This is a genomic window from Stenotrophomonas sp. TWI809 (genome assembly GCF_039673205.1).
Lineage (GTDB): Bacteria > Pseudomonadota > Gammaproteobacteria > Xanthomonadales > Xanthomonadaceae > Stenotrophomonas.
Genome location: NZ_JBDJLE010000001.1, coordinates 1 through 114,638 on the forward strand (window position 1 = coordinate 1; position 114,638 = coordinate 114,638).

General features: G+C 65.7%; 103 protein-coding genes and 1 pseudogene (1 of these 104 running past the window's edge). 45 read left to right on the forward strand and 59 right to left on the reverse strand.

From position 1 onward, the window contains the following. The 6 genes from ABE472_RS00005 to ABE472_RS00030 all read right to left on the reverse strand — a co-directional run. Positions 1–525, reverse strand: a 525-nt coding sequence (locus ABE472_RS00005; RefSeq protein ID WP_346464930.1) for a Na+/H+ antiporter NhaA, incomplete at its 3' end; no start/stop codon positions are given. Between the two features lie 599 nt (positions 526–1,124). Next, positions 1,125–1,595 (reverse strand): nuclear transport factor 2 family protein, encoded by a 471-nt coding sequence (locus ABE472_RS00010; protein ID WP_313212626.1) that lies wholly within the window; start codon positions 1,593–1,595, stop codon positions 1,125–1,127. 12 nt (positions 1,596–1,607) lie between these two features. Further along, positions 1,608–2,615, reverse strand: a complete 1,008-nt coding sequence (locus ABE472_RS00015) for a saccharopine dehydrogenase NADP-binding domain-containing protein (protein WP_313212625.1) — start codon at positions 2,613–2,615, stop codon at positions 1,608–1,610. An 18-nt stretch (positions 2,616–2,633) separates the two neighbouring features. Continuing rightward, positions 2,634–2,987 carry a nuclear transport factor 2 family protein gene (locus tag ABE472_RS00020; RefSeq protein ID WP_313212624.1) on the reverse strand — a complete coding sequence of 118 codons (354 nt, stop codon included), beginning with the start codon at positions 2,985–2,987 and terminating at the stop codon, positions 2,634–2,636. Beyond that, on the reverse strand, positions 2,980–3,384 hold the full coding sequence (locus tag ABE472_RS00025) for a VOC family protein (protein WP_313212623.1): 405 nt from the start codon (positions 3,382–3,384) through the stop codon (positions 2,980–2,982). Before ABE472_RS00025 ends, ABE472_RS00020 begins: the two co-directional genes overlap by 8 nt. A 19-nt stretch (positions 3,385–3,403) precedes the next feature. After that, a complete protein-coding gene (locus ABE472_RS00030; protein ID WP_313212622.1) occupies positions 3,404–4,147 on the reverse strand; it encodes an SDR family oxidoreductase in 744 nt (247 codons plus the stop codon). Positions 4,148–4,285: 138 nt separating this feature from the next. On the opposite strand from ABE472_RS00030, the gene ABE472_RS00035 reads away from it, so the two are divergent. Continuing rightward, positions 4,286–5,194, forward strand: a complete 909-nt coding sequence (locus tag ABE472_RS00035) for an AraC family transcriptional regulator (protein ID WP_192083500.1) — start codon at positions 4,286–4,288, stop codon at positions 5,192–5,194. Positions 5,195–5,219: 25 nt separating this feature from the next. Here the strand turns inward: ABE472_RS00035 and ABE472_RS00040 are convergent, their stop codons facing one another. Continuing rightward, the gene (locus ABE472_RS00040) at positions 5,220–5,963 is read right to left on the reverse strand and encodes an SDR family oxidoreductase (RefSeq protein ID WP_192083499.1); all 744 of its coding nucleotides are present in this window, start codon (positions 5,961–5,963) and stop codon (positions 5,220–5,222) included. A 129-nt stretch (positions 5,964–6,092) separates the two neighbouring features. Between ABE472_RS00040 and ABE472_RS00045 the strand changes: the two genes are divergently transcribed. Together ABE472_RS00045 and ABE472_RS00050 are read left to right on the forward strand one after the other, a co-directional pair. Next, positions 6,093–6,731 (forward strand): TetR/AcrR family transcriptional regulator, encoded by a 639-nt coding sequence (locus ABE472_RS00045; protein ID WP_192083498.1) that lies wholly within the window; start codon positions 6,093–6,095, stop codon positions 6,729–6,731. Then, positions 6,728–7,123 carry a VOC family protein gene (locus ABE472_RS00050; protein WP_192083497.1) on the forward strand — a complete coding sequence of 132 codons (396 nt, stop codon included), beginning with the start codon at positions 6,728–6,730 and terminating at the stop codon, positions 7,121–7,123. The genes ABE472_RS00045 and ABE472_RS00050 overlap by 4 nt, the downstream gene beginning before the upstream one ends. Positions 7,124–7,823: 700 nt before the next feature. On the opposite strand, the gene ABE472_RS00055 is transcribed toward ABE472_RS00050, so the two are convergent. After that, positions 7,824–8,168: a hypothetical protein gene (locus tag ABE472_RS00055; RefSeq protein WP_282261680.1), complete on the reverse strand. Its 345-nt coding sequence runs from the start codon at positions 8,166–8,168 to the stop codon at positions 7,824–7,826. A gap of 259 nt (positions 8,169–8,427) precedes the next feature. Between ABE472_RS00055 and ABE472_RS00060 the strand changes: the two genes are divergently transcribed. Further along, a complete protein-coding gene (locus ABE472_RS00060; RefSeq protein WP_313218356.1) occupies positions 8,428–8,928 on the forward strand; it encodes a hypothetical protein in 501 nt (166 codons plus the stop codon). A 72-nt stretch (positions 8,929–9,000) separates the two neighbouring features. Here ABE472_RS00060 and ABE472_RS00065 read toward each other — a convergent pair whose 3' ends face one another. After that, entirely contained in the window at positions 9,001–9,510 is a 510-nt protein-coding gene (locus ABE472_RS00065) for a ferritin-like domain-containing protein (RefSeq protein WP_313218354.1), read from the reverse strand. A 101-nt stretch (positions 9,511–9,611) separates the two neighbouring features. Further along, a complete protein-coding gene (locus ABE472_RS00070) occupies positions 9,612–9,965 on the reverse strand; it encodes a response regulator (RefSeq protein WP_346464932.1) in 354 nt (117 codons plus the stop codon). A 178-nt stretch (positions 9,966–10,143) separates the two neighbouring features. On the opposite strand from ABE472_RS00070, the gene ABE472_RS00075 reads away from it, so the two are divergent. From ABE472_RS00075 to ABE472_RS00085, 3 genes are all read left to right on the forward strand, one after another. Further along, the gene (locus tag ABE472_RS00075) at positions 10,144–11,292 is read left to right on the forward strand and encodes an ATP-binding protein (protein ID WP_346464934.1); all 1,149 of its coding nucleotides are present in this window, start codon (positions 10,144–10,146) and stop codon (positions 11,290–11,292) included. Between the two features lies 1 nt (position 11,293). Next, entirely contained in the window at positions 11,294–11,650 is a 357-nt protein-coding gene (locus ABE472_RS00080; RefSeq protein ID WP_282261692.1) for a response regulator, read from the forward strand. A gap of 115 nt (positions 11,651–11,765) precedes the next feature. Continuing rightward, complete coding sequence (locus ABE472_RS00085; RefSeq protein WP_282261695.1) at positions 11,766–12,134, forward strand: response regulator; 369 nt, start codon at positions 11,766–11,768, stop codon at positions 12,132–12,134. 257 nt (positions 12,135–12,391) lie between these two features. Here the strand turns inward: ABE472_RS00085 and ABE472_RS00090 are convergent, their stop codons facing one another. Then, positions 12,392–13,093: a glycosyltransferase gene (locus ABE472_RS00090; RefSeq protein WP_282261697.1), complete on the reverse strand. Its 702-nt coding sequence runs from the start codon at positions 13,091–13,093 to the stop codon at positions 12,392–12,394. Positions 13,094–13,273: 180 nt separating this feature from the next. Between ABE472_RS00090 and ABE472_RS00095 the strand changes: the two genes are divergently transcribed. The 6 genes from ABE472_RS00095 to ABE472_RS00120 all read left to right on the forward strand — a co-directional run bounded on the left by ABE472_RS00095 (position 13,274) and on the right by ABE472_RS00120 (position 18,074). After that, a complete protein-coding gene (locus tag ABE472_RS00095) occupies positions 13,274–13,438 on the forward strand; it encodes a hypothetical protein (protein WP_282261698.1) in 165 nt (54 codons plus the stop codon). 40 nt (positions 13,439–13,478) lie between these two features. After that, positions 13,479–13,964, forward strand: coding sequence for a DUF4126 domain-containing protein (locus tag ABE472_RS00100; RefSeq protein ID WP_282261699.1), 486 nt, complete (start codon positions 13,479–13,481; stop codon positions 13,962–13,964). Then, a complete protein-coding gene (locus ABE472_RS00105) occupies positions 13,961–14,347 on the forward strand; it encodes a sensory rhodopsin transducer (RefSeq protein WP_313218350.1) in 387 nt (128 codons plus the stop codon). Before ABE472_RS00100 ends, ABE472_RS00105 begins: the two co-directional genes overlap by 4 nt. 107 nt (positions 14,348–14,454) lie before the next feature. Beyond that, a complete protein-coding gene (locus ABE472_RS00110; protein ID WP_282261701.1) occupies positions 14,455–15,321 on the forward strand; it encodes an SDR family oxidoreductase in 867 nt (288 codons plus the stop codon). A gap of 33 nt (positions 15,322–15,354) precedes the next feature. Further along, positions 15,355–16,254: an SDR family oxidoreductase gene (locus ABE472_RS00115; protein ID WP_346464936.1), complete on the forward strand. Its 900-nt coding sequence runs from the start codon at positions 15,355–15,357 to the stop codon at positions 16,252–16,254. Further along, entirely contained in the window at positions 16,251–18,074 is a 1,824-nt protein-coding gene (locus tag ABE472_RS00120; RefSeq protein ID WP_346464938.1) for a glycoside hydrolase family 15 protein, read from the forward strand. The genes ABE472_RS00115 and ABE472_RS00120 overlap by 4 nt, the downstream gene beginning before the upstream one ends. 75 nt (positions 18,075–18,149) lie before the next feature. Here ABE472_RS00120 and ABE472_RS00125 read toward each other — a convergent pair whose 3' ends face one another. From ABE472_RS00125 to ABE472_RS00135, 3 genes are read right to left on the reverse strand one after another with little or no spacing between them, the layout of a single operon-like run. Then, positions 18,150–18,965 carry an OBAP family protein gene (locus tag ABE472_RS00125; protein ID WP_346464940.1) on the reverse strand — a complete coding sequence of 272 codons (816 nt, stop codon included), beginning with the start codon at positions 18,963–18,965 and terminating at the stop codon, positions 18,150–18,152. Between the two features lie 41 nt (positions 18,966–19,006). Next, on the reverse strand, positions 19,007–21,604 hold the full coding sequence (gene ligD / locus ABE472_RS00130) for a DNA ligase D (RefSeq protein WP_346464943.1): 2,598 nt from the start codon (positions 21,602–21,604) through the stop codon (positions 19,007–19,009). 12 nt (positions 21,605–21,616) lie between these two features. Further along, a complete protein-coding gene (locus tag ABE472_RS00135; protein ID WP_346464944.1) occupies positions 21,617–21,793 on the reverse strand; it encodes a DUF3606 domain-containing protein in 177 nt (58 codons plus the stop codon). A 1,160-nt stretch (positions 21,794–22,953) separates the two neighbouring features. Here ABE472_RS00135 and ABE472_RS00140 point away from each other — a divergent pair. From ABE472_RS00140 to ABE472_RS00155, 4 genes are all read left to right on the forward strand, one after another. Continuing rightward, complete coding sequence (locus tag ABE472_RS00140) at positions 22,954–23,376, forward strand: low affinity iron permease family protein (RefSeq protein ID WP_282261711.1); 423 nt, start codon at positions 22,954–22,956, stop codon at positions 23,374–23,376. Between the two features lie 84 nt (positions 23,377–23,460). Further along, positions 23,461–23,958, forward strand: coding sequence for a ferritin-like domain-containing protein (locus tag ABE472_RS00145; RefSeq protein ID WP_346462326.1), 498 nt, complete (start codon positions 23,461–23,463; stop codon positions 23,956–23,958). A 459-nt stretch (positions 23,959–24,417) separates the two neighbouring features. After that, a complete protein-coding gene (locus tag ABE472_RS00150) occupies positions 24,418–25,056 on the forward strand; it encodes a DUF6766 family protein (protein ID WP_346462324.1) in 639 nt (212 codons plus the stop codon). Between the two features lie 15 nt (positions 25,057–25,071). After that, a complete protein-coding gene (locus ABE472_RS00155; protein ID WP_282261716.1) occupies positions 25,072–25,629 on the forward strand; it encodes an isochorismatase family cysteine hydrolase in 558 nt (185 codons plus the stop codon). Positions 25,630–25,822: 193 nt separating this feature from the next. Here ABE472_RS00155 and ABE472_RS00160 read toward each other — a convergent pair whose 3' ends face one another. Together ABE472_RS00160 and ABE472_RS00165 are read right to left on the reverse strand one after the other, a co-directional pair. Then, complete coding sequence (locus ABE472_RS00160; RefSeq protein WP_346464946.1) at positions 25,823–25,975, reverse strand: hypothetical protein; 153 nt, start codon at positions 25,973–25,975, stop codon at positions 25,823–25,825. Between the two features lie 181 nt (positions 25,976–26,156). Continuing rightward, entirely contained in the window at positions 26,157–26,651 is a 495-nt protein-coding gene (locus ABE472_RS00165) for a hypothetical protein (RefSeq protein ID WP_346464948.1), read from the reverse strand. A gap of 188 nt (positions 26,652–26,839) precedes the next feature. Between ABE472_RS00165 and ABE472_RS00170 the strand changes: the two genes are divergently transcribed. Then, a complete protein-coding gene (locus ABE472_RS00170) occupies positions 26,840–27,487 on the forward strand; it encodes a hypothetical protein (protein WP_346464950.1) in 648 nt (215 codons plus the stop codon). A gap of 109 nt (positions 27,488–27,596) precedes the next feature. On the opposite strand, the gene ABE472_RS00175 is transcribed toward ABE472_RS00170, so the two are convergent. Together ABE472_RS00175 and ABE472_RS00180 are read right to left on the reverse strand one after the other, a co-directional pair. After that, positions 27,597–28,091: an autotransporter outer membrane beta-barrel domain-containing protein gene (locus ABE472_RS00175; protein ID WP_346464952.1), complete on the reverse strand. Its 495-nt coding sequence runs from the start codon at positions 28,089–28,091 to the stop codon at positions 27,597–27,599. Positions 28,092–28,578: 487 nt separating this feature from the next. Beyond that, entirely contained in the window at positions 28,579–29,493 is a 915-nt protein-coding gene (locus tag ABE472_RS00180) for a LysR family transcriptional regulator (protein WP_313210996.1), read from the reverse strand. 99 nt (positions 29,494–29,592) lie between these two features. On the opposite strand from ABE472_RS00180, the gene ABE472_RS00185 reads away from it, so the two are divergent. Together ABE472_RS00185 and ABE472_RS00190 are read left to right on the forward strand one after the other, a co-directional pair. Beyond that, positions 29,593–29,922 (forward strand): nuclear transport factor 2 family protein, encoded by a 330-nt coding sequence (locus ABE472_RS00185; protein ID WP_313210997.1) that lies wholly within the window; start codon positions 29,593–29,595, stop codon positions 29,920–29,922. After that, the gene (locus tag ABE472_RS00190; RefSeq protein ID WP_346464955.1) at positions 29,919–30,701 is read left to right on the forward strand and encodes an SDR family oxidoreductase; all 783 of its coding nucleotides are present in this window, start codon (positions 29,919–29,921) and stop codon (positions 30,699–30,701) included. Before ABE472_RS00185 ends, ABE472_RS00190 begins: the two co-directional genes overlap by 4 nt. 15 nt (positions 30,702–30,716) lie before the next feature. Here ABE472_RS00190 and ABE472_RS00195 read toward each other — a convergent pair whose 3' ends face one another. After that, the gene (locus tag ABE472_RS00195) at positions 30,717–31,481 is read right to left on the reverse strand and encodes an EAL domain-containing protein (RefSeq protein ID WP_313210999.1); all 765 of its coding nucleotides are present in this window, start codon (positions 31,479–31,481) and stop codon (positions 30,717–30,719) included. Positions 31,482–31,549: 68 nt separating this feature from the next. Beyond that, complete coding sequence (locus tag ABE472_RS00200) at positions 31,550–31,792, reverse strand: hypothetical protein (RefSeq protein WP_313211000.1); 243 nt, start codon at positions 31,790–31,792, stop codon at positions 31,550–31,552. A 454-nt stretch (positions 31,793–32,246) separates the two neighbouring features. On the opposite strand from ABE472_RS00200, the gene ABE472_RS00205 reads away from it, so the two are divergent. Together ABE472_RS00205 and ABE472_RS00210 are read left to right on the forward strand one after the other, a co-directional pair. Then, on the forward strand, positions 32,247–40,958 hold the full coding sequence (locus tag ABE472_RS00205) for a glucoamylase family protein (RefSeq protein WP_346464958.1): 8,712 nt from the start codon (positions 32,247–32,249) through the stop codon (positions 40,956–40,958). Then, a complete protein-coding gene (locus tag ABE472_RS00210; protein ID WP_346464960.1) occupies positions 40,955–41,215 on the forward strand; it encodes a hypothetical protein in 261 nt (86 codons plus the stop codon). Before ABE472_RS00205 ends, ABE472_RS00210 begins: the two co-directional genes overlap by 4 nt. A 27-nt stretch (positions 41,216–41,242) precedes the next feature. On the opposite strand, the gene ABE472_RS00215 is transcribed toward ABE472_RS00210, so the two are convergent. The 7 genes from ABE472_RS00215 to ABE472_RS00245 form a co-directional block, all read right to left on the reverse strand. After that, positions 41,243–42,586: a DcaP family trimeric outer membrane transporter gene (locus tag ABE472_RS00215; protein WP_346464962.1), complete on the reverse strand. Its 1,344-nt coding sequence runs from the start codon at positions 42,584–42,586 to the stop codon at positions 41,243–41,245. Positions 42,587–42,676: 90 nt separating this feature from the next. Continuing rightward, positions 42,677–43,465 carry a 2-oxo-3-hexenedioate decarboxylase gene (gene dmpH, locus ABE472_RS00220; protein ID WP_346464964.1) on the reverse strand — a complete coding sequence of 263 codons (789 nt, stop codon included), beginning with the start codon at positions 43,463–43,465 and terminating at the stop codon, positions 42,677–42,679. Beyond that, on the reverse strand, positions 43,462–44,502 hold the full coding sequence (dmpG, locus tag ABE472_RS00225; protein WP_346464966.1) for a 4-hydroxy-2-oxovalerate aldolase: 1,041 nt from the start codon (positions 44,500–44,502) through the stop codon (positions 43,462–43,464). The genes dmpH and dmpG overlap by 4 nt, the downstream gene beginning before the upstream one ends. A gap of 10 nt (positions 44,503–44,512) precedes the next feature. Beyond that, positions 44,513–45,451: an acetaldehyde dehydrogenase (acetylating) gene (locus ABE472_RS00230; protein ID WP_346464968.1), complete on the reverse strand. Its 939-nt coding sequence runs from the start codon at positions 45,449–45,451 to the stop codon at positions 44,513–44,515. Between the two features lie 40 nt (positions 45,452–45,491). Further along, a complete protein-coding gene (locus tag ABE472_RS00235; protein WP_346464970.1) occupies positions 45,492–46,286 on the reverse strand; it encodes a fumarylacetoacetate hydrolase family protein in 795 nt (264 codons plus the stop codon). Beyond that, positions 46,283–46,486, reverse strand: coding sequence for a tautomerase family protein (locus tag ABE472_RS00240; protein WP_313211008.1), 204 nt, complete (start codon positions 46,484–46,486; stop codon positions 46,283–46,285). Before ABE472_RS00240 ends, ABE472_RS00235 begins: the two co-directional genes overlap by 4 nt. Before the next feature lie 18 nt (positions 46,487–46,504). Next, entirely contained in the window at positions 46,505–47,767 is a 1,263-nt protein-coding gene (locus ABE472_RS00245; RefSeq protein WP_313211009.1) for an MFS transporter, read from the reverse strand. A gap of 147 nt (positions 47,768–47,914) precedes the next feature. Between ABE472_RS00245 and ABE472_RS00250 the strand changes: the two genes are divergently transcribed. Both ABE472_RS00250 and ABE472_RS00255 read left to right on the forward strand, forming a co-directional pair. After that, on the forward strand, positions 47,915–48,586 hold the full coding sequence (locus tag ABE472_RS00250; protein WP_346464973.1) for a hypothetical protein: 672 nt from the start codon (positions 47,915–47,917) through the stop codon (positions 48,584–48,586). Positions 48,587–48,650: 64 nt separating this feature from the next. Continuing rightward, entirely contained in the window at positions 48,651–49,508 is an 858-nt protein-coding gene (locus ABE472_RS00255; protein WP_313211011.1) for an IclR family transcriptional regulator, read from the forward strand. Positions 49,509–49,529: 21 nt separating this feature from the next. Here the strand turns inward: ABE472_RS00255 and ABE472_RS00260 are convergent, their stop codons facing one another. From ABE472_RS00260 to ABE472_RS00275, 4 genes are all read right to left on the reverse strand, one after another. Then, complete coding sequence (locus tag ABE472_RS00260) at positions 49,530–50,261, reverse strand: hypothetical protein (protein ID WP_313211012.1); 732 nt, start codon at positions 50,259–50,261, stop codon at positions 49,530–49,532. Between the two features lie 91 nt (positions 50,262–50,352). After that, positions 50,353–53,457, reverse strand: coding sequence for a CusA/CzcA family heavy metal efflux RND transporter (locus ABE472_RS00265; RefSeq protein ID WP_346464975.1), 3,105 nt, complete (start codon positions 53,455–53,457; stop codon positions 50,353–50,355). Continuing rightward, positions 53,454–54,632, reverse strand: coding sequence for an efflux RND transporter periplasmic adaptor subunit (locus tag ABE472_RS00270; RefSeq protein WP_346464977.1), 1,179 nt, complete (start codon positions 54,630–54,632; stop codon positions 53,454–53,456). The genes ABE472_RS00265 and ABE472_RS00270 overlap by 4 nt, the downstream gene beginning before the upstream one ends. Next, positions 54,629–55,888, reverse strand: a complete 1,260-nt coding sequence (locus tag ABE472_RS00275; RefSeq protein WP_346464979.1) for a TolC family protein — start codon at positions 55,886–55,888, stop codon at positions 54,629–54,631. The genes ABE472_RS00270 and ABE472_RS00275 overlap by 4 nt, the downstream gene beginning before the upstream one ends. A 62-nt stretch (positions 55,889–55,950) precedes the next feature. Between ABE472_RS00275 and ABE472_RS00280 the strand changes: the two genes are divergently transcribed. Next, complete coding sequence (locus ABE472_RS00280; RefSeq protein WP_152153215.1) at positions 55,951–56,625, forward strand: response regulator; 675 nt, start codon at positions 55,951–55,953, stop codon at positions 56,623–56,625. Then, positions 56,618–58,015, forward strand: coding sequence for a sensor histidine kinase (locus ABE472_RS00285; RefSeq protein WP_346464981.1), 1,398 nt, complete (start codon positions 56,618–56,620; stop codon positions 58,013–58,015). Before ABE472_RS00280 ends, ABE472_RS00285 begins: the two co-directional genes overlap by 8 nt. 6 nt (positions 58,016–58,021) lie before the next feature. Here ABE472_RS00285 and ABE472_RS00290 read toward each other — a convergent pair whose 3' ends face one another. Together ABE472_RS00290 and ABE472_RS00295 are read right to left on the reverse strand one after the other, a co-directional pair. Continuing rightward, a complete protein-coding gene (locus ABE472_RS00290) occupies positions 58,022–58,717 on the reverse strand; it encodes a hypothetical protein (protein ID WP_346464983.1) in 696 nt (231 codons plus the stop codon). An 80-nt stretch (positions 58,718–58,797) separates the two neighbouring features. After that, positions 58,798–61,791, reverse strand: a complete 2,994-nt coding sequence (locus ABE472_RS00295; protein WP_346464985.1) for a TonB-dependent receptor — start codon at positions 61,789–61,791, stop codon at positions 58,798–58,800. Between the two features lie 306 nt (positions 61,792–62,097). On the opposite strand from ABE472_RS00295, the gene ABE472_RS00300 reads away from it, so the two are divergent. Then, positions 62,098–63,651 (forward strand): thioredoxin family protein, encoded by a 1,554-nt coding sequence (locus ABE472_RS00300; RefSeq protein WP_346462303.1) that lies wholly within the window; start codon positions 62,098–62,100, stop codon positions 63,649–63,651. A 13-nt stretch (positions 63,652–63,664) separates the two neighbouring features. On the opposite strand, the gene ABE472_RS00305 is transcribed toward ABE472_RS00300, so the two are convergent. The 4 genes from ABE472_RS00305 to fusA form a co-directional block, all read right to left on the reverse strand. Next, entirely contained in the window at positions 63,665–66,418 is a 2,754-nt protein-coding gene (locus ABE472_RS00305) for a serine/threonine-protein kinase (protein WP_346464986.1), read from the reverse strand. A 33-nt stretch (positions 66,419–66,451) separates the two neighbouring features. Further along, positions 66,452–67,009, reverse strand: a complete 558-nt coding sequence (locus tag ABE472_RS00310) for an ECF-type sigma factor (RefSeq protein WP_313218314.1) — start codon at positions 67,007–67,009, stop codon at positions 66,452–66,454. Between the two features lie 118 nt (positions 67,010–67,127). After that, entirely contained in the window at positions 67,128–68,054 is a 927-nt protein-coding gene (locus ABE472_RS00315) for a M14 family metallocarboxypeptidase (RefSeq protein ID WP_121036800.1), read from the reverse strand. Positions 68,055–68,219: 165 nt separating this feature from the next. Continuing rightward, on the reverse strand, positions 68,220–70,262 hold the full coding sequence (fusA, locus tag ABE472_RS00320; protein ID WP_346464989.1) for an elongation factor G: 2,043 nt from the start codon (positions 70,260–70,262) through the stop codon (positions 68,220–68,222). Positions 70,263–70,829: 567 nt separating this feature from the next. On the opposite strand from fusA, the gene ABE472_RS00325 reads away from it, so the two are divergent. Then, complete coding sequence (locus ABE472_RS00325; protein ID WP_313211024.1) at positions 70,830–73,028, forward strand: TonB-dependent siderophore receptor; 2,199 nt, start codon at positions 70,830–70,832, stop codon at positions 73,026–73,028. Positions 73,029–73,058: 30 nt separating this feature from the next. Here ABE472_RS00325 and ABE472_RS00330 read toward each other — a convergent pair whose 3' ends face one another. The 7 genes from ABE472_RS00330 to ABE472_RS00360 all read right to left on the reverse strand — a co-directional run bounded on the left by ABE472_RS00330 (position 73,059) and on the right by ABE472_RS00360 (position 79,980). Then, positions 73,059–73,826: a heme ABC transporter ATP-binding protein gene (locus ABE472_RS00330; RefSeq protein ID WP_313211025.1), complete on the reverse strand. Its 768-nt coding sequence runs from the start codon at positions 73,824–73,826 to the stop codon at positions 73,059–73,061. After that, positions 73,823–74,857: an iron ABC transporter permease gene (locus ABE472_RS00335; RefSeq protein ID WP_346465226.1), complete on the reverse strand. Its 1,035-nt coding sequence runs from the start codon at positions 74,855–74,857 to the stop codon at positions 73,823–73,825. The genes ABE472_RS00330 and ABE472_RS00335 overlap by 4 nt, the downstream gene beginning before the upstream one ends. 20 nt (positions 74,858–74,877) lie before the next feature. Next, entirely contained in the window at positions 74,878–75,912 is a 1,035-nt protein-coding gene (locus tag ABE472_RS00340; protein WP_313211026.1) for an ABC transporter substrate-binding protein, read from the reverse strand. A gap of 69 nt (positions 75,913–75,981) precedes the next feature. Then, positions 75,982–77,364 (reverse strand): ATP-binding protein, encoded by a 1,383-nt coding sequence (locus ABE472_RS00345; RefSeq protein WP_313218306.1) that lies wholly within the window; start codon positions 77,362–77,364, stop codon positions 75,982–75,984. Between the two features lie 122 nt (positions 77,365–77,486). Further along, positions 77,487–78,494: an alpha/beta hydrolase-fold protein gene (locus ABE472_RS00350; protein WP_346464991.1), complete on the reverse strand. Its 1,008-nt coding sequence runs from the start codon at positions 78,492–78,494 to the stop codon at positions 77,487–77,489. A gap of 82 nt (positions 78,495–78,576) precedes the next feature. Next, on the reverse strand, positions 78,577–79,392 hold the full coding sequence (locus tag ABE472_RS00355; RefSeq protein WP_346464993.1) for a hypothetical protein: 816 nt from the start codon (positions 79,390–79,392) through the stop codon (positions 78,577–78,579). 27 nt (positions 79,393–79,419) lie between these two features. Continuing rightward, positions 79,420–79,980: a TetR/AcrR family transcriptional regulator gene (locus tag ABE472_RS00360; protein WP_313211030.1), complete on the reverse strand. Its 561-nt coding sequence runs from the start codon at positions 79,978–79,980 to the stop codon at positions 79,420–79,422. 119 nt (positions 79,981–80,099) lie between these two features. On the opposite strand from ABE472_RS00360, the gene ABE472_RS00365 reads away from it, so the two are divergent. Then, entirely contained in the window at positions 80,100–80,705 is a 606-nt protein-coding gene (locus ABE472_RS00365; protein WP_313211031.1) for an NAD(P)H-dependent oxidoreductase, read from the forward strand. A 170-nt stretch (positions 80,706–80,875) separates the two neighbouring features. Here ABE472_RS00365 and ABE472_RS00370 read toward each other — a convergent pair whose 3' ends face one another. After that, entirely contained in the window at positions 80,876–82,321 is a 1,446-nt protein-coding gene (locus ABE472_RS00370) for an amidohydrolase family protein (protein WP_346464995.1), read from the reverse strand. A gap of 113 nt (positions 82,322–82,434) precedes the next feature. Next, positions 82,435–83,040: a glutathione S-transferase family protein gene (locus ABE472_RS00375; RefSeq protein ID WP_346464997.1), complete on the reverse strand. Its 606-nt coding sequence runs from the start codon at positions 83,038–83,040 to the stop codon at positions 82,435–82,437. Positions 83,041–83,154: 114 nt separating this feature from the next. Between ABE472_RS00375 and ABE472_RS00380 the strand changes: the two genes are divergently transcribed. Further along, positions 83,155–84,150, forward strand: coding sequence for a YafY family protein (locus ABE472_RS00380; RefSeq protein WP_346464999.1), 996 nt, complete (start codon positions 83,155–83,157; stop codon positions 84,148–84,150). 51 nt (positions 84,151–84,201) lie between these two features. After that, positions 84,202–85,095, forward strand: a complete 894-nt coding sequence (locus ABE472_RS00385) for a LysR substrate-binding domain-containing protein (protein ID WP_346465001.1) — start codon at positions 84,202–84,204, stop codon at positions 85,093–85,095. Here ABE472_RS00385 and ABE472_RS00390 read toward each other — a convergent pair. The 6 genes and pseudogenes from ABE472_RS00390 to ABE472_RS00415 all read right to left on the reverse strand — a co-directional run bounded on the left by ABE472_RS00390 (position 85,088) and on the right by ABE472_RS00415 (position 92,399). After that, a complete protein-coding gene (locus ABE472_RS00390) occupies positions 85,088–85,360 on the reverse strand; it encodes a hypothetical protein (RefSeq protein WP_019184750.1) in 273 nt (90 codons plus the stop codon). The genes ABE472_RS00385 and ABE472_RS00390 overlap by 8 nt on opposite strands. A gap of 97 nt (positions 85,361–85,457) precedes the next feature. Next, the gene (crcB, locus tag ABE472_RS00395; RefSeq protein WP_265307908.1) at positions 85,458–85,856 is read right to left on the reverse strand and encodes a fluoride efflux transporter CrcB; all 399 of its coding nucleotides are present in this window, start codon (positions 85,854–85,856) and stop codon (positions 85,458–85,460) included. After that, positions 85,856–87,157, reverse strand: coding sequence for a replication-associated recombination protein A (locus ABE472_RS00400; RefSeq protein ID WP_346465004.1), 1,302 nt, complete (start codon positions 87,155–87,157; stop codon positions 85,856–85,858). The genes crcB and ABE472_RS00400 overlap by 1 nt, the downstream gene beginning before the upstream one ends. 95 nt (positions 87,158–87,252) lie before the next feature. Continuing rightward, positions 87,253–87,891 (reverse strand): outer membrane lipoprotein chaperone LolA, encoded by a 639-nt coding sequence (lolA, locus tag ABE472_RS00405; RefSeq protein ID WP_259260883.1) that lies wholly within the window; start codon positions 87,889–87,891, stop codon positions 87,253–87,255. Positions 87,892–87,998: 107 nt separating this feature from the next. After that, positions 87,999–89,963 (reverse strand): annotated as a pseudogene (locus ABE472_RS00410) (DUF3857 domain-containing protein). A 78-nt stretch (positions 89,964–90,041) separates the two neighbouring features. Next, complete coding sequence (locus tag ABE472_RS00415; RefSeq protein WP_121036781.1) at positions 90,042–92,399, reverse strand: DNA translocase FtsK; 2,358 nt, start codon at positions 92,397–92,399, stop codon at positions 90,042–90,044. A gap of 255 nt (positions 92,400–92,654) precedes the next feature. On the opposite strand from ABE472_RS00415, the gene trxB reads away from it, so the two are divergent. The 5 genes from trxB (at position 92,655) to ABE472_RS00440 (ending at position 96,488) form a co-directional block, all read left to right on the forward strand. Further along, positions 92,655–93,617 (forward strand): thioredoxin-disulfide reductase, encoded by a 963-nt coding sequence (gene trxB / locus ABE472_RS00420; RefSeq protein WP_102788476.1) that lies wholly within the window; start codon positions 92,655–92,657, stop codon positions 93,615–93,617. A 114-nt stretch (positions 93,618–93,731) separates the two neighbouring features. Further along, positions 93,732–94,859: a GNAT family N-acetyltransferase gene (locus ABE472_RS00425; RefSeq protein WP_346465007.1), complete on the forward strand. Its 1,128-nt coding sequence runs from the start codon at positions 93,732–93,734 to the stop codon at positions 94,857–94,859. Then, positions 94,856–95,605 carry a leucyl/phenylalanyl-tRNA--protein transferase gene (gene aat / locus ABE472_RS00430; protein WP_346465009.1) on the forward strand — a complete coding sequence of 250 codons (750 nt, stop codon included), beginning with the start codon at positions 94,856–94,858 and terminating at the stop codon, positions 95,603–95,605. Before ABE472_RS00425 ends, aat begins: the two co-directional genes overlap by 4 nt. An 86-nt stretch (positions 95,606–95,691) precedes the next feature. Continuing rightward, entirely contained in the window at positions 95,692–95,910 is a 219-nt protein-coding gene (gene infA / locus ABE472_RS00435; RefSeq protein ID WP_005409596.1) for a translation initiation factor IF-1, read from the forward strand. Positions 95,911–96,125: 215 nt separating this feature from the next. Then, a complete protein-coding gene (locus ABE472_RS00440) occupies positions 96,126–96,488 on the forward strand; it encodes a hypothetical protein (protein ID WP_070471582.1) in 363 nt (120 codons plus the stop codon). Positions 96,489–96,570: 82 nt separating this feature from the next. On the opposite strand, the gene clpA is transcribed toward ABE472_RS00440, so the two are convergent. Then, entirely contained in the window at positions 96,571–98,850 is a 2,280-nt protein-coding gene (gene clpA, locus ABE472_RS00445; RefSeq protein ID WP_313212303.1) for an ATP-dependent Clp protease ATP-binding subunit ClpA, read from the reverse strand. Positions 98,851–99,224: 374 nt separating this feature from the next. Continuing rightward, positions 99,225–99,557 (reverse strand): ATP-dependent Clp protease adapter ClpS, encoded by a 333-nt coding sequence (gene clpS, locus ABE472_RS00450; RefSeq protein WP_121036775.1) that lies wholly within the window; start codon positions 99,555–99,557, stop codon positions 99,225–99,227. A 94-nt stretch (positions 99,558–99,651) separates the two neighbouring features. Between clpS and ABE472_RS00455 the strand changes: the two genes are divergently transcribed. The 6 genes from ABE472_RS00455 (at position 99,652) to ABE472_RS00480 (ending at position 104,059) form a co-directional block, all read left to right on the forward strand. Further along, positions 99,652–100,116 (forward strand): YbjN domain-containing protein, encoded by a 465-nt coding sequence (locus ABE472_RS00455; protein ID WP_313212302.1) that lies wholly within the window; start codon positions 99,652–99,654, stop codon positions 100,114–100,116. 1 nt (position 100,117) lies between these two features. Further along, positions 100,118–100,579: an NUDIX hydrolase gene (locus tag ABE472_RS00460; RefSeq protein WP_313212301.1), complete on the forward strand. Its 462-nt coding sequence runs from the start codon at positions 100,118–100,120 to the stop codon at positions 100,577–100,579. Next, positions 100,576–101,715, forward strand: coding sequence for a tRNA 2-thiouridine(34) synthase MnmA (gene mnmA / locus ABE472_RS00465; protein ID WP_313218289.1), 1,140 nt, complete (start codon positions 100,576–100,578; stop codon positions 101,713–101,715). Before ABE472_RS00460 ends, mnmA begins: the two co-directional genes overlap by 4 nt. Then, positions 101,712–102,326: a high frequency lysogenization protein HflD gene (gene hflD / locus ABE472_RS00470; RefSeq protein WP_152150794.1), complete on the forward strand. Its 615-nt coding sequence runs from the start codon at positions 101,712–101,714 to the stop codon at positions 102,324–102,326. Before mnmA ends, hflD begins: the two co-directional genes overlap by 4 nt. 146 nt (positions 102,327–102,472) lie before the next feature. Beyond that, positions 102,473–103,663, forward strand: coding sequence for a methyl-accepting chemotaxis protein (locus ABE472_RS00475; protein ID WP_121036770.1), 1,191 nt, complete (start codon positions 102,473–102,475; stop codon positions 103,661–103,663). Positions 103,664–103,762: 99 nt separating this feature from the next. Then, positions 103,763–104,059: a hypothetical protein gene (locus ABE472_RS00480; protein ID WP_313212299.1), complete on the forward strand. Its 297-nt coding sequence runs from the start codon at positions 103,763–103,765 to the stop codon at positions 104,057–104,059. Between the two features lie 367 nt (positions 104,060–104,426). Here the strand turns inward: ABE472_RS00480 and ABE472_RS00485 are convergent, their stop codons facing one another. Next, positions 104,427–107,213 carry an EAL domain-containing protein gene (locus ABE472_RS00485; RefSeq protein WP_313212298.1) on the reverse strand — a complete coding sequence of 929 codons (2,787 nt, stop codon included), beginning with the start codon at positions 107,211–107,213 and terminating at the stop codon, positions 104,427–104,429. A gap of 150 nt (positions 107,214–107,363) precedes the next feature. On the opposite strand from ABE472_RS00485, the gene ABE472_RS00490 reads away from it, so the two are divergent. Together ABE472_RS00490 and ABE472_RS00495 are read left to right on the forward strand one after the other, a co-directional pair. Further along, positions 107,364–109,469, forward strand: a complete 2,106-nt coding sequence (locus ABE472_RS00490) for a PAS domain S-box protein (RefSeq protein ID WP_346462275.1) — start codon at positions 107,364–107,366, stop codon at positions 109,467–109,469. A 3-nt stretch (positions 109,470–109,472) separates the two neighbouring features. Further along, complete coding sequence (locus ABE472_RS00495) at positions 109,473–111,230, forward strand: EAL domain-containing protein (protein WP_346462273.1); 1,758 nt, start codon at positions 109,473–109,475, stop codon at positions 111,228–111,230. A gap of 228 nt (positions 111,231–111,458) precedes the next feature. On the opposite strand, the gene ABE472_RS00500 is transcribed toward ABE472_RS00495, so the two are convergent. From ABE472_RS00500 to flgA, 4 genes are all read right to left on the reverse strand, one after another. Then, positions 111,459–112,682: an ATP-binding protein gene (locus ABE472_RS00500; protein WP_313212295.1), complete on the reverse strand. Its 1,224-nt coding sequence runs from the start codon at positions 112,680–112,682 to the stop codon at positions 111,459–111,461. A gap of 84 nt (positions 112,683–112,766) precedes the next feature. Beyond that, on the reverse strand, positions 112,767–113,099 hold the full coding sequence (locus tag ABE472_RS00505; protein WP_026070037.1) for a hypothetical protein: 333 nt from the start codon (positions 113,097–113,099) through the stop codon (positions 112,767–112,769). A gap of 2 nt (positions 113,100–113,101) precedes the next feature. Continuing rightward, on the reverse strand, positions 113,102–113,404 hold the full coding sequence (gene flgM / locus ABE472_RS00510; protein ID WP_313212294.1) for a flagellar biosynthesis anti-sigma factor FlgM: 303 nt from the start codon (positions 113,402–113,404) through the stop codon (positions 113,102–113,104). Between the two features lie 109 nt (positions 113,405–113,513). After that, positions 113,514–114,161 carry a flagellar basal body P-ring formation chaperone FlgA gene (gene flgA, locus ABE472_RS00515; RefSeq protein WP_346465012.1) on the reverse strand — a complete coding sequence of 216 codons (648 nt, stop codon included), beginning with the start codon at positions 114,159–114,161 and terminating at the stop codon, positions 113,514–113,516. 105 nt (positions 114,162–114,266) lie between these two features. Between flgA and ABE472_RS00520 the strand changes: the two genes are divergently transcribed. After that, positions 114,267–114,638, forward strand: partial view of a chemotaxis protein gene (locus tag ABE472_RS00520; RefSeq protein WP_346462269.1) — the beginning only. 573 nt of this gene lie beyond the right edge of the window; 372 of the gene's 945 nt are visible here — the first part of the coding sequence; its start codon is at positions 114,267–114,269; its stop codon lies beyond the right edge, outside the window.

Consider the following 114,638-nt stretch of genomic DNA (forward strand, 5'->3'; position numbering starts at 1 on the left):
TCCGATGTCGAGGGACGAGGTGTAAAACAGGGCAATGATTGCCACTGCACCCATGTCGTCGATGATGGCCACCGACAGCAGCAAGAGCTTCAAGCTGGGAGGCGCGTGCCGCCCCAAAAGCGCCAGCACCCCCACCGCAAAGGCAATGTCTGTGGCCGCAGGAATGGCCCAGCCGTTGGACAGGGAGGACTCGTGCCGAGATGCGATCAGAAAGATCAGAGCAGGAAGTGCCATGCCGAGCAGCGCAGGCACAGCTGGTAGTCTGCGCTGCTGCCAGGAGGACAGCCGCCCACTGATAAGCTCGCGCTTGATCTCCAAGCCGACAAGAAGAAAGAAGATCGCCATCAACCCGTCGTTGATCCAAAGATGCGGCGTCATTGGCCCGAGTTTCTCACTGAGAACCGGGCCGGCATGAGCATGCAAAAATGCTAAGTAGCTGCCCGCAGCTGGACTGTTGGCCAGCAAGATGGCGACCATCGACGCCATCATTAGTGCGACACCCGCAGATGCCTCGTTGGCGAGCATGCGCGCAAAGATGCTGGGCGGTCGGTCTATCGTTGTCATCGTGCTCCCTTAAAGCAAGGAGAGAACAAACCGGATAGGTACGACCAGACTCGACGCACCTGAAGGGTTCGTCAGCTCATGGTTGATCGAGGTGTGGAAGATGCCATCCAGCCCAAGCCTGTGAGAGCTGTGAGACATCGAGATGGTCGGAACTTTGGAGTATCAGCATGCGTAGACTCGGAAAACGACAGGTCGTTCTCCGTAATCGGGACCTACCCCCGGGCGCACGCAGCACACGCCGTAAGTCAATTTTACGGATCACGTCGGCAGGGTCAACTACCTACTGCCCGTTGCGGAGATAGTGTTCAGACGGCAGATGTCGCGCGATGCTTGGTCGCGGACAGGCTGTGGATTGCTCGCCGCGCGCAATGCGCCAGCGACAGGCCGATTGGCAGTTCAACTCGAGCCTCGACCTTCGTCCGCTTTCAGCCAGAAACGGACATCCGCCCTACCCCTGATAAACATCCCTGATCCTAATGCTGGATTGCAGTTCCCCTACCCTACCCGTTGGGCCAAGGTCCGCTTTCGGCCAGAAGCGGACCACTGACCACCCACTCCGCTCAGATTCCGGCGAGCACGCCCGGATCACCGGTCCTCCAGACGTTGTCCACTATCACATGCTTGATCTCCCACCCCGCGTCGCGGCGGGCCAAGAAAACGTCATAGCGGTTCTTCATCAGATACTGGCGTGTGCCGTCGACCCTCGATACGTGCTGCGCTTCGACCAACACATCCACCCGGGCCGTATCACCGTCCACCGCCACCCTCGGGTTGCTGAACGAGTGGGAGGTATCGAGCCCGTTGAGCGAAGTGGACAGCGCCTCGACGATGGTTTCCCGCCCCTGCAGCACCGGGTACTCGAAGCCCGCCTTTGCGCCAGCGGGGCGGAAGTCGGAGATGGCGTCCTCTGTAAAGGCCGACGAGAGCAGCTTGCGGTCGCGAAGATCGATACCTGCGGCGAAGCGGTACAGCGTGTCGACCACGGCATGTATGTCGTGAAGAGTATCGGGAGCGTTGAGGTGCAGCGACATGAAGTGGATTCCTTAGCGAGCCGTGGGGGTGGTTGGGTCAATGAGAGTGATACGGGTGTCGGCGATGGTCTCAGCGAAGCCGCTGCCGAATACACCTACAGGCGTCTGGAAGCCTGGACGCGCCTCCCCTGCCAGCACACGGCGCGCAGCCACGACCGCGGCAAGGGGAGTGAAGCTGTAGCCGTTCACCGTATCCAGCACTGCGCGGGTTACGGTACCGTTGGCGCCGACTACCTCTACCGCTGCCTGGTACCGGTTGTCGGTGCGCTCCTGCGCGGTGGGACCATCCGGCAGTGCATCGATGCCGCCTTCGGGGAAAGCGCTGCCAGAAACATGTACGTAGGTTTCGATATCGCCCACCCCGGTTTGCCGGGCGATGGTGATCAGGTCAGGCAGCGTCACTGGAAAGCAACTCACCGGCCCGTTGCCGAAATCGATGTCGCGCAGCGCGTCCGGGGCACGTGCCGTGAGCACATCGTCCTTGCGCATAAGGCACGTGGCCGTTACGTGTTGGCTGGCGCTGATAGCCGATCCGCGCGACATCGAACCTGCTACATGCAACGCGATACGGATGGCCACCGGTGACGGCACACGCTCCACGGCACGCGCGGCCAGGCTGCCAAGCATCGCCACGCTGCCCCCGCTGCCCGGCATCAGCATTACCCCGGCCTTTGCGGCGTTCAGGTCATGGCGCTCGGCCAACTGGTAGCTGTCCAGCTCGGCGGCAATATCCAGGTAGTGGACGCCGGCGCGCAGGCACGCCTCGATCAGCGCTCCTGCGGTATGCGCGAACGGACCTGCGCAGTTAAGCAGCACCGCGATATCCTGCAATCCGTAGTCCACATCGGCAGCGGAATCCAGCGCGAACACGCGGTACGCCACGCCAAGGCGTGTGGCCAGCGCCTGCAGCGGAGCTTCGTCGCGCCCTGCCAATACCAGCTTCAGCCCAGCTTCCTTCGCGTGTGCTGCAGCCATGCGCCCGGTGTAGCCGGATGCACCGTAGATCATCAATGTTTTCATGGTGTGTTCCTCGCCACCCTATTCGAGTGAGGCGTCAATGCGGGAGATGCGGCCTGCGGAATCCACGGCCACCAGAAGCAATCCGATCTCGTGACCGAAATCGCCGGTGAAATCGACCCGGACGCGTGCGCGTACATCGCCAAGGCGTTCCAGCGACAGCAGCCGGGTGACCGTGTGGTAACCCAGGAAGTACCTTTCCAGATAGTCGCGCACCCCGGCATGCTTGTTGAAGGTGGATCCGGTGGAAGGGTCATCGATCACTGCCGTCGTGCTGAACAACGCCAGGGCCCGTTCGATATCGAAGGCGTTCGTGGCGTTGATGAAGGCCACCACTGTGGCCTGCAGGGGGTGCGACTCGACGCCGTCATTCATGGCCGTGCTGCCAGCTCTTGTAGACGAACTCCAGGCTGTAGCCATCCGGATCGCGCACCTGCGCGGCGTAGTAGCGGGGGTCGTAGTGCAGCTGCGGGCCGGGCGGATGGATCTCGCTGGCGCCGGCGGCCATCGCGGCGGCATAAGCCGCGTCGACCATCGCGCTGGAATCCGCCACGAATCCAATATGTGCCGCCTGCGCTGCCGCCACGCCCTGGCGCAGCCAGAAGAAGACCCGGCCGCCTGCGCCGAAGCCCTTCAGGTCCGGGTGGCCGGGTGGGCCCTGCCGGCCGTCGTAGTCGAGCCGGTTGACGATTCCCAGCGGGGCCAGCGCGGCCGTGTAGAACGCGACCGAGCGGGTGGTGTCAGTGACAGTGAGGAAAATGTGGTCGAGCATGTCGTACTCCCGTTGCGAACTAGATGTTGTAGCCGCCTGCAACTTCAATGGTCTGCGCATTGACCCAGGCCTGCTCATCACCGAGCAGCCCAGCGATTACGCGGCCCACGTCGTCCGGCTCGCCTACCCGGCCCAGCGCCGTCTGCGCGGCCAGCAGGGCTTCGAACTCATCATTGAGGCCGCCGCCCAGTTCGGTACGGATCGCCCCGGGTGCGACGGCGTTGACGCGGATGCGGCGCTCGCCGAACTCCTTGGCCATGTAGCGGGTAAGCACCTCCAACCCGCCCTTGAAGGCGGCGTATGGCGCCACCCCGGCGGTGGCCACACGCGTGGTGGCACTGGTGACGTTGACGATGCTCGCGCCAGTACCCAGCAGCGGCAGCAGTGCCTGGGTAAGGAAGAACGGCCCCTTCAGGTGCACGTTGAACAGACCGTCGAACTGTTCCTCGGTCACCGTCTCTATCGGATTGAACAGCCCGAACCCGGCGTTGTTCACCAGGCCATCCAGCGCGGAGGCGCCCCAGGTGCCCTGCAAGGTGTCCTTCACCTGCGCGGCAAACGCCGCAAAGCTGCCGGTTTTGCCCACATCCAGCTGCAGGGCCACTGCCGTACCGCCCTCTGCCTGGATGCGCTCCACCACCTGCTGGGCAGCATGGGGCTGGGCGTTGTAGGTGAGGACGACGCCCATGCCGCGCTGCGCGCAGTGCAACGCGGCGCTGGCACCAATGCCACGGCTGCCGCCGGTGATCAGTACATTTTTCATGCAGGTACTCCTGTGCAGTGAAGGGTGATCCACAGGCTAGGCTCGCTGGCCGTGGAGCGCCGCCCTGATCCTCGCTATTTCCTGCCTATTCCTGCTCCTCGCCTTGCCAGCCCGCTCCGGTGGGTGTCCAATGTGGCCATGGAAAACGCACTGGATGAACTGCGCCGGCTCGCGGCGCATGCCGAAAATCGCCGCACTGATACGGGTATTCCCCGTGTGGCCATGGTGCAGGGGGAGATCCCGGAGCATGCCTTGGCGGCCGTATACGAGCCGATGATCAACCTGATCCTGCAGGGCACCAAATCCATGACGGTGGGTGAGAAGACGCTCCACTACGACCCCGCCACTTATTTCATCATGTCCGTGGACCTACCGGCGGTGGGTGCCGTGCACCCGGCCAGCAGCGGCGAACCGTACCTGGCGGTGAGCCTCACGCTGGACCCGAGCATCCTCGCAGCGCTGCTGTGCGACACCACCGATGCCGCCACCGGGCGCGGCGAGCCCTCCACCCAGACCGAGGCCTTCAACGTCGCTGCCGTCACCCCGGAGCTGATGGATGCGTGGGTGCGCATGCTGCGCCTGATGGAACGCCCCGGCGAGATACCTGCACTGGCCCCGGCCTACGAGCGCGAGATCCTGTACCGCGTGCTGCAGGGACCACACGGATGCATGCTGCGACAGTTGGCCACGCCGGATTCGGCGCTGGCGCGTATCAGCAGCGCGATCCAGCGCATCCGTAGCGACTACGCCAAACCGCTTCGAATCGCCGCCTTGGCCGAACAGGTGGCAATGAGCGAGTCGGCCTTCCACCGTCACTTCAAGTCCGCCACCGCACTGAGTCCGCTTCAGTACCAGAAGCAGCTGCGCCTGCTGCAGGCACGCCAGCTGTTGACGGCGCATGGCAAGAGCGTGACCGCGACCGCGCTTGATGTGGGCTACGAAAGCCCGACGCAGTTCAGTCGAGAGTACGTACGCGCGTTCGGTCTGCCGCCTTCCCGGGACGCTGCACGCATCATGGCGAGCGTCCGCGGACCTGCACTCGCCTAGCCGGCGGGTGCAGCCCTGCCCCCGGTCAGCTCTGGGAAGCGCCACCGTCAGCAAACAGCTCTACGCCATTGACGTAGCTGGCTGCATCACTTGCCAGGAACGCGACGGCCGACGCGATTTCCTCCGGCTCGCCGATGCGGCCCAGCGGACTTTTTGCCGTCAGAAACGCCATGCCCGCCTCGGCATCGTCTCCGAAAGCTTCGCGCAGCGATGGCGTATTGGTCGGCCCAGGGCTCAGGATATTGATCCGGATCCCCGTCCCTTTGAGTTCGGCCGTCCAGCTCCGGACCATGTTGCGAACTGCCGCCTTGGTACCGCCGTAGATGCTCATGGTAGGGCCCGGATCCATGGAGGACGTCGACCCGATGATCACCACGCTCGATCCGGAGCCAAGCAGGGGCAGCGCACCCTGCAGCGTCAGCACTACGCCCTTTACGTTGGTCGAGAACTGCTGGTCGATCTGCTCCTCGGTGATCTTTCCAAGTGGTGCATGTACACCACCACCTGCGTTGGCCACCAGCACGTCGATCCCGCCGAAAAGCCGTTTCACCTCGGTATACAGCGCCTCCAGGCTGGACGCGCTGCTGACGTCGGCGACCAGCCCGACCGCGTTTTCGCCCAGCGTGGCAAGCGCTTCATCCAGTACCTGCTGGCGCCTGCCTGTGATGACCACCCGGGCCCCCTCCTGCGTCAGCCGTTTGGCGATCGCCAGGCCGATTCCACTGCCACCGCCAGTCACAACAGCTGTTTTATTGTTCAAGTTGTACATTGCACGCTCCGCGTTGTAGTGATCACTAATCTAGTATATAGTGACCACTAAAGCAACGGACGCAAACATGCCACTGCGTCCTCGCAACACTTCGCCACCCACGCAGCTACGCCGACGTCGGAGGAAACCATGAGCCAGAAACTTCCAGGATCGACCCGCTTCAAGGATTCGCCTTCGTCGGCGCGGCCATCACGGCGCCCCTTTGACCGCGAGGCGGGCGTTCTCATCGCAAAAGATCTTTTCCACGAACGGGGATATGACGCGGTGGGCATCTCCGAGCTCGTCCGCGCGCTCGACATCAATCCACCGAGTCTGTACGCCGCCTATGGAAACAAGGCTGGCCTGTTCGAGCGATGTCTAGCGGTTTATGTGGAAGAGGCGAACCTGCCAGCAGACAGGATCCTGACGCCTGATCGGCAGCTGGGTGAGGCCATCAGCGACCTCCTGCTGCATGCCGCAGCCCTCTATACCAGATCGAAATCCCGGCGTGGCTGCATGGCGGCCGAAGGGATGCGCGCTGATGATCCGCAGGCGCGTGCATTGGCCGGTGCCTACGCGGACGCCTCTGCCACCTTCATCGAGCATTACATCAGCCGGTCAGAGCCGCAGCGTGCGCGCGAACTGGCCGATTACGTCGTGACGACATTGCAGGGCTTGTCTGCTTCGGCACGCGCCGGATTGTCCAGGCCCCGAGTGACTTCGGTCGCCAAACTTGCCGGCCTCGCCTTCGAAACGTTCTTAGCTACCTCGGAGCAATCCACGTCATGACGATCCTTGATCACATTGAGTTTGCGGTCAGCGATGCTGAGACATCCCGGCGCTTTTACGAAGCCGCCCTGGCTCCTCTAGAAATCCTCCTCGTCATCACCATTGGCCCCGAGCGCACTCGCACCGGCGGCTCCCGCCATGGTTTCGGCAAGGAGGGCTATCCATGCCTATGGATTCACGACCATGAGGCACCGGGGACGGGCACGCACATCGCGTTCGCGACCGACAGCCGGGCAGCCGTCGACGCATTCCACCGTGAGGCGGTGGCCGCTGGTGGTGTCGACAATGGGCCACCTGGCATACGGCTGCAGTATCACCCGCACTACTACGCCGCCTACGTGCTGGACCCAGATGGCGTCAACGTGGAGGTGGTCTGCCAACGTCAGTCCTGACCGTGCAGAAGCTTCCTGCCTTGGTGATCAGCAGTATCTGCTCCCGCATGTTTAAGGAACTAGTAGGAATAGTTGGACTAAGGGCTTTCTCTAGCAAACGGGGACGCGCGGGCGACGGTGTGGTCTCGTCAACCTTAGTCGTGATCTGGAGCCCTGATCCATTGCTCGGGGAACGCTTGCTTCTGCCAGTAGCGAAACTCCGCCTACCCCCGATAAACATCCCTAACCGATCCCGTTGAGCGAGAAAGCTAAGACCGAGCCTGCACCCCATTTTGGCCAGCGGACGCCCCGACACTTGAGACAGGCGCGGCGAGTGACCAAGGGTGCATCCAAATAGGGGCGCCTGTTGCCTCGTCACCAAAGCGATAAAATTGGATAGCAGGTCCCTTGTGCTATCCGTGGGGCCAAGGTCCACTTCAGGCCACGAGCGGATCCCAGGTAGTCCGCCGGGAACTGGCCGCCTGTGTGGAGCGCCATCGCATTGGGTGGCATGGGTGGCATGGCTGAGGGTCATGCGCTCGCTCATCTGAACCCTCTGCACCTTCGATCTCCCCCGGGGGTACTAGAGTCTAGTTGAGTTATTCCGGCTGGATAACACCGCGCAGGGAATCGATACCGTGTCCAGTCTCTTGTCATCAGCCATGGTCATCCCGTGAGCGCCCTTGGAAGCATTTGGGCGGTCGGCGTCACTGGCGCCGTGTCACTGCATCGCTAAGTCCGCGGCCGAGGTAAACAATGACGGCCGAACGGTGTGGGGGGCATAGGCCATCTCGCCTGCGGCTGCGATGACTTCCAATACGCGGGGCGCAACAGGGCCAAAAGCCTTCCGTACTCCGATGAAGTGGACCCACGAGCCCTCCACCTCCACCTTTGCTCCGGCGAGCTCTGAGCACTGACTCACCAATTCTCGGAGGTTCTTGATCCAGGCCTCGCAGGGGAGCGCGTCCAGCTGGACCACGGTGGTGTCATCGCCCACGTACAGATCAGCCATCTCCATCCGAGTTACCCGCGGCGTTGCTGCCGTAAATTGTGGATAAGCACTCATACGTTTCTCCTGACAAGGTTGAAGACGAATATCCGCTCCCCAGACGGCACGGCGTGTCAGCGTGGCGTCAAGGGTCCGTCAAACCGAGGGAATCTCAGGCCCGTCAAGCGGAACGGGTAAGTCCCTCGTGCCGAAAACACATCGTCGTGCGAGCGGCTTTTCTAGAATTTCCGGACCAACCGATGCTTGACCTGTCAGGAGGAATCGCTATGAGCTTTAGACGCAGCCGGACCTTCAACATCGAAAGCCCGATCCCGCCATGGACGTAACGGCCTGGCATGTCCTGTATGTCCTTTGGTTGGTTGCGGGCGCCATGGATTTCTGGCTGCACAGGGCCAGCAGTATCGAATCCACCTCGGGCATTCCGGAGTCAAGGCTGCACTTGGCTCAGATTGCGATCCTCGGGCTGGCGACGGCTCTTTGGCTGGGATTCGGAGCCTCGCATGGGCTTTTCGCCATCCTCTTGGCACTGGTGTGCCTGCACGCAATAACAGGCTATTGGGACACGCGGGTGGCCTATCCCAAGCGCGCGATTCGCCCCTTGGAGCAGCACGTTCACAGTATTCTGGACTTAGCGCCGTGGGTCGCGGTAGGTGCCGTTTACTGGTCACTGCCCAGCACCCATGTCGGACCAGTCGTGGCGTTTGACCCGGCGCCAGCCGCCTTATGGGCCTTTGCGCTTGTGCCCGCGATGCTTCTGGTGGTCTTGCCGGCCCTGGGTGAACTCCGTCGATGCTTGAGCTACCGGCGGACAAGATAAACCGGGCGTCCTCGTCGCCCCGTCGGAGAGTGAAACCCCTCCGACGGGGCGTCGGCAATGATGAGCGGGACTTTACTTCTTTGCCTCAACACCAGGGGCGGCATCGCGCACCAGGAACTCTTCGGTAACTTCCGGCAAATGCGTTGCAAGCCAGTCGGCCATCGCCTCTTCCTGGACCAGAATTTCCTGACACACGCGTGCGGTTTCCGGGTCACCGGCGGTCTTGGCCGCTGCGATCAAAGCGGTGTATGAGGCAATTTCAAAGTGCTCGAACACGTAGCCGGCCATCGCGCCTTTCACGATCTCGTCGGATGCGGTCATCCCACCCAGCGCCTGGCCGAATGCGGCCATTTTTCCCATCACGTCTTTGATGGTGGATGGAGAGCCGCCGAGGCGCTTGATGCAGCCCTCGAGCAGCTCTCGTTGTCCGATCGTCTCTTGGATGTGCTCTTCGATCCGCGCCTTCAGCACGGGATAGTGCTCAATACGGGACGCCTGCCCCTTCAACATCGTCTCCGCCTGCTGCTCCATTGCATGGGCGTCGCGCAGCCAGTCAAGCAGGTTCTCTTTGGGTTCGGCCATGGAAATCTCCTGGTTGGACAAGGGAGAACGCACCCTATCCAGCGAGGCATCGCCGGGAGGCGATGTTTGGGTGAAGACCAGGCGAAGTTATAAAGACCCGGTCAAGCCGACAGCTTCCCTTGAAGCTCAGTGATCGCGCGATGGATGTCTTTGAGACGAAACGGCTTCTCCATCAGAGGGGCGCGCTTGAAGCGCTCAGGCAAAGTGGTTTTACCAAACCCCGTTGTAAAGACAAACGGGATTCCCCGCTCCATCAGAACGTCTGCAACAGGGAAGGACTCTTGCCCATGCAGATTGACGTCCAGCATTGCCACATCGAACGCGACACTTTTCGCGCGCTCCAGAGCGTCCGGCAGGTACTCCGCCTTCTCAATGACCGCGTAACCAAGGGTCTTGATCGACTCCTCAAGCACATACATCAAGCTCGGCTCATCCTCTACCAGGAATACACTCACTGCTCCCATTCCGTCTGCCATACGGCCACCCTCCCGCGTGTCGCGTTCTGTCCATGCAGATACAGTGTGACCATGACGCAGCATCAGTGTGTAAAGGCCACATCAAAGCGAGCACGGGAGCACGCATTTTTACGATTTCTTTACAAACCATCCCTTAGGGTGACGCGATGCCGGGGAGATGGACGTGACACAGTTGGAACACCCCAAAGACGTGTTGAATGACGAGTCCCGACAGTTCGTCCTCTTGGTCAACTCCGTCACTGACTATGCAATTTACATGCTTGACGAGCATGGCGTAATTCGGACTTGGAACCCGGGCGGGCAGCGGATCAAGGGCTACACCGCCCAAGATGTCATTGGAACAAATTTCTCCCGGTTCTACCTCCCCGAGGATGCCGCTGCGGGCGTGCCTCAGCGCAACCTGCGGACAGCAGCCGCGGAGGGACGGTGTATCGAGGAGGGGTGGCGGGTCCGGCAAGACGGTTCACGCTTCTTGGCAAGCGTAGTGATCGATCCCATCTGGATCGACGGCACGTTGGTGGGATACGCCAAAGTGACCAGAGACATCACTGAGCGTCATGACGCTCAAGAGCGGCTAGAAAAGGTCCAGCACAGCCTGCTGCAAGCACAGAAAATGGAAGCCATCGGCAAGCTGACCCTTGGATTGGCCCATGACTTCAATAACCTCCTGACCATCATTGTCAACTGCCTTGACCTCATCAGCTTGAGGGTTAAGGACGGCCCTGCGTCGAAGCTGATAGAGACGGCCCTACGGGCGGCGGAGCGTGGGGCGCTGCTCTCGCGACAACTACTGACGTTTGGCCGAGGCCAGAAGCTGTCTCCCGAACCCTTGAATGTCGCCGCCGCGCTGCGAGAATCCCATGAACTCTTGCAGCGTTCGGCGGGAGACGGGGTCGAGGTGACCTTCGACCTCGACCAGCATCTCCCCTTGGTATTCGTCGACAAGGCACAACTTGAGGCAGCGGTCCTAAACCTCGTGTGCAACAGCCGCGATGCGATGCCCGACGGCGGCACTATCACCATCTCAGCCAGCGCCAAGGAGACCCTCGATCCTGCCTCAGAGGGTCACGCCCCTGCGCCTCACGTCTGCGTGACCGTTGCGGATGATGGTGAGGGCATTCCAATCGCCCAGCAGGCACGCGTGTTCGAACCATTTTTCACCACAAAGCCCGTGGGACGGGGCAGCGGTCTAGGGCTTAGCCAGGTGTTTGGTTTCACGAAACAATCAGGCGGCTTTCCCCAACTGAGCAGCGTTCCGGGAAAAGGGACCCGCATCGTGCTTTGCTTTCCTATCCACGAGCCTTGATATGCCCATTAATTTGCTGTTCGTTGAAGACGAAGCCGATTTGCGCTCGGTGGTGACCCAAGCGTTGTCCGATCAGGGTTTCGCGGTCACTCCCGCATCCGATGGAATAGAAGCGATCGCCCAGTTGAGGGGTGAAACGCAATACGCCGTGGTGGTTACGGATGTCAGCATGCCGGGTGGTGTTTCAGGCCTTGAGGTGGCGGCTGCGGTCGCCGAAACGCAGCCCGGCGCCCGTGTGTTGGTGGTGTCCGGGCTCCAGCGCTCCCAGCTCCCCCCCATTCCTGCGTCCGTGCGTTTTCTGCCGAAGCCTTACCGCTTCAAACAGCTCATCACTGCGATCCACGAACAATTGAATTGAGCCACGAATCCATCGCCTATCGGCGCGTGCATGTCAACGCAGAGCCAAAAGCCCTTGGCTCGACGTTGACACGTCGAAGAGGACGATTCGATTCTCTCCGCAACTTCATTAGTTCATGACCCGTCCGGCTGAATCTGAATCAGGCAGTGTCATTTTGGTAGTCGAGGACGAGATCGAGCTCTCCAGGCTTTTTGTCGAGGCTTTAGGCGATGCGGGATTTCGGGTCGTGCCTGCGTATTCTGTTGCCGATGCGCTAAGCTCCCTTGCCAGCCACACCGTTGATGCGGCCATTTTGGACGTTGAGCTGCGAGACGGGCCGGTGTTCCCTGTTGCAGATCAAATGGCGGCTCGTGGAATCCCGTTCTTATTCGCTTCCGCTGTCTACTTTCAAGCGGTTCCGAAGCGGCATCAGGGCGCGCCATTTGTCACCAAACCGTTCAGTGTCAAAGAGCTTCTGCACCTGGTGAGTAGGCTCAGGCCCTAGTGCAGCTATGGCGATTCAGGGCGCACATGAGCATCCCTGCTCCCACGTGCAACTTGGGGCTATTCGTAGATGCTCCAACTTTGCCCTCGTCCCGCTTTTCCACCTTGTGGACGAATGCCCCTCGCCCAAGATGGTCACGCGAGACCATGCACCCCCGGACTGCCGGGAGCTTGGAAAGCACCGGACATTGTCCCCGCATACGGAGACCGGGCAGCGGAGCCATCCACCTGGGGTCTGGACTTCCTCTGGCCTCAGCGTCATCGCACCAGTTCCCGCGATGGTAACAACGCCCCACCCGCTTCGAGCACTTCGCGTTCCAAGGCACGCAGGAAGCCACTGAACCCGTGAGGTGCCCTGGCTGACCGGCGGGCACTCGTGGTGACGACTGGTCGAGCTCGCCAAGCGATGCTGGCCCCCGAGCGCTGAAGCGCCTGAGCCAGCGCCACATCCTCCCCCGTGAACAGCGGTGAGAAGCCGCCCACCTCCCGATAGGCCGCAGCACTGACACCCATGTTGGCACCGTGGATATGGCGATGGCCTTCGCGCGCATGCTCGCGCCTAGCGAATGCTTGGCGCACGGCAGCCGGGTAATCAAGCCAGTCACGCACCTCCACTACGCCGCAAAACGCATCGGCCCCACAGCTTGCTTGTTTCCAGAGCCAGTCAAACGGGACGTGCGTATCGGCGTCAGTGCTGGCTATCCAGCGCGCACCCAAGCCAAGGGCATGGCTGGCAGCCGCCGCACGTGCCACGCCCACGCACCGTGCCTCAATCGAGATGGCCACGGCACCGTGGTGCAAACATACGTCTGGCGTTTTATCGGTGCAGGCATCGAGCGCCACGACTGCCACTACGGGCTCGCCTCGAAGTCCAGGATGCCTGGCGGCCACGGTGATTGATTCCAGGCAGCGGCCAATGTCTGCTGCCTCATTGTGGGCCGGAACTATCACTGCGATCACCGCAGGCCCTCCCTGGTCGGTCCATGCATCGTAAGGTCCTCCGTCCGTTGCGACGAACAGATACCCGCGTCAACGTAGCCAGACGGTGACCGCGGCGTCGTGAAAATGTGGAGTCCGCCCAAACGCCGTTCTCATGGCGGCGGGAGCAGCATAGAGGTTGACACCAACACGGAGCGACCCATGAGCAAACTGCCCCTTAATCCCGGCGCCGACGTGGATGACCAGGATAAAGCGCACACCCCGGACAAGCTCCGGAACGATGACGCCACGTGGAAAGACAAGGACATGCCTGAGGCGGAGCACACCGCCAAACCGGAAGATTACGAGCGTCCGGCAAAGCCCTGAGGGCCGGCTCCGGCGATTCCACCCTATTCAGGAGAGCCAGATGGCCTTGATCCATTCGATTTTGATGGGAGCCGTCGCAGGAATGCGCGCGATGACCCCCTTGGCCGCGGTGACCAACGCCGCGCGGAGCGGTAACTTGCCGGCCGATAACGGTGCCCCTCGCCTTCTGGCCAACAAGCTCGCTTCCGCAGGGATGCTCGCGTTGGCAGGCGGTGAGCTCGTTGGTGACAAGATGAAAACGGCCCCCGACCGCATCGTTCCGGCAGGCATGGTTGCGCGCGTCGCTACCGGGATGATTGCAGGCGCAGCGCTCGCTCCCCATCGGCAGCGAAAGCTGGGCGCGCTTCTGGGTGCAGGCGCCGCCGTTGGTATGGCCTACGTGACCTTCAACCTGCGCATGCGGGCGATCGCCCGCTACGGTCAAAGCAGCACCGGCGCCGTGGAAGACGCCATTGCCGTCGGCAGTGCTGCCCTCATCACACAATGGGCTGCCGGGGGCGCCAAGCCAAGGGGACGTCGCGGATGAACCTCAATGAGCGGACGTCCCTCGGTCGGCGGTGCTGGGCTATCGCCGAGGGCTACATCCCTGCGTGGAGCAACGGGCCGGAACCAGAGCTGCAAAGCCACGAGACCTGCTGCATCCTCAACACCGGTTCCACCGATGCGGCGATCACCCTGACGCTGTATTTCGAGGATCGCGACCCGCAGGGCCCTTACCGCTTCACCGTCCCCGCCCGGCGCACGTGTCACAAGCGCTTCAACGATCTCGAGGTGCCTGCCCCGGTGCCCCGTGGCGTGGGTTTTTCGTGCGTCATCGAATCCGATGTTCCGGTCGTCGTCCAGCACACCCGGCTTGATTCACGCCAAGCCGAGAACAGCATCATGACGACCATCGCCTACCCGCTCTGACCCTCCGGTCGATCCGACCCCTGCACATCGCATCGACACCACTGGGCCGCGACGTTTACCAAGGCGTCCGCACACTGACCTTCCTCAACCCAATAGAGGCTCAGCAAATGCCCGTGCCCAACTATCCCCGGCCGCCGTTCAAGGCGCAGCAGCAGTCGTTTCCCGGCAAGACCGACAAGCTCGATCCTCGGCCAGACCACGGTGAGGAAAGCTACGTTGGTCACGGCATGCTGAAAGGCAAGAAAGCGCTGATTACCGGCGGCGACAGCGGTATTGGTGCGGCAGTAGCCATTGCCTACGCCCGGGAAGGCGCCGATGTGGCGATCGCGTTCCTTGAGGGCGAGGAGAAGGATGCCGCCAGCATTGGGGTCCTCATAGAAGAGGCGGGCCAGAAGGCCGTCCTGTGCCCCTGCGACATCAGCGACGACGCCCAGGCTGAAGCGCTCATCGAGCAGGTCACTCGCGAACTTGGGGGCCTGGACATTCTGGTCAACAACGCCGCGTATCAGCGCTACTACGAATCCTTTGATGACATCACGTTGGACGACTGGCGAAAGACGTTCGATACCAATGTGCATGCCGTCTTCAACCTGACCCGTTTGTGCGTGCCGCACCTGCAGGACGGCGGCTCGGTCATCAATACCGCCTCCGTGAACTCCAAGAAGCCCACGCCCAACATCCTGCCTTACTCGGCCACCAAGGGCGCGGTGGCCAACCTCACCATCGGCCTGGCCGGTCTTCTCGCCGAGAAGGGCATCCGTGTCAACGCAGTATTGCCCGGCCCGATCTGGACGCCTTTCATTCCCGCCGGCATGGCCGCAGAGGAAGTTGAGCAGTTCGGCAGCCAGACCCCGTTCGGTCGTCCCGGCCAGCCGGCAGAGCTCGCCTCGGCCTACGTGATGCTCGCTGCCGACAGCGCGAGCTACACCTCCGGCGCACTGCTTACCGTCTCCGGCGGCGCGGTCACCCTGTAAGGCCTGTATCTCCCTCCTCCCCCAAGGATTCCAATGACGTCCCGCAACCAATACGACATGCAGAACCCGCTGACCCAGTTCCCACAGCCGACCTACCCGGCCCAGGTTCAAACCCCGCCCGGCACTGTTCATGAGCTCAAGCCGGCGGCCGACCATGGCGAGAAAAGCTACGTAGGCCTGGGGCGCATGAAGGGTCGCAAGGCGCTGGTGACCGGCGCCGATTCCGGCATCGGCCGCGCGGTGGCCATTGCCTTCGCGCGCGAAGGCGCCGACGTGGCGCTGAACTACCTGCCCGAAGAAGAAGACGACGCTGCCGAAGTGGTGGCGCTGATTGAAGCCGAAGGCCGCAAGGCGATCGCCATCCCGGGTGACCTCCAGGACGAGCAGTTCTGCGGCGACTTGGTGGCGCAGGCGGTCAAGGGCCTGGGCGGGCTGGACGTGGTCGCCAACATCGCCGGCAAACAGTTGGCCGTGGAAAAGATCGAAGACCTCACCTCCGAGCAATTCGACGCCACCTTCCGCACCAACGTGCACGCGCTGTTCTGGGTGTGCAAGGCTGCCCTGCCGCATCTGCCGGCCGGCGCCACCATCATCAACACCGCGTCCATCCAGGCCTATCAGCCATCGCCCAACCTGCTGGACTACGCCCCCACCAAGGCGGCCATCGTGAACTTCACCAAGGCCCTGGCCCAGCAGGTGGCCGAGCGCGGCATCCGCGTGAACGCGGTTGCTCCGGGTCCGATCTGGACGCCCTTGCAGCCTGCCGGCGGCCAACCGCCTGAGGCCATTCCGGAGTTCGGCTCGCAGACGCCGCTGAAGCGGGCGGGCCAGCCGGTGGAAATGGCGTCGGCCTACGTGTTGCTGGCCACCCAGGAGTCGAGCTACATCACCGGTGAGGTGATCGGCGCCACCGGCGGCATGCTGCTGCCGTGACCCCTGGCTCCAGCGATGCCGATAGCGTGCCTGCCGAGCGCGACGCGGACGGGTATGCGCCCATCCACTCCTACGCCGCCATTGGCGATGGGCGCTCCAGTGCGCTCATCGCGCCGGATGGCAGCATCGACTGGTGGTGCGCCCCGTGCATGGACGCACCGCCCTTGCTCGACCGCCTGCTCGATGCCCCGGCCGGCGGTCGTTTTGTGCTCCAAGCCCGCGACGTTCAGCAGGTGCAGCGGCGCTACCGCGACAACAGCAACGTGTTGGAAACGCACGTCCGCACCGCCACCGGCCTCGCCCGGGTGACCGAGTCGCTCAACAGCGGCCCGGCCGGGCGGCTGCCTTGGTCCGAGCTGGCCCGCCGGTTGGAAGGCTTGGAGGGAGAGGTCACCTTCGATCTGCTCTACCAGCCGGGCACCCGGGCTGGGGCCTGCACGCCCTGGATGAGCGATACCCCAAACGGATGCGTCCATCACGCCGGCCCCGTGATGACGATGCTGCGCTATTCCGAAAGCGTGCAGATCGGCAATTGCGATGACCGGGAACTCCGCGGCACCGTGACCCTTCGGCCCGGCGACCGGGAGATCATCGCGCTGCTCGCCTCTCAGGACGAAGTGCTTCCGGTTCCGCCTTTAGTGGATATCGATACCCGCATCGACCGCTCCGATCGGGAGTGGCGCCAGTGGGTGGACGACCTGCACTGCGACGCAAGCCGCCGCGCTGAAGTCATCCGATCGGCGCTGGCGCTCAAATTCCTTTGGTTCGCGCCCACCGGGGCCATCGCCGCGGCGGTGAGCGCTTCGCTGCCCGAGCGCATCGGCGGCGACAAGAACTGGGACTACCGCTACGCTTGGGTTCGCGATGCCGCATACGTCATCAAGACCTTCCTGCGCGTGGGTGCCCTGCCCGACGCCAAGGCCGGCTTCAGCTGGCTGATGACCACCATCGGTCGCCACCGTCCCGGGCTTGCGCCGTGCTACACCCTTCGCGGCGAGCGAGTCGAAAAGGAACGCTGCATCGACGTGCCGGGCTACCGCAACAGCCAACCGGTGCGCGTGGGTAATGCGGCCTCTGAGCAGTTGCAGACCTGCGCCTACGGCGACGTATTGGAAATGGCCAGCCGGATGATCGAGGCCGGCCACATCCTCGACGCCACCACCGCCCGGCTCTTGTTCGAACTGGCTGACGAATGCGCCGACAACTGGATGCGCAAGGACAGCGGCTTCTGGGAACTGGGCGACGCGCAGCACTACACGATGTCGAAGGTGGAATGCTGGATGGCGCTCCGCCGAGCCTGCGAACTGGCCGAAGCTGGCCACATCACCACTGCCCGTCTGCCGCGCTGGCAGCGCGAGAAAGAGCGCATCCTGGACTGGATCGACGAGCACTGCTGGGATGAGGCAAAGCAGAGCTACGTGATGCATGCCGGCAGCGACCGGCTGGACGCGAGCCTGATGCTGGCGTCGCGCTTCGGCTTGGGCGAAGTGCGCCGGGAGCGTTTCATCGCTACTCGGGAGGCCATTCGGCGCGAACTGTCGGATGAAAGCGGCGATCTTCTGTGGCGCTACAGCGGCATGCAGGACTGTGAAGGCACGTTCATCAGTTGCGCGTTTTGGATGGTGGAAGCCTACGGCCTGCTGGGGGAGGCAGAAGAAGCGGATCGCTTGTTCGGATCGTTGCTGGCCCGCGTCCAGAACGACGTGGGCCTTATGCCGGAGATGTGGGACCCCCACGCCGATGAAGGGCTGGGCAACACGCCGCAGGGCCTGAGCCACTTGGCCTTGGTGCATGCCGCTTATGCGATAGATGGCGAATGAGGCCGATACCAATAGGCTGCACATGCTGCCTTAACGAGGTCAGTCAGCCATCGGCGTCAGTTACAAGCGGCGCCCTTACCTTCCTGAGCTGCCCTTGGACGTCGCATTCTTGTCCCCGTCGGACGGCGCGTCAGGTTCTTCTTTCCCTACGTGAGCATGGCCGCCGCTCGGGTCCTCGATCTGGATGACCTTCCCCTTCTGCCACGCATCGGCGCCCGCATCGATTGAAGGCGCGGCGATATCGGTACGACGCTTCCGCTTGTCCTCACTACTGACCCCGAGCCGGGCGTCACGGGCAGCGACCATGGCTGGGTCCGCTTGGCCGTCTGCGGTGAACCCCATCATCAGCTGCGGCATGCCTCGGGGCAGGTCCTTGTCCAGGTCTGTGTGCCAGGTGTGCCAGGTCTTGCCATACGTGTGGATGAGCTTCTCCATCAGTTCATGCTCGGCGACCTCGGGAATCCCCGGCGCAATGAGCTGACCCGATTTCACCTCTTGAACATGGCTGTGCCACAACGCCTTTTCCTGCTCAGGGAGGCCAGCAAACAGCTTCTCACTGATGATGTATTCCACACCCATCAGCTTGGCGTCTTTCACATTGCCGTCGTAGATCGTGCACTGGATGACATCCTCGTTGAGGATGGAGCAGTAGTGGTGAGCCTCCATTTGGACCTTCATCTGGCCGTTGTAGAAATGGAACCCGTCCAGATAGGCGTTGAGGGCGTCGACCGGAGGCCGGTCCTGCAGCACGGCCGCCCCGGTCTCGAGCGCTTTGGTCTTCGCGGTTTCTTCGGCCCCGGGCGCTTGGACGCTGGACTCTGTGTTCCCGCCCCCGCACGCAGACAGGGCAAGCGCGACGGCGACGGCGACGCAAACGATGGATCGACGCATAGTGATTCCTCCTGAAAAGCGACGGCAGCTGGTGAGTGGGATCAGTCGTCCTGTGCCCACCGTGCCAAGTTCTGTTGGATTGATTCGATACCTTCCCAAGGGTCCTTGCGCCTGCGTTTGAGCTTGGCGGGCACGTCCTTCATGGTGAAGCTATCGGCCCGGGTGAGCTTCGACAGCTCGCTCCACGCGATGGGCATTGCCACCGGCGCGCCGGGCCTGCCTCGCAAGGAATAGGACGCCACGGCGGTAGCCCCTCGGCCGTTGCGCAGGTAGTCGACGAAGATGCGTTTGTTGCGCAGGCTTTTGGTCGACGTCGCTAAGAATCGCTGCGGCTCAGACTGTGCCAAAGCGTCTGCGAACCCGTGGGCGAACCGCTTGGTCAGATCCCAATCGCACCCGGGATTCAACGGCACCACCACGTGCAGACCCTTGCCACCGGACACCCGCAAGAAGGATTCCAACTCGAGTTGCTGAAGCAGCTTTCGGATGTCGGTCGCGGCCTTCTTGACCTCCGAGAATGGCACGTCCGGGCCGGGGTCTAGATCGAACACCACGCGATCGGCCCGGTCGGGGGAATCAGCGTGGCTGCCCCAAGGGTGGAACTCCAAGGCGTTGAACTGCACAAGCTCCAAGAGACTGGCAGCGTCTTCAACCACCAGGTAGTAGGCATTGATCCCACTGTCTTCCTTGAGCTTCACCGAACTGACCAACTCCAGACCCGCAGTGTGGTGTTTCTGGAAGAAGCAAGGCCGGCCGGTGCCAGCTGGGCAGCGGATGATCGACAGTGGACGCCCAACGATCTCAGGCAGCAGATGGCCCATGACCGCGCTGTAGTAGTCCCACACATCCTGCTTGGTGGCCTTGATGTCGGGGAAGATGACCTTGGACGGGCTTGAGAGCTTTGGGGGAACCCGCTCTCCAGCATCCGCCCTGCCCTTTCTGTTCGTGAGTTTGACGGCAACACCGCGCTCGGGTTTGGTGACGGCTTGCTTCCCACGTCTGTTCGGCTTGGCAGATACAGCACCGCCGCCGGAATCGTTGCTCCGATCCGAGTCCTTCAGATCGGCCACATCTTTGTCGGGCCGCACCGCTTTCAGCGACGCTTGGCGCAGCAATTGGTGCCCGCCAATGCCTCGGTAAAAGACCTCGACGACAAACCGGGGCGCAAACCAGGTGGCGGCCCGCAAGTCGGTCTCCGTCGTTGGGACATGTGCGGTGGACTTCTTACCGCCGGCCGTGCCGATCAGCGCCGTCAGCTCCCCGATCAGGGTGTCCGAAAATCCCGAGCCGACGCGCCCCACGTAGAGCCACCCATGCTTGGGGTCGGGCTTGGCCAGTAGCAACGATCCGAAACCAGTGCGGCTTCCTTTGGGTGCCGTGTAGCCGACCACGGCAAATTCGTCGCTGGCCAACTGCTTGGTCTTCTTCCAATCCTCGCCTCGGCCGCCGTGGTAGCCGCGATCGGCGCGCTTGGAGATGATGCCCTCGAAATGCTGCTCACCCGCCAAACGGTAGGCGGCCTCCCCATCGCCGGCGATGTGCGAGCTCATGGCCAAGTGGGTCGGGGCTCCCTTCAGGAGGTCCTCCAACAGCGCCTTTCGTTCCAGCAGCGGCGCATCCGCGATGTCCACGCCATTGATATGCAGAAGATCAAAGAGCGCATACGACAGCGCACCTTGGCGCTCGCCAGATAGGGTGGCTTGAAGCAGATTAAAGTCTTCCTTCGTCCCACGCCCCGCGATCAACTCCCCGTCCAAGGCGGCGGATTTCAAACCGAGTGCAACGACGGCATCACGTATCTCGGGAATCTTGCTGGTCCATTCCAACGCGTTGCGCGACCACAAGCGAACCTCGCCTTCCGCCACCGTGGCCAGGATCCGGTAGCCGTCCCATTTGATCTCATGAACCCACTGATCGCCCTTGGGTGGCGATTCGCCCAGCTTGGCCAACTGGGGTTCGAACGGGCCCTGGGGCGCCTCGGCCCTTTTACCACCGGTCAGCGCCAACGCCCTCTTGGCCCAATCCACGCGTCGAGCGGATTTTGCGACGGGAATCGCATTGAGCCGTTTCTTGTCAGGCTTCCCGCTGCCGGCCCGTTTGAGGTCTGCGACGGGGGGCGCGGCGACATCGCCCAACAGGTCATCGGCCTCGACATGGCTGGCGTAGGCATCGTCCTCCTTGAAGAGGAGCCACTGCGGCTGGCGCGCCGGCTTGCCGGAGCGGACCAGGTGCCATCCGCCTTTGAGCTTGGACCCGAACAGTTCGAAGCGCAGATGCCCTTTGGCAAGTTGGGCCTCGGGATCCCCTTCGGTGGCCCAGACCCCGTGATCAAACTGGGCGACGTGGCCCCCGCCATATTCGCCCTTGGGAATCTCGCCTTCGAAGCTGGCGTAGTCGACGGGATGATCTTCCACCTCAACAGCCATCCGCTTGACCTTCGGGTCGTAGCTTGGCCCTTTGGGCACGGCCCAACTCTTCAGCGCGTCACCAACCTGGAGGCGGAAGTCGTAGTGACGACGGCTGGCATGATGCAACTGAACGACAAAGATGGCCCGCTGCCCGGCGGGTAGTGCCTTGCCGGGTTCGGGCTCTTTGGTCTTGCTAAAGCTGCGCTTGCGGCGATATTCGGTGAGGGACATGCCTCGCGCCCGTCACTTGCCCAAGTGCTTACGAACCGCCGCCGAGGTGGGGCCGACAGCCTTGACCGCTTCCCTTAGCTGGGCAGCCGTTACGCCCAATGTCTTGGTCCAATACTGGACCTCGTAATCTTCATTGACGTTGATTCGGTCGCGATCCGGGGAACCGGTCTTCTTCTTGTCGTCAGTCATGGCATCTACTCCCAGGCAAGTAGACTGTTTCTAGTCCCACCACCGTAGGCCCGCCGTGAACAGGAATTGCGCGCCCCTTCACAGATGAGGCTCAGCTCCGCCCAATTACACCTGCGCTCGTGACTTAGCGACCTAGGGAGGTCGAAGCGTTTCTGGCCCTCATCGTCGGCCAGCACATTGGAATCCACCGGGCTCTGGCTACGGCAGTCTTGGGCACTTATGATGAAAGCCATACTTAGGCCCGAGCTTCCCCGCTTGCGCCACTAAACGCGAAATCTCTGGCATGCCAAATACTGGGCTGTTCTATCTGTTTGAAGTCAATGTGCAGCCAAGTCGGCCCGGCTCGGATGAGGAACCCATGGTGCTTAGCGTCCAGGCTGAATGTCTTTCCTGCCACCGCGTCACCAATGCTACTGCCCCGCCGAGCCTCGTGAACATACCAAGTGGCGGGGCGGTGCTGGAGTGCCCTGCGTGCGGGAGCCGCCAGGCGATTTCGGCTGCTCGTTTCATGGAATTTTCGCAAAGATCAGCCGGCGGCCCTGCGTCCTCAGATCCACCGCTGCAGTGATCTAAGCCTCAACTGCTGCCTCGGGCTCGCGAGCCTGGACCAACGCGGATCCCTCGCGGTCCTGGGACTTCCGCCCGGCCATTGGACCGGTCACCGCCCACAGGCCGGCCGCATTGCGCAAGATGCCCCATTCGGGACCGCCGAGCAGTTCCCTCGCGCGATGGGGTCGCCGTCCTGCCCTGTGGATAGCGTCCGCGACTGCCTCGACCTCCTCGGCAAACCACCGGCACCCATTTACACAAATCTCCACCGGTTGATCGAAAGGACCTGGGTAGCTGGGTGCAAGTTCTTGCAGGTGCAGGGCAGCCTCCCGCACGGTCAACTCTCGGAACGCAGGCTGGGCAGTCCAGTCACTCAAACGCCTCAATGCGCCGGCCATCATCCTCGGATCCTCCGCTGGCATGAGCCGGCAATCCTCGTTCTAAATGCGTGAAAGCGGCGAGAGGACATTGTCAACGGACCGCACACATCCCTTTTGCCGTAACCGTCCCCTCGAAAGCGTTCACTTCGGGTTTCCTACGATGCTGAAAGTCACCAATCCTCGACATTTGCGGTCGTAGGTTCTCTTCCACTCAACACGCATGAGTGGACCATGTCGAAACCGTTTTTTAGCAAAATTGCCTGCTCTGCTTCGCGCGCCTCGGGATCGTTGGGCGCCTTCGTAGCGGCCTTGGGTGTGGTTATTGTCTGGGCGAGCAGCGGACCGTTCTTCAGGTTCAACGACACGTGGCAGTTGGTCATCAATACCGGAACGACGATCGTGACCTTCTTGATGGTGTTTCTGATTCAGCACACCCAGAATGCCGACACCGCCGCCATCCACATCAAGCTGGATGAGCTGATCCGAGTGACCAGCAACGCCAACAACGAGTTGCTGAATCTGGAGGAGATGGACCAGGAGCGTCTGGAGGAAATCCGCCTTCGATATGAGCAGTTGGCCAAGACTGCGGCCCATCTCAAGGCGAAGAAAGACCTGTGCATGCCGTGCGCGCAAGAAGACGTTGCGGGCGTGTAGCAGGCCTTCACAGATTTGCGCACCAACCTAACGAGAGGGCGCTTAGCTTCAGCGCTCCACCCACCACCAACCCGGAGAACCATCATGGCGATCAAGACCGCTGAAGACCTGTTCATTCACGAACTGTCGGACATTTACAGCGCGGAGAAGCAGCTGACCAAGGCGCTGCCGCGCCTCGCGCGCGCCGCCTCCAATCCGGACCTGGCCGCCGCCTTCGAAACCCACCTGGAAGAGACCCAAGGTCAGATCGAACGCATCGACCAGGTTGTCGAGCTGCTGGGCATCCGCCTCAAACGCATCAAGTGCGCCGCCATGGAGGGGTTGGTTGAGGAGGGTAAGGAAGCCATCGACAGTATCGAGGAAGGCCCGGTGCGGGATGCCGCCCTTATTGGCGGTGCCCAGAAGGTCGAGCACTACGAAATCGCTTCCTACGGCACCATTGCGGCCCTCGCCAAGCAGTTGGGTTACAAGGACGCGCTCCCGCTCCTGCTGGAAACATTGGAAGAAGAAAAGGCAACCGACGAGAAGCTGACGATCCTGGCCAAGTCGGGTGGCAACGCCAAGGCCGCGAAGGCCGCTTGAGGCGCATGGTTATGAGCCGAGACGAGAAAGATCTCCCTGTGCCCGGGGAGAAGGCCCGTAGCGAAACACCGGCTGAGGAACATCACCGGAAGACCCGGACGGACAGGAACCACGAAGAGGCCTTGGAGGAGACGTTCCCCGCGAGTGACCCGATTTCGCCGTTCGTTCCTGCCAAGCCGCCTGCTGCGGATGAAGGCGCCGCCAACCGTGCCACCGAGAACGCTGGCTACGACCAGCGTGGGCATGGAAAGGGCGGTAAGGCGGGAGAGGGAGAGCCCGAAGGCGCGGGCGAGCGCGATGGAAAAACTCAGCCCGACTTTGGGCAAGGCAACACGTTAGGCAAAAAGCCAGGACTTAGTGGCTGAACCGGGGAGCGGCGTAGATCGCCGCTCCTTCACTGCAATTCGCTGGTCGCAAGACTACTGTCGAGACGTTCGTTCAACTGTAGGCCGTGTGGGCATGTGGAAGAGAAGCGGTTTATCGATCGTGCTTCTGGCTTTTCTCCTGGTCTTCTTGGGAGGCCAGATATGGACTGGCTTTTTGACCCACAACGAGGAACTCGCTGAAACGCACCGTGCTGCACTGAGCCTATTTGCATACCTGCATAGCGGCCATTTCGTCAGCGCAACCTTCGAGAACTGGGAAAGCGAGTTCCTTCAGATGGGCATGTATGTCCTGCTGACCGTCAGCCTCCGCCAGAAGGGTTCGGCCGAATCGCGCCCACTGGATGATGCGCAGGAGCAAGAGCGAGTTGAGCCGGGTCCCATGCCTTGGGCCGTTCGGAGAGGGGGGATCTGGAAAATGCTTTACGGTCACTCCTTGGCGATCGCATTCACGGCGTTGTTCCTGCTGAGCTTCTCGCTGCATCTTGCTGGCAGCTGGCGTGCGGAGGTCGATGAGCAGCTCGCGAAGGGATTGCCCGCTCCCACCTGCTGGGAACACCTGTGGAGCAGCAGCTTCTGGTTCGAATCCTTCCAGAACTGGCAGAGTGAGTTCTTGGCCGTGCTTGCCTTGGTTATCCTGACCATATTCCTTCGTCAGAAGGACTCACCGCAGTCCAAACCGCTGGCGGCGCCTCACAGCCAAACGGGCGATTGAGGGGCAAGAGCAGCTATGAATACACCCAGCCCAGCGCTCCTGATCATCGACATGTTTACGTTGTTCGACTTCCCAGAAGCCGGCCAGGTGAAGCCGAAGGCGCTGGAAGCCGCTCGGCACATCGCGACGCTCGCCCAGCGCTTCCGGGCGCTCGGCCATCCGGTCATCTACGCCAACGACAACTTCGCCAACTGGCAGATGGATTTCAAGGAGTTGGTGAGGCTGTGCTTGGCCACCGAGGGTGAGTCATCGGCGATCGCGAAGATTCTGGAACCGGAACACGGTGACTATTTCGTGCTCAAACCCAAGCACTCCGCCTTTCTCGCCACCCCACTGGCCGTGCTGCTTGCCAAGCTTGGCGTAAGGGAGCTCCTCGTTGCAGGAATGACGGCGGAGTCGTGTATCACGGCCACATGTTTCGATGGCAACGCCAGGGAGTACGACACGATCGTGGTGCAGGAAGCGGTTGCCGGCATCGGCTCTCGAAAGACCACGGCACTCCGATTGCTTGAAGAGTCCAAGGCAGCAACCGTTCTTAAGCTTGCGAGCTACCTGCGCCGCCTTGGGACTTAGGATGACTCATTCCCGCCGAATGCATGCGGTTTGAACGAAGGGCATCGAAAGATTGAATAGCGATCGCGGGCGTGCGCGCCCTCCACTGAAGGCAGGCGCGGCTGCTCTTTTGCGTTATGGCCCCAAACAATGACGATGGCCCGACATCGAGCCGGGCCATCCTGGTATTCAGGTCAGGGCGATTGGCAGCTGCTTATTCCTCTTCGTCCTGGCTGCCCTGCTGGCCGGAGCGCTCCCGCTTCTGATCCTGATCCTGTTGTTGCTGCTGCTGACTCTGGTTATCCCGCTCCTGCTGACCCTTTTGGTCCTGCTGGTTCTGCTGACCCTGCTGATTCTGGTTGCCCATGTCAGTTCTCCATTGACAGCATCGGCATTGATGCTGACGATGAGGCTATCGGAGCTTGGGTTATGCGTCCGTTGAAACCTACCCAAGTCCTCGAACGAAATCGCCACGTAGTTAAACAGTTCATTTGCTCAGCAGTCCGTCCGCGCGAGTAGGCCGCGGGCCCAGCGTCGCATCTATTCCTTCAGGCACCGCTGATCACGCGGGCAGCCAGGCCAGCATTTGATGGGGTCGGAAGGCGTGCTGTAGCCATCTCCGTCTCCGGAGAATGGCCACTGCCCTGCACCAGCTTTTCTTGAACTGCGGCAAGCAGACGGCTGACTCGGCGGGCAGCGCCTCCGATACTCGGTTCCAGTCCCAGAACGTAGACAAAGCAACCGTCGAACTTGGCAGAGGCAGACTCAAGCCCTTCCGTGTCGGACATCTCGCGCTTGAGCGCCTTAAGCCAACGCTTAGGCGGCTCAGACTTCAGCTCCACCACCACCGCAGCTTCGCCGAAGTCCAGCGGCATCACCTCGAGCCTCAGGACCTTCGGAGTCGACAAAATTTGTGATGAGTTGCCCACTGCCGTTCTCCTCCAGAACAATGGACGGAAAGTATGCGCAGCCCGTGCCAAGGCTACGTTAAAATTCGAGGCCAGATGGATGACACCTACCTGAAGGTGCGCGTCCTTCTGCATAGCGCGGGTGAGGCTGAAGTGTCATGCGCTGCAGGTTGCCCCTGAGCAGGAAACGGAGCCAATTCAGCTGCGCGTGCTCGCAGGCCCTAACCGCAGGTGCTGAGCGCTTCACAAGATGGAAGCGGCTCAAACGCGAGTATTGGCATCCGCCTGCTTACACGCATCGAAGCGATGGGATCAACCTCAACGTGCTACAGAACCTGCTTCATTTCGCGCCCCTTATAACCGCAGCCATGACGTGCGTGACAGCGTTGATATGGGTCGTTTATCTGGGTTTTTTCCTTCGCAGTTACCGACGCCAGCAGCGACCGTCCATCCTGATCACCTCGGGCGCGGGCAAGGACCTGGATGCGCACTGCTTCGTGACCAATCTCGGATTGGAACCGGTGTACTTGCTCGATGTGGTCATCGACCTGATTGAGCCAAGTGGCAAAGTCGTACGAGCAGTCATTCCCGAACGCACCGAGCGGTGGAGTCAAGCTGTTCCCGGGGACGAAGATGATGTCCGCCGTGCAACCAATGTCGGAGCGCTCAGCAGCGGCGGCGAACGAGACCTGGGGCGATTCCGGACCTTGATCGAACGCGCCAGCACTGAGAACCCCGACATCGCCGCGGAGGTTGCCTTCACCAGCCTGGAAGTGACCGTGGTGACGGTCACCGCGAGCCAAGCAGAGCTGTGCGGGGCGTCACGTTGCTATCGCATTCAGCATCGCGAGGGTGGCCAGGCTCGCCTGAGAGCAAGAACTATCAAGGCCCGACAGTTGCAGGGGTACTTTGCACGCCGCAGCTTGACTCGCCTGTTGACCGCCCAGTTGAAGTCCTTGGATACAGCGTAGTCAGCATTGCAGCCACTGACGCACTTACGCCGATTCGAACGACGCTGCTAAGCACTGTGCGCGTTGATTTGCAACGGTCCATCGCTATCCTGGCTTGGCTGGGCGTCGATCACCCCTTGCGCCATTCGGGCAGACGACCAGGCGCTGCGCCTTGGGCTTGGCCCCGCCTTTCCTGTCCTGCCTTGCCCATCATCGTCACCAGTTCCAACGCATGCCCACCTTGCTCGGCCGTAAAAGGCACATACCCCGTTGCGCTGGAGAACTCTGTCCTGGGTGATCCGTTGAACTCGTGCCACGCGTTCAGGCGAAGCCACGCGTCGCTGGCCCGGGGCCCGCCGTTGCGGCCCTGGCCACTGCCGATGCGATTGAGCCGGATGCCCAACCGGCCGACCGTGGAAACGCCGTCGCTGTAGCGTACGCGCGCGATGTCATCGACCAGGTCGTCGACGTCCACGCGCTGCCAGATCACCTGCGCCTGGGGTTCGATTCTCCAACCGGTCAGATCTTCCGCGGTGTCACCCGAACCCAAGGCGAAGGGCCACCCGCCCTCCAGCGAAAGAACCGTGCCATTGCCGTTGGTGAAGGTGTCGGGCAGCGTGGGCAAGGGTTCCAACCCATGGTCTGGAGGCGGGGCCGCAAAGGTTGCGTAGCTCATGAAGCAGGCGGATGCCAACGCGGTCAGCCGCAACACCTCTCGAGAGCGCCCCCGGACATCCCCCGTCCCCTTTGCCATACACATCGGCGTAGACGACATGTCGAGCTCCACTTGGGAGCATCGAGTCTATTTTTGCCTTCTGCCACGCGCATCCGCACAACTGCCGGTTACTCGCCAGTATGTTTACTGATTTCCACGGTGCCAACCGGCTGCTACACGCCATTCAGAGACTAAACGCGACCGCCCTACCGCTGATAAAGAACCCTAGTCACCTGCGGCGACCGCATGTCTGCTTCCGGCCAGAAGCGGACCTCCGCCCTACCCCTGATAACGATCCCTAATCACCCGTCCTATCCCGCGCCCGCACTCGGACGAAAAGCGGGTAGATGGAAAGGCAGCTCTCCCAACCGGCCGCTGATCGTCAACTCCGCGCCGATCACCCCGCCTCACCGCCCAGATCTCGATCCAGCATGCAGTCGATGAAGGCCCGCAACGCCGGAAGCATATGCCGTCGGCTCGAGTAGTACAGGTAAAGGCCAGGGACCTTGGGCGACCAGTCCGCCAGCACGCGCCTCAGTCGGCCATCGCGCAGTGCCTCGGCGATGTCATCGTCGTTATAGGCATACAGGATTCCAAGCCCCTGCAACGCTGCGGGCACGATGATGTCCTGGTGGTTGGAGATCACGTTTCCTTCCCCAAAGAACTCGACTGTTTTCCCCGCTTTACTGAACTCCCAGCCCGCAATCCTGCCGCTGCCGGGGAAGCGCCAAAGGATGCAGGCGTGTCGGCTCAGGTCCTCAGGCGTGCTGGGTTCACCGTGGCGGGCAAGGTAGTCCGGCGCTGCGACGGCAAGCAGTTCGACATCCGGCGTCATTCGGACCGCCACCATGTCCTTCTGCACACGATTGCCCACGCGGATGCCAGCATCGAAGCCCTCCCCGGCAATGTCGCTCAAGGTGTCATCGATCACGATATCCAGCACCACATCGGGATGGGCACGTGTGAAACGTCCCAGGCGTGGCGCGATCAGTCGCTTGGCGGCCATGCTGAGCGTGTTGATGCGCAGCGTGCCCGAGGCATGCGTACGCGTGTCTACCGCCTCCGCTACGGCCGCGTCCATTTCACGCAGCATCGGCGCCATGCGCTCGTGCAGCCGCCGACCGGGCTCGGTCGGGGAAACGCTGCGTGTCGTCCGGTTCAAAAGTCGGACGCCCAGTCGCGCCTCCAGCTGCCGGATGGTCTGACTGAGGGCGGACCGGGAGAGCCCCAGGTGATCGGCCGCCTTGGCGAAGCTTGACCTGTCCACGATGGCGACGAACGCCTTCAGTTCTGCGAATTCAGAGCCGCGCATTGTGCACTCGTTTCTACATAACCTGCTCAGATAGTAGGTGATTCCGTTACCACAATGAACGAGTCAATCTGGCGCCGTCCACCACAACGGAGAACTGAAATGCAAAGACTCGATCTTCCCGAACCGATCGCGGCCTATTTTGTCGCCGACCAGCACGACGGCCGGGCGGTTGCCCGCTGCTTCACGTCGAACGGGCGCGTGTTGGATGAAAGGAATGCCCATTCAGGTGCAGCTGCGATCGAAGCATGGAAAGACGCCTGCTCGGCGAAATACACCTATGTCGCCCACCCCCGAGCAGTGGAGACGCTGGATCGCAGCTATATCGTGACCAGCGAACTGTCGGGCAACTTCCAAGGCAGCCCGGTTGACCTGCGCTACATCTTCATTCTGGAACGCGGCAAGATCGCCTCGCTGGAGATTGCCCCATGACCTTCGATCTTCAAATGACAGGCAAGCGCGTGCTGGTGACAGGCGGTGCCCGTGGCTTGGGCGCTGCGGTCGTCGATCTGTTGTCGAGGCTGGGGGCACGTGTTGTGACGGCTGCGCTGTCGGCGCCGAAGCACCCTGTCGAGGGTGTGCATTATGTGGCGGCGGATCTCGCTACCGCCGAAGGCGTACGCCAGACGTGGGAGGCAACCACACGCCATCTCGGCACCCTCGACATTCTGATCAACGTGGTGGGCGGGTCGTCGGCGCCGGCGGGTGGCTTCGCGCGGCTGGACGATATGGAGTGGACCAAAGCGCTCGATCTGAACTTGATGTCGGCGGTGCGGATGGATCGCACCTGGTTGCCCGCCATGATCGCCCAAGGCGCGGGCGTAATTCTGCATGTGACGTCGATCCAGCGGCTACTGCCGCTGCATGGCGCCACGATTGCCTATGCCGCGGCGAAGGCGGCGCTGTCTACCTACAGCAAGGCCCTCTCCAAGGAAGTCACTCCCAAGGGGGTGCGCGTGGTCCGCGTGTCGCCGGGCTGGATCGAGACAGACGCTGCGATCGCATTCGTCGAGCGGATCGCGTCCAATGCAGGCACAGATTATGAGGGTGCCAAACAGCAGGTCATGCAGTCGCTGGGAGGCATTCCGCTGGGGCGCCCTGCCCGGCCGGCCGAGGTAGCCGATCTGATTGCATTCCTGGTCTCGCCCCGCGCGTCGTCCATCTCCGGTGTGGAGTACACGATCGATGGCGGCACCGTACCGACAGCCTGAGGCCGTGAGGCGACCTTACATCGCCCCGGTAAGCTCGTCCTCGGTCACTACGCCTTCAAAACGCGGACGAGCAAGCCAGTATCCCTGCATCAGCTCGATGCCGAGATCGGAAAGGCAGCCTGCCTCGTCAGCGGTTTCTATCCCTTCGGCGATCACATCAATTGTCAGCGCTGCACACATGGACACCACACCGGCAACGATGGCGCGCCGTGAGGCGCTCCGGTCAACGCCGCGGATCAAGCCCATGTCCAGCTTGACCATGTCGGGCTGGAAATCGGCCAGCAGGTTCAGGCCGGCAAAGCCGGCACCGAAATCATCGATGGCCGTCTTGAAGCCGATCCGTTTGTACTCGGTGAGGATCTCGGCCAGCCACTTGCCGTCATTGATCTGCTCGCCTTCAACGGTTTCGAAGATGATCCGCTCGACCGGGAAGTCGTGTCGTTGCGCGGCCTCGAGGGTGGAGCGGATGCACAGTTCGGGCCGGTAGATGGCGTTGGGCAGGAAGTTGATCGACAGATGCGACGGCATCCTCAAACGCGCGGCGATCTCGATAGCCTTGGCACGGCATGCCTGGTCGAACACGTAACAGTTATCGGCGGTAACCCGGGACAGCACCGAGTTGGCAGGCTCGCCTGCCGGTCCGCGCACCAAGGCCTCATGGGCGAAGACCTGTCTTGTGCGCATATCGACGATGGGCTGGAACGCATAGCTGAACGCGAACGACAGCGGCTCGGCGTCGCGACACAGCGCGCATTGGGTACGCTTTCGGGTGGAGGGCATGCGCTGGGTTCCTGCACGCGATGGCGAGCGAGCATAGCCGACGCGTGTCAGGACCGCGTCGACGCCCGCTAGGGCATCCCACCACGCTCCCGGTTCCTGTCGATCGCTTTGGCCAATCGGATGTTCCGCACCAAAGCCGGCAGGTAGAACAAAGTGAACACCGCAACCACGATCGCCGACCACATCAGCAGGGAAAGACGCACACCGCCGTAAGCAAAATACATGATCAGATAACTCGCAAGCGCGAAAGCAATGGCCTGCAGGTAGTAGATACCCGCCGTTTTTGCGATCTCCTTGTGGACCCTGTTCATCGTGTTTTCTCTTTCTCAACCCGTGGCTTGAGATCCGGGCTTGAGTTTACCGCTGAACCCAGAACGTTGGCGGCCGTCCGGGAGCGCGGCCCCGGCATCTACTTCTCCCACCGAAGCTGTGCGCCCTTCCCGAATTGCATTTGCGTGGAAAGTGAGCGCACCCACGCCGGCCGTGCCAATCCATGTAGCGTTGCTGCATCTGGCTCAATCCAGTGGCCCATCCCTGACGTGCCCGGCATAACCTGGACCATCCGGGGTACTGCTGCCAACGACCGCTCCGTAGGCTTCATGGAAGGTCGGCAGAGGATGCCTGCCCTCTTCACGCTGAGGGAGGCGATCCTGGAGCGTTGCGTGCAGCGGACCGCAACCAGTGGGCTCCGAGCCCCGCCTTCACAGCAACCACGCCACCCCGAATGCAACTATGCAAGGACGCGACCTCCCCCCTCGGTAAACCATGCCCCACTTTCGCCGTCTTTTTGGTCGTTGGCTCCGCCTGCGTCGTCTTGTCCGTTGGCGCTGGCGTGAGCGCCAGGCCTCGGTCCCGGCCATCGAAGCCACCGAGGTCCCACTGCGTGCCGCGCTGTACAGCGTTGAACAGATGGAGGTGTACGGCCGCGCCCTTGCGCGCCAGCACCGGGTGCGGATGCGGCCTGGCGCAGAGCGCCTGCTCGATCGCCTGCAGGCCAACGAGCGTGTCCTGGAAGATGCCAACACGCTGCTGAGCAACGTAGTGCGCGAACAGCGGCCGGTGACCCCGGCCGGGGAATGGCTGCTCGACAACTACTACCTGATCGAAGAACAGATCCAGACTGCGCGCCGCCACCTGCCGCGCGGCTACAGCCGGCAGCTGCCGTCGCTTGCCGCCGGCCCCTCGGCCGGATTGCCGCGCGTGTATGAACTGTCGATGCAGGCCATCGCGCACGGCGATGGCCGTATTGATGGCGATACCTTGAGCCGATTCATCGCCTCGTACCAGTCGCTCGCGCCGCTGAGCCTGGGCGAATTGTGGGCCGTTCCCATCATGCTGCGTCTGGCCCTGCTGGAGAATCTGCGGCGCATGGCGGCGCGGGTGATGCGCGACGGGACGGACCGCGGCCTGGCGGCCCAATGGGCGGACAACCTCAATCGCGCCGCCTCCGACACCCCGACCGATGTGGTTCTGGTGGTGGCCGACATGGCACGCTCCGAGCCGCCCTTGACCGGCGCGTTCATCGCCGAGCTGACCCGCTCGCTGCAAGGGCGCGGCGGCGCCTGGGCCATGCCGATCGCTTGGCTGGAACAGTGGGCCGCCGCGGCTGGGCAGCGCATCGACGAACTGGTCGCCGCCGAGGGCCAGCAGCAGGCGGCCGACCAGGTCTCCATCGGCAACAGCATCGGCAGCCTGCGCTTCCTCTCCACCATGGATTGGCGCACCTTTGTCGAAGACATGAGTGTGGTCGAGCAGCGGCTGCGGGAAGACCCGATGGCCGTCTATCCGCAGATGGATTTCGGCACCCGCGACGCCTATCGCCACGTCGTAGAGAAGATCGCGCGCGGTAGCCGCGTTGCGGAAGAACGCGTTGCGACCATCGCGCTGGATCTGGCACGCGCGGCTGCGCCGCACGATGGGCCACGTACGCACGTGGGCTATTGGCTCGTGGGCGAAGGCGCCTCGGCCACCGTCGACGCAGTGGCCGAGGCAGCGCCACGGCACCGCAAGGCCCGGCGACTGGCGCACCGCGTGCCCCTTGCCCTGTACCTGCTGCCGATTGCCCTGCTGGCGGTGGTGGCTACCGGCGGCCTGCTGGCATCGGGCAGTGGCGCGGTGCCCATCTGGCTGGCCGCGCTGCTCGGGCTTCTGGTGTTCAGCGAGCTGGGCATCGTCCTGGTGAACTGGACGGCGACGGTACTGGTCACGCCCAGGCCGCTGCCCAAGCTCGATTTCAGCGAAGGTATCCCCGCCGCCTGCTCCACCGTGGTCGCGGTCCCCTCGATGCTGTCCAGTATCGAAGGCATCGATGTGCTGACCGAGGCGCTGGAGGTCCGCTTCCTGGCCAACCGCGATCCCCAGCTGCGCTTCGTGCTGCTGACGGACTTCCTCGACGCTGCGGCCGCCGAGACGCCGACGGACGACACCCTGCTTGCGCACGCCGTGGAGCGCATCGAGGAACTGAACAGTCGCTACGCGGCCGAGCGCGGCGATCGCTTCTACCTGCTGCACCGCCCCAGGCAATGGAACCCGGGCGAAGGGGTGTGGATGGGACACGAGCGCAAGCGCGGCAAGCTGGCAGCGCTCAACGCCCTGCTCCGCCAGGGCGATGCAGCCGCATTCATGCGCACCGTCGGTGACACGGCCGCCTTGGTCGGCGTCCGCTACGTCATCACCCTGGATTCGGACACGCAGCTTCCGCGGGATGCCGCACGCGCCTTCGTCGCCACGTTGGCGCACCCGCTCAACCGCCCGCGCTTCGATCCGGCGCTGCAACGCGTGGTGGAGGGCTACGGCATCCTGCAGCCGAGCGTCGGCACCAGTCTGGGCACGCGCCGCACCTCGCGGTTTGCGCGGATGTTCGGCAGCGAGCCCGGCATCGATCCGTACTCGCGCATGGTCTCGGATGTCTACCAGGACCTGTTCGACGAAGGCTCGTTCGTGGGCAAGGGCATCTATGACGTCGAAGCGTTCGAGCATGCGCTCGAGGGCCGCCTGCCCGAGAACCGCATCCTCAGCCACGACCTGCTGGAAGGCTGCTATGCACGCGCCGGCCTGGTCAGCGATGTGCGCCTGTACGAGGACTATCCCGAACGCTACGCCGCCGATGCCAAGCGCCGTGCGCGCTGGATCCGCGGCGACTGGCAGCTGTTGCCCTGGTTGATGCCGTGGACACCGCGCCCGGGATCGGGATGGGAACGCAACCGGCTCAGCCTGCTGTCGCGCGGCAAGTTGCTGGACAACCTGCGCCGGAGCCTGGTGCCGATCGCCGCCTTGGCCTTGCTGGTGGCGGGTTGGCTGTATGCCGAAAGCCCGGCTGCGTGGACGGCATGGGTGATGGCGCTGTGGTTTGCGCCGCCGCTGATCGGCATGCTGCGCGATGCGCTGAGCGTTCCGGACGACACCCCGCTGGAAGCGCACTACATCATGGTCGGGCGCGGCACGTTGCAGTCGTTGCTGCGTGCCGCCACCCAGGTCGCGTGTCTGCCCTACGAAGCGTTGCTGGCCGGTGGCGCGGTGCTGCGCACGCTCTGGCGCATGACCGTCACCCGACGGCACCTGCTGCAATGGAACCCCTCCAGCGAAGTCGAGCGCCGCCTCGGTAGCGACCGCGGCGCGGAATGGCGGGTGATGGCGCCGGCGTCGGTGCTGGCGGTTGCGCTGGCGGCGGTCGTGGCCAGCGTGGCTCCGCACGCCCTGCCTGTCGCCCTGCCCCTGCTGTTGGCGTGGACCTTCGCGCCCGCGTTGATGGCGTGGCTGGGCCGGCCGCCGGCCGCAAGCGTGGCCGAACTGTCCGTGACCCAGCGGGCATTCCTGGGCCGGCTGGCGCGGCGCACCTGGTCGTTCTTCCAGGCGTGGGTGCGCGAGCAGGATCACTGGCTGCCGCCGGACAATATCCAGGAGCACCCGACGCTGGTGGTGGCGCGGCGCACCTCGCCGACCAACATCGGCCTGTCCCTGCTGGCCAATCTGTCCGCGTGGGATTTCGGCTGGCTCCAGCTGGGCGCGGTCGCGGAACGTACCGCCCTCACCTTCGATACGCTGGACCAGCTGCCGCGCCATCGCGGCCACTTCCTGAACTGGTACGACACCGAAACCCTGGCGCCGCTGCAGCCGCGCTACGTCTCCACCGTGGACAGCGGCAACCTGGCCGGCCACCTGCTGACGCTGCGCCAAGGCCTGCTCGCGCTGGTGGACGCGCCGGTGCTGGCGCCACATACCTTCGATGGCCTGGCCGATACGCTCGGTGTGCTGGAAGAGGAACGGCAGCGCCATCGCCCCGCTGACGCACTCCTGGGCGAGGCGCTCAACCAACTTCGCCAGCGCCTGGCGGCAACGCGTACCGACCAACCCCGTGGGACGGCACAGCTGCTCGCCCGGTTGCAGGAGCTGGCCGGTCTGGCCGACGCCGTGCTGGCGCAATGGCCGGGGCCGGAGTCGCCCGAGGAAGGTGCGCTGCACTGGCCTGCCCTGTTCGCTGCCGAATGCCATGCCGCCCGCGCGACACTCGCCGACCTCCCTGCCGATGCCGGCGCGGACGACGAGGCGCCGGTACCCAGCCTGCGCCAGCTGGCCGCCCTGCCCGGTTCCGCCGGTGCGGACGCGCGCGCGCGCATCGAGCAGCTGCAGGCGCTGGCGCACCGCGCCGGGCAGTTCTCGCTGATGGAATACGGGTTCCTGTTCTACCGTACCCGCAACCTGCTTTCGATCGGCTACAACGTCGACGACCATCGCCTGGACAACAGCTTCTACGACCTGCTCGCGTCCGAAGCGCGGCTGTGCGCCTTCGTCGCCATCGCCCAGGGGCAGTTGTCGCAGGAGAGCTGGTTCGCGCTTGGCCGGATGCTCACCGAGGTCAACGGCACGCCGACGCTGCTGTCATGGAGTGGCTCGATGTTCGAGTACCTCATGCCGCAGCTGGTGATGCCCAGCTATCCGGATACGCTGCTCGACCAGACCGCGCGGCATGCGGTCGAGGCGCAGATCGTCTACGGCCGCAGCTTGAACCTGCCATGGGGCGTGTCCGAGTCCGGTTATAACGCCGTCGATGCCCGCCTGAATTACCAGTACCGCGCGTTCGGCGTGCCCGGGTTGGGTCTCAAACGCGGCCTGGGCCAGGATCGAGTGATCGCGCCCTATGCCAGCATGATGGCGCTGATGGTGGCGCCGGAGGCGGCGTGCCAGAACCTCCAGGCACTCGAAGGTCTCGGGTTCTCCGGGCGCTTTGGCATGTACGAAGCGATCGACTACACCCCCGCCCGGGTACCGCCGGGGCAGGATCACGTTCTGCTGCGTTCGTTCATGGCCCACCACCAGGGCATGGGCCTGCTGTCGCTGGATTACCTGTTGCGCGACCAGCCGATGCAGCGCCGTTTCGTTGCCGATACCGAGTTCCAGGCCACCTTGCTGCTGCTGCAGGAACGTATTCCGCGCATCGGCGTGTTCCATCCGCATGAGGTCGAAGCCCTGGGCGAGCACTCGGCCATGGCCGAGCACGAGACCTCCCTGCGCGTCCTGCGCGACCCGGCGGGCCCGCGCCCGGAAGTGCAGCTGCTTTCCAACGGGCGCTACCACGGCATGCTGACCCATGCCGGCGGCGGCTACAGCCGCCACGGCGACCTGTCGCTCACCCGCTGGCGCGAAGACGGCACCACCGATGCCTGGGGGTCGTTCTGCTACCTGCGCGACGTGGACAGCGGCGAGTTCTGGTCTGCCGCCTACCAGCCCACCTGCGTGGCGCTGGACCATTACGAGGCGATCTTCTCCGACGCCAAGGCAGAGTTCCGCGGTGCCCGCCGCGGCTGCGAGAGCCACCTGCAAGTCGCCATTTCCGCCGAGGATGACATCGAGCTCAGGCGCCTGCGCCTGACCAACCGCGGCCGTCGCCAGCGCACGGTGGAAATCACCACCTATGCCGAAGTGGTGCTGGCGCCCGCAGCGTCGGACGACGCGCATCCGGCCTTCAGCAACCTTTTCGTGCAGAGCGAGATCCTGGCCGCCAAGCAGGCCGTGCTCTGCACGCGTCGGCCACGTTCGCACGATGAGGTGCCACCGTGGATGTTCCATCTGGTCGCGGTGCATGACGCCGAGGTCGTGTCGATCTCCTACGAAACCGACCGTGCGCGCTTCCTGGGCCGTGGCAACACGCCGCGGACGCCGCAGGCGTTGACCACCGATATCGACCTCTCCGGCACGGACGGCTCGGTGCTCGACCCGATCGTGGCCATCCGCGTGCGGGTGGTGCTGGAGCCCGAGCAGACCGTGCAACTGGACATGGTGTTTGGCATCGGCGCCGACCGCACCGGGTGCGAGGCGATGGTCGACAAGTACCGTGATCGCCGCCTGGCAGACCGCGTCTTCGACCTGTCCTGGACACACAGCCAGGTGGTGCGCCGGCAGATCAACGCCAGCCAGGCCGAGGCCTCGCTGTACGAGCGCCTGGCCAGCCACGTGCTGTATGCCAATCCGCTGCTGCGCGCGGGCGACGCCGTCCTGCAGCAGAACCAGCGCGGACAATCCGGGCTGTGGGGCCATGCCATCTCCGGCGACCTGCCCATCGTGCTGCTCAAGGTCACCGACGCGGAGAACGTGGAACTGGTCAGGCAGCTGGTGCAGGCGCACGCGTATTGGCGCCAGAAGGGACTCAACACCGATCTGGTCATCTGGAACGACAGCAAGGCCGGCTATCGGCAGGAACTGCAGGACCAGATCCTGGGGATGGTGGCCGCCAGTTCGGAGACGGGCCTGCTCGATCGCCCCGGCGGCATTTTCGTGCGGCCGGTGCAGAACATGAGCCACGAGGACCGCGTTCTGCTGCAGGCGGTGGCACGGGTGGTGCTCAGCGACGAGGACGGCACGCTGGCGGCGCAGGTGGGGCGCCAGCCGCTGCCTGTGCGACGGATTCCGGCCCTGGTGCCGCAAGCGGAGCAGCAGGAGCTGGCCCTGGCGATGGAAGCGACGCCGGGGCCGCCCGTCGTCGCCGACCCGGGGCCCGAACCCGGACTGCCCCCGGGCGTTGAGCATGACGAGGAGGTGGACGACCCGTGGCCGTTCCTTCCGTACCGCGGCGCTGGCCGATTCGACAACGGCACCGGCAGTTTCAGCGAGGACGGCCGCGAGTACGTTGTGGTCGTGCGCGAAGGCGCCCCGACCCCGGCCCCGTGGGCGAACGTGATCGCGAACGCCCGCCTGGGCACGGTCGTCAGCGAAAGTGCACCGGGCTATACCTGGTTTGAAAACGCACACGAATTCCGCTTGACGCCCTGGCTCAACGATCCGGTGTCCGATACCGGCGGCGAAGCCTTCTACGTGCGCGATGAGGACACCGGCCGTGTCTGGTCGCCGATGCCGCTGCCATGCCGGGGCACCGGGGCGTACCGTACCCGCCACGGCTTTGGCTACACGGTCTACGAGCATATCGAAGACGGCATCGCCAGCGAGTTGTGGGTCTTCGTCGATGTCACCGCACCGCTGAAGTTCTCGGTCCTGCGCTTGCACAACCTCTCGGGCCGGCCACGGCGCCTGTCGGCCATCGGCTACGTGGAATGGGTCATGGGTGACCTGCGCCCGAAGTCGCGCATGCACGTGGTCACCGAGCGCGACCCGCAGACCGGGGCGCTGCTGGCGCGCAACAGCTACAGCACCGAGTTCGGCGGCCGGATGGCCTTCTTCGACACCGATGCCGAGGGCTGCGGCTGGACCTGTGACCGCCTGGAGTTCATCGGCCGCAACGGCGGCCTGCACGCACCTGCGGCGCTGCGTCGCGAGCGTCTGGATGCACGGGCCGGTGCGGGCATGGATCCCTGCGCGGCGATCCAGGTGCCGCTTGAGCTGGCGCCGGGCGACCGCAGTGAAACCACGTTCCGCCTTGGCGCGGGGCGCGACCGCGAGGAAACGCTGGCGTTGGCACGAAGCCGCCAGGGCAATCAGGAAGCCATCGATGCGTTGGATGCCGTGCGGATCCACTGGCGCAATGTACTGGCCACGGTGCAGGTCCGCACGCCGGACCCGGCGTTCGACGCACTGGCCAATGGCTGGCTGGTCTACCAGACCCTGGGCTGCCGCTACCTGGCACGCGGTGGCTACTATCAATCCGGCGGCGCGTTCGGCTTCCGTGACCAGCTGCAGGACGCGCTCGCCCTCATACACGCGCGCCCGGACCTGACCCGCGAACACCTGCTGCTCTGCGCGGCACACCAGTTCACCGAAGGCGATGTGATGCACTGGTGGCACCCGCCGCAAGGTCGCGGCGTGCGCACCCGCTGCTCGGACGACTATCTGTGGCTGCCCCAGGGCGCATGCCGCTACCTGGAGGTCACGGGCGACGCCAGCGTGCTGGACGAAGTGGTTGGCTACATCGAGGGTCGCGCAGTGACGCCGGAGGAGGAAGGTTACTACGACATGCCCACCCTTTCGGCACAGCGCGGCACACTCTATGCACACTGCGTGGTCGCGCTGGAACGCGGGTGCCGGTTGCTCGGCGAACGCGGGCTTCCGTTGATGGGCAGCGGCGATTGGAACGATGGCATGAACCGCGTCGGCGACCAGCAGCGCGGTGAAAGTGTGTGGCTCGGGTTCTTCCTGCATGACACGCTTCGCCGGTTCGTCGGGCTGGCCACCGCGCGCGGCGATGCCGCCCGTGCGCAATGGTGCGAAGAACAGGCCCAACGCCTGCGTCAGAACCTGGAACAGCATGCTTGGGACGGCGCGTGGTATCGCCGTGCCTGGTTCGACAACGGCGCCATGTTGGGCTCGTCACAGAATCAGGAGTGCCGCATCGATTCGATCTCCCAGAGCTGGTCGGTGCTGTCAGGCGTGGCCGCGCCTGAGCGTGCCACGCAGGCCCTGGATTCGCTGTACACGCATCTGGTGCGAAAGGACGCCAAGCTGATCCAGCTCCTCGATCCGCCGTTCGACCAGACCACGGAAGACCCCGGCTACATTCGGGGTTACGTACCGGGCGTGCGCGAGAATGGCGGCCAGTACACCCACGCGGCGGTGTGGGCGGCGATGGCATTTGCACAGCAGGGCGATGCGGTACGTGCCTGGGAGCTGGCCGGCATGATCAATCCCCTGAACCACACACTGGACGCCGAGGCGGTCCAGACCTACCGCGTCGAACCCTATGTGTTGGCCGCCGATGTCTATGCCGTGTCGCCGCACGTCGGGCGAGGCGGCTGGACGTGGTACACCGGGTCGGCCGGTTGGATGTATCGCCTGCTGGTGGAATCCCTGCTCGGCATCCGTCGCGACGGCGATCGTCTTTCGCTTGAACCTTGCCTGCCCGATCATTGGCCGTCCTTCGAACTGAGCTACCGCTTCGGGCGCAGCCTGTACGAGTTCGTGGTGACCCGCACTGCGCAGGGTCAGCCGACCCTGCATGTGGATGACGTCCTGCAGCCGGACCTGACCGTCCTGCTCCGCGACGACGGCCATTACTACCGTGTCGCGCTTGATCTGGGTGCACCTCCGGGATGAGCGTTCGTCCCGACATACAGGTGCAGCTTGATGCGCTGGGCGACAAGCTGGACCACTGGGTGGCGCGCGTGCGCCACCCAGCGCAATTCTGGCCGCAGTTTGAACAACTGACTGGTGAGATTCTCGACCAATGCGCGAACGCGGAGAGGGACCATGCGCGTGCGTCTATACAGGCCATGCTCGAACACCATGCGCTGGAACTCCCATCCTGGCACGAACGAGGCGACACCCTGCCGCCGGGGAAGCCGGGTGCGTGACAACGGATCCCCCGTGCGTGCTCAGGATCAGAAGCTGTACTTCACGTGCGTGTGCAGCCGATTCAGATCGCCGGCCTCTCCATTCTCCAGGCGGCGCTGGGCGTGGCTCAGCTCAGCGCCGAGGTCCAGCTTCGGGAAGGGCGAGTAGATCAGGTTGACGCGCCAGGACTGCGCGCGCTCGGTGACAAGCGCTCCGGTCCATTGCGCATCGTTGTCGAGCCAAGCACCGGAGTAGACGAGGTTGCCGCGCAGCTTGGGTGAGAACGCGTGACGCCACGCCACGAAGCCGCCGTAGCCATCTTGGGAATGCAGCTCCCCGTCGTCGTCCAGCACACTGTCGGCACCGAGTGCGAAGCCCAGGTAGCGACCAATGCCCTGCCCGCCGCTGACCATGTAGCGCAGGTCGTCATTGCTGCCTACATTGACGCGCCCGGACAGGCTTGCCGCAATCCCGGTGTCGGTACGGCCGTCGTAACGCAGGTTGCGCACCATGGCCGCCACCGTGAAGTGGCCCCAGGCACCGCGCTGCGCCCAGCGGGCGGTGATGTCTGGCACGGTGTCATCGCCACTGTTGAGGCGGGTGCCGTTGCCCCGGTAGGTCGCCACTGTCGTCTGCGGATTTTCCAACGAGAACGACCACGGGCCGCGCGTGTAGCGAAGCTGCGCCTGACGGTTGAAGATGGTGCCCTCGGACGGACCGGTGAAGTCCACCGTATCCGGTAGTGCCGCTACGTCCTGGAAGTTGGACCAGGTCTGGCCAGCCAGCCAGTGGTTCCAACTGACATAGGCATGGCGCAGGGTCAGCGCGTAGGTATTCGTGATCACTTCGTTGCCGGCGAAGGCGTTGTTGCCGCCGCCATACATGTCTGCCTCGATGTAGGCCTTGAGCGTGTCGCCACGTTCGGTAACGGTGTCGGCGCCCAACCAGAACCTGGAGAACTGAGCATGCACGTCGGTGTAGCTGGCGCTATTGCCGTTTCCATCCGCGGCGACCGGGGTAGCGGCCGGGAAGTAGAACAGACGGCCGGCCGAGCCATCGGCAATCGCGCCGTCGCTGGTCCGCGTGGTCATGGCATCGAGTTTGATGAAGCCGCCTGCCGTGAAGCGGGTGCCGGGCATCGCCCCGGGCAGGATCGGCGTTGCGGCTTGCGCGGGCGGCGTTGCAACCGCCACCGTCGGGGTGTTCTCGGCCGCTTTGGCATCGCGCTGTTGGTACTGCTGCAACAACCCTCGCATCTGCTGCATCTCCGCTTCCAGCTCGGCCATACGCGCCTCCAGCGTGGCGGTATCCACGGCCTGCGCCAGCGCCGTGTGCGGTAGTGCGGACAACGCCAGCCACAACGGCACCGAGGCCGCTGTTCTCCTCTTCATTCCAACCATGATTCCCCTCCCAGGGCATAGCGATGCCGACACGGCCTGGGTGAACAGGCCGTGCGGCGTTGACGAACGGGGTGGAGCGTTCTAGATGAAGCGCATGGCGACGGTACCGATGCCGTCGCCGCGGACCAGGACGTTGTCGCCCGCCTGCACGGCAATCGCCGCGGTGATTGCGCCGGACAGCACGACCGCGCCCGCTTCCAGTGGCTGGCCATGCTCGGACAACATGTTGACCAGCATGGCCACTGCAGCGGCAGGGTCGCCGAGCACGGCCGCACCGGCTCCCACCTCGGCGACCTGGCCGTTCTTCTCCATCACCACCCCCAGCGTCTGCAGATCGAGCTTGGCCGGGTCCGTCGGGCGCGAACCCAGGACATAGCGCGACGCCGAGGTGTTGTCTGCGATGACGCTGGGCAGGTCGAACCGGAAGTTTTCGTAGCGCGAGTCGATCAGCTCGATGGCTGGCACCACGTAGTCCGTCGCAGTGAGCACATCACTGGCGGTGCACCCTGGGCCACGCAGTGCATCGCGCATCACGAAGGCGATCTCGGCCTCTACCTTGGGATGGATCAGCACGCTGGTGTCCACTGCCGCGCCATCATCGACGACGTTATCGCTCCCAAGGAAACCGTAAATGGGCGTGTCCACGCCCATCTGCTGCATCTTCGCATGGGAGGTCAGGCCCATCTTCATGCCCACGATGCGCACCCCTTCGGCCTGCTTCAGCGCACACAGGCGTTGCTGGATCCGATAGGCGTCAGCCACATCGAGCCCGGGATGGCTGTCGGTCAGTTTGCCGACGTCACGCACGTCGCGTTCGGCGTCGCGCAGCAGGCGGGCGCAACGATCAAGGGTTTCGTTATCAAGGCTCATGCGGGTTCCTTTACTGCGGCCGCATCACGGCGGCGCAGCATGTCCAGGGCGACGTCGACAATCATGTCTTCCTGGCCGCCGACCATGCGGCGCTTGCCCAGTTCGACCAGGATGTCGACGGTATTGATGCCAAAGCGCTGCGAGGCGGCCTCGGCGTGGCGCAGGAAGCTGGAATAGACGCCGGCATAGCCAAGCGCCAACGTTTCACGGTCCACGCGCACCGGGCGGTCCTGCAGCGGTCGCACGATGTCATCGGCCGCGTCCATCAGGGCGTAAAGGTCGCAGCCATGCGCCCAGCCCAGGCGCTCGGCCGCTGCAATGAACACCTCAAGCGGTGCATTGCCGGCACCGGCACCCATGCCTGCCAGGCTCGCATCGATGCGGATCGCACCGGATTCTGCCGCGACGATGGAGTTGGCCACGCCCAGCGACAGGTTGTGATGAGCATGGATGCCGATCTCGGTATCGGGCCTCAAGGCCTGGCGTAGCGCCTGCACCCGATCACGCACATCATTCATGCCCAGCGCGCCACCGGAATCGACCACGTACACACAGGACGCGCCGTAGCTCTCCATCAGCAGTGCCTGCTCGGCAAGGGCGGCAGGGGCGATCATATGGCTCATCATGAGGAAGCCGACCGCATCCATCCCCAGGGCGTTGGCCGCCTCAAGGTGCTGGCGCGAGATGTCCGCCTCGGTGCAGTGGGTCGCCACACGCACGATCCGCGCGCCCGCAGAATAGGCGTTCTTCAGGTCGTGTACGGTGCCGATGCCGGGCAGCAGCAGCGTGGCGATGCGCGCATGGCTGACCGACTCGGCCGCTGCTTCGATCCATTCCAGGTCGCTGTGCGCGCCGAAGCCGTAGTTGAACGAGGCGCCTTGCAGGCCGTCGCCGTGGGCCACCTCGATGGAGTCCACGCGCGCCTTGTCCAGTGCGCCTGCAATGGTGCGCACCTGCGGGAGGCTGTACTGGTGACGCACCGCATGCGAACCATCGCGCAGGGTGACATCGGAGATGTAGAGTTTGTGTTGGGTCATCGGAGTCTCCTCAGGCGCCTGCCGGCTGGGCCAGCAGCGATTCGGCCATGCGCTCGGCAGTGGCCAGTGCGGCCGAGGTCATGATGTCGAGGTTGCCGGCGTACGCTGGCAGGTAGTGAGCAGCGCCCTCCACTTCCAGGAAGATGGAGGTCTTCAAGCCCGTGGTGGGGCCGATGCCGGGGACGTTGAGCGGTTCGTCGATGACGTCGAACTGGACCTGCTGCTTGAGACGATACCCAGGCACATACGCCGCCACCCTCGCCACCATCTCGCTCACCGCGGCTTCGACCTTCGCCGTATCGACGGCCTCGGACAACACATACACGGTGTCGCGCATCAGCAGCGGCGGATCGGCCGGATTCAGCACGATGATCGCCTTGCCGGCGCGGGCGCCACCGACGCTCTCGATGGCGCGCGAGGTGGTTTCGGTGAACTCATCGATGTTGGCGCGGGTTCCCGGGCCTGCCGACCGGCTGGCAATGGACGCCACGATCTCGGCGTAGTGCACCTTGGCCACCGAGGCGACGGCGGCCACCATCGGGATGGTGGCCTGCCCACCGCAGGTGACCATGTTGACGTTCAGCGCGGCCAGGTTGGCCTCCAGGTTGACCGTGGGCACGCAGTACGGCCCGATGGCCGCAGGGGTCAGGTCGATGACCCGGATCGACGGCCGCGCCTGGCGCAGCAACGCATCATTGCGGACATGCGCCGACGCGGACGTGGCATCGAAAACGATGTCGATGTCGGGAAATACCTCCGATGCGATCAGCCCTTCCACGCCGGTAGCGATGGTCGGGACGCCGAGCCGGGCCGCACGGGCCAGGCCGTCGGAGGCGGGGTCGATACCCACCAGCGCGCCCATTTCCAGGTGCCTGCCGTTGCGCATTACTTTGATCATCAGATCGGTGCCGATGTTACCGGGACCGATGATGGCGACTTTCAGGGTCATACCGCACTCCTGTGGGGATACGTGGGGGGATGAAGCGGGATCAGGCAAAGTGCACGTCGGCGCTGCCCAGCGCGCCCATGCGTACGCGCATGTGGTCGCCGCGCTGCACCGGGATGAGTGGCACCAGGGCACCGGAAAGGATCACCTCGCCCGCCTTCAGCGAAGTGCCGAGGCGGCCGAGCGTATTGGCCAGCCACACCACGCAGTTGATCGGCGACCCCAGCGCAGCCGCGCCGGCGCCGGTCGCGACGAGCTCGCCGTTTTTTTCCAACACCATGCCCAGCGTGCCCAGGTCCAGGCCCTTGGGTGGCACGCGCTGGTCACCCAGGACGAAGGCGGCAGCGGAGGCGTTGTCGGCCACGGTGTCGGTGATGCCGATCTTCCAGTCACGAATGCGCGAATCGACGATCTCGAAACACACCGAAACCGCCTCGGTAGCCGCGATCACTTCGTGATGGGTAATGCCAGGCCCGCACAGGTCGCGCTTGAGGTGGAAGGCGATCTCGCCCTCCGCGCGTGGTGCGATCAGACCATCAAGCGACAGCGTGCCGCCGTTGCGCACTTCCATGCGGTCGGTGAGGAAGCCAAAATCCGGCTGGTCCACCTTGAGCATGCGCTGCACTGCCGCGCTCGTTGCGCCGATCTTCTTGCCCACCACGCGCTCACCGTCGGCCACGCGCCGGGCGAGCAGGTTGCTGGAGATCGCGTAGGCGTCCTCGATACGCAGCCCGGCAATGCGCTCGCTGAGCGGGTCCAGGGGCGCGCCTTCACGCAGCGCACGGTACAGCTGCGCGGCCTGCTCGCCGATGTCGGCCGGGGTCAGGGCGGCGCTCATGCGGATGCCCCGGTCGGGGAATCGCTCTTGAGTACATCGCCCACCGCGAAGCGCTGCGGCGGCACTTCATTGACCATCACACGGATGGTCTGCATCGGCGCGCCCAGCTGCTCATGTGCAGCGCGGGCTACCGCGCGGATGAAGGCCTGCACCTTCTGTTCGTCGCGCCCCTGCACCAGGGTTACTTGGATGATTGGCATGTCAGTCTCCAGGGTGAATCAAGTCAGTTCCGCGCCCTTGGTTTCAGGCAGGAACAGCAGCACGATCAGACCGGCCAGCGCGAAGAAGCCGGCGGTAGCGAGCAAGCCGCTGCCCACGCCATGCTGGTTGGCCAGGTAGCCGATCAGCGCCGGTGCGATCGCGGCGATGGCACGGCCGCCGTTGTAGACGAAGCCCTGCGCGGTGGCGCGGATGGACGTCGGGAACATTTCCGCGAAGGTGGGAGCGAACCCGCTGTAGAAGCCAGTGCCGAAATAGGCCACCACGATGCCGAATGCCATCAACAGCCCCGGCGTGTGGATCATCACGAACAACGGCACCGACAGCGCCGAGCCAGCGAAGAAGATCAGGAACGCCTTCTTGCGCCCCAGCCGATCGGCGATGTAACCAAAGGTGACGTAGCCCAGCGCCGCACCCACCTGCATGATCACGATCCACACCGTGGACTTGACCAGGTCCAATCCCGGACCGCCCTCGGCGACCGGCGTGGCCAGGTAAGTCGGGATCCAGGTGAAGAGGCCCCAGTAGCCGCACATGGCTGCCGTGGTGAACGCCAGGCCGATCAGCGTGTTGCGCCGATGGACACTGAACAACGCGCCCAATGTCTCAGTGAAGCTCAACCGTCTGGTCTGGTTGACCCAGATCTCCGGCTCCTTGACGTGACGGCGCACGTAGAAGGCCAGCAGTGCCGGCAGCAGGCCGACCGCGAACACCCAGCGCCAGCCGTACATCGGCACCACCACAGCCGCGACGATGGCCGCCGCCGCATAGCCTGCCGCGAACGCGCTCTGGATCCACGCCATCACCTTGCCGCGGTGCTGGGCTGGCCAGGTTTCGCTGACCAGCGCCGAACCGGCCGACCATTCCCCGCCGACACCCAGGCCGACGATGACCCGGAACAGCATCAGCTGGCCAAGCGTGTCGGAGAGCCCGCACAACGCAGTGCCGATCGAGTAACAGATGATGCTGAGGATCATCGACTTGGCGCGCCCCATGCGGTCGGCCAGGAACCCGAACAGCAGCCCGCCGGCGGCGGTAGCCAGCAGGGTGGCGGACATCACCATCCCCGCGTCGGACTTGTCGAACCCCAGGTCGGCACTGACGTGCTTGATGACCATGGCAAACAGCATCAGATCCATGATGTCCAGCGCCCAGCCGAGATAGGCCGACCGGAAGGTGCCCCACTGCTGCTGGGTGGCGCCTTGCCACCAGCGCTTGTTGCCGGCGTCGCCTGATGGCGACGTGGACGTACTACTGGCCATTTGTTCCCCCTCCGGAATTTTTGGCGGTTGTGATGTATCGGCAATCGATACCGAAGAGCGACTATAGACCACATTTTTGAGAAACGGAACATATACGATACACGAGTATCGCTGTACGATACGTCCACACTTCCAAAGGATTACGCCATGTCCGATCTCATCCTGCGCCTCCACGAAGACCGCCTGCCGGCAGGCTGTCCGCCGATCCACCTGCCGGCCCTGCCGCGTGCGGTGTACGTGCGGTCAGGTGGACTGGCCGTCGACGCGCACGACCAGGGGCAGTGGCTCGGCGAAGGCCACGCTTCTGTGGCGCAGGACGAACTCACCCTGATCAATGGCACCGAGGAAACGGTGCTGTGGCGCTGGGAACTCACCGGTGCTGGACAGCCTGGTACCGGCGACCTGCCCTCGGCGCCTGCGGCCACAACCCTCTTGAAACTGGACGCGCCAGTAACGTTGGATCCGCGTTTCAGCTGGCTCATGCGCTGCGATCGCGTCGAGTTCCCGCCGGCCGGAGTGGCACTTACCCACGTGCATCAAGGACCGGGTATCCGCATCTGCCTGAATGGCGAAATCCGTATCGAGACGCTCGGCGAAACGCATGCCTATCCCGCCGGGGAGGCGTGGTTCGAACTGGGCCACGCACCGGTACTGGCTCCCACCACGGAGCGCGAATCGACAACATTCATCCGCTGCTTCCTGCTTCCTCGTCAGGTCAAAGGCCGCAGTTCCATCCGCTATGTTCATGCCGCCGACGCCGCAGCCAAGAAGGTTCAGCAGTACCGCGTTTTCGCAGAGCGATACATCAACCTGCCATGACCCTGCTTACCGTGAGGTAATCTAGCGCCTGCCTCACGTCCCTCACGTTCGCCAGAAGGTTCCCATGCCCCGTCATACGCCCAGTGCCATCAAGGAAATCAATGCCAGCGAAGGCGTGGACGTCATCGAATCGGGCGCGGCGGAGCTGAGCGCTGAACAAGGGCTTCCCACCGCCATTGTCTCGCTGAAAGTGATCGAGGCACTGGCCGCGGCCCCTGCGGGACTGGGCGTCACGCGTCTTGCTGAAATGCTCGGCATGCCCAAGGCCCGCATCCACCGCCATTTGAGCATGCTGCGCGAGCACGGCTATGTCGGCCAGGACCCGCGCACGAACCAGTATCGGGTCGGCTGGCAGATGTTCCTGCTGGGGCGTGCCTGCACCAGCCGTTTCGACGTGATGTCGCTGGCCAAGCCGGTGCTTGAGCGCCTGCGCGACCAGGTTGGGCAGACGGTTGTCATTGCCACCTACTCGGACAATGAGGTGGTGGTAATCGACTTCCTGCGCGGAACCGCGCCTGTGGAGATCAGCCTCCGGCCTGGGACGCGGTTCCATCTGAACACCGTCGCCCAGGGCAAGGTGGTACTGGCGTTCGCTCCGCAAGGCGTTAGCCAGCAGTTCCTCGACCAACCACTGCAGTCCTGCACGCCTCGCACCATCACCGACCCGGATCGATTGCGTGCCGAGATCGAGCTGGTGCGCCGCCGAGGCTGGGCCGACGCACCTGAAGAGCTCTATATCGGTGTCAACGCGCTGGCTGCGCCGCTCCTGCAGGCCAACGGGGAGCTGTTCGGAACGGTGGCGATCATCGGCTCGATCCACTACCTGCCCGGAACGCCAGAGCCAGCACACGTCCAGGCGTTGCTGGACGCATCACGGAAAATCTCTGAACTGATGGGACACGACACACGATTACAAGATTGAAAACGCGCCTGGATGAATGCATCACTCCCTCTGAAGCGCGGTTTCGAGCAGGCTGACGTAGGTGTCCAATCGAGTTCGCAACCCGATCAGCATCCAGCCCGCCACGTACAGCACCACCATCATCCAGATGATCAGGCCCGCAACAGGGTTCACGTCGAAGGCGGCGGCCCAATCGCCCCACGTCCAGTCGCGGAACTGTAGATAGAGCGCCACCAGCACCGGGAATATCCCAAGTTGCTGCATGCCACCGAACACCAGCCCCATGCGCTCGTTCATGCGCTGACGCAAGCCAGTTGAGAAGCGAAGCATTTCCTCACACTGCGCGCGCGGGAACGTTCGAAGCTCACCCACCAGATATCGCCAGTAGGCGAAATCGAAATCCATGTCCACGGCATGCGTGCGTCGCAACTTGAGCGCCTGGGGGAGCTCACGCTTCGCCATGAGAAGCAGGTGCAGCAGAAAGCCGGCCAGTTCCACACCCAGACAGATGGAAAGCGTCATGGCCGCCGGCGCTTGCGCGATGACACGGGGGCTGAGCGCACCGGCCAGCAGGCCCAGGCCAGCTGCGCCCAAGCCAATCCAGAGCGATGCACGTTCCACGCGGGACGGCTTCGGGTAACGGCTGCGGGCCACGTAGGCAGCGACGTTGTCGTGCAGCCACGAGAAGCTGAGCACTGGCTCAGAACCGGCCGTTTCAGCTGCTGCCGCAGCTTCCGGTACCCCAGCTGCCGTGGCCTCCGCCATCATCTCCATTCCTGATCTGCTCCGCTTCCCCTGCGATGGCCGATCATAGCGCCACCGGCCGGGCAATGGCTCCTCCCCACACTGCCCGGCCATTCGTCACCTACACCGCTTCGGCCTCCATCGCCGCCCCACCCCGCCGCTGCTCCCGTCGACGATGCACCCAGTAGTACAGCGTCGGCAGCACCAGCAAGGTCAGCAACATCGCCGACAACAGCCCGCCAATCACCACCACCGCCAGCGGCTTCTGGGTCTCAGCCCCAATCGCATGCGACGTCGCCATCGGCAGCAGGCCGAACATCGCCAACAGCGCCGTCATCAGCACCGTCCGCAGGCGCTGCAGTGCGCCCTGCACCACGGCGTCGTAGAGCGCCATGCCCTGCTCGCGCAGCTGGCCGAATCGCGTCAACATGATCACGCCGTTGAGTACCGCTTGCCCAAACAAGGCAATGAAGCCGATCGCCGCCGACACCGACAGCGGAATCCCGGTCAGCAGCAACGCCAGGATGCCGCCGATCATCGCCAGCGGAACGTTGGCCAGGATCAGCGCGGCGCTGGTGACGTCCTTGAAGGCATCAAACAGCAGCACGAAGATGATCAGCACCGACAGCGGTACCACCCAGCCCAGGCGGGCCATGGCGCGCTGCTGATTCTCGAACTCGCCGGACCAGTCGATGCGATAGCCTTCTGGCAATTGGATGGTGGCATCCATCTGCTTGCGCATATCGGCAACGACGCTGCCCATGTCGCGCCCGGCGATGAAGATGCTCACGGCTTTGACGCGCTGGGCGTTCTCACGCGAGATGTTGATCGCACCGCTGGCCATGTTGAAGTCCGCCACATCTCCCAGTGTCACCGTCTGGCCTGAGGCCGTACCCACCGGCACGGTGCGCAGGCGCTGCAGATCGCGGTCGGCATCGGACAGGCGCAGGCTGATCGGGAACTGGCGCTCGCCCTCCCACAGCTGGCCGACCTCGCGGCCGCCGATGGCGGTCTCGATCACGGCATCGATATCCTGCACGTTGAGGCCGTAGCGCGCTGCGCGATCACGATCGATATCGATGCGCAGCTGCGGCAGGCTGCCGTCGCGGTCGATGAAAGCACTCTCCACGCCCTCCACGCCTCTGACCTGCGCCAGGATCGCCTGGGCCTGGCCGGTCAGCACGTCCAGATCTTCGCCGCTGACCTTGATCACCACCTGGCCCTTGATTTGGGAAATGCTTTCCAGGATGTTGTCGCGCACCGGCTGGGAGATCGAGAACTCGGGGCCGGGAATACGCGCTTCCAGCATGCGCTGCATCTGCGCCACCAGCTCGCGCTTGTCGATCTTCCGGGTCCATTCGGATTCGGGCTTGAGCGCCACCAGCGCTTCGATCTGGTTGGCGCCCTTGGCATCGGAGCCATCCTCGGGGCGACCGAGCTTGGCCACCACCGTCGAAACCTCGGGCAACGTCCGCACCAGGTCACGGATGCCCCGGGACTGGGCCTGCGCCTCGGCCAGGCTGGTGCTGGGGTCGAGTGTGGCGGTCAGCCAGATCGAGCCTTCGTCCAGTTCGGGCAGGAATTCCGAGCCCAACCGCGTGCCCAGTGCCAGCGTCACCACCAGCATGGCCACTGCCGCAAGCACCACCGCACGGGGCCGCGCCATCGCCCCCTCCAGCCACGGGCGGTACCAGCCGACCAGCCGGTTCATCACCGGGTTCTCGCCCTTCAGCCGCTCGCGCCGCAGCCACCAGAAGCACAGCAGCGGCACCACGGTCAGGGCAAGGATCAGTGCGCCGATCAGCGCCGACGTCACCGAATAGGCCATGGGGGCGAACATCCGGCCTTCCTGGCGCTGCAGGGTGAAGATCGGGATGTGCGCGGCAATGATGATCAGCATCGAGAAGAAGGTCGGCCGCCCCACCTCCGACGCAGCCGACAACACCGTCGCCATGCGCTCGCGCCGGGTGCTGCCGGGCGGCATCTTCGACATGCGCGAGACGATATGCTCGGTCACGATCACCGCACCATCGATGATGATGCCGAAGTCCATCGCGCCCAGTGAGAGCAGATTGGCCGGCACGCCCCACAGGTGCAGGCCGAGGAAGGTCGACAGCAAGGCCAGCGGCATCATCGCTGCCACGATCAACGCCGCACGGGCGTTGTAGAGGAACAGCCACAGCACCAGGAACACCAGCACCGCACCCTCCACCAGGTTGCGGAACACGGTCTTCAGGGTGGTCGCGACCAGCCAGGAGCGGTCGTAGAACGGTTCAAGCGTGACGCCATCCGGCAGGTGATCGGCCTCGATCTCGGCCACGCGCGCATGCAAGGCATCCAGCACCAGGGACGGGTTCTCGCCCTTGCGCATCAGCACCATGCCGAACACGGCGTCGTCGTTGTCATCCTGGCCAACCAGGCCCTGTCGCGGCAGGCCGGTATCGACGATGCGGGCCAGGTCGCGCACCAGCACGGGGGTGCCTTGCCGCTCTCCCACGACAACGGTGCCGATGTCGGCCGGCGAACGCATCAGCCCAACTCCGCGGATCAGATACTGCTGCTGCCCACGCTCCACATAGCCGCCGCCGGCGTTCGCACTGCCCCGCTCCAGCGCCTCGGCAAATTCCTCCAGGCTGATCCCGCGGTCACGCAGCTTGCCCAGGTCCGGCTCCACCTGGAAGGTCCGCGCATAGCCGCCAAAACTGACCACGTCGGCCACGCCCGGCACGGTACGCAGGCGCCGCTCCATGACCCATTCCTGCACGGTGCGCAGCTCGGTGGAGCTCATGTGTGGTGCGTGGAGGACATAGCGGTAGATTTCGCCCACCGCCGAACTCATCGCCTCCATCTCCGGCTGCACGCCGTCGGGCAGATCCACGCCCTGCAGGCGCTCCATCACCTGGGCGCGCGCGAAATAGTCGTCGGCACCGTCGTCGAAGGTCAGGATGATCATCGACAGCCCGAACTGGGTGTGCGAGAACACGCGTACCGAGTGCGGGATGCCGGACAGCGCCACCTCCAGCGGCATCGTGACTTCGCGCTCAACCTCTTCGGCCGCGCGCCCCGGGTGCAGCGTCACCACGGTGACCTGGGTATCGGAGACGTCCGGGAACGCTTCTACCGGCAACTCGCGGAACGCGGCGAACGAGGCGCCGATGAAGATCAGCAGCGCCAGCATCACCATCAACGGCTGACGCAGGCAGTACGCAATCAGACGATCGATCATGGGGCAGCCTTGGCGGCCGCCGCACCACCGGCGGGTGCGTCAGCGCTGCCAACGTTCTGATCGAGCACCTGCTGCAGCAGCAGACCACCGTCCACGACCACGCGCGCGCCAGCGGCCAGCCCCTGGCCCACCCACAAGCGCCCTTGGCCCAACTCCTCGGCCTGCACGGATCGCCGCGCGAACCGGCCCTTGCCCTCGTCGACGAACACCACCTGCTCGCGCCCGAGCAGCAGCACCGCCCCCTCCGGCAGCGATACGCCCCCGTCCATCGGCACCGTGATCGCAGCCCGTACGTACTGACCCGCTTTGAAGCGTCGCTCACGGTTGTCCAGCTCGGCACGCGCCTGCACCACGTGGCGCTCGGTGTCGATGTAGTCATCCACATGGCCGAGTACGGCGTGCGCTGCCTCGCCTTGGCCGGGCGTGAGGCTCACGGCCATCCCGGGCTTGAGGCGACCCGCAAGCGCCTCGGGAACATCGACGATCAACCATAGGCGGTCCGGATCGCTCACTACCGCCAACGGCAGCTCGGCATCCGGCGACACGTTCATGCCCGGGCTCATCCGGCGCTCGACCAGGATGCCGTCGATGGGCGAACGCAGCGGCATGCGCTGGTCGATGCTGCGGCTGCTGCCGAAACCGCGGGTCAGCGCCCGCAGGCGGGCATGCTCGGCCTCGTTGGCCGCCAGTGCGGATTCGGCTTCGTCCAGTTCGCGCCCCGAGGCGACGCCGGCCTCATGCAGTTCGCGGACGCGGGCCAGTTCGTTGCGTGCCTGGCGAAGCTCGGCGGCGCCACGGGCGCCCTCGGCCTGCACCTGCCCGAACTCAGGCGAGGTCACCCACGCCAGCACCTGCCCCGCCTTGATCTTCTCGCCGGGCGCCACCTCGATACGCGCCACCTGGCCCGGCAGCGGTGAGCGCAGCTGGCTGGAACGCGTGTCATCCCAGGTGATGCGTGCCGGCAGCTGCAGGACCGAGGCCGAGCCATCGGTCACGGCTTCGCTTCGCAACACCTTCAGTTGCGGGCTGTCGGCAGCGAAGCGGATGGTGGCGCCGTCGACCGTCGGGGCCGGCACGGCCACAGGTCCGGCATCGCGCGCGCAGCCACCGGCCAGCACGGCGGCCACGAGCAACGAAAGCAGCCGGGCCGAGCCGGCGGTGCGGGAATACATCATCGGGGGTGTCCTTCGGAAGCAGTAACGGCGGCATTCCAGCGCGCCAGGGCGGAGGCATGCGCCAACCGCGCATCGATCAGATCGGATTCGAACTCGCGCCAGCTGCGCCTTGCATCCAGCAGATCCGTCAACGTGGCGGCACCTCGGCGATAGGCCAGTTCCAGGCCGTCCAGGCTCTGCCTTGCCGCCGGTCCCTGCAGCTGTTCGTACTCGGTGCGGCGCTGTGCGGCGGCGGCCAGTGCGTGCTGCAACTGATCCAGTTCGGCGGTCGCTGCGCGCCGCAACTGCTGCCGTTCCAGGACAGCGGCGTCGTAGTCCGCCTCCGCTCGCTGCTGCTCGCCCCGCCAGCGCTTGGCACCGCCCAGCGGCACGCTCATCGAGACGCCCCAGGTCACCCCGCCGATATCGGCTGGCTCGCGCTCGGCTTCGAGGCCGAACTGCACATCACGCCGGCGTTCACTGCGGGCCAGTGCACGTGCTGCGTCCGCCGCGATCACCCGCGCCTCGGCGGCACGCAGATCAACGCGCTCCTCCAACGTGGTCGGTGCGGGTGTCGCGGGTGTCGCGGTCGCGCCCGCGCGCGGCCACGCATCGTCGGCGCTGAGCGCAGCATCGATGTCGTTGCCCAACAGCAGCGCAAGCACATGGCGTGCCTCGCGAAGGCCACGCTCGGCCTCACGGGCGGCATCGGCCACCTTGAGGTCATCCACCGCCAACCGTGCGCGCTCGATCGGGGCCAGGGCGCCGGTCGCAACCTGCTTGTCCGCTGCAGCCAGGCTCTCCGCCGACGCACGCCGGTCCTCCGCCGCGATGCGTTGCAGTTCCTGCGCAGCCTTCAACCCGAAGTACGCCTCGGTGAGCGCCACCTGCTGTTGGCGTCGCCCGTCGAGCAGGCTGAGGTTGGCCGCCTCGACCAAGGCGTCGGCCTGACGCATGCGCCAACCCCGCTTGCCACCACGCTCCCAGGTCCAACCCAGGCCGAGGGTGGAATCCACGCGCTTGTCCTTCCATCGGCCCGGGCCGATGCCCTCCTGCCGGCTGATCTTGGAGGTGCCCACGCTCAGCTCCGGGCTGGGGCGTCGCGATGCACTCACGGCATCGCCCTGCGTGCCGCGCAGCGCGATCGCTGCCGCGAGCAGATCCGGGTTATGCGCTGCCATGGCCTGTTCCGCCTGGGCCAGCGTCAGTGCCGAAGCGGTGCCCGGCGCAATCAGAAGTGCGGCCATCAGGGCGGCACAGCGGGTGGTGGTATTCATTGCCGACACGGTAAGGTGCAGCGCTTTCGTCAAACTTTCCCGAACCTTGCGTCAACCTTGCAATGCGCATTCTGCTGATTGAAGACGATGCCGCGCTGGCCGATGGCCTGGTGCGCGCACTCACCCGCGCCGGTCATGCCTGCGATCATCTCGCCCGTGGCCTGGCCGCGCCGTCGGCGCTGGCCAGCGTCAGCTACGACCTGGTGGTGCTGGATCTTTCCTTGCCCGACATCGATGGATTGGATCTGCTGGCTCGGTTACGGCAGGAGGGCTTTTCCGTCCCCGTACTGATTCTCACCGCACGCGATGGCGTTGAGGACCGTATCCGCGGGCTGGATAGTGGCGGCGATGACTACCTCGCCAAGCCCTTCGCCCTCGGCGAACTCGAAGCGCGCCTGCGTGCGCTCGCCCGTCGCCAGTCCACGGCCCCTGCCCTGCGCCAGCTGGGCGCCCTGCGCCTGGATACCGGCACCCGCGAACTGCGTGTTGGCGATCAACCGCTGGAACTTACTGCACGCGAGCTGGCCCTGATGGAAATCCTGCTGCAGCAGCCGGGGCGCATCGTGGCCAAGCAGCGCCTGTTCGATGCGGTCTACAGCTGGGATCACGAGGCCAGCCTGTCGGTGATCGAAGTCCACATCAGCCGCCTGCGCCGCAAGCTGCAACTGGCCGATGCCAAAGTCGGCATCCGTATGCTCCGTGGTCTTGGCTACCGCCTGGAGGCCAGTGATGGCTGAGGCACCGTACAGCCTGCGCGGCGTCCTGCTGCGGCGCCTGTGGCTGCCACTGCTGGTGCTGCTGCTGGCCAGTGCGGTCGGCTCGTTCGTGTTGGCGCGGCACTACGCCGAACAGGTGTACGACCGCTGGCTGCTGGATTCGGCGATGTCGCTGGCACAGTTGATCGAGGTGCGCGGCGAGACCGTCCACATGGAGATTTCCCCCGCCGTCTCGCGCATGTTCACCTGGGACACGGTGGATCGGATATATGGCGACGTGACCCGCGCCGATGGCACGCGACTCTACGGTACCGGCGCGCTGCCGAGGGCCACCGCCGCGCTGGCCGAGGACGCCGATGACAGCCCGGCGCGCAGCTACTATGACGCGGTGATCGACGGCCGCGACGTGCGCGTCGTGCAGGTCGCGATGACTCCGCCGGGTTCGGCCACCCCGATTGTGATCCGCGTGGCCGAGACCCGTACCAAACGCCTTCGATTGGAGCATCGCCTGCTGCTGGCGAGCATTCCGCTGCAGGGCACGATCCTGCTGCTTGCCGCGTGGCTGGCCTGGTCAGGTACCGGCGCCGCAGCGCGGCATACCAACGGTGCCGCACGGCGGCTGGCCAGTGCTCCGCTTGATGCGTTGATGCCGCTGGACCCACAGGACGCCGCGCCGCGCGAGCTGTGGCCCGCCGTGGACGCCTTCAACCAGCTGGTGAGCCGGCTTTCGGCGATGCAGGATGCCCAGCAGCGCTTCATCAGCAACGCGGCACACCAGTTGCGCACGCCGCTGGCCGGGCTGCAGATCGAGCTGGAGAGCGCGCTGCGCGAACAGGATCCGGCCGCACAGCGGGACGCACTGGCAGGCCTGCTGCGGGGGCTGACGCGCCTGCGCCACCTCACCCATCAACTGCTCATCTTGAGCCGTTCCGAAGACAGCGCCGGCGCGATGCTGGCGATGCGGCCGGTGGACATTGCCGAGCTGGCGCGCGAAGCACTGGAGCGCCTCATGGATGGCGCCGTGATCGCAGGCGTCGACCTGGGGTACGAAGGGCCGGATGCCGGTGTGATGCTGATCGGAGAACCGCAGTTGTTGCGCGAAGCGATCAGCAACCTGGTCGACAACGCGATGCGTTACGGCGCGCTTGAAGGCGTGATCACGGTGAGCGTGGAAACGATCCAGGGCGAGATCCGTATCAGCGTCAATGACAACGGCCCCGGCATCGATCCCACGCTGCGCGGCCGCGTCACCGAACGCTTCTGGCGGGGGGACGCCAGCGGCGATGGTTGCGGGCTGGGCCTGGCGATCGTCGCCGAGATCGCCGGCAGGCACGGCGCCACGCTGTCCATCGGCACGTCGCCACTAGGCGGCGCCAAGGTCATGCTCGCCTTCCCTGAGCAACGCGGGTGACCGCCTTCACGGCACCCAGTACACCGCCGTGAGTGCGTCGGCCAGCCGTGTCGCGGCCTCCTGCTGCGTAAACGGCGGCGTGCGTGGCGGATCGTAGACCTCCGGGCGCGTGCCAGCCACGACCAGGTCGATCGCATAGCAGCTGCCGTGGTGAACCGCACGATAGCTCTCGGCCGACACGTAGTGGCTCATCGCCGCATCGCCCACGGTGAAGTGCGTGAACGGGACGCCGCCGATATCCACCGGTGCCGAGGCGGCAGGACCGGTCGCTTCTGCTGGCGTATCCAGGCAGGTGCGGACCGATGCGGCGTTGTCGCTGCGTCCGATCCGCAACTCCCCGGCAGTGACCCGATCCGAGCCTTCCAGCACCAGCGCCACCAAGGGCATGCCCACGCTGTCCGGCGGCGCGAACAGCTTCCAGGTCGGGGACGCCAGGTAATCACGCTGGAAATCGCGGGCGACCCGGGTACCGACGACCGGGCCAACTGCTATGCCGGGCGCCGCGTCCTGATACACCGGTGACGGGCGCCCGGCCGTGGCCGCGGCGGGACCCGGATCAGCGGCCTTCGCCGCCCCCGGGTCCGCACCGCTGGGCTGCACCACGGCTGTGGCACCGCCTTCGCCCTGCGGCGAACAGGCACACAGCAGGGCCGTCAAACCGACCGCCATCCACCCTGCGTTGTTCCGGATCTGCTTTTGCATAAGGGGCTCCCCTGACAATGGCCCCAGACTGCCTCGCGATCCGTGAACGTCATGCCATACCGCCGCTCGCGAGGCACCGCTCAGTAGTCATAGCTCACGCTGACCCGCAGCGATCGCGGCGCCTGCCGGATGGTCGCTGCGCCATACAGCGGATCGGGCTGGCCCGGATCCAGCTCGGAGTACGGCGACTTCCACAGCGCCACCTGACTGTTGAACACGTTGAAGACATCCAGATTGAAGCCCAGCCGCCCCTCGGCCACCGCGGGGCGGTAGGACACCCCCAGGTCCAGCTGCTTCAGCCACGGCAGGCGCCCCTGGCTGCCCGGAGGCGCCGGCTGCCCGTTGTAGAAGTGATACGCGATGCCATAGCCGGAAGGGTCTTCGAAGTCCGGCCCATACGAGCCCAGCGCACTGAACGGCGAGCCGGAGAGCACCTTGAGATTGGCCGAGAGCAGCCACTCCGGCGCCAGCTGGTAATAGCCGTGCAGCTTGAACTGATGGGTGTGATCGTTGCTCTGCGGTCCGTTGGTGTGCTCCATCAGCTGGGCGTAATCCCACGCCTGGGTAGTGGATACGGCGGTCTGGCCGATGCCGGAGAGCAGCTGCCCTTCGGTGGTGCCGTAGCTGCGCGACCAGGTGTAGTCGCCGCGGGCATACCAGCGGCCATCAAACGGATGCTCCAGCGAGAGGTTCACCGCGTAGTAGTTACGCTTGAACTGCGGGAAGCCCATTTCCGCGTTGCTCAGCGGGACGGTCACGTAATTGCCGCCGGTGTCGACCAGATTGAAGGTGTTGGCGCGCCCGGGGTTGATCAGCCAGCAGCTGACCGGGTTGCTGTCCTTGGTCACGTTGTAGCCCAGGCTGCTGGCCTTGCCGAGCACCGCATCGATATCGCAGTAGTCGTCCACGCCGCTGCGCAGCACGCGGTAGGTCGCCTTGGCCCCGTACACCCAGTTCTGGCCCAGTGCCTTGCTGAAGCCGAGGATGAACTCGTCCTGGTAGGACGGCTCGATGCCGGAGGTGGCCACCGTCTTCGCATCCGGCAGCAGGCCGTAGTTGTTGTTGGCCGACACCGCGCCGGAGAACTGGGTGAGGTCGGTCGGGTAGCCGTTGCTGTCGATGCCGCCGTAGGTGTAGTACGTCGAGGTGGCAAGCGTCGCACCCGCCGCATTGAAGGCCGGGTTCAGCGGCAGTGCGAGGTAGTAGCGCCCCACGTTGCCGAACACCTTGAACCGCCCATCGCCATCGACGTCCCAGCTGAAGCCAAGACGTGGCGCCCACTGACCGCTGGTCTGCTTGATGTAGGCATCGCCATCGCGGTTGAAGTTGGTGAACTGATCCAGGCGCAGGCCGAGGTTGAGCAGCAGGCGATCGGTCACCTGCCAGTTGTCTTCGATGTACTGCGCCCGCTGCGACGCACGCACCGAGGCCAGCGCACTGTAGATGTACTGCCGCACGTAGTAGCCGTCTTCGCCATTGCGGATGCCGCCGGTGGCCGGCACGCCCAGGCCGGTGTTGATCGGCACGTTCGGGTTGGACTGCCCGTAGATCCAGTAGTAGCCATCGGCCGAGGCGACCGAGCCACGGTTCAAGGCACGGGCGTTCTGGTTGTCGATGCCGACGGTGATGCTGTGGTCGCCCCACACATAGTTGGCATCCAGCCGCAGGTTGTTGCTGCGGTTGCCCCGGTCAGGGTTGACCAGCAGCGAGGTGGTCTGCGCATTGGTGATCGGCACACCACCGGTCAGCGCCGGGTTCTGCAGCGTGGGGCTGTTGAGGTACGTCAGGCTGCCGTCGTAGGCCGGGTTGCCGATGTAGTCATCCGTGCGCATTTCGCCGTACTGCGCGCTGACAGTGAGCCGATCGGTGAGGTACCCGGTGTACTTGGCCGTCCACAGGTCGCCACCGGTCTTGGTGGTGTCTTCCTTGCCGCGCTGGGCGCCACGGGTGAGCGTGTCGTAGTCGTAGGCGAAGATGTCGCCCCGGAAGACGTTGCGACTGGAGGCGCCGGTCACTTCGAGCAGGTGGTTGTCGGTGATGTTCCAATCCACCTTGGCGTACCAGCGCGGGCGCTCGTACTCGTAATTGGAATACGCATTGGTGGACTCGACATTCTTGACGTCGGTGCCCTCGCGGCGCTCCAGCTCGTAGGAGCCAAAGAAGAACAGCCGGTCTTCGATCAGCGGGCCCCCAGCGTAGATGCTCTGCGTGCTGACCCACTCGCGGTCCTTGCTCTCCGGCGCATACAGCGCACCGTCACCCGGATACCGCACGTCATCTCTGTCCGAACGCGCTGACGCCGGTTCCCAGGTCGCCTGGCCACCGAAGTGCCACGCGTTGGTGCCGCGCTTGCCGACCGCATTGATCACGCCGCCATCGGAGCGGCCGTACTTGGCGCTGTAGCCGCCGGTATAGATTTCCTGCTGGTCGATGCTGCCGTAGGGCAATGTCAGGCCGCCCAGGCCGCGCAGTGGGTCGGTGCTGTTGAAGCCGTTGATGTAGTACGCGTTCTCTGCGGCAGACGAACCGCCGAAGCTCACCAGCTGGGCGCCGGTCGGGCCGGCATACGTGCCGTTGCCGCTGTTGCCGATCACGCCGGGCGCGAGCTGGGCAATGGCCTCGGCCGAGCGGCCCAGCGGCAGCCGTTGCAGCTGCTCGGCCGTGATCACGGTGCGCGAATCCACGCTGCTGACATCGATGGCCGCCGCGGCGCGGTCGGCGCTGACCTGGACGCCATCCAGCCGGGTGACCTCGGCGAAGGAGACCTCGGTGCTGGTGCCGACGGTGAGCGCGACGTTCTGCCGGGGCTGCAGGACGTTGCCGTCGGCATCACGCGCCTCCACCGAGTAACGACCAAGCGGCAGCTGGGGGATGGTGTAACGACCGCGCGCGTCCACCGTCACTTCACGGGTAAGACCGGTGTCGCTGCGAACGAACATGCGCTGCGCCGATGGAGGCGCCTGACCGGCGATCGCGCCGGTGGTGGACTGTGCATGTACCAAGGGAGATGCGGTGGCGAGCAACACCGCCACTGCCAGCAGGTGCGGGCGCAGGGAAGAACGAGCTATTGTCATCGTGGGGCAATCGGTAGTGGGGGAAACGATTTCATTAATCCCGCTCCTGCCCCAATGCAGAAATGCGCAGGCGTTATGTCGTGTTCGCCGATGGCGATATCGCGTGCGACCAAACCATGACATTCGTCACCGCGCGAGCGGCATGGCAACGCTACGCAGGCGAAGCGCGCAGGCTGGCTGCACGCGCCTTATCACGGCAAGGCCTGCCGTCATGAGCAATCCGAATCAAGGGGATGCGGCCGGAGCTGCCCACGCTTCCTACAATCAGGCACGCCTCCTGCCCTGCCTCCCCTTCTGGATTCCTCAATGCGCCTTGCTCTGTCCCTTGGTCTGCTGGGTGTGGTCACCCTGCTACCTGCCTGCACCCCGGCCCCCTCCCCCGCTGCCACCGCCACGCCTGCTGCGACCGGGCAGGCGCCTGCGGAAATTGCCTGGCGCCACGGCGACGTGGACGACGCCTTCGCCGAGGCGCGCGACAGCGGCAAACCGGTGCTGCTGTACTGGGGCGCGGTGTGGTGCCCGCCCTGCAACCAGCTCAAGGCCACGCTGTTCAAGGATCCGGCCTTCATCGCGCTGACCCGGCAGTACGTGCCCGTCTATCTGGATGGCGACGAAGAAGGCGCGCAGGCCTGGGGCGAGCGCTTCGGCGTGCGCGGCTACCCGACGCTGATCGTGCTCGACCCCGAGCGCAACGAGCTCACCCGCCTGGCCGGTGGCAACGACAGTGAAGCGCTGACCCGCGCACTTACCCTGGCCGCCGGCCGCCGCACGGCCGTCAGCGAGGTGCTGCAGCACGCCCTGAGCACACCCGGGGATGTCAGCGCCGACGACTGGCGCGTGCTCGGCGATTACGGCTGGGAAGTGGATGCCAATCGCCTCGCCGGTGAACGTGATGCAGCGTCATTGCTGCAGCAACTGGCCACGGCGGCGCCCGAGCCTGCGCTGCAGCGGCGGTTCGCGTTACTGGCGCTCGGCGCCGGCAAGCCGGACAAGACACCCACACCGGCGCAACGCACCCGCACCCGCACCCTGCTCGATGCCGTTCTTGCAGCACCCGCGGAGGTCCGGGCCAATCGTGACCTGCTGGGCTACCAAGGCCCTGCCCTGGTGGCGCTGGCCAGTGCCACGCCGGAACAGGCGCAGCAGCTGGGAGTGCAGCTGCTCAAGGCGCTGGATGCCGCCGACCACGCACTCGGCGACAAGGCCGATGCGCGGCTGGGCACGGTGATCACCGAACTCGCCCTGCAGCGCGAGCAGCACCCCGACCAGCCCATTCCGGCCGCGCTGAAGACAAAGGCGGCGCAACGCGTCGCCGCCGCCGATGCGGCCGCGACCACGCTGCACGAGCGCCAAGCGACGATCAGCACCGCGGTGTACGTGCTGCGCCAGATCGACGACGACGCTGCGGCAGAGAAACTGCTGCTCGCCGAGCTTGATCGGAGTGAGACGCCGTACTACTACATGCCTGAATTGGCCGACCTTGCCGAAGAACGCGGCGACAAGGCTTCGGCCATCGCCTGGCTGCACAAGGCCTACCAGGGCGCACAGGGGCCGGCCACCCGCGTGCAGTGGGGCGTGCTGTACGTGGAGGGCCTGCTGCGCCTGAGCCCGGATGATGCGGCGGCGATCGAGACCGCCACGGGCGAGGTGATCGCCGATCTCGCCGTGCAGCCGGCCGGCTACCACCAGCGCACCCGCCAGCGCTTCGAACGGCTCGGTACCGCATTGCAGGCGTGGAGCCGCGAGCATCACGGCGCGGAGAGCCTCACCCGGCTGCAGGCGCGGATGACCGCAACGTGCGCAAAGGCGGCCACCTCGGACGACGGCAGTGCAGGCTGCCAGGGGTGGCTGAAAAGCTGATGCGGGGCGTCGCCTAACCCTTGAGGCGCTCCTCCAGCGCATGCAGTCGCTGCAGATAGGGTGCGCCGGGCACCAGCTCTGCCTCCAGCAGTGGCTTGGCCTGCGCGATCTGCCGGCGCGCAGCCTCCCGCTCGCCGTTGGCCTGCAGCGCCTCGGCCAGCGGTACGCGGTAGCGTGCCACGGACGGCGCTTCTGCCCCGAACAACGCAGCATTGCCCTCCAGCACCGCGCGCCAGCGGGTCGCCGCCAAGGCGGCCTGCCCGGCACGCAGCGCCGCTTCGGCCTGCATCTGCTGGTAGCGCAGCTGCAACGGCGGCGACATCGACGGTACGATCGGCGCCATCGCCTGCAGCGCCTGCTCTGCCTGCGCCGATTGCCCGCGGTGGATCATCCACTCGATCTCGCCCAGGTGCGAAATGCGCAGATCCGGCGCGTCGGCCGGGCTGATCCGCTGCCAGATCGGCAACACGCGCTGGATCAGCGGGCCGGCCTGGTCGGCACGACCGCTGCGCATCAGCAGCCGCGCCAGGTTCATCTCTGCCCGCAGGCTGGAAGGCTTGTCCGGCCCCAGGACCTGGCGGCGGATCGCCAGCGAGCGCCGGTAGAGCTGCTCCGCCTTGCCCATATCGCCGCGGGCTTCTTCCAGGTTGGCGTAGTTGTTGAGGTTGATCGCGTGGTCGATGCTGTCTTCGCCACTGGTGAGCGCACTGATGCGCAGACAGGTATCAAAGCCCTCCGCACTCTCCGTGTAACGACCGAGATCCATGTGCAGCAAGGCCAACTCGCAGTACGCCAGGGCCGTGCGGGAACTGTCCTGTCCATACAGCTGCAGGCTGAGATCGCGCGACTGCAGCAGCAGCGGTGCAGCCTCGTTCGGCTTGCCGCCTTCCTGCAGGGTCATGGCCAGTGCGTGCAGTCCGTGCTGATAATCGGCACTGGTCTCACTGCGGCGCCGTTTGATCTCCAGCGAGTCGCGCAGCAGCTGCTCGGACTTGTCCAGCTCACCGCGGTTGCGGTACATCAGCCCCATGTTCTGCATCACCGTGGCGGTGCCGCCTTCCGTGCCCGGCTCGCGGACGGTGCTGCGCATTGCCAGCGACTGCTGGAACGCCGCCTCGCTCTCGGGATAGCGCTCCAGCTGGCTGTAGGCCAGGCCCAGCGAGTTCAGCACATGTGCGCGGGTGCGTGCATCGTCTTCGCGATCAAGCAGCTGCAGCGCACGTTCGGCGTACTTCAGGCCTTCTTCGCCCCGCTTGCCGTTGCTCATCTCCACCGACAGATCGCTGTAGGTCTGCGCCGCCAGGCGCGCGCGATCGACCGACGGCGATGCCAGGCCTTCAGCCGCGCTGCGCAGCAGCGTCTCGGCCTGCTTGGGCAGGCCGATGTTCTGGTACGCGCGCCCCAGCACGCTCTGCAGGCGCGCCCGCAACGCCGGCGAATCGGCCAGCTCCGCATCGACCTGCGCCGCGCTGGCATCGAGCACTGCGCGTGCACTGACATCTTCGGTGCCGCGTGCACCGCGCTCGCGCGGATCGGCGGCATCGAAGGCGGCGACCAGGAAGTCGCTGACCTGCTCGGCGATCGCCGCTTCTTCCTGAGCGCGCGCACTGGATTCGCTCAATCGCCAGACGAAGCCGCCCGCCATGGCCGTCACCGCGACGGCCACGCCGGCCGCCTGCCAGTGCCGACGCAGCCACCGGTGCGTGCGGTAGCCCGCTCGGCCGCCACGCGCCCGCACCGGGTGATGCGTCCGCCAGCGCTCGATGTCATCCGCCAGCGCCTCCACCGAGCCATAGCGCTGGGCCGGGTCACGTGCGCTGGCCTTGGCCGCGATCGCATCGAGGTCCCCCTCCAGGTGCTTTCGCCACGCGCACGATGGCCGCGCCCAGCGGCTGGGCAACGGAACCGCGGCACCCGCCGGCTGCCCATCATGGCCAAGCCGGCGATCGGCCAGCATCTCGACCAGGATCACACCGAGGCTGTACACGTCGGTGGTGACACCCACCGGCTCGCCCGCAATCAGTTCAGGGCTGGCGTAGACCGGCGTGTAGAAACGGTCGGCGCGGGACTCGGCTGCGCTGTCCAGCCAGCGTGCGATGCCGAAATCCAGCAGCACCGGCTCGTTGTCCGCGCGCACCAGGATATTGCTGGGCTTGAGATCGCAGTGCACGACCAGGCGTGCGTGCGCGGCCTGCACCGTACGGCAGATCCGAACGAACAGCTGCAGGCGCTGGGAAAGATCGAGCGGACGGTCACAGCAGGCGCGGTCCAGTGGCTCGCCGTCCACGTACTCCATCACCAGATAGGGTTGGCCGGAAGGGGTGCTGCCACCGTCGTACAACCGGGCGATGTTGGGGTGCTCCAGCCCGGCCAGCATCTGCCGCTCGGCGGCCAGGCGCTGGCTGATCTCGGTCGTCGCCACGCCGCGAAGCAACTTGATCGCCACCCGTTGCTGGTAGGTCTCATCGGCGCGCTCGGCGAGGAACACCGCTCCCATGCCGCCACTGGCCACGCGCCGGGTGAGCCGCCACGGACCGATCCGTTCACCCACCTGCACATCCGGCTCGGCAAGCTGGACAATCAACTCGCGCAGGGGGCGCTGCGCGCTGTCCAGCGCCATGGTCTGCGCTTCCAGCAGCTCGATCACCTCATCCAGCAGGGCCGGATCGTTGGTCATCCGCCCCAGCTCGGTGCGCCACGCGGTCGGCGGCAGTTCGCACGCCGCATCGAACATCGTGCGCAGCTGCTGCCAGCGGTCATCCGTCATTGCCCCATCCCCCTGTCACGATAACGCCCCCGATCAGGCCAGGCGCTGATTGAGCCAAGCCTTCGCAAAGCGCAGATCGCGGTCGACCGTCGGCACCGACACCTCCAGCACGACCGCGATTTCCTGGCGGTCCATCCCGCCGAAATACATGTATTCCACCGCACGTGCGGCGCGCTCATCGTGCCCGGCGAGCTGGTTCAACGCCTGGTGCAGCGCCAGGACCTCGTAGTCGCAGGTCGGCGCATAGGGCACGTCCTGATCAGCATGCGACAAGGTCAGGTTCCACGCCCCGGCCCCGCGCTTGGCTGCCGCGCCACTGCGCGCAAAATCCACCAGCACCGCGCGCATCTTCAAGGCCGCCAGCGCGAGGAAGTGCGCGCGATCCACGAACTCCACGTCCGAGCCCATCACCCGCAACAGCGCTTCATGCATCAACGCGGTCGGCCGCAGGGTCACGTCGGCATGGCGCTGGCCGATACGGGCTGCTGCCATCTCGCGCAGCGCGGGATAGATCAGATCGAACAGATGCGCCTGCGCCTGCGGATCCCCGCGCCGCCACCGGTGCAGCCACTGCGTCACATCGCCACTCATCATCCCCGCTCCCAAGACGCCAGCCTCTCCGGCCAGACGCCCCCGTCCCTGATGGCCGATGATAGCGCACGGGCGCCTTGGCACCAGCGCGCCGGGGGGGGCGGGAACGGGGGGGCGATCAGGCGCGCGGATGGGCCAGGGCGAAGTCCAGGCCAGCGCATACCGCCGCGACCTGCGCATCGTTGCATTCCTGCGGCGAGGTCCGCGGGCTGTCCGGGTACACCTCGGTGGTGGTGGCGTACAGCGCGTCGGTGAACCCGGCGCAGGCGCCGATCGAACGCGATTCGCCCCAGACCACGCCCGGTGACTGCAGCGGCATGCCGATCAGCTCGCCATTGGCGTCGGCAGGGGCGATGTGCGTGATCTTCTCCACCGCGGCGATCAACGCCTGCTGGAACGCCGGCTGCGGATCTTCGCTGTTGCCGATCACGTAGAAGCCATCGGGAATGATGTCCGGCACCAGGGCGATGCCATCGCGGGCGCAGCGCGCCGGATCGAACTCATGCAGATCGCTGTCGGTCGTTTCATGCAGGTCCAGGTGCACCAGCAGATCATCGCCACGCGCGGCCATCCAGCGCATCAACGAGGCCGCTTCTTCGATCTGGCCCTCACCGCGGAAGCTGCGGTTGGGATCGATCGCATCGGGATTCCAGCGCTGGATGCGCTCATAGCCCCACGGGCTGACGCAGGGCGCGACGATCAGATTGATACGGCCCGCATACGCCTCGGCATGCTGATCGAGGAACTGCAGCGCGCCATGCACGCCGCTGGTTTCATAGCCATGCACGCCGCCGGTCACCAGCGCGGTCGGCAGTGCCGGATCCCACGCATGGCTGACCACCGCAAACAGCGGGTAATGATCCGGCGCGTAGTCCAGCTGGCCGTACTGCACCACATCGAAACGCTCGCCCAGGCGCTCGAGCGCGGCCACCACATCGTCGTGGTAGCTGCGCTGGCGCTGCTGATTGGCGCGCCACTGGGCCCGTTCGGCATCGCCCCACGGCTGGCCGGGGGTGCCGATCGGATAAAAATGCGTGTTGCTCATGGCCGTACTCCAAGGAAAAACCCGGTCGCTGCGGCCGTTGGCTGCGTGCGACATTGCGGCAGACATTCTAGCTGCGGGCGGGCATCCGGCGCTGTGCGGACTACCAACGCTGACACGGAAAAAGAGGACCGGTTGCCCGGCCCTCTTCTCGTTCCACATCGACGGTCAGGCCGTCTGCGCCGCCTCATACCCATTCAAGCGCATGTCGCTGGACGCGCGCCCTTGGGTCAGCGAACGCAGCGAGGTGGTGTAGCCACCCAGTCGCGCCAGCGGTGCATAGCCGAGCACTTCCGCCTGCCCATCCTGGTCCTCGATCGAGGCCACCCGCCCGCTGCGGCGGTTGAGGTCGCCCACCACATCGCCGACGTTCGCCGACGGCGCGTGGATGGCGATCTCCATCACCGGCTCCAGCAGCTGCGTGCCCGCCTCGGCCAGCGCGGCTTTCACCGCCTCACTGCCAGCGCGGTGGAAGGCCATGTCCGAGGAGTCCTTGACGTGGGACTGGCCATCGACCAGCGTCACCTCGATACCGACCACCGGATGGCCCAGCGGGCCTTCGCCCAATGCCGCGCGAACGCCCTTCTCCACCGCGTTGACGAACCCGCGCGGGATCGCACCGCCGACGGTGCGGTCGACGAAGGTCACCTCGCCATCCTCGCGCGGCGTCACATCGATCAGCACCTGGGCGAACTGGCCCTGGCCGCCGGTCTGCTTGGCGACCTTGCCCTCCACCCGCTGTACCGCGCGCTTCGGGGTTTCCTGGTAGGCCACGCGCGGCTCGCCGGTGCGGATGGCGACGCCCCACTCCGTGCGCAGACGCTCGACCATCACCTCCAGATGCAGCTCGCCCATGCCCCAGATCAGGGTTTCACCGCTGTCCGCATCGGTGTCGACACGGAACGACGGATCCTCCTGCGCCAGGCTGGCCAACCCTTGGCTGACGCGGATCAGGTCCGAGGCCTTCTCCGCCGTCAACCGCCATGCCAGCACCGCGTGCTGCGCCTGGATCGTATCGAGCAGCAGCGGGCGCGAGGGCGCACTCAGCGTTTCACCACTGACCGCATCCTTCCAGCCCAGCACCGCGACGATGTCACCGGCCACGGCCTGCTTGATGTCGTGGGTCTGGTCGGCCTGCACCCGCACCAGGCGACTGACACGCCGCCCCTGCGGATGCTGTGAACTGGCCAGTGCATCACCCACCTTCAGCGTGCCCGAGTACACCCGCACGAAGCTCAGCGCACCGTGGTTCTGGTGCGTGATCTTGAACAGCAGCGCCGCAAGCGGGCCATCCGGGTCCGGTGGCAGCAGCACGTCGTTGCCGTTCTCGGTGGCCACCACCGCCGGGCGATCCAATGGCGAGGGCAGATAGTCGACCACCGCATCCAGCAGCGTCTCAACGCCCTTGCTCTTGAACGCGGCGCCGGCCAGCACCGGGACGCCCGCACCGGCCAGGGTGCCGCGACGGATCGCCGCGCGCAGCTGTGCGTTGTCGATTGGCGCGCCTTCCAGCCACGCCTGGGCCAGCACGTCGTCGGCATCGGCCACGGCCTCGATCAGCGCCTCGCGCTGCGGCATCCACTGGGTAGCCTCATCGGTCGTCCAGGCATGACGCAAGGCAGTGCCCTTGTCATCCCAATGCACGGTGCTGCGGTCGACCAGGTCCACCCAGCCGTTGAACTGGCTTTCCGTCCCGATCGGCACGCCGAGCGCCCACGGCGTGGCACGCAGTTTCTCGCGCAGCTGGGTCAGCACGCGTTCGAAGGACGCCCCGGTGCGGTCCATCTTGTTGGCGAAGGCAATCAGCGGCACACCGTGGCGACGCGCCTGGCGCCAGACCGATTCGGACTGGGGCTGCACCCCGTCCACCGCGGAGAACACCGCGACCGCGCCATCAAGCACGCGCAGGGACCGTTCCACTTCGATCGCGAAATCGATGTGGCCGGGGGTGTCGATCAGAGTCAGGTGATGGATCGGCTGGTCGCGCGGTGCCCAATGGGCCTGCACGGCGGCCGCGCCGATGGTGATGCCACGCTCGCGCTCGATCGCCGAGAAATCGGTGGTCGCCGCGCCGTCATGCACCTCACCGACGCGATGGATCTCGCCGGTTTTCCACAACAGCCGCTCGGTGAGGGTGGTTTTGCCGGCGTCGATGTGGGCAATGATGCCGAGGTTGCGCCGGAGGGTAAGGGTCTGGGTATGGGTGTTCATGGGATAGGTCTCGCTGCCAACATCGGGGAGCCGCACGCCGCCGTTGGCTAACGGGCGTGCGGCCAGGTTTGGGGCTCGGCGATCTGGTGCATGGCACGTTCTCCTTCAGACAGTTCTGCTACGTGGAAACGAAAAGAGCGCCCGGTGGGCGCTCTGCGTGGGGTCCAGGGTGACCGGTGTTCCGGTCAGCAGCCTCGCACTCCGATTGGCAGACGCGCCCGTGCCGCGACATCGCGGGTCAGGGTAAAAAACGTCAGAAGCGGCATCGAAGTCATGTGGGTCACCTGGGGTGTAGCCGGCATTGTAGACCTCTGATGGCCGGCTACAAGTCTTTATTCGCACCACCAGCGCAACACTGAGCATCAATGGCGAACATGCAACCTTAAATTGGCACAATCAAATCGAGCCGGTCGCAGATATGCGAATGGGTCGCAATTGCGTATACACCGGAAATCCTTAAAATGGTGGCCCATGCGTCGCCTACGGCGACCCCCGCAAGACTGACGCCGTACGACCACGAGACGGCACGCCAGCGCCCCCTTCCTCCGCGTTCTCGAGTTGTTGCCCATGCCCTGCTCCCTGCCCCTGCCTCCGCGCCGGTTGCGCCCCAACCTGCTGGCCCTCGCCTGCCTGGCCACCGCATTGGTCCCCGCCGCCTACGCCCAGACCGCCACCGATCTGGACGCGGTGCGCGTCAATGCCTACCGCGCTGCCAACAGCATCAGCGGCGCGACCAAAACCAACACCACGCTGGCCGAGACCACGCAATCGGTATCGGTGATCGAGCGGGCGGAACTGGATGCGCGCGGTGTGCAGTCACTCAACGATGCGATGCGCTATGTCGCCGGTGTCAGCCTGGAGAGCTCGGGCATCGACAACCGCGTGGATGACTTCCGCATCCGTGGCTTCGATGCCGGCAGCTGGGCGAACAACGTCACCCTGGACGGCATGCGCGCGCCGCAGGGCACGCAGTGGAACCGCAGCATGTTCGACAGCTGGAACCTGGAGCGGGTAGAAGTGCTCAAGGGCCCGTCGGCGGTGATGTACGGCCAGGTCGCCCCGGGCGGCATGGTCAACCAGGTGAGCAAGACGCCGACGCCGGATCAGGAGCAGCAGCTGCGCGTGGGTGTGGATGCCAATGGGCAGTACAACGCGGCGTTCGACGTCGGCGCCGGCACGGCCGACAACGACCACCTGTTCCGCCTGGTCGGCCTGTATCGCGACGGCGACACCCAGATCAAGCACACCGCACAGAAGCACTGGTTCCTGGCGCCCAGCTACACCTGGCAGATGGCCGAGCGCACCCGCATCACCCTGCTCGGCCTGTACCAGAAGGATGACGGCGGTTCGACCTACCAGTTCCTGCCGATGGCCGGCACGCTCAACGCCACGCCGTATGGCCACATGAAGAACACCACCTTCATCGGCGAGCCGAGCTGGAACACGTTCGACCGCACGATGTGGACCGCAGGATGGCTGTTCGAGCACCAGTTCAATGATCACCTCACCCTGAGCCAGAGCGCGCGGCGCACGCATGTGGATTCGCTGTACCGCGGCGTGGTCACCGATGGTGCGCTCAACGCCGATGGCCGTACCCAGAAGCGCCGCGCCACCTACGGCACCGGCGATTCCGATGGCGATACCCTGGACACGCGGCTGCAGGCACGCTTCGCCACCGGCGCGGTCGACCACACCCTGCTGCTGGGCTGGGATTGGCAGAAGGCCGATTGGGAAGGCGTGCGCGGCGCGATGAGCAACCCGGCACCGATCGACATCTTCAACCCGGTCTACAGCGGGTATACGCCGCGCGTCACCTCGCTGAGCCCCACCGAAGGCATCAACCGCCAGAGCGGGCTGTACCTGCAGGACCAGCTGGCGCTTGGCCGATGGCGCCTGACCCTCGGCGGCCGGCATGACTGGACCAAGGATGATTCCTCCAGCACCACCCGCAACCTGGTGACGGGTGCGACGGTGCTGCAGCCGCGCAGCGTGATCAAGAGCGAGGCGTTCTCAGGCAATGCCGGCCTGCTGTATGTGTTCGACAGCGGCTTCACGCCCTATGTCAGCTACGCAGAATCCTTCCAGCCCTCCACCGCGAGCGCGCTGCAGAGTTTTGATCGGCGCGCGTTCGATCCGGTCTATGGCAAGCAGTGGGAGGCCGGCGTCAAATACCAGCCGGCCAGCATCGACGGCCTGATCACGCTCGCTGCCTACGACCTGCGCCAGGAAAACCTGGTCACCCAGGATCCCGACCTGAGCCACATGAGCTGCGGCAACACCGGCAACGCGCGGTGCTCGATCCAGGACGGCGAAGGCCGCATCCGCGGTGTTGAGCTGGAAGGCCGCGTCACTCCCACGCAGGGTTTCAGCCTGATCGGCGCAGCCACCTGGATGGACTCGGAGATGACCCGCAGCGATCAGTACAAAGGCAAGGAACTGATCATGGTGCCCGACTACAGCGCCTCGTTCTGGGCGGATTACACCGTCCAGGGCGGCGCCCTGCAGGGCCTGAGCCTGGCCGCCGGGGCGCGCTACAACGGCAAGAGCTACGGCGACAGCGCCAACCTGTATCTGATCCCGTCGTACACCTTGTTCGATGCTGCGATCCGATACGACCTCGGGCAGTTCGGCAGCACCCGCGTGCAGCTGGCCTTGAATGCCAGCAACCTGGCCGACAAGCGTTTCGTATCCACCTGCACCGGCGTGTCGTCGTGCTACTACGGCAGCGGCCGCACCGTGATGGCGACGGCGCGCTTCGGCTGGTAAAGGGTGGCGGCGCCGGGGTAACGCCCGGCGCTACGCGTCGGTCACCACCACCAACGGGACATCGCGCTGCGGATGCCGCAGCACCAGCACCGGCTGCTGGTAGACACGCTCGATGTGTTCCCGCGTCAGGACCTCGGTCGGCGTGCCATCGGCCGCCACGCGGCCCTGCTCCAGCAACACGATCCGGTCCGCATACGCGGCGGCCAGATTCAGATCATGCAGCACCACGATCACACAGGCGCCGGCATCGGCCAGTTCGCGCACCGCGCGCAAGGTGCGCTCCTGATGACGCAGATCCAGGGCGGCCGTCGGCTCATCCAGCAGCAGCAACGGGGTGTCCTGGGTCAGGACGCGGGCAAAGGTCGTGCGCGCGGCCTCGCCACCGGACAGATGCTCCACTTCCCGCTCGATCAACGCATGCAGGTCCGCCCGCGCCAGCGCATCGGCGATGCAGGCGGCGTCTTTGACCGGATCCGGCGGATGCGGCAGCCGCCCCATCGCCACCACTTCATGCACACGGAAGGCGAACCGCACCGCGTGCTCCTGCGGCATGACCGCGCGCTCGCGTGCCAGCGGCTTGGCTTTCCAGTCCGGCAGCGCCTGCCCACGCAGCAGCACCCTGCCCTGATCCGCCTCCAGATCGCCCGCGGCCACCGCCAGCAACGTCGACTTGCCCGCGCCGTTCGGCCCGACCAGCGCGGTGACCGTGCCCGGCACGAAATCCAGCGTGATGTCATCCAGAATGCGTCGTGCGCCGCGGCTCAACTGCACCGACTGCAACTGCAGCAGCGCGCTCATGCGCCGCTCCGGTGGCGCTGACGCATCACCAGCCACAGGAAGAACGGCGCACCCAGCGCGGCCGAGAACAGGCCCAGCGGAATCTCCGACGGCGGATCCAGCGTGCGTGCGGCGGTATCGGCGACCACGATCAACAGCGCACCGGCAACGCCCGAGACCGGCAGCAGCCAGCGATGGCCGGGGCCGACCAGCAGGCGCACGACGTGCGGCACGACCAGGCCGACGAAACCGATCGAGCCGGCGAAGGCAACGGCGGCACCGACCAGCATCGCGCTGAAGGCAATCAACTTGAGCCGCGTGCGCTTCACATCCAGCCCGAGGTGCTGGGCCTGGCGCTCACCGAGCGCGAGCATGTCCAAGGGCGTGGCCAGACGCAGCAGCGCGATCGTGCCCAGCACGAACACCGGCGCCACCGCGACCACGTCCATCCAGTCGGCCTGGGCCAACGAACCCATCTGCCAGAACACCAGCGATTGCAGCTCGCTCTCGCTGGCGATGTAGGTCAGGAACCCGATCATCGCCGAGCAGAACGCCGCGATCGCAATGCCGACCAGCAGCAATGTCGCCGTGCCGGTGCCCTGCCCCGGCCGCGCCAACAGATACGTCAATGTGATCGCGCCACCGGCACCGGCGAAGGCCGCCAGCGGCAGCGTCCACGCACCGAAGGCGCCGGCACCGAGCACGATCGCCGAGACCGCACCCAAGGCAGCGCCCTGGGTCACGCCGACAATGCCGGGGTCGGCCAAGGGATTACCGAACAACCCCTGCAGGCTCGCGCCGGCCATCGCCAGTGCGGCGCCCACCATCGCGCCGAGCAAGGCACGCGGAATGCGCAGCTGCCAGACCACTGCCAGATCGCGGGTACTGACGCTGGCCGGATCGGCCAGCCCCAGCTTCACGCCGATCGCCTGCAGCACCTCCATCGGCGGCAGCCGCAACGGGCCCACCGCGAACGAGGCGATGACTGCGATCAGCAACCCCACCGCAGCCCAGATCAACACGGTCGCGCCGCGCCGGCGCGCAGGACTCAACACCGCCATGCCTCAAGCACTCACGGGCGTGGCACGGTTGCAAATGCCGCGGCCAGCGCCACCGCGCCACTGCCTGAGGCGACGCTGGCGGACTTCAACTCCACATCCGGCATCACCCACACGCGGTTGGCCGCACCGGCCGGCGTCTGCCGGAGCGTTGGATAGGCGCGCCACAGCCCGGCCTGGCCACCGAACAGGGCCAGATCGTTCTCGGTCACCAGAATCACATCGGGCGCCGCAGCCACCACGCCTTCGTTGCTCAGCGCGGAATAATTGGCCACACCGGCTTCGTCGCCGATGTTGATGCCACCGGCGAGCGTGATCAGCTTGCCCGAGGCACTGTCCGAGCCCGCCACCGTCGGCGCGCCGCCGGCACCGGTCGCGGACACGTGGATCACGCGTGGGTGCCATGCCAACGCGGCACCACTGGCCTTGGCCGCATCCAGCTGCGACTGCACTTTCGTAGCCAGTGCTTCACCCTGCTCGGCCATGCCGACGGCGGCGGCGACCTTGCGCACCTTGTCCGCGGCCGGCTGCAGATCGTCGACGATCACCGCCGCTTCGCCTGCACCGCGCAGCTTGGCGGCCAGATCGGAATGGCGGCGCAGGCTGTTGCCCAGGAACAGGGTGCCCTGCAGGCTCAACACGCCCTCCACACCGGTGGTGCGGTTGAACAGAAATTGTTTGGGGGCCTTGCGGCCGGATTCAGTGGCCGAGCGCAGCGGCGCGGCGTACACCTGCTCGTCCAGGCCGAGCGCTTCGAGCACGGCGATGATGTCATCGCCACCGGCAATGATCCTGGAGGTATCGGTCACCGTGGTGGCCACACCGTCATCGGAGGTGACCTGTGCCGGCAACTGCTGCGTGGCGCCTTCAATGTCGGGTACGTCCACACCCACCACACGCTGCCAGCCCGCCGGCAGCGCTTCGGCGGGCTGCGCGGCCGATGCGGCGGCGGTATCGGCAGCCGGCGCGGCAGGCTCTTTCGAGCACCCGGCAATCACGGCGACCAGGGACAACGCCAGCAGGCTGCGGCGGACAACAATCGACTTCATGGCAGTTCCTCTTTCATCAGAACGGCGGGGCTGATCGCCCCGCCGCCAGTGCAACGCACTGCGCGAAACTCAGTTCGCGCGGGTGCTGATGCGGGTGATGCGGTCGCCCTTGGGATCCTGGGCATCACGCGACTTGTTGACGGCAAACACGTTGCCCTTGCCATCTTCACGCACATGGTTCGGGAAGGTGCCGCCATCCAGGTTGCCCACCACCTTGCCGTTGCCATCGACCACCGTCACCGTACCGGCACCGCGGTTGGTCACATAGGCCAGCTTGGACACCGGCTCGAAGGCCACGTTCAGCGCACCCGCGCCGACCGGCACGTCGTGCAGCACCTTGCCGCTGGCGACATCGACGATCAGCAGGTTGTCGGTGCCCTGCGAGGCCACGTACAGGCGACCGGCCGAGGCGTCATAGGCCACGCCGGAGGCGCTGATTGCGTTGCCCAGATCGATCACCTTCTCCACCTTGCCGGTGGTGGTGTCGATCACCGCCGCTTCCGGCGTGCCGATGCTGACGGTGAACAGCTTGCCGGCCGCTTCATCCAGCACCAGGCTCATCGGGACGAACTTCTTGTCGTCCACGCCCGAGGCCAGGGTGATCGACTCCAGCGGCTGCAGGGTGCGGGCATCGAATACCGAGAGATGATCTTCACCGGCGGCCGAGGCGAACACCTTGCCATGACGACCGTCGACCACGATGTCGCGGGCATGCGGCACCGCACCCACATCGAACTGGCGCACCAGCGACAGGTCCTTCTGGCGATACACGGCCACGGTGTCCTGGCGGGTATTGGTGACCCACACGTTGCCGTTGGCATCATCCACGCCCACGCCGTACACCGCGAACACTGCACCGCCCTTGCCGCCGGGCACTTCAGCCGGGGTGATCCTGGCCGTGACCTTGAGGGTCTTCGGGTCCAGCTTGAGCAGCTGCGACTGGGTGACCGGCGGGCGACCGACGGCAGCGGTGACGAACACCGCGTTGCTGGCCGCGCTGTACGCGGACTGGTACAGGCCCTGGACCAGCTTGGCCGAGGTCTGGCTGAAGTTCTGCTGGCCGCTCAGCGGCAGGTTCGGCGAGACGCGCAGCGACAGCACCGTGGCCGCGGACGGCTGGCTGGCGCGTACGATCACCGGCTGCTGACCGGGCACGGCATCGGCCGGAATCGCGACGTTGCCCTTGAAGTTGCCCTCGGCATCGACCACGTACGGCGTGGCATTGAGTACCGTCTCACCGCGCAGCAGGGTGACCTGCTGGCCCGGCACGAACTGGCGGCCGATCACTTCGGCATCGCTGCCCGGCACCACGTTCTGGCCGCGGCTGACGACTTCACCACGGAAGCCGTTGGCCGGCGCATCGAACACCGGCTGGGCGAACACGGTCGGGCTGGCCAGCGACAGCGCGAGGGCCAGGGTGGCGACGCGCGGGAGGGTTTTCAGGGTGTACATCAGCAGACTCCTTCTGTTGGGGGCGCGCCGGTTGGCGCGTTGTCACAGTGCTTGCCTTGGCGTGGCCGCGGTCCGTTGCGGCGGTGGCACAGGGCCACGGAACTGCCTGGGTAACGAAAAAATCAGGGGGCCGGCGCGGGTGTGCCGCTGCGATCGGTGATGCCATACAACTGGCTCAGCGTCGCCTTGAGCGATGCCGGCAGCATCGGCCCATGGCCAAGGCCGGGGAACTCGCGGTACTGCACGGTCAGGCCCGGCACCTTGGCCAGGCGGGCGGCCAGCTGCTGCGCTGCATCGGGCGTGGCGCCACCAATGCGGCGCAGATGCGCGACCACGCGCGGATTGGTCATGTCACGCACGCCCCGGTTGCCGGTGCGCTCGTCGCCACCCAGCATCACCGTGACCTGGGCCGGCTGGCCCTGGGCGTTGGCGATGAACTGGCGCTCCATGTCGCCCAGCGGGGCGCCCTGGTTCCACCACAGTGACGGGCTGGCCGACACGTAATGCTGGAACGCGGCCGGCCGGGTATACAGCGTGCTGACCACGAACAGGCCGCCCAGCGAATGGCCCCACAGCGACTGCTGCTGCAGATCGATGCGGGCACGGCGCTGCACTTCCGGCTTGATCCGGCGCTCGATCAGATCCAGGAACGCATACGCACCGCCACCGCTGGACTGCGACGTGCCGTTCTCGTCGTCGGCGGTATCGATCCACGCCGTGTAGTCGCGCGTGCGCGCCGGGGAATCGATGCGCAGATCGTTGTCGTAGCCGATGAACACCAGCACCGGCGCGGCATGCGCAGCCAGATCGGCAAGCATCGCCTGGTCGAGCACCATCGCCGCGGCGTTGCCATCGAGCATGTACAGCACCGGTGCCGGCGTGGCCGAGGCCTTGGCCGGCACACCGACATTCACCCGCCAGCGGCGGGCCTTGTCGGGGCTGTCGAGCACGAAGTGTTCAAAGCGATAGCTCTGCGCCGGCTGATCCAGCACCGTCTCACCGACCTTCTGCTCGGGATTGCGCTGCTGCGCCGAAGCGGGCGACAACGCCGCCATGCCGATGGCGGTCGCTACGCCCAGCGTGCGCAACCACGGCGATACGGAAGAGATCAGCGACGACGAAACAATCATGACTACCCGGAGCGAGGGACGGTGCTATCGCGCCAGTGTAACTCAAATGAGAATGGGTATCACTGACGTTGCGCCACCCGGTTCAGCGCGCGCAATCGCCCGAGGCCTTGCGCGCCGCACCTACCGTCGCGCCGCCCTTGCCACTGGCGGACATCCAGCCCTGCAACGACATCGCGTCCGGCACGCCCTCCGCCATGGGCGCCGCAGCGATCACCAGTTCGCGCGATGTCCCTACCGGGTCCAGTTCGGCCAGGCGTGCTGCCTTGTCACCATCGGTATTGACGATGTCATCCGGACCGGAGGACGGCGTCCGGGTGGTGTTCTCCGTCTTGGTCATCTTGATCCGGATCTCGCCGCCGGCCACATGAGTCACCGCTACCGCGTACAGCTCCTTGCCATAGGCCCAGGACGTCTCGCGCTGCGCTGTCGATGTCTGTCCTTCGGCCGGCAGCGCCAGGGCATCACCCGTGATCCCCTGCACCATCGCCATCCCGCCCATCACCGCCATGTACATGCCGTATGCGCGCATCTGCTTCTCTTCCTGGGTCTTCGCCGCGGGCGCGCCCGGCCAGTTCGCCTCGAGATTCAGATGTGCTTTGCCCTTGCACAGGGTCAGCACGACCGGCTGACCCTCACCGTCGCCGAGGCTGATCAGGCTGTCGCCGTTGCGGAACTGCTGCACACGCCCGATCAGTGATGCGCCGCTCACCGGCACCTGGTTGACCTGCACACTCGAGGCCGCCTCCAGGCGCGCATTCAACGAAACCGTCGCAGCGGTCGCAGGCAACGTCGCACCGATCGCGGCAGCAAGTACAAGAACAGGCAGGAAAACGCGCATGGCATCCAGTCCAACAAGGCGGGACATCATACGCGCCCTATCCTCGGCGGCGCCGCGCATGACACTGCCAAACAGACGGTAGAACGCTCAGCCGCGCGCAACCATCGCGGCGATCGTCGCCGCCAGTTCGCGCACGGCCTGCTCAGGGGTGATGTCGCCCGTCGTCGCCGCATACGAGAGCCCTTCGGCCGCGCCGAGCATGCCCCATAGGCCTGCCAAGGGCAGCGCGCCGGCCGGTGCAAACGGTGAGAGCAGCGCGCGGCACTGCTCGAGAAACACCACGTCGTACTCGCGCTTGATGCGCGCCAGCTCGGGCGAGCCGGCCAGCGCGGCGATCACGCCGGGAATCTCACGCCCCTGCTTCATCACACAGGCCACGTAGGCATCGGCGATGACCTGCGCCTTCTCCGCAAGCGTCGAACCGCTGTCGGCAAACCGCGCGTCCATCACCACGCCCTGGCGCGCATCGAAATCCTGGTACAGCGCCGCCAACAGTCCGGCGCGGGTGCCGAAATGGTCATACACCACCGGCTTGGTCACCCCGGCCTGCTCGGCAAGGCGCCCCAACGTCAGTGCGTCAGTACCCTCCTCGCGAATCAGACGCCAGGCCACCTCCAGCAACTGGCGCAGGCGGTCGTCGCGGCTCATCCGGCGACGAGGGGTGGCAGAGGCAGGATCGTGCGGACTTGACATTGCTATATACCAATCGTAACTTACGAGTCGTAACTTACCAAAAGTATACAGCCTCCGCCTCTTTCTGGAATCCCATGCACACCTTGATCGTCACCTCCCATCCCGACCCCGACGGGCTGACCCACGCCGTCGCCCGCCGCATTGCCGACGGCATCGCCGAAACCGCCGGCGCGACAATCGAACTGGCCGACCTGACTGCAGAGGGCTTCGACCCCCGCTTCACCCAGGACGACCTGAAGGGCCATCATCGTCAGGCGCCCTTTCCCGCCGATGTTCTGGCCGAACAGGCCCGCCTGGACCGGGCTGACGCGCTGGTCCTTGTGTTTCCGGTCTACTGGTGGAGCATGCCGGCGCTGATGAAGGGCTGGATCGACCGGGTCTTTACCGGTGGCTGGGCCTACGACGACAGCAGCGGCCAGGGCGTACTCAAGAAACTCGGGCACCTGCCTGTCCACCTGGTCGGCCTGGGTGGCGCCGATGAGCGCACGTGGCACAAGCGCGGCTATACCGAGGCGATGAAGACCCAGATCGACACCGGCATCTTCGACTACTGCGGCGCGCCGGTGCTGTCCTCCACGCTGCTGCTGGAAACAGATGCGGGCGATGCACAGACCCATCTGCAGACGGCGCATGCGCTGGGGCAGCGCATTGCCATCACGCCCGGCGCGGCAGCCCACTGAGCCGATCCGGTGCAACGGCAGGTGCAGCAGACCACGCTCGCCGATGGCAGCGCGACCGCGCGCTTTGCCGACGGCCGCACCGTCAACTGCACCTCGCTGACATTGCCGCAGCCCGGCGCATTGTCCAGGCCGGAGCGCGCCCACCACGCCGGTGAGCGCGCTCGCCTCCATTACTCCTTCGTTTCTTCCGCCTTCCAGGCCGCGACCTTCGCCCTGGTCTGGGCCAGCAGCGCATCCAGCGCCTTGCGGTCATAGCCTTGGCCACGCAGCACCACGTACTGGATGCTGCGTGTGGCCTCGATGTCTTCCAGCGGATTGCGCTCCAGCAACACCAGATCGGCCGCCTTGCCCGGCGCGACCGCACCGTAACGATCCAGCGTGCCGAACCAGGCCGGGCCCGCGCGCGTGGCCGCCGAGAGTGCCTGCGCTGGGGTCAGCCCTTCCTTGACGAACAGTGACAGTTCGTCATGCAGGCCGATGCCGGGGTAGTTGAACGAGTTGAGGAAGCCCGCATCGGTGCCGGCCATGATCGTGACCCCGGCCTGCTGCAGCATCGGCAGCACCGCGGCGACCTGGTGGTACTCCTGATGCCGCGCCTGGATCTGTGCCGGCGTGGCCTTGGCCGCACGCTCGACGCGCCAGGCGTAGGTGGCCTGCAGCTTTGGGCCGATGTAGGCCAGATAGGGATCGTCGCGATGGTCGTCCTGGTCCAGGAAGTCCAGGATGCGCCCGCCATTGAGGGTCGGCGTCACGAACACCCCCTTCGCTGCGAAACCGCGATAGGCGGCCATGGCGGTGTCACGGTCGAAGCCCGCATCCAATCGTGCGTTGGCCTGCGCGCGATCGATGCGCTTGGCCGCGAAGTCCGCCGCAATGGCGGCCTCGTCCTTGACGCCGGCCTTGTAGGCATAGTCCAGATGCTCGATGGAGCTGATGCCGGCATCGACGGCCTGCTGGACGGTCAGTGCCATCGGGATATGCCCGGACGCACGCAACCCGTTGGCGCGCGCGCCACGTACTGCGGCCAGGAACAACTCAGGCGTCAGCGTGCTGTCGGTGATCTTGACGAAATCGACGCGGTCGCGCTTGAGGCGCACGAACGCCGCATCCAGATCCGCCTGCGAACCGACTTCGATGGTGCCTTTCCAGACCGGCTTGATGCCTTCGATCTTGGCACCCGAGGTGAACAGCTGCGGGCCGGCCAACTGGCCGCTGGCGATCTCGCCGCGCCACTGCAGCACCTGCTCGGGCAGATCGCCGGACGCGTCACGGATGGTGGTGATGCCATGGGCGATGTACAGCGGCAGCAGCGCCTTGTTCTCTTCGATCAGATCCGGGCCGCCCCCGAAATGCACGTGCATGTCCCACAGGCCCGGAATCAGATAGCGCCCCTTGCCGTTGACCTCCTCGCGGGCCTTCCACGCCTTGCGCATCGCACGATCGCTGCCCATCGCCACGATGTCCTGGCCGCGTACCACGACGGTCTGGTCCGGCACGGTGGAGGCATGCTCCACATCGACCACGGTCGCATGCCGGATCATAAGGTCGGCCTGCTCGGCCGCGAACGCGGAAGGGGCCAGTGCAAGCAGCACCGGAAGGGCAAGACGCAGGGACATGGGCAGTGCACCGGAAAATGGAGAACCGGGCCACCTTACGGTCGGGCCCGGTCCATTCACCAGTTAAATTTTGGAATGCGCGTCATGCACATTCCCGATACACAGTGCCCCGCTCAGACCGCGCCCTGCATCGCCGGCCGCGCCTGCACCTGTTGCAGCCAGGCGGCCACCGCCGGGTGCGCCTCCACCGCAGCGCCCAGATACGTGCCATAGCCGACCACCTGGCCAACCACCAGATCCACCAGCGAGTAAGCCTCACCGAGCATCCAAGGCTGCTGCGACAGGCGCGCCTCCAGCAGGTCCAGCAGCGCGGTGGCGGTGCGGATTGCGGCGGCGGCATGGTCGGCATCGCGCAGCGCATCGTCCGAGGTGGCCAGCCACACGCGACCGATCACCGCGCCATAGGTGACATACGCCCAGGTGCACCAGGACATCGCCTCCAGGCGCGCCGGCGTACCGTCGTGCGGCCACAGACCCTTGGCCACGCCGAAGTGCTCGCCCAGCCACAGGTGGATCGCCAGGGCTTCGAACATCGGCGTGCCATCCACCACCAGGCACGGCACCTTGCCGTTGGGATTGATGGCCAGGTAGTCGGCCGTGCGCTGCTCGCCGGCGCGGATGTCGATCCTGACCCGCTCATGAGGGACGGCCAGTTCGGCCAGGGCGCAGGCGATCGGGGTGGCGCTGGACATCGGGTGCCAATAGAAGACGAGGGACATCTGGAACTCCTTGAGTGTGGTCAGGGGTGCGACCGAAGTGGTCCTGCACCGTGGCCTCAAGGCTAGCCACCCTTGCGGACAGAACCCGCCCGCAATGGCTGCTACGCTTTCTCGATGCTGACCGCCTCCGCCCGCCTGCTGAGCCTGCTGTCCCTGCTGCAATCGCGCCCGCATTGGGGCGGCGGCATGCTGGCCGAGCGCATGGGCATCCATCCACGCACGCTCCGCCGCGACATCGACCGGCTGCGCCAGCTGGGCTATCCGATCCACGCCAGCACCGGTGTCGCCGGCGGCTACGCCTTCCGCCCGGGCCGGGCCCTGCCACCGCTGCTGCTGGACGACGATGAAGCGCTGGCGGCCGCAATCGCGCTGCGCACGGCGGTGACCGGCACCATCAGCGGGATCGAGCAGACCGCGATCACTGCGCTGGTCAAGATTGAACAGGCGATGCCACCGCGCCTGCGGCCCCGGCTGGAGGCACTGCGCTCAGCGATCCTGCCCACCGATCAGATCGGACCGTTGGTCGATGCCGGTCGGCTGACCGCCCTGGCCGCTGCCTGCCGCGACCAACTGCAACTGGCCTTCGAGTACATCGACCGCACAGGTCAGCCGAGTTCTCGCCAGGTGGAGCCCCAAGGCGTGGTGCACACGGACCGGCGTTGGTATCTGGTCGCCTGGGATCCTGCACGCGACGACTGGCGCACCTTCCGCATCGATCGCATCACCAGCACGCCCGTGGTGGGCGCGCATTTCGCGCCGCGCGCCGGGCCCGGCGAAGGCGATCTGCGCCAGTGGGTCGCCCAGGCACTGTCGCTCGGGCAGTACCCCGACGAGGCGCGGATCATCCTGCACGCGCCCTTGGCTGCCCTGCGCCAGCAGATTCCCGCATCGGCTGGCGTACTGGAGGTCGTGGATGCGGGGCGTTGCCTGCTGCGCTGCGGCGCCAACCCGCTTGGCTCGGTGATCTATTGGCTGCTGGCCATGGACCTGGAGTTCGAGGTACTGGGCCCACCAGCGCTCATCGAGCGACTTCGCCAGACCGCCGGACGGGTGGCCCGCAGCCTGACGCAGCGCCCTGCCGATGCCGAGCCGATGCCCACGGGCGATTAGCCGCCCTGCATTGCCATGGCGGCCGCTGCCATTGCGCTCCACAATGGCAGCATGACCGCCAGTGAAAAACCGAATCGCACCCTGTTCGATCTTGATCTGCTGCGCGCGATGGTGATGGTGGCCGATTGCGCCAGCTTCACCACCGCCGCCGCACGCCTGCACTCCACCCAATCCACCATCAGCCAGAAGATCCGCCGGCTGGAGGAGATGGCGGGCCATCCACTGCTGGTGCGCGGCAACCGCGACGTGCACCCCACCGATGCCGGGCAGCTCGTCCTGGGCCACGCGCGTCAGCTGCTGGCGCTCAACGATCAGCTGCTGGAAGCGCTGGCCGGCACCACGGTGGCCGTCACGGTGCGCTTGGGCGTGCCGGAGGATTTCGTCAGCGCCGCGACCACCCAGCTGCTGGGCGCCTTCAACCGCGAGCACCCCCAGGTCAAGCTCGAAGTCACCAGCGGCCTCAGCCGCGACCTGGCCAATGGCTACGATCACGGCGAACTGGATCTGATCCTGGTCAAGCAGCGCCGCAACAGCCGCGCCGCCGTTGCCTCCTGGCCGGAGACCATGGTCTGGATCGACAGTGCCCGCAATGGCTGCATCGGCCTGGATCCGGTGCCATTGGTCACCTTCCCGCCGCGCGGGCTGTATCGCGACGACATCATCGATGCCATCGAAGCACTCGGCCGCCGCTGGCGGATCAGCTTCACCAGCTCCAGCCTGAGTGGCATCCAGGGCGCGGTAGCCGATGGCATGGGCATCAGCCTGCTGCCGGCACGCGCCCTGAGTCGCGATCACACCGTGCTCGGCGCCGAACAGGGCCTGCCGCCGATCGATACGTTCGAGATCGCCCTGCTCCATCGCGCCACCGCCGACCCGCTGGTCAAGGCGCTGGCACTGCGCTTGGCCGAGCTGCTCAACCAGGAGCGGGCGGGCGCGCTTACTTGAGCTGCAGCGGGTAGCGCTGCCAGAGCACGTGCACCAGGAAACCGGTCAGCTCCGGGTCCTTGCTGGTGATCGAGGCACGGATCTTGTCCAGCAGCACCATGTCGCTGCAGTTGCGCACATCGGCGTGACCGGCCTGGCCGGCGCGGCGCGCACGGTAGCGGGCCGCACGCTGCGCATCGGTCATCGCGTAGCCGAACGTGGGCGGACGGCCGCGCTTGCGCGGCAGCGTCAGTTCCAGTGTTCCGGGGTCTTGTTCATCGCGCATGACGGACGAGGATGCAAACGGGGGCGCGCACGATATCGTGAGACATCACTTTAATCCAGCGTTTTCCGTGGATTTCTGCGATGGCGGCGTGTGAACCTCAGCGCCACGCCTCGGCCACGCGCGCGCCAGCCCACACCAGCAGCATGCCGCCGAGCAGACTGATGCCCAGATACAGCGGCACCATCAGGCTTCGATCCGCGCGGGTAAACACCAGCGACTCCAGCATCATCGACGAAAACGTGGTCAACCCGCCCACGATCCCCACGATCAGAAACGCGCGCCAGTACACCGCGGCCGTGCCCCGACTCTGCAGCCAGATCATCACGTAACCCGCCACAAAGGCACCCACCAGGTTCACCGTCAGCGTGCCCCACGGGAAGCCAGTGCCGAACTGGCGCAGCATCGCATCGCCGATCATGAAACGCAGTGCCGCGCCCAGTGCGCCACCGGCCATCACCAGCCCGAGCTGCTGCCACCACAGGCCGATGCCGTCCATCAGTCCGCGCCCTTCTCCGCACGCGCCTGTGCACGCGCTGCACGCAGCCGGTCCAGCTTCTCTTTCAGTTTGATTTCCAGCCCGCGCGGCACCGGTTCGTAATAGACGCGCTCGCCCATCGCATCGGGGAAACCGGTCTGATCCAGCGCAATCCCACCGTCCGCGTCGTGATCGTATTGATAGGTCTTGCCGTAGCCCAGCTCCTTCATCAGCTTGGTCGGCGCGTTGCGCAGGTGCAGCGGCACCTCCTGGGTACCGGTCTCGCGCACTTCCTGCTTGGCCTTGTTGAAGGCGGCATAGCCGGCGTTCGATTTGGCGGTACTGGCCAGATACAGCACCAGCTGCGCGAACGCGAGCTCGCCCTCCGGGCTGCCCAGCCGCTCGTAGATGTCCCAGGCCTCCAGCGCCATCGACTGCGCGCGCGGATCGGCCAACCCGATATCCTCGATCGCCATCCGGGTCAGGCGACGTGCCAGATACGACGGATCACAGCCACCATCGAGCATGCGCGTCAGCCAGTACAGCGCGGCATCCGGGTTGGAGCTGCGCACGGATTTGTGCAGCGCCGAGATCTGGTCGTAGAACTGCTCGCCGCCCTTGTCGAAGCGACGGGTGCGATCGGCCAGCACCTGCACCAGCATCTCCGGACTGATCCGCCCGCCGTCGCCAGTGGCCAGCTCGGCCGCGATCTCCAGCAGGGTCAAGGCCCGGCGCACATCGCCATCGGCGGCGGTCGCGATCTCCAGCAACGCCTCCGGCGCGACCTGCAGCTGCTCCGCGCCCAGGCCACGCTCGGTGTCCTGCAGCGCACGCTCCAGCGCCTCCACGATGTCCGCTGGAGAAACCGACTCCAGCACGTGCACGCGGCAGCGCGACAGCAGCGCCGAGTTCAGTTCGAACGAGGGGTTTTCGGTAGTGGCGCCCACGAACACGATGGTGCCGCGTTCGATATGCGGCAGGAACGCATCCTGCTGGGCCTTGTTGAAGCGGTGCACCTCGTCCACGAACAGCACCGTGCGGCGCCCCTCGACGAAGCGCTGCGCGGCCTCGGCCAGCACCTGGCGCACCTCCGGCAGGCCGGACAGCACGGCGGAGATCGCACGGAACTCGGCATCGGCGTAATGCGCCAGCAGCAGCGAGAGTGTGGTCTTGCCGCAGCCCGGCGGACCCCACAGGATCATCGAGTGCACATGGCCGGATTCGACCGCCCGGCGCAGCGCACTGCCCGGTGCGAGCAGGCGCTTCTGGCCCACCATCTCATCCAGCGTCTGCGGGCGCATCCGCTCGGCGAGCGGACGCATGTTGTCCCGATCCACGGTCAGCAGATCGGGCCCATTGAAAGTCGTTCGGTTTCTGGCCACGTCTCTATTCTATCGCGGCCGAACGCCCGCGGCCGTTACTCGCCGATGACGTCCACACCCTTGGCCGGGGTGAAGCTGAAGGTGCCCGAGGCGAAGCTCGGGTTGCGCTTCCAGCCGGTGAAGCTGATCACCGTGCGCTGGCCCACCGCATCTACTACTTCCATGCGGGCCAGGCCCTGGCCATTGAAGCCCAATGCGGCGTACTGGAAGGCAGTGTCGGTCTCACGCTTCGGGCTCAGCGACAGCCACTGCAGGCCATCGCGTACGGCGGCCTCTTCGCTGACGTCGTACTGCTTGTCCAGCAGGGCCGGATTGATCAGCGCGGTCAGCGGGCTGTTCTGCTCTTCCTGCCCCTGGGGGCGCACGCTGGCCTGCTCCAGGTCCGGCTCGTAGACCCAGACCTTCTTGCCGTCGGCCACGATCAGCTGCTCATGCGGCTTGATGTACTCCCAGCGGAACAGGCGCGGCGCGGACAACGCAACGCGGCCGCTGGTGGTTTCCTTGACCTTGCCCTTACTGTCGAACACCTGCTGGCTGAACTGCCCGTCCAGGCCCTTCAGGCCCTGGGTGAAGCGATTGAGTTCATCACGGGCGCCTGCCCAGGCCGAAGCCGAGCCGACACTGGCCACGACCAGGGTGGCGGCAAGCAGGGAGCGGCGGAAGGTGGTGTGCATGCGAGGTATCCAGGCGAATGGGAAGGATGGGAGGCAGTGTGCCCATTCAATCCTGAATGGGCGATCAGGGGCACATTATGCGCTGGAAGCCGCTTGCCTAACGCGGTTTACGGCCCGGCCTGCACCGTCTTGAGATCCCCATACACCACCTGCCCGCGGAAGCCGCGACGGACCTGCTGGTACAGCTCACGGAAGGCGGCGTAATCCTGCGGCTGGCACAGCGCATCCGCCCCACGCACGGCCCGCTGGTGCAGTCGATGGTGCGCGGTGATTACCTGCCCCTCGCGCGTCCAGTCCACCAGATACTCACCCGCCGCATTGGCGAAGTGCTGGCTGCGCGGGATCGCTACGATCGGCACGTTCGCCGGGAACGTCAGCTGGTAGCGCTCATCGCGCAGACTATCGTTGCAATAGAACGGCGTGGCGTTTTCCGGCGCCGACGTGCTGGCATACAGGTCACGAAACGATTGGCTGCCCGGTGCGTCAGGCAGCACCATCCCGCCGACCACGCCAAAATCGACGTAGTCGCTGGCCAGGAAGTCATAGCGGAAGTTGAACGGCCGGGTCAGGTCCTGCGGGTCACCCAGCAGTGTCAGTGCGCCACTGCCGTCGAAGCCGGAGGCGGCCATCATCGATTCTTCGGCACGCGCCCGGTTCTGCGCGTTGAGCCGTGCGAAAGCACCGCGCATGCCAATTTCGGTCACGCCGCTGGGATGCAGCACGGTCTGGCCAGACAGATTGCCCGCCGGATCGAACCGGAACGCCGCCTCGATCCCGGTGCCGTTGCGCGAGGCATCGTTGGCGGGGGTGCGCGCCACCACGGCCTGACGGGTATGCAGCACCGGCGCGCCAAGATCGCCCTCGGGCAACTGGCCAACACGCGCATAAGGCGCGGTCGAGTCCAGGTACAGGTCGAACTCGGGGATGTAGGTGATGGCGTGGTCGAAACGGCCCAGCAGCGGAATCGCCGGCAGCGTCGGCCCACCACCGGCACCGATCAGCACCGGCGTGCTCTGGATGCCACGCGCTGCCAACAACGCCTCCAGGATCACGACATGGTCTTTGCAGTCGCCGTAGTGGTTGTCGAGGATGCTCTGCGCCGGGTTGGGTTCCAGCCCGCCGTTGCCGAGGTACACCGCCACGTAGCGGATGTTCTGCGCCACCCAGCGGTACAGCACGGCGGCCTGCTCGCGACGGTCGGTGATGCCACGGGTGAGCTCGTCGGCCAGCGCCTGGATCTGCGGCGTGACAGCGGCGGCCTCGCCACCCTTGAGCTGGTAGGCCAGCGCCACCTGCGACCAGTCACGGTACGTACTGGCCATGATGGTGGGGCTCTACTCCCACGCGGCGGCGGACCAGTTCTGCGCCTTCAGCGGATCCGTGCGCCGGTACGTCCATTCCCAGCGTGCCATGCCATTGCGCACACGCGGCACCTGGCTGCCCTGCACGCCCCGCTGCTCCACCTGCATGGGCAGATCGGCAGGCGCGCTCAGGGTCACGCGGGCATCGTCGTACTGGGTGAACACGCTGAAGGTTTCCCACAGGCCGAAGTAGCCCGGGAAGTACGGCGTGTTCTGGGTGCGCCGGGTCTGGTAGACCACGCGCGTGCCGGGCGCCAGATTCGGGAAGACCACCACGCGCACCTTGCGGTCGGCGTACATCGCCGCGGCCGCGCTGGAATAGCTTTCCTGCGTGTAGATGCGGTCGGCCGGCACGTCCCGACGCTGGCCATCGGCGGTCAGGGTGTAGGCCTGCAGCACCTCCAGCGTTTCCATCTTCTCGCTGTAGCTCAGCCGCACCTGGCTGAACTGCTCGACCGCCGATGTGGTCTTGAGCAGGATCTCGTACGCTTCGGTCTGCGTGTTGCCCGCATCCGGGCGCACCACGTAGTCGGCGCGATAGCGCACGAAGCTGAAGTTATTGTTGGCCTGCGCCTCAGCGCCTGCGGGCGGGCCGCCCTGCCCGCCCGGGCTGGTCGGTGCTGCGGGTGTCACGGGTGGCGGCACGGGCTGGGCATCGGCCAACGCCACTACGGGCGCGAGCGTCATGGCGCCCAGCATCGTCCAGATCATCGGCTTCATTGCAGGTTCCTTGTGCTCGGCAACACCCGGGCCGCGCCCGGGCTCTACGCAGCCAGGCCGGGCCCGGCGTTACTTGGGCGGGGGCGGCGCCAGCACGCTGCGGTCGCCGTTGTGCTCGGGCGGGCTGACCACGCCAGCCGCCTCCATCGCTTCGATCAGGCGCGCGGCACGGTTGTAGCCGATCTTCAGGCGACGCTGCACGCCGGAGATGGAGGCACGACGTGTTTCGGTGACGATGCGCAGGGCCTCGTCGTACAGCGGATCAGACTCATCGCCGCCACCGCCGCCTGCCTCGGGCAGGCCACCGGGGCCGACCACGACGCCATCGCCCATCATCTGCACTTCGTCCAGCACGCCGGTGATGTAGTCGGTCGGGCCGCTGGCCTTGAGATGTTCGACCACGCGGTGCACCTCCTCATCGGAGACGAACGCACCGTGCACGCGGTCCGGCAACGCGGTGCCCGGCGGCAGGTACAGCATGTCGCCGTGGCCCAGCAGCGTTTCCGCGCCGGACTGGTCCAGGATGGTCCGCGAATCGATCTTCGAGCTGACCTGGAAGCCGATACGGGTCGGGATGTTGGCCTTGATCAAGCCGGTGATCACGTCCACCGAGGGGCGCTGGGTGGCCAGGATCAGATGGATGCCGGCCGCACGCGCCTTCTGCGCCAGGCGCGCGATCAGCTCTTCCACCTTCTTGCCGACGATCATCATCATGTCGGCGAATTCGTCGATGAAGATGACGATGAAGGGCAGCGTCTCCAGCGGGCGCGGGGCCTCGCCGAGTTCCGGGTTGGGCTTGAACAGCGGGTCCATCATCGGCTGCCCGGCGTCCTGGGCATCCTTGACCTTCTTGTTGAAGCCGGCCAGGTTGCGCACGCCCACGGCGCTCATCAGCTTGTAGCGCCGCTCCATTTCGGCCACGCACCAGCGCAGGCCGTTGGCGGCCTCCTTCATGTCGGTGACCACCGGCGCCAGCAGATGCGGGATGCCCTGGTAGACGCTCAGCTCGAGCATCTTCGGGTCGATCATCAGCATCCGCAGGTCTTTCGGCGAGGCCTTGTACAACAGGCTCAGCACCATCGCATTGACCGCCACGGACTTGCCCGAACCGGTGGTACCGGCCACCAGCAGATGCGGCATGCGTGCCAGGTCGGCCACGGTCGGGCGGCCGGCGATGTCCTTGCCCAGCGCCAAGGTCAGCACGCTGGCCGACTTGTCGTATTCCTTGGAGCGCAGCAGCTCGGACAGATAGATCATCTCGCGGGTGACGTTGGGAATCTCCAGACCCACCACCGATTTGCCCGGGATCACATCGACCACGCGCACCGACTTCACCGACAGACCGCGCGCGATGTCCTTGTCCAGCGAACTGATCTGGCTGACCTTGATGCCAGGGGCCGGCTCGATCTCGAAACGGGTGATGACCGGGCCGGGATAGGCACCCACCACCTGTGCATCGATGCGGAAGTCCTTGAGCTTGAACTCGATCTGGCGCGAGAGCGTCTCCAGCGTGCCTTCGTCGTAGCCCTTGGGCTGCGGCTTGGGATCATCCAGCAGCGCCAGCGGCGGCACATCCGAGCCATCGCCATTGACCCCGCGGAACATGGGAATCTGGGTCTCGCGCTTGGCGCGATCACTCTTCTCCAGCACCGGCTCCGGGCGCGGCTCGATCTTGACCGGCTCGCGCTTGGCGCGGACCTCGGCGTCGACCTTGCGCACTTCCTGGCGTTCCTCGCGCATCGCACGGGTCTGCTGCCACTCGGTGGCCTGCTCTTTCTTCTTGTTGAACAGCGGCGGCAGTGCCAGCACCCAGTTGCCGATCTTCTCCATCACCACGAACCAGGAAATGCCCGTGGCCAGCGTGATCGAGGCCAGCAACAGGACCAGCACGAAGAGGTTGGCGCCCAACGCGCCGAAACCGACGCTGAGCGAGCTGCCCACCAGCTTGCCGAGGATGCCACCGGCATGGGCCACATCGGCCACGAACAGGCGCAGGTGCAGGAAGCCGGTACCGGCGATCAGGAAGCCGACCAGGCCGACCAGGCGCAGCGCCGGATCCAGATCATGCTCGCCCTTGGCCTCGCGCTTGAGCCCGAACATCGCGATCCAGGCCAGTGCGCCCAGCACGATCGGCAGCACGAAGGCCATGTAGCCGAACAACTGCAGCAGGACGTCGGCGATCCAGGCACCGGCGCGACCGCCCATGTTGTGGACCGGGGCAACCACGCTGCCGGTATGCGACCAACCGGGGTCGGTGGCCGAGTAGGTGAACAGACTGGCGACCAGATACAGCAATGCCGGGGCGACCGCGATCAACCCCAGGTCGCGCCACAGGCGCTGCCGGCGCGGATTGTCCTCGCCAGCCGGTTTGCGCGGCGCTGCCTTGCTGTCGGACGCCTTGGCTCGTTCCGGGACCTGTTTCGCCACCTTAGACCACACCTTGGGAATGCACTGTTAGTGCTTGATAATAAACGACTGGGCTGCGCTTTTCAGTCCCTTCGCACACCGGCCCCGCCATCGCCGTCAAAAACCCGGCGGCGCCGATGTCCCGATACCCGATGGGTCGCCGCGTTCCACTGCGCGCCTTGAATCGCCCCGCCCCTGCCGCCACTCTATGACTTCGCTCGGACGCCGCGCAATCACCCTGCCAGCGCCCCGCCCTACCTTCTATTGCGAGCTTACATGAGCAACTCCAAGCACTCCCGCCTGTTGATCCTTGGTTCCGGCCCGGCCGGCTGGACCGCCGCCGTCTACGCCGCGCGCGCCAACCTCAAGCCCGTCGTGATCACCGGCCTGCAGCAGGGCGGCCAGCTGATGACCACCACCGAGGTGGACAACTGGCCTGGAGATGCGCACGGCCTGATGGGCCCGGACCTGATGACCCGCATGCAGGCGCACGCCGAGCGCTTCGAGACCGAGGTCATCTTCGATCACATCCACACCGCCGATGTCTCCCAGCGCCCGTTCAAGCTGATCGGTGACAGCGCCGAGTACACCTGCGACGCCCTGATCATCGCCACCGGCGCCACCGCCAAGTACCTGGGGATTCCCAGCGAAGAGGCCTTCAAGGGGCGCGGCGTGTCCGCCTGCGCCACCTGCGATGGCTTTTTCTACCGTGACCAGGACGTGGTCGTCGTCGGCGGCGGCAACACCGCAGTGGAAGAGGCCCTGTACCTGTCCAACATCGCCCGCAAGGTCTACCTGGTCCACCGCCGCGACACCCTCAAGGCGGAAAAGATCATGCAGGACAAGCTGTTCGCCAAGGTCGCCGCCGGCAAGATCGAGACCGTGTGGCACCACCAGGTGGACGAAGTACTGGGCAACGACGCCGGCGTGACCGGTGTGCGCGTCAAGTCCACGCTGGACGGCAGCACCCGTGACATCGAGGCCCATGGCTTCTTCGTGGCGATCGGCCACCACCCCAACACCAGCCTGTTCGATGGCCAGCTGACCATGAACAACGGCTACCTGGACATCCGCTCGGGCCTGGGCGGCAACGCCACCCAGACGTCGGTGGAGGGCGTGTTCGCCGCCGGCGACGTGGCCGACCAGCACTACCGCCAGGCGATCACCTCGGCCGGCTTCGGCTGCATGGCCGCGCTGGATGCCGAGCGTTATCTGGATGCGAAGGGTCAGGCGAGCTGATCTGCCGCCCGTATCGCGCAGCACACGAAGGCCGGTGAATCATTCACCGGCCTTTTTACTGACCGGTACGTTCCGCACGCCCTGCGTCCGTCCCGCCTGCTCTATCCTCTGCCCATGCCCGATCCACGTTTCCTGCATCGCCTGTCCGATGTCCCCGCCGCTGCCTGGGACGCCCTGCACGACGGCCGCAACCCCTTCCTGTCGCATGCCTTCCTGGCTGGTCTGGAAGAACACGGTTGCCTGCGCCCGGAGTGGGGCTGGCGCCCGCGCCACTTCACCCTGTGGGACGGGGACACCCTGGTCGCGGCGATCCCCGGCTACCTCAAGGACAACTCCCACGGCGAGTTCGTGTTCGATCACGCCTGGGCCCACGCGTACGCCCAGCACGGGCTGGACTACTTCCCCAAGTGGCTGGGCGCGGTGCCGTATTCGCCGGTGACAGGCCCGCGATTGCTCGCCCGCACGACAGAAGATCGTGGCGCGCTGCTGGCAACGCTGGCGGGCGAAGTGGCGCGCCTGGGCTGGCCCTCTGCCCACATCAACTTCCACCCCGCCGACGAAGACCCCGCCTTCAGCCCGGACTGGCTGCTGCGCGAGGACATCCAATTCCAGTGGCACAACCCCGGAAGCTGGGAGACCTTCGACGACTTCCTCGGCGCGATGGACCACAAGCACCGCAAGAACATCCGCCAGGAACGGGCCAAGCTCGCGCGCAGCGGCGTCACGTATCGCATCGTGCATGGCGATGAGGCGACCGAGGCCGATCTGCGCGCCATGCACGGCTTCTACCTGCAGACCTTCGCCGAGTACGGCAACTCGCCCGCGCTGACGCTGCCGTTCCTGCAGCATCTCGCCCGCACGATGCCGCGCGCGCTGGTGATCTTCCTGGCCGTGCTCGATGGCGAGCCGGTCGCCGGTGCGCTGTGCCTGCGTGGCGCAGACACGCTCTATGGGCGCTACTGGGGCGGCGCCACCCTGCCCGGCCTGCATTTCGAGACCTGCTACTACCAGGGCATCGCCTACTGCCTGCGCGAAGGACTGGCCCGCTTCGAGCCCGGCGCCCAAGGTGAGCACAAGCTGGCGCGCGGCTTCCTGCCGCACCGGGTGCGCAGCCGGCACTGGATCGCCGAGCCCGCCTTTGCCGAGGCACTGGTTGCGTGGTGCGCACAGGAGCGCGCCGAGGTCGCCCACTACGCACGTGTACTGGCGTCGCACAGTCCGTTCAAGGCCGACCTGGCATGACCCGCCGGCTGCCCTGGCGCCTGGACGATGCGCCGGACGCTCCCTTCCCGCCCGCGGAGACCGCGCTGCGCGATCCGGATGGCCTGCTGGCGCTCGGCGGCGACCTCTCGCCGGTGCGGCTGCTCAATGCCTATGCCGGCGGTATCTTTCCGTGGTTCTCCCAAGGCCAGCCGCTGCTGTGGTGGTCGCCGGACCCGCGCATGGTGTTCCGTACCGACGGCGTGCACCTGTCCAGCCGCTTTCGCCGCTCGCTCCGGCAGAGCACCTGGACGCTACGGGCCGACACCTGTTTCGAGCAGGTGATCGATGCCTGCGCGGCCAGCCCACGCCCCGGCCAGGACGGCACCTGGATCACGCGTGACATGCGCGACGCCTACGTCGACCTGCACCGTCTCGGCTTCGCGCACTCGGTGGAGGTGTTCGATGGCGATGCCCTGGTCGGCGGCATCTACGGGGTGGCGATCGGGCGGATGTTCTTTGGGGAGAGCATGTTCAGTGCGGTCTCGGGCGGCTCCAAGGTCGCCCTGGCCGGGTTGGCCCATCGGCTGGCCAGCTGGGGGTGGCCGCTGATCGATGCGCAGGTCGAAAATGACCATCTCCTGCGCATGGGCGCTGAGCACTGGCCCCGGCAGCGTTTTCTCGCACTGGTCCGTGAACAGGTCCAACAGCCAGCCGCCGCAGGCGATTGGGTGGATTTGTTCGGCACACTGGCCGCCGCCGAAATCGCCGATCCGGACCGGCCTTAACCAAAACTTTGCATCAAACGCCCGACGCGCGTAAAATGCCCGCTCTTCAGGCCAGCTCGGCCGGTTACAGAACTGCACAGGACTACATGTCGAAAGACGACTCCATCGAGTTCGAAGGCACCGTCAGCGAGACGCTGCCGAACACCACTTTCCGCGTACGACTGGAAAATGGGCATGAAATCATCGCCCACATCTCCGGCCGCATGCGCAAGAACTACATCCGCATCCTGACGGGCGACCGCGTCAAGGTCGAAATGACCCCGTACGATCTGACCAAGGGTCGCATCACCTACCGCATGAAATAAGCGGTCCGGGGGTTGTTCCCGCCAGAAGGCCAGCCAGGTGCTGGCCTTTTCGCGTGGGCGGCATTCCCCCGGCAGCGGCCTTACCCTGCCAAGCGACACCCTGACCCAGTGCACCCTGACGTCGGTCAGGATGCCTTGATGCAGATTCGCCCTGGCACGCAACGGTCCACGCTGGCGGTCGATCCAATCCGGATCATGACCCGATGGCCCCCGCCATGAAGTACCTGTCTCCCCTGCTCCTGATCACCTGTCTGGCCGCCGCGTCGGCCCAGGCCGCCGAACCCACAGCCCCCGGCGACTGCATCACGCTCTCCGCGGATCAACAGCTGGTACGCAACGGGGCTGACCGCGACGTGCTGCTGCGCAATGGCGACCAGCATTACCTGGTGCGTTTCGAACGCTCCTGCAGCAGCGCCGCGATGTCGCCGAAGCTCGCCTTTGTCACGCCCGGCCGGGAGGGCCAACTCTGCGGCGCAGGGGCCAGCAAGCTGCGCACCAATGGACAGAGCTGCGCGATCAGTGCCGTTGATCCGATCACCGCCGAGGAATTCACACGTAAGGCGCGCGCGCGCCAGTGATCGACCAAGCGCCCACGCCCGCCTAAACAAAAGCCCCCTTTCGGGGGCTTTTGCATTCATCTCGACAACACCTGCGACCCGATTACACCGTGGCCGGCAACAGACGCTCCGGCTCGGCCTCGGTCTCGACAAACAGCTGGTCGTCGCGGACGTCGATGCTGACCTTGCCACCGTTGACCAGCTTGCCGAACAGCAGCTCGTCGGCCAGCGGACGCTTGATCTTGTCCTGGATCACGCGCGCCATCGGGCGGGCACCCATCAGCGGATCGAAGCCATGGTGGGCCAGCCAGTCGCGCGCGGTCGGGGTGGCCGACAGGCTGACGTGCTTTTCCTGCAGCAGCATTTCCAGCTCGATCAGGAACTTGTCCACCACGCGCAGGATGTGCTCGAAGCCCAGCGCCTGGAACTGCACGATCGCATCCAGACGGTTGCGGAACTCCGGCGTGAAGCTCTTGCGGATGACCTCCATCGCGTCGGTGGCATGGTCCTGGCGGGTGAAGCCGATCGAACGCCGCGAGGCCTGGGCCGCGCCGGCATTGGTGGTCATCACCAGCACCACGTTCTTGAAGTTCGCCTCACGGCCATTGGTGTCGGTCAGCACACCGCGGTCCATGACCTGCAGCAGGATGTTGAAGATGTCCGGGTGGGCTTTTTCCACCTCGTCCAGCAGCAGCACGCAGTGCGGGGTCTTGACGATCTTCTCGGTCAGCAGGCCGCCCTGGTCGAAGCCGACATAGCCCGGAGGGGCACCGATCAGGCGGCTGATCGAATGCGACTCCATGTACTCGCTCATGTCGAAGCGGACCAGCTCGATGCCCAGCTGCAGCGCGAGCTGCTTGGTCACCTCGGTCTTGCCCACGCCGGTCGGGCCGGAGAACAGGAAGTTGCCGATCGGCTTTTCCGGATTGGCCAGGCCCGAGCGGGCCAGCTTGATCGCCGAGGACAGTGTCTCGATGGCCGGGTCCTGGCCGAAGATCACCATCTTCAGGTTGCGCTCCAGATGCTGGAGCACGTCCTTGTCGGTCGCGCTGACCTGCTTGGCCGGGATGCGGGCCATCTTGGCGACGATGGTCTCGATCTCCTCGATGTCGATCAGTTCCTTGCGCTCACCGTCCGGCAGCAGGCGCTGGCGGGCACCGGCTTCGTCGATCACATCGATCGCCTTGTCCGGCAGCAGGCGGTCGTTGATGTGCTTGACCGACAGATCCACCGCAGCCTGCAGCGCGTCATCGGCGTAGGTCACGCCGTGGTGCGCTTCGTACTTGGGTTTGAGGCCCTGCAGGATCTCGTAGGTTTCACCCACCGTCGGCTCGACGATGTCGATCTTCTGGAAACGGCGGGCCAGGGCCCGATCCTTCTCGAAGATGCCGCGGTATTCCTGGAAGGTGGTCGAGCCGATGCAGCGCAGCTCGCCCGAGGCCAGGGCCGGCTTGATCAGGTTGGAGGCATCCATGGTGCCGCCCGAGGCGGACCCGGCACCGATGATGGTGTGGATCTCATCGATGAACAGCACCGCATTGGGCAGCTTCTTCATCGCGGTCAGCACGCCCTTCAGGCGCTTTTCGAAGTCGCCGCGGTACTTGGTCCCGGCCACCAGCGCGCCGAGGTCCAGCGAATAGATCACCGCATCGGCGAGCACATCCGGCACCGACCCTTCCACGATGCGCTTGGCCAGGCCTTCGGCGATCGCCGTCTTGCCCACGCCCGCCTCGCCCACGTACAGCGGGTTGTTCTTGCGGCGACGGCACAGGACCTGGATGGTGCGCTCGATTTCATCGGCACGGCCGACCAGCGGGTCGATCTTGCCGTTGCGGGCCTGGTCGTTGAGGTTGCTGGCGAACTCGGCCAGGGCATCGCCCTTGCCTTCGCCCTCGGCACCCTCGGTGCGGCCCTCGCCATCGGCGGCGGGCGGCACTTCGCCCTCCTCGCCCAGCTTGGCGATGCCATGGGAGAGGTAGTTGACGATATCCAGCCGGGTGACGTCCTGCTGGTTGAGGTAGTACACGGCGTGCGAGTCCTTCTCGCCGAAGATCGCCACCAGCACGTTGGCGCCGGTGACTTCCTTCTTGCCCGAGGACTGCACGTGGTACACCGCGCGCTGCAGCACGCGCTGGAAGCCCAGCGTCGGCTGGGTATCGCGCCCATCATCTTCGGCCAGGCGCGAGACCGAGGCCTCGATGGCCTGTTCCAGTTCCTGGCGCAGGCGGTCGGCATCCGCGCCGCAGGCCTTTAGGACGGCCTGGGCGGACGGGTTGTCGAGCAGTGCCAGCAGCAGGTGTTCCACCGTCATGAATTCATGCCGGGCCTCACGGGCGCGCTTGTAGCACTGTCCGATGGTGTGTTCGAGGTCTTTACTGAACATGATTAACTCCGGCGGCAGTTAGGAACAATATGCGGCCAACCTTCACGATTTCCATCACCCTAGCGGATCAGTGCGTTCAGACGGCGTTAGCACTTGCCTGACCGCTCCGTCCATTCGACGAGCCTCCATCATGCACGATCTTCCGGCCACGAAATGGCAGCTTGGCCGTGATGGCAATGTCACGGCCAGCCAACGCTGCTGCAGCGGCCCGCGGGTGGCGGCGGGAGGGACTGGCGCGCGCGCCATCGTCGGACCGCCAGAGCGGGCTTCGTAGCAGGCACGGCGCAGGGACACGCCGGCCGCTGAGGGCCGGATGTCAGTGTTGGTGGAACAGTGCGGATCGCGGGCACACGCAGTGCAGGCCCGCCAGAACGTCAGCCGCTGGCCTTTTCCATCGTGCACAACAGCGGATGCTGGTTCATGCGCGAGAACTCGTTGACCTGGGCGACCTTGGATTCGGCGACCTCGCGGGTGAATACCCCGCACACGCCGCGACCGCGGGTGTGCACGTGAAGCATCACCTGGGTGGCCTGGTCCAGATCCATCGAGAAGAAGTGCTGCAGGACCGTCACCACGAAATCCATCGGGGTGTAGTCGTCGTTCAACAGCATCACCTGGTACATCGGCGGTGGCGCGACCTCAGGGCGTGCAGGCTCAAGCAGCACGCCATGGTCGTGATGAGTTTCGTGGGAAGTCTCGCGGGGCATCCCCACATTATAGGGCTCCAGCCCCCGGATTGGACGTTGCCCCCCGCCGCCCTTCACAATCTGCACTCTCCAACCAGACCTTCACAGGGATTTCATGAAAAGGATTGCTGCCGCACTGCTGCTGGCCGTGACTGCCACCGGCGCCCATGCGGCCGAGCCGGACAAGGCGGTCGGGCGTGCCCTGGACACGCTGAAGTACACCTACGAGGTGGACGAGGACGGCGACTACAAGATGGTCTTCGACATGGATGATGGCCGCAGCCAGCTGGCCTTCGTGCGCTCCACCGTCGAGGAGTTCGGCAAGCACAAGATCCGTGAGATCTGGTCGCCGGCCTACAATTCGCCGGGCAAGCAGTTCCCCGCTGCCGTCGCCAACCGCCTGCTGGAAGACTCGCAGGATGCCAAGATGGGTGCCTGGGTGAAGCAGGACCAGCTGGCGATGTTCGTGGTCAAGGTCGATGCCACTGCCACCCCGGAGCAACTCAGCGACGCCATCGATGCGGCCATCCGCACTGCGGACGCCATGGAACTCGAACTGACCGAGCAGGACGAATACTGAAGTGAATGCCGTGCAGGAACCGCGCTGGACGCCCCATGTCACCGTGGCCACCGTGGTGGTGCGTGATGGGCGTCTGTTGCTGGTCGAGGAGGCGATCGACGGGCGCCAGGTGCTGAACCAGCCCGCTGGGCACCTGGAGCCGGACGAATCGCTGGCGGCGGCTGCCGTGCGTGAAACGCTGGAAGAGACCGGCTGGACGGTGCGCTTGAGCGCCTTCATCGGTACCTACCAGTGGACCGCCCCGGATGGCACGCCGTTCCTGCGCTTTGCCTACGCGGCCGAACCGGTGTCGCACGATCCCGACCGGCCGCTGGACGACGGCATCCTGCGCGCGCTCTGGCTGACCCCGGCCGAGCTGAAGGCCGATCCCGACCGCCTGCGCAGCCCACTGGTCTGGCAGGTGGTCGAAGATTACCTGGCGGGCCAGCGCCACCCGCTCTCCATCGTCAAGGAGGCTGCATGAGCACCCCGCGCATCATGGTCGGTGTCTCCGGCGGCGTGGACTCCTCCGTCGCGGCCTGGCGGCTGGTCCAGCAGGGCGAGCCGGTGGCCGGGCTGTTCATGCAGAACTGGGCCGATGACGGCAGCGGCGATTGCCGCGCCGAAGATGACCGCCGCGATGCCGTGGCCGTGTGCGGCCTGCTCGGCATCCCGTTCCACTTCCGCGATTTCTCCAGCGAGTACTGGCAAGGGGTGTTCGAACACTTCCTGGCCGAGTACGCCGCCGGCCGCACGCCCAATCCGGACGTGCTGTGCAACCGCGAAGTGAAGTTCAAGCATTTCCTCGATGCCGCGCGTGAGCTCGGCGCCGAGCGCATCGCGACCGGGCATTACGCCCGTGTCGCGCAGGTCGGCGGCCGCTGGGCACTGCTGCGTGGTGCCGACCGCAGCAAGGATCAGAGCTACTTCCTGCACCAGCTGGGCCAGGAACAGCTGGCCGCCACGCTGTTCCCGATCGGCGATCTGCAGAAGAACGACCTGCGCCGGATTGCCCGGGACGCGCGCCTGCCCACCCACGCCAAGAAGGATTCCACCGGGATCTGCTTCATCGGCGAACGCGACTTCCGCGAGTTCCTCGGCCGCTATCTGCCGGCGAAAACAGGCGAGATCCGCGATCCCGATGGCGCCCTGATCGCCGAACATCCCGGCGTGTTCTATTTCACGCTCGGCCAGCGCGAGGGCCTGAACATCGGCGGCGTGCGAGGCCGGCCGGCGGCGCCGTGGTATGTGGTCGGCAAGGACGTCGCCAGCAACGTGCTGTACGTGGACCAGGACCGCGAGAGCCCGTGGCTGCAGTCCACCCGGCTGCACTCCGAGGCCGCCCACTGGATCGCCGGCGCCCCGCCCGCGCGCCGGTTCGCGTGCACTGCCCAGACCCGGTACCGCCAGCCCGATGAACCCTGCACGGTGTCTGTGCGCGATGACGGCACCCTGGAGGTGCGCTTCGCCCGGCCGCAGCGTGCCGTCACCCCCGGTCAATCGCTGGTGTTGTATGACGATGAGGTCTGCCTTGGCGGCGCCGTCATCGCCGCCACCGATGCCCCCCTGGAACAGCGCCTTCGCGCCACCCCTTCTCCTTTCGAGGTATCTGCTGCATGAGTTTTTCCGTCGACGACCGCGTTCTTGCTCTGGCCGGCATCGCCCAGGCCCTGCAGCAGGTCCGCCGCATCGCCGAAACCGGCCACTCCGAAGCCGCCGTGGTCCGCACCGCGGTGGAAAGCGTGTTCCGCATTGACGCGGCCAGCCCGCAGGAGATCTACGGCAGCGCCAGCAATGTCGCCCCGGGCCTGCGCCTGCTGCACAACTACCTGAGCAGCCAGGGCCAGGATGAGCACCTGCCTCGCCTGGCCTTGTCCGTGCTGCAGCTGGAGCGCCGGTTCGTGCGCGAGAACGAGATCGTGGCCAAGGTCAGCACCGGCATCGAGCGCGCCCAGGCCCAGGCCAGCGAGCTCGGCGACAGCGCCCACCCGGACGTGCTCGCTGCGCTGGGCGGCCTGTACGCAGACACCATCAGCAACCTCAAGCCGCGCGTGATGGTCCAGGGCAATCCGCACTACCTCGGCCAGGCCGGCGTGGTCGCCGAGATCCGCGCCCTGCTGTTGGCGGCGGTCCGCTCGGCAGTGCTGTGGCGCCAGACCGGCGGCCAGTACTGGGACTTCCTGTTCTCCCGCAAAACGATGCTCGAAGCGGTCGCGCGCCAGCTGCGCTGAGCCGCGGCGAAGGGGCCGCCGGCGGGATCGGCGGCCCAGCCTCGTGCCCCTTGGGTCGAGGGCGACGGGCGGAAAAATCATGCGGACGGCTAAAGCAAACCGGGGTACGGCCGATACAGCATCCGTGCACCTCCCCGAGAACGTCCATGTACTCACGCCTCTTCATCCGTCTGGCCGCCCCCCTGGTCCTGACCCTTCTGCTTCCCTTTGCCATCGGCTTCGAGTGGCCAGCCGCCCTGCGTTGGGCGATCCTGAGCACGATGACGCTCAGCTGGCTCGGGTTTGCCTGGTGGAGCGCCCGCGCCCAGACCCAGCGTTCGCCTGAGCAGGCCCGCATCCTGCGCGAGCAGGACCAGTTGCTGACCGAGCTGCGCTCGTTTGTCGGCAACGAAATCGAAGGCTCGCGTGGCGAGGTCGAACGTGCCCGCGATCTGATCCGACATGCGGTCGGTGGCCTGGGCAGCAGCTTCGATGCCATGAACCGCAAGTCGCGCCAGCAGAGCCAGGCCCTGGCCCGTATCGTCGACCGCGCCGGTGACGAAGGTGGTGCCGGCGTCGACGTGGCCCGTTTCGCCCAGCACGCCAGCCATCGCATGGAGCAGCTGGTCGAGGCGCTGGAGCAGGTCAGCGGCCAGAGCAGCACCACCGTGCAGCACATCGACCAGATGGCGCAGCACCTGGATGGCATTTTCGCGCTGCTGGAAGACGTCAAGTCGATTGCCGACCAGACCAACCTGCTGGCCCTGAACGCCGCCATCGAGGCCGCGCGTGCTGGTGAAGCCGGCCGCGGTTTCGCGGTGGTCGCCGACGAAGTCCGCAACCTGTCCGAGCGCTCCACCACCTTCAACGAGCAGATCCGCAAGCTGGCCCACAGCTCCAAGGACGCCATCGCCAAGGTGCGCGAGACCGTCTCGCACATGGCCTCCCGCGATATGGACCGCTCCCGCGAAGCGCGCCATGAAGCGGCGCAGATGCTGGACAACGTGGCGCAGATCAATGCATCGCTGGGTGACGGCATGCGTGAGATCTCCGAGTGCGGCCGCGCCATCGACAGCAGCGTCGCCGAAGCCGTGCGTGCCCTGCAGTTCGAGGACATCGCCACCCAGGCCCTGGGCGGCGTACATACCCACCTGGATCGCCTGACCGCGATCAACCGCGAGGCGGTGGCCCTGCAGGAACTGCTGCATCGCAGTGGCGGCGTGTTCGACGAAGAAGTCGTGACCGCCCTGCAGCGCACCGGCACCCGCCTGCGCGACATGCGCACCGAGTGGGAGCGCCCGCCGCACAAGGCCGTCGCCCAGCAGAGCATGGCCGCCGGCGCGGTCGAGTTGTTCTGATCCAGCGTTACCGTGCCCTTCCCGGCACACCCTGCGGCCCCGGTTTACCCCGGGGCCGTTGTGCTTGCACTACCCGCCTTGGCTGCAGATGATTACCTGATGTTGAACGCGTCCCTGCTGTCGGTTGCCTCTGTTGTCCCCGCCGAGCTGGAGCCGGCGGTGCCGGGCAGTGACGCCGTCACTCTCGCAGCCGCACCTGCCGCTGCGGCTGCGCCACTGCAGGGCCGCGCCCTGATCGCCCGGCTGGAGCAGCTTGCCCAGCAGGAACTGGCGCAGCTGGCCAAGCGCCCCTCGCCCGCCATTGCCGCACTGCCACCCGCGATCGATCCTGCCCTCGCCGGCCTGGCCTGGGATCTGGGCTTGAGCGGTGATGATCTGGGTGCAGCTGCGCGCTGACGGCGCGGCATCCGCCACGTCTCCCGATCAGTCTGTATCGATGCAGTTACCGGAGCACAATTGCTCCGTCGCGGACCCGCGAAAGGCATTCAACATGGATATCCTCCCGCCTTGCCTGGCGTGAGCCTGCCGATGCGCGACTACTACCGGATCGAATGCTACACAGCCGAACGTAAACGCACGCTCGGCCATTGCTGCCTGCCCATCCTGTTGTGAGAGTCGCTGGTGGCGAGTATCGACTGCAAAGGAAGTCCTCCCGCATCTCGCCAGGGCGCTGCACCAGTCAGGCTGGCGACGCCGTTGGCAACCGCCTGATTCTCAGAGTCAGGTCAGGCGGGCAGCCCCGCACAGGGCGACGACGCCGCCCTCAAACGCTTTGCGTCACCGCTGCATAACTCTCGCGTGGCGGCGTCTGGGTACCCAGCTTCAACCACTGCGCCAGATCGCGCGGGGCCAGCGGGCGCGAGTACAGGTAGCCCTGGATCTCATCACAGCCCTGGCGGCGCAGCATCGCCTCTTCCTGCTCGGTCTCCACCCCTTCGGCCACGACCTTCATGCCCAGCGCATGGCCCAGATGCACGATCGCCTGGGTGACTTCGGCGGTGCCGGCATCGTGCAGCATGCCCTGCACGAAGCTGCGGTCGATCTTGAGGCGTCCGACCGGGAAGCGATTGAGATAATGCAGGTTCGAGAAACCGGTGCCGAAATCGTCGACGGCCAGCGGCACGCCGTGCCGCTCCAGCACATCGAAGCAGTGCCGCAGCACCTCGGTGTCACGGATCAGGGCGGACTCGGTCAGCTCCAGCTCCAGGCGCTGCGGTGGCCAGCCGTGGGCGTGGCAGATGTCGATCACGCGCTCGGCAAAGCCGCGGTCGCGCAGCTGCACGGCCGAAACGTTCACCGCCACGCGGTCGAACTGCAGGCCGGCAGCGTCCCACGCGGCGGCCTGGCGGCAGGCTTCGGCCAGCACCCAGTCGCCGATGCGCACGATCTCGCCGCACTTCTCGGCTATCGGGATGAACTCGGCCGGGCTGCAGTAGCCGATGCCGGGGCGATGCCAGCGCAGCAGCGCCTCGATCGCCGGGGGCTGGTCGTTCTCGGCATGCATCAGGGGCTGGTAGGCCAGGGTGAACTCTTCGCGTTCGATCGCGCCAAGCAGCGCGTGCTCGATCTCCAGCTTGCGCTGGATCTTGGCCAGCGCGTCCTGGCTGTAATACTGGTAGGTGTTGCGCCCGGCTTCCTTGGCCGCGTACATCGCCGCATCGGCGGCGCGCAGCAGTGATTCGAAATCCTGGCGGCTGTCGTCGAGCATCGCGATGCCGACGCTGGCGCCGACCTTCAACGTGCTCTCGCCGCGGTGCAGCGGCTCGGCCAGTGAGGCGATCAGCTTGCGCGCGACGTGGCCCGCGTCTTCCGGCGCGGCCAGGTCGCGCAGCACCACGATGAACTCGTCCCCGCTGAAGCGCCCGAACAGGTCGTTGTTGCGCAGGCTCTGGTGCAGGCGCGAGGCGGCCGCCTTGAGCAGCGCATCGCCGGTGGCGTGGCCGAAGGTGTCGTTGATGGTCTTGAAGCCATCCAGATCGATGAACAGCATCGCCAGCGGGCTGCCGCGGTCGCGGGCTTCCTCGATGGCGTCTGCGGTCTGCTCGCGCAGCAGCATGCGGTTGGGCAGGCCGGTGAGCAGATCGTAATGCGCCAGAAGCTCGATGCGCTCGTTGGCTTCGCGCTCGCGGGTGATGTCACGGAACAGCACCACGAAGCGGGTCGGCAGGCCATCGCGGCGGTCCAGCTCGATCAGCACCTGCACCCAGATGCGCAGCCCGGACTGCCGGTAGAAACACAGGTCCAGCTGCTCGGGCAGCCCGCCCTCGGCGATCCGCAACAGGGCTGCCTCGAACGCGTCGCGCGAGTCCTGGGTGTACAGGCTCAGTGCCTGGTCCAGGCTGATCGCCTCCTTGCGCAGGCCGTGGATGCGATAGCACTCCTCGGTCCACTGCATGTGGCGGGTGCCCACCTCGATCTCGCAGCCGCCGATGCGACCCAGCGCGGAAACGCGGTTGAGCAGCTCGGTGCGCCAGCGGATCAGCGCATCGGTCTGGTGTTGCTCGGTGATGTTCTGGACCTGCCCGAGCAGGCGCTGGATCCGCCCGTCCGGACCGATCAACGGCTGCATCCACACGCGCAGGTGCAGCGCACCGCCGTTGTCACGAATCAGCTCCAGCTCCAGGGTGGTGGCCGCGCCATCGCGCCACATCCGGCGCCAGGCGCCACGCAGCCGGCCGCGGGAGTGCGGCTCCAGCTGGCGCAGCCAGTGGCGGCGGCCGTGCAGCGGTGCATCACCGGTCTCCAGCAGCGCCCGGAACTCGGGCGACCACCAGAACTGGCGCGCCTCCGGATCCCACGACCAACTGCCCATGCTGGCGATCCGCTGGGCTTCGCGCAGGTGCACCTGCTGCTCGCGCAGCTGGGCTTCCATCTGCTTCTGGGCCTGGATGTCGGTGTGGGTGCCGACCATCCGCAGCGGCTGGCCGTCGGCCGTTCGGGTGACCACGCGGCCGCGATCCAGCACCCAGCGCCACTCCCCGTTGGGGTGGCGGGCACGGAACTGGGTGGTATAGGCATCGCTCTCGCCGCGCAGGTGGGCATCCATCGCCACGCGCACCGCGGGCTGATCGTCCGGGTGGACGTTCTCCAGCAGAGCGCTGACACCGTCGGCGTGACTGTGTGAATCTTCGATGGGCTGGCCGTCCCAGCGCCGTGAGCGGCGCACACTGTCACTGGGCAGATCCCAATCCCACAGCCCGTGCCCGGCGTGATCCAGAGCCACTTCCCAGCGGCTGCCCGCATAGGCGGCGACCGGCTCGGGCACGCTCAGGGTGAAGGCCAGCAGGTGCCCATCCGGATCGTGCACGGCGCGCATCCAGCCATCGAAGCGACCACCGGGCCCGCCGGGAAGCTGGCAGGGCACCAGCCCACCGTCGGCGGCGAGCAGGCGCAGGTCTTCCAGCACCTCCCCGTAGGCGGCGACCGTCGCCGGCAGGCCATGCTCGCGCGCGGCCGGGTTGGCGGCGATCGGGCGACCGGCACGGTCGAGGATCACCAGCGCCGAGGCCAATGGGTGCTGCAGCAGACTCGCGATAATCCCTTGGTCCACGCCCTGTAACTCCGATAACGCACCCGACAACCGGGGAACGCAATCGTTAACGGCGGAGATTGCGGTTTATTGAGTTCCCTGGTGCCCTGCATCCTCGCCCGGGGCAGGTAAGATGACACTCGCCTTGTCCGATTGGCCCCGCCCTGCCCCATGTCGACCCGCCTGCCAGGCCCTTCCGAACCCGCTGCCGAGACCCCGCTGGCACGCGATCTGCGCCGCGACCGCTGGCGTGTGGTCGTGGCCTACCTGGTGCTGGCCCTGGTGTGGATCCTGAGCAGCGACGCGGCGGTCAAGCTGGTGGCCGGGGATCTGCAGACGGCCGCGCAGTGGCAGACCATCAAGGGCACATTCTTCGTGGTCGCCAGCGCGGCCCTGATCTATCTGCTGCTGCGCCCGCTGGCCCAGCACGTGCTGCACACCCACGCGCGGCTGGAGAGTTCGGAAACGCGCCACCGGCAGATGTTCGAAGGCAATCCCGGGCCGATCCTGGTCTACGACCTGGCGTCGCTGGCGATCCTGGACGTCAACCCGGCCGCGGCCAGCTTCTTCGGCTTCAGCCGCGAGGCCTTCACCGCGATGCCGATCACCGCGCTGTGGCCGCCCGGGCACGAGGCCATGCTCGAGGCCAAGCTGGACCACATCCGCGCCAATCCCGAGCAACTGTGCGTGATCACCGCCGACCTACGCCTGAGTGACGGCAGCACCCGGCGGATGGAGATGCGCAGCAATTTCATCGATTACGGCGGCCGTCGCGCGCGTCTGTTGATCGCGATCGACCGCACCCGCGAAGACCAGGCGTTGTTGCGCCGCGACCAGGCGCTGGCCCGGGTGGAAGAAGCGCACGAGATGGCGCGCATCGGCGCATGGGAGATCGACCCGGCCACTGGCCTGGGCCGGTACGCCAATCAGGTGTATCGCCTGCTCGGGCGGCGCGCGCCCGACGCCCGGCGCTGGCACCGGTTCGATGAGCTGCTGGTGCCGGCCGATCCGGCCACGGCGGCGCTCAGCGAACAACTGTTGCAGGAGATGAGCTCCGGCGAGCCCGTGCAGATCGATGTACTACTGCCGTTGCTGGCGATGGACGGGCGCGCCCTGATGGTGCACCTGCGCGCCGAGAGCGGCCAGGACGACGCCGGCCGCCCGCGCGTGCTGGGCACCTTGCAGGATGTCACCGAGCGCGAGCAGTCGCGGCGCCTGCTGCGTGAGCGCGAAGAACAATTCCGCGAGCTGGTGCGGGTACTGCCTGATGGCGTGGTGATCCTGTCCGAGGAGCACGTGCTGTACGCCAATGCCTGCGCGGCCACCCAATTCGGCTACGGACACCACACCCTGCTCGGCGAACCGCTGGCCGCCCTCGTCACCGACGACGACCTGCCCCGCGTGCGGGCGCAGTTGTTCGCCCAGTTGCCCCTGCAGAGCGCCGGGGCTGGCGAAGTGATCGGCATGCGCCGCTTCAACGGCCAGGCCTTCCAGGCCGGCCTGGCGGTCGGCGATGTGCGCTACGGCGGGCGCAACTGCAAGCTGCTGATCGTGCGCGACCTCAGCGAGCCCGAGCGCATCCGCGAGGCGCTGGAAACCAGCAACCGTGAGTTGCAGGCGATGGCCGGGCGACTGTTCTCGCTGCAGGAGGACGAGCGCCGGGCGATCTCGCGCGATCTGCACGACGACATCGGCCAAGCGATCACCGCGATGAAACTGTCTGCCTACGCCGCCCAGGACGAGCAGGACGCCGCCCGCCGCGATGAAGACCTTGCCCAGATCATCCAGCTGGCCGATGCGACCGTCGGCAAGCTGCGCGACATTTCCACCCTGCTGCGCCCACCGCAGCTGGATGCGCTGGGGCTGGAAGCGGCACTGCGCTGGCAGGCCGGCGTGCTGTTCCGCTCGGCGGCGATCGAACTGCTGCCGGACATCCAGTCCCTGCCCCGACGCCCGGCCGGCGACATCGAACAGGCGTGCTTCCGCATCGCACAGGAGAGCCTCACCAACGTGCTGCGCCACGCCCGCGCCAGCCAGGTCAACCTGCACCTGCGCGATGTGGACGACCACGGCCTGCACCTGCAGGTCCGCGATGATGGTGAGGGCTTCGACCCGGACGGCCCGCGCGGGCTGGGCCTGATCGTGATGCGCGAGCGCGCGCAGAGCGTGGGTGGCACATTACGCATCGAATCGGCGCACGGCGCCGGTACCCTGATCGACCTTTACCTGCCGTACCGCGCCGCCGGCGCGACGGCTCACGACGCTCTGGAACACTGACCCATGTGGAACCCTTCCCTGCCCCTGGTCAGCATCGAGGATGCACCGCCCCGCCTGGGCGCGGGCAACCCCGAGCTGCAGGCCATGGTGACCGAGGCTGCCTCTGGCGGCACGCCGCTGATGCTGATGCACGTGGATATCGACCACTTCGCTTCGGTCAACGAGAACATGAGCGCGGAGGTGGGCGATCAGGCCCTGGTGCTGGTCGCACAACGCCTGCTGCACCACCTGCGCGGGCGCGGCAAGCTGTGGCGCCACGGCAGCGATGAATTCCTGCTGGCCGTGCCGCGCACTGCGGACATGCCGCTGCCCGAGGACCTGGCCGAGGAAATCCGCCAGCAGCTTGAGCTGCCGCTGTCGGTGCTGCCGTACACGTTGTTCATGACCGGCAAGCTGGGCGTGAGCCTGTGCCCGGAGCACGGCACCGGCGTGTCGCGCCTGCTCGACCACGCCGAAGATGCGCTGCACCAGGCCGCCCGCGAAGGCGGCAATGCGGTGCGCATCCACGCGGTGGATACGCCGTCCAGCGCACATAGCGAGAGCATCATCGCGCGCCAGATTGTCGACGCCATCCCCAATGGCGAACTCAAACTGCGTTACCAGCCGCTGGTCAGCGCCCGCGACGGCCACGTGGTCGGCATGGAAGCACTGCTGCGCTGGCAATCGCCCACGCTGGGCATGCTGGTGCCGGAGCGCTTCATGCGCACCGCCGAGCGCCTGGGCATCATCGTGCAGATCGGCACCTGGGTGCTGGAAGGCGCGCTCAAACAGGCCAAGCTGTGGCGCGACCAGGGCTTCGATGACTTCACCATCGCAGTGAACGTATCCACCCTGCAGTTGCTGCGCCCGAACTTCTTCGCCGAGGTCATGTCGCTGATGCAGGCCGCTGGCGTCCCGGCGCAGATGCTGACGCTGGAGATCAACGAAAGCGCGCTGACCAACAACGTCAACTTCGTGCACGAAACCCTGGTCAACCTGCGCAACGAAGGCATCAGCCTGAGCCTGGACAACTTCGGCACCGGTGATTCCAGCCTCAGCGCGCTGGTCCGGTATCCGGTGGACAAGCTCAAGATCGACCGCAGCTTCATCAAGAGCGCGCCGGCCGGCAACCGCGAAGCCGCGATCGCCCGCGCGATCATCGCCATGGGCCACCAGCTGGGCATGACCGTGATCGCCAACGGCGTGGAATCCCAGGCCCAGCTCGGCTTCCTGCGCCGCAACGACTGCGATGTGTTCCAGGGCTATCTGTTCGGCGAGCCGATGTCGGCCGATGCCGCCGGCATGACCCTGCGCCGCCGTTACCTGCGTCCGGAGGCCTTCGCAGAAACCCGTCCGGACCGCACGCTGCTGCTGCTGGATGACGAAGAAAACGTGCTGCGCTCGCTGGTGCGCCTGTTCCGTCGCGACGGTTACCGCATTCTCGCTGCCGGCAATGTGCGCGATGCCTTTGATCTGCTGGCCATCAACGACGTGCAGGTGATCCTGTCCGATCAGCGCATGAGCGACATGAGCGGCACCGAGTTCCTGGGCCGGGTGAAGATGCTCTACCCGGATACGATCCGCCTGGTGCTGTCCGGTTACACCGACCTCAACACCGTGACCGACGCGATCAACCGTGGCGCCATCTACCGGTTCCTGACCAAGCCGTGGAACGACGATGAGCTGCGCAAGCACATCCACCAGGCATTCCGCACCCACGAGGAACAGCGCAGGGCGAACACGGCACCGGCGCCAGCGCTGCCGGCGGTTGACGCGGAGTGAGTCGGATTGAGTCGGATTGAGGCGGATTGAGACGGATTTAGACGGATTTAGACGGATTTAGACGGATTGAGGCGGATTGAGGCGGCAGCCGACCAACGGTCGGCTCTACGTTGCACGCGCCGGAGATCCTGGTAGAGCCGACCGTTGGTCGGCTGCTCTTGCCCAACCGAACGCGATACCTGAAAGCCCGCGCAATGCGGGCCAGCGGCCGGCGCGACGGTTGTCGGATCAGCGCGGCTGTTTGATCGGCAGCACCAGCCGGAACTTGGAGCCCACGCCCGGCGTGCTCTCCAGATCGATGCGGCCATGGTGCTTGTTGATGATGCTGTAGGAGATCGACAGACCCAACCCGGTGCCGCTGCCGACCGGCTTGGTGGTGAAAAACGGATCGAAGATGCGCTGGCGCAGGTCCGGCGAGATGCCGCCGCCGGTGTCTTCGAATTCCACCCAGACCGTGTCGCCCTCCACCCCGGTGCGCACATGGATCGTGCCGCGGTCGGCAATGGCGTGGCCGGCGTTGAGCAGCAGGTTCATGTACACCTGGTTCAACTCCGACGGCAGGCACTCCACCAGCGGCAGCTGGCCGAACTCGCGGTGCAGGGTCACCTTGTACTTGAGCTCGTTCCAGATGATGTTGATCGTGGATTCCAGGCCTGCATGCAGGTCCACCAGCTTCCACGACTCATCCCGGCCGGAATACGAGAAGTCCTTCAGATCGCGCACGATGCGGGTCACCCGCTCGATGCCCTCGCGTGATTCGGCCATCAGCTGCGGAAGATCGCGGCTGATGAAATCGATGTCGAAGCGTTGGCGGATGTCATCGATTTCCGGGATCAGCGCCTTCGGGTCCGGCGCACGCAGGGCCCGCTCATAGGCTTCGATCACGGTGAACAGGCTGCGCAGGTATTCCTGCAGGCTGCCCAGGTTGGAGTGCACATAACCGATCGGGTTGTTGATCTCGTGCGCCACACCGGCGGCGAGCTGGCCGATCGAGGCCATCTTCTCCGACTGCAGCAGCTTTTCCTGGGTGCCGTTGAGGCGCAGGTAGGCCTGGCGCAGTTCGGCATGGCGCTGCTGCAGCTCGCGCTCGTAATCCTCCTGGCCTTCGATGCGGCGGAACAGGGCCAGATAGTGCCGCTGGCCGCCATCGTCATGATGGTAGACGTGGGCGATGACCATGCGTTCGTCGACCGGCAGGCTGCCGTTCCAGTGGCCGTTGAGGCGCGCCTGTTCCAGCGCATCCGGTGGCAGCAGCTGGCGCAGCCATTGCGCCGGGGTGAGGGCGGCATCGCGCTCGGCCTGGCCGAGGATCTCGCTGACGGCGGCATTGGCCAGCGCCACGCTGCCATCCTCGCGGAACAGCAGCACGCCCTCCTTGATCCGTTCAAACAGGGCAAGCAGGACCGGATGCGGGGGCAACGGGGCGGTGACAAGGGCGGAAGTTACGGTCACGGTCACATCGAGGCGGCTGGAAACAGGCGCTCAATATACGCGGTGACGTTCACATCGGCAGCCGGGGGCCGCCAGACGGGGAGATCAGGCGACCGCGAGGGGCCGCCGGGTATGCAGGATGTGCGACTGGCCCTTGGCGTCATACGCCGAGGATTCTTCACTGCGGCCGAGCTGGCGCAGGGCCCAGTTGACCTCGCGGCGGCGGCGCGACAGCAGCACACCGTTGGCGTGGTTGCGCTCGGCCAGTTCCTGCACGCGTTCGGCCTGGCCGACCGGCAGCGCGGCCTCGAGCGCCCGAAGCGCTTCCAGTTTGGCGCCGGTCGCACGGATCAGCGCGTGCACGTCATGCTCGACCAATGCCTGGCGTTCGACGTCCAGGGCATCGCTGAGGCGTTGCAGCGGCTCGCTCATCGCCAGCTTCATCCCTGCAGCTGCTGGTCCAGCTCAAGCATGCGCGAAGCGATCGCGTCAGGATTGATCTTGTAGCTGCCGTTCTGCAGCGCATCGCGCACCGCCTGCACACGCCCGGCATCGATCGCCGGCGCCGTGGACAATTCACGCTGCAGGGTCTGCAGGCTGGTGGCTTCGCCGGTCAGGCGCAGGCTGTCAGCGGCTTCCACCGGACGGGCCGGGGCATCGGTGCTGACGCTCGGCTTGTTACCCGGAGCGACGCTGCGCAGATGGGCGGTGGCCGGGAGGTTGCCGTCGATTTTCTGGCTCATGGAGTTGTCCTGGGAATGCGGTTCACAAGGGATAACGGCCGGGCGGACGCCATCTTTAGGGGAATATTGCAGGTTTTGCCGGAAAAGTGGCGCGTATTCACAATCGTGTTCAGCGCGTCACTAAAACGTCACCGCTGGCCGCGACGGTGCCCTGCACGATCCTGCGGGACGACAGGTTCTCGACCGAGACCCGCTCGTTTTCGCCGGCATCGGCCATGGCGCGTCCGGCCACCCGGACCTCCACCCCGCCCCGCCGCGACACCAGCGCGACGCTGTCGCCCCGCCGCACCAGCCGCTGCGCGACCAGGTCATTGGCCGACAGCAGGCTGCCCGCACTGAGAGTCCTGCGTGCTACGCGACCGACCGCCGCGGCCGGATCGGCCAACGCGGCGCCGGCGATCCGGGCCGCATCACGCTGGCCAGTGGTGATATCGGCGGCCGCCAGGGTTTCTCCAGCGGCCACGCCACGGTTGAGGATGAGCACCGTCTGGTTGCGACGCACTTTTACGGGTACGAACAGGCGCCAGCCGCCCGCATCGGGGCAGCTGACCTCCACGGTGCTGCTGCCGGTTGGCTGGGCCGCCAGCGGCTGGCCGCAGGCCGGCAGGCGCAGTGCCGAATCCAGCGTGGTGTCACCTTCGCTGCCGGCCGGGAGGGTGCCCAGCGCCGCCTGGCGGATGCTGTCCACGGGTTGCCAGCCGCCGGCGGCCCAGGCGGGCGCCACCAGCACCAGCGCGGCAAGGACAAGAGAACGCATGGGCACTCCAGGGGCAAGGAACATGGGCAGCACGATGCAAGCGCCGTGCCGAAGCCTGGCGCACGCCGCGCTCAAGTCATCGCCACCGCCGCCGATACCAAGCCCATGTCCCATGACCTGCTCAACCGCATCGACCAGCGTACGCGCCTGGCCGGCCACAATCGTCTGGCCCTGCTGCTGTTCCGGCTGGGGGGACGTCAGCTTTTTGGCGTGAATGTCTTCAAGGTGCAGGAAGTCCTGCGCCGTCCCGGCCTGTTCCAGGTGCCGGGGCTGCCCAGCCAGTTCGCCGGCGTGGCCGATGTGCGTGGCCGCTCGGTGCCGGTGCTGGACCTGGGCCTGGCGATCGGCCACCCCGAGCGTGATCCCGATGCCGACAAGGCGCCCGGCTACCTGGTGGTGACCGAGTTCAACCGCTCCATCCAGGGCTTCCTGGTCAGCGGTGTGGAACGCATCGTCAACATTGCCGTCGAAGACATC

Coding starts and splice junctions, on each gene's coding strand:
- ABE472_RS00010 (WP_313212626.1), bottom strand. CDS start 1,595: ATGTCGCTGCACCTCAACGCTCCCGATACTCTTCACGACATACATGCC.
- ABE472_RS00015 (WP_313212625.1), bottom strand. CDS start 2,615: ATGAAAACATTGATGATCTACGGTGCATCCGGCTACACCGGGCGCATG.
- ABE472_RS00020 (WP_313212624.1), bottom strand. CDS start 2,987: ATGAATGACGGCGTCGAGTCGCACCCCCTGCAGGCCACAGTGGTGGCC.
- ABE472_RS00025 (WP_313212623.1), bottom strand. CDS start 3,384: ATGCTCGACCACATTTTCCTCACTGTCACTGACACCACCCGCTCGGTC.
- ABE472_RS00030 (WP_313212622.1), bottom strand. CDS start 4,147: ATGAAAAATGTACTGATCACCGGCGGCAGCCGTGGCATTGGTGCCAGC.
- ABE472_RS00035 (WP_192083500.1), top strand. CDS start 4,286: ATGGAAAACGCACTGGATGAACTGCGCCGGCTCGCGGCGCATGCCGAA.
- ABE472_RS00040 (WP_192083499.1), bottom strand. CDS start 5,963: ATGTACAACTTGAACAATAAAACAGCTGTTGTGACTGGCGGTGGCAGT.
- ABE472_RS00045 (WP_192083498.1), top strand. CDS start 6,093: ATGAGCCAGAAACTTCCAGGATCGACCCGCTTCAAGGATTCGCCTTCG.
- ABE472_RS00050 (WP_192083497.1), top strand. CDS start 6,728: ATGACGATCCTTGATCACATTGAGTTTGCGGTCAGCGATGCTGAGACA.
- ABE472_RS00055 (WP_282261680.1), bottom strand. CDS start 8,168: ATGAGTGCTTATCCACAATTTACGGCAGCAACGCCGCGGGTAACTCGG.
- ABE472_RS00060 (WP_313218356.1), top strand. CDS start 8,428: ATGGACGTAACGGCCTGGCATGTCCTGTATGTCCTTTGGTTGGTTGCG.
- ABE472_RS00065 (WP_313218354.1), bottom strand. CDS start 9,510: ATGGCCGAACCCAAAGAGAACCTGCTTGACTGGCTGCGCGACGCCCAT.
- ABE472_RS00075 (WP_346464934.1), top strand. CDS start 10,144: ATGGACGTGACACAGTTGGAACACCCCAAAGACGTGTTGAATGACGAG.
- ABE472_RS00080 (WP_282261692.1), top strand. CDS start 11,294: ATGCCCATTAATTTGCTGTTCGTTGAAGACGAAGCCGATTTGCGCTCG.
- ABE472_RS00085 (WP_282261695.1), top strand. CDS start 11,766: ATGACCCGTCCGGCTGAATCTGAATCAGGCAGTGTCATTTTGGTAGTC.
- ABE472_RS00095 (WP_282261698.1), top strand. CDS start 13,274: ATGAGCAAACTGCCCCTTAATCCCGGCGCCGACGTGGATGACCAGGAT.
- ABE472_RS00100 (WP_282261699.1), top strand. CDS start 13,479: ATGGCCTTGATCCATTCGATTTTGATGGGAGCCGTCGCAGGAATGCGC.
- ABE472_RS00105 (WP_313218350.1), top strand. CDS start 13,961: ATGAACCTCAATGAGCGGACGTCCCTCGGTCGGCGGTGCTGGGCTATC.
- ABE472_RS00110 (WP_282261701.1), top strand. CDS start 14,455: ATGCCCGTGCCCAACTATCCCCGGCCGCCGTTCAAGGCGCAGCAGCAG.
- ABE472_RS00115 (WP_346464936.1), top strand. CDS start 15,355: ATGACGTCCCGCAACCAATACGACATGCAGAACCCGCTGACCCAGTTC.
- ABE472_RS00125 (WP_346464940.1), bottom strand. CDS start 18,965: ATGCGTCGATCCATCGTTTGCGTCGCCGTCGCCGTCGCGCTTGCCCTG.
- ligD (WP_346464943.1), bottom strand. CDS start 21,604: ATGTCCCTCACCGAATATCGCCGCAAGCGCAGCTTTAGCAAGACCAAA.
- ABE472_RS00135 (WP_346464944.1), bottom strand. CDS start 21,793: ATGACTGACGACAAGAAGAAGACCGGTTCCCCGGATCGCGACCGAATC.
- ABE472_RS00140 (WP_282261711.1), top strand. CDS start 22,954: ATGTCGAAACCGTTTTTTAGCAAAATTGCCTGCTCTGCTTCGCGCGCC.
- ABE472_RS00145 (WP_346462326.1), top strand. CDS start 23,461: ATGGCGATCAAGACCGCTGAAGACCTGTTCATTCACGAACTGTCGGAC.
- ABE472_RS00150 (WP_346462324.1), top strand. CDS start 24,418: ATGTGGAAGAGAAGCGGTTTATCGATCGTGCTTCTGGCTTTTCTCCTG.
- ABE472_RS00155 (WP_282261716.1), top strand. CDS start 25,072: ATGAATACACCCAGCCCAGCGCTCCTGATCATCGACATGTTTACGTTG.
- ABE472_RS00160 (WP_346464946.1), bottom strand. CDS start 25,975: ATGGGCAACCAGAATCAGCAGGGTCAGCAGAACCAGCAGGACCAAAAG.
- ABE472_RS00165 (WP_346464948.1), bottom strand. CDS start 26,651: ATGCAGAAGGACGCGCACCTTCAGGTAGGTGTCATCCATCTGGCCTCG.
- ABE472_RS00180 (WP_313210996.1), bottom strand. CDS start 29,493: ATGCGCGGCTCTGAATTCGCAGAACTGAAGGCGTTCGTCGCCATCGTG.
- ABE472_RS00185 (WP_313210997.1), top strand. CDS start 29,593: ATGCAAAGACTCGATCTTCCCGAACCGATCGCGGCCTATTTTGTCGCC.
- ABE472_RS00190 (WP_346464955.1), top strand. CDS start 29,919: ATGACCTTCGATCTTCAAATGACAGGCAAGCGCGTGCTGGTGACAGGC.
- ABE472_RS00195 (WP_313210999.1), bottom strand. CDS start 31,481: ATGCCCTCCACCCGAAAGCGTACCCAATGCGCGCTGTGTCGCGACGCC.
- ABE472_RS00200 (WP_313211000.1), bottom strand. CDS start 31,792: ATGAACAGGGTCCACAAGGAGATCGCAAAAACGGCGGGTATCTACTAC.
- ABE472_RS00205 (WP_346464958.1), top strand. CDS start 32,247: ATGCCCCACTTTCGCCGTCTTTTTGGTCGTTGGCTCCGCCTGCGTCGT.
- ABE472_RS00210 (WP_346464960.1), top strand. CDS start 40,955: ATGAGCGTTCGTCCCGACATACAGGTGCAGCTTGATGCGCTGGGCGAC.
- ABE472_RS00215 (WP_346464962.1), bottom strand. CDS start 42,586: ATGAAGAGGAGAACAGCGGCCTCGGTGCCGTTGTGGCTGGCGTTGTCC.
- dmpH (WP_346464964.1), bottom strand. CDS start 43,465: ATGAGCCTTGATAACGAAACCCTTGATCGTTGCGCCCGCCTGCTGCGC.
- dmpG (WP_346464966.1), bottom strand. CDS start 44,502: ATGACCCAACACAAACTCTACATCTCCGATGTCACCCTGCGCGATGGT.
- ABE472_RS00230 (WP_346464968.1), bottom strand. CDS start 45,451: ATGACCCTGAAAGTCGCCATCATCGGTCCCGGTAACATCGGCACCGAT.
- ABE472_RS00235 (WP_346464970.1), bottom strand. CDS start 46,286: ATGAGCGCCGCCCTGACCCCGGCCGACATCGGCGAGCAGGCCGCGCAG.
- ABE472_RS00240 (WP_313211008.1), bottom strand. CDS start 46,486: ATGCCAATCATCCAAGTAACCCTGGTGCAGGGGCGCGACGAACAGAAG.
- ABE472_RS00245 (WP_313211009.1), bottom strand. CDS start 47,767: ATGGCCAGTAGTACGTCCACGTCGCCATCAGGCGACGCCGGCAACAAG.
- ABE472_RS00250 (WP_346464973.1), top strand. CDS start 47,915: ATGTCCGATCTCATCCTGCGCCTCCACGAAGACCGCCTGCCGGCAGGC.
- ABE472_RS00255 (WP_313211011.1), top strand. CDS start 48,651: ATGCCCCGTCATACGCCCAGTGCCATCAAGGAAATCAATGCCAGCGAA.
- ABE472_RS00260 (WP_313211012.1), bottom strand. CDS start 50,261: ATGGAGATGATGGCGGAGGCCACGGCAGCTGGGGTACCGGAAGCTGCG.
- ABE472_RS00265 (WP_346464975.1), bottom strand. CDS start 53,457: ATGATCGATCGTCTGATTGCGTACTGCCTGCGTCAGCCGTTGATGGTG.
- ABE472_RS00270 (WP_346464977.1), bottom strand. CDS start 54,632: ATGATGTATTCCCGCACCGCCGGCTCGGCCCGGCTGCTTTCGTTGCTC.
- ABE472_RS00275 (WP_346464979.1), bottom strand. CDS start 55,888: ATGAATACCACCACCCGCTGTGCCGCCCTGATGGCCGCACTTCTGATT.
- ABE472_RS00280 (WP_152153215.1), top strand. CDS start 55,951: ATGCGCATTCTGCTGATTGAAGACGATGCCGCGCTGGCCGATGGCCTG.
- ABE472_RS00285 (WP_346464981.1), top strand. CDS start 56,618: ATGGCTGAGGCACCGTACAGCCTGCGCGGCGTCCTGCTGCGGCGCCTG.
- ABE472_RS00290 (WP_346464983.1), bottom strand. CDS start 58,717: ATGCAAAAGCAGATCCGGAACAACGCAGGGTGGATGGCGGTCGGTTTG.
- ABE472_RS00295 (WP_346464985.1), bottom strand. CDS start 61,791: ATGACAATAGCTCGTTCTTCCCTGCGCCCGCACCTGCTGGCAGTGGCG.
- ABE472_RS00300 (WP_346462303.1), top strand. CDS start 62,098: ATGCGCCTTGCTCTGTCCCTTGGTCTGCTGGGTGTGGTCACCCTGCTA.
- ABE472_RS00305 (WP_346464986.1), bottom strand. CDS start 66,418: ATGACGGATGACCGCTGGCAGCAGCTGCGCACGATGTTCGATGCGGCG.
- ABE472_RS00310 (WP_313218314.1), bottom strand. CDS start 67,009: ATGAGTGGCGATGTGACGCAGTGGCTGCACCGGTGGCGGCGCGGGGAT.
- ABE472_RS00315 (WP_121036800.1), bottom strand. CDS start 68,054: ATGAGCAACACGCATTTTTATCCGATCGGCACCCCCGGCCAGCCGTGG.
- fusA (WP_346464989.1), bottom strand. CDS start 70,262: ATGAACACCCATACCCAGACCCTTACCCTCCGGCGCAACCTCGGCATC.
- ABE472_RS00325 (WP_313211024.1), top strand. CDS start 70,830: ATGCCCTGCTCCCTGCCCCTGCCTCCGCGCCGGTTGCGCCCCAACCTG.
- ABE472_RS00330 (WP_313211025.1), bottom strand. CDS start 73,826: ATGAGCGCGCTGCTGCAGTTGCAGTCGGTGCAGTTGAGCCGCGGCGCA.
- ABE472_RS00340 (WP_313211026.1), bottom strand. CDS start 75,912: ATGAAGTCGATTGTTGTCCGCCGCAGCCTGCTGGCGTTGTCCCTGGTC.
- ABE472_RS00345 (WP_313218306.1), bottom strand. CDS start 77,364: ATGTACACCCTGAAAACCCTCCCGCGCGTCGCCACCCTGGCCCTCGCG.
- ABE472_RS00350 (WP_346464991.1), bottom strand. CDS start 78,494: ATGATTGTTTCGTCGTCGCTGATCTCTTCCGTATCGCCGTGGTTGCGC.
- ABE472_RS00355 (WP_346464993.1), bottom strand. CDS start 79,392: ATGCGCGGCGCCGCCGAGGATAGGGCGCGTATGATGTCCCGCCTTGTT.
- ABE472_RS00360 (WP_313211030.1), bottom strand. CDS start 79,980: ATGAGCCGCGACGACCGCCTGCGCCAGTTGCTGGAGGTGGCCTGGCGT.
- ABE472_RS00365 (WP_313211031.1), top strand. CDS start 80,100: ATGCACACCTTGATCGTCACCTCCCATCCCGACCCCGACGGGCTGACC.
- ABE472_RS00370 (WP_346464995.1), bottom strand. CDS start 82,321: ATGTCCCTGCGTCTTGCCCTTCCGGTGCTGCTTGCACTGGCCCCTTCC.
- ABE472_RS00375 (WP_346464997.1), bottom strand. CDS start 83,040: ATGTCCCTCGTCTTCTATTGGCACCCGATGTCCAGCGCCACCCCGATC.
- ABE472_RS00380 (WP_346464999.1), top strand. CDS start 83,155: ATGCTGACCGCCTCCGCCCGCCTGCTGAGCCTGCTGTCCCTGCTGCAA.
- ABE472_RS00385 (WP_346465001.1), top strand. CDS start 84,202: ATGACCGCCAGTGAAAAACCGAATCGCACCCTGTTCGATCTTGATCTG.
- ABE472_RS00390 (WP_019184750.1), bottom strand. CDS start 85,360: ATGCGCGATGAACAAGACCCCGGAACACTGGAACTGACGCTGCCGCGC.
- crcB (WP_265307908.1), bottom strand. CDS start 85,856: ATGGACGGCATCGGCCTGTGGTGGCAGCAGCTCGGGCTGGTGATGGCC.
- ABE472_RS00400 (WP_346465004.1), bottom strand. CDS start 87,157: ATGCGTCCGCTCGCCGAGCGGATGCGCCCGCAGACGCTGGATGAGATG.
- lolA (WP_259260883.1), bottom strand. CDS start 87,891: ATGCACACCACCTTCCGCCGCTCCCTGCTTGCCGCCACCCTGGTCGTG.
- trxB (WP_102788476.1), top strand. CDS start 92,655: ATGAGCAACTCCAAGCACTCCCGCCTGTTGATCCTTGGTTCCGGCCCG.
- ABE472_RS00425 (WP_346465007.1), top strand. CDS start 93,732: ATGCCCGATCCACGTTTCCTGCATCGCCTGTCCGATGTCCCCGCCGCT.
- aat (WP_346465009.1), top strand. CDS start 94,856: ATGACCCGCCGGCTGCCCTGGCGCCTGGACGATGCGCCGGACGCTCCC.
- infA (WP_005409596.1), top strand. CDS start 95,692: ATGTCGAAAGACGACTCCATCGAGTTCGAAGGCACCGTCAGCGAGACG.
- ABE472_RS00440 (WP_070471582.1), top strand. CDS start 96,126: ATGAAGTACCTGTCTCCCCTGCTCCTGATCACCTGTCTGGCCGCCGCG.
- clpA (WP_313212303.1), bottom strand. CDS start 98,850: ATGTTCAGTAAAGACCTCGAACACACCATCGGACAGTGCTACAAGCGC.
- clpS (WP_121036775.1), bottom strand. CDS start 99,557: ATGCCCCGCGAGACTTCCCACGAAACTCATCACGACCATGGCGTGCTG.
- ABE472_RS00455 (WP_313212302.1), top strand. CDS start 99,652: ATGAAAAGGATTGCTGCCGCACTGCTGCTGGCCGTGACTGCCACCGGC.
- mnmA (WP_313218289.1), top strand. CDS start 100,576: ATGAGCACCCCGCGCATCATGGTCGGTGTCTCCGGCGGCGTGGACTCC.
- hflD (WP_152150794.1), top strand. CDS start 101,712: ATGAGTTTTTCCGTCGACGACCGCGTTCTTGCTCTGGCCGGCATCGCC.
- ABE472_RS00475 (WP_121036770.1), top strand. CDS start 102,473: ATGTACTCACGCCTCTTCATCCGTCTGGCCGCCCCCCTGGTCCTGACC.
- ABE472_RS00480 (WP_313212299.1), top strand. CDS start 103,763: ATGTTGAACGCGTCCCTGCTGTCGGTTGCCTCTGTTGTCCCCGCCGAG.
- ABE472_RS00490 (WP_346462275.1), top strand. CDS start 107,364: ATGTCGACCCGCCTGCCAGGCCCTTCCGAACCCGCTGCCGAGACCCCG.
- ABE472_RS00495 (WP_346462273.1), top strand. CDS start 109,473: ATGTGGAACCCTTCCCTGCCCCTGGTCAGCATCGAGGATGCACCGCCC.
- flgM (WP_313212294.1), bottom strand. CDS start 113,404: ATGAGCCAGAAAATCGACGGCAACCTCCCGGCCACCGCCCATCTGCGC.
- flgA (WP_346465012.1), bottom strand. CDS start 114,161: ATGCGTTCTCTTGTCCTTGCCGCGCTGGTGCTGGTGGCGCCCGCCTGG.